This window comes from Anianabacter salinae (assembly GCF_019061145.1).
Lineage (GTDB): Bacteria > Pseudomonadota > Alphaproteobacteria > Rhodobacterales > Rhodobacteraceae > Anianibacter > Anianibacter salinarum.
In genome coordinates this window covers 112,507-221,544 of record NZ_JAHQZS010000006.1, presented here as the reverse complement: position 1 = coordinate 221,544, position 109,038 = coordinate 112,507, and the positions used below count along the sequence as shown (strand labels likewise).

109 protein-coding genes, 1 tRNA gene, 1 other RNA gene and 1 pseudogene (1 of these 112 only partly in view) are annotated in these 109,038 nt (G+C 66.4%); 60 read left to right on the top strand and 52 right to left on the bottom strand.

Features of this window, described 5'->3' with window-relative positions; translation table 11 throughout:
* Positions 1–146: 146 nt before the first annotated feature.
* The 9 genes from KTJ87_RS16435 to trpS form a co-directional block, all read right to left on the bottom strand.
* Positions 147–1,148: a BMP family lipoprotein gene (locus KTJ87_RS16435; RefSeq protein ID WP_267140236.1), complete on the bottom strand. Its 1,002-nt coding sequence runs from the start codon at positions 1,146–1,148 to the stop codon at positions 147–149.
* A 182-nt stretch (positions 1,149–1,330) separates the two neighbouring features.
* Entirely contained in the window at positions 1,331–1,750 is a 420-nt protein-coding gene (locus KTJ87_RS16430; RefSeq protein WP_267140235.1) for a GNAT family N-acetyltransferase, read from the bottom strand.
* Positions 1,747–2,403, bottom strand: a complete 657-nt coding sequence (tsaB, locus tag KTJ87_RS16425; protein WP_267140234.1) for a tRNA (adenosine(37)-N6)-threonylcarbamoyltransferase complex dimerization subunit type 1 TsaB — start codon at positions 2,401–2,403, stop codon at positions 1,747–1,749. The genes KTJ87_RS16430 and tsaB overlap by 4 nt, the downstream gene beginning before the upstream one ends.
* Entirely contained in the window at positions 2,403–2,963 is a 561-nt protein-coding gene (locus tag KTJ87_RS16420) for a NifU family protein (protein ID WP_267140233.1), read from the bottom strand. The genes tsaB and KTJ87_RS16420 overlap by 1 nt, the downstream gene beginning before the upstream one ends.
* 120 nt (positions 2,964–3,083) lie before the next feature.
* A complete protein-coding gene (locus KTJ87_RS16415; protein WP_267140232.1) occupies positions 3,084–3,539 on the bottom strand; it encodes a universal stress protein in 456 nt (151 codons plus the stop codon).
* Positions 3,540–3,598: 59 nt separating this feature from the next.
* A complete protein-coding gene (locus KTJ87_RS16410; protein ID WP_267140231.1) occupies positions 3,599–4,060 on the bottom strand; it encodes a hypothetical protein in 462 nt (153 codons plus the stop codon).
* 136 nt (positions 4,061–4,196) lie between these two features.
* Positions 4,197–5,060, bottom strand: a complete 864-nt coding sequence (locus tag KTJ87_RS16405) for a branched-chain amino acid aminotransferase (RefSeq protein ID WP_267140230.1) — start codon at positions 5,058–5,060, stop codon at positions 4,197–4,199.
* 56 nt (positions 5,061–5,116) lie between these two features.
* Complete coding sequence (locus KTJ87_RS16400) at positions 5,117–5,605, bottom strand: VOC family protein (RefSeq protein ID WP_267140229.1); 489 nt, start codon at positions 5,603–5,605, stop codon at positions 5,117–5,119.
* A 160-nt stretch (positions 5,606–5,765) separates the two neighbouring features.
* On the bottom strand, positions 5,766–6,791 hold the full coding sequence (gene trpS, locus KTJ87_RS16395; protein ID WP_267140228.1) for a tryptophan--tRNA ligase: 1,026 nt from the start codon (positions 6,789–6,791) through the stop codon (positions 5,766–5,768).
* A gap of 75 nt (positions 6,792–6,866) precedes the next feature.
* On the opposite strand from trpS, the gene KTJ87_RS16390 reads away from it, so the two are divergent.
* Positions 6,867–7,553, top strand: a complete 687-nt coding sequence (locus tag KTJ87_RS16390) for a rhomboid family intramembrane serine protease (protein WP_267140227.1) — start codon at positions 6,867–6,869, stop codon at positions 7,551–7,553.
* Positions 7,554–7,586: 33 nt separating this feature from the next.
* On the opposite strand, the gene murJ is transcribed toward KTJ87_RS16390, so the two are convergent.
* From murJ to KTJ87_RS16375, 3 genes are all read right to left on the bottom strand, one after another.
* On the bottom strand, positions 7,587–9,173 hold the full coding sequence (gene murJ, locus KTJ87_RS16385) for a murein biosynthesis integral membrane protein MurJ (RefSeq protein ID WP_267140226.1): 1,587 nt from the start codon (positions 9,171–9,173) through the stop codon (positions 7,587–7,589).
* 74 nt (positions 9,174–9,247) lie between these two features.
* Positions 9,248–12,010 carry a [protein-PII] uridylyltransferase gene (locus KTJ87_RS16380; RefSeq protein ID WP_267140225.1) on the bottom strand — a complete coding sequence of 921 codons (2,763 nt, stop codon included), beginning with the start codon at positions 12,008–12,010 and terminating at the stop codon, positions 9,248–9,250.
* Between the two features lie 19 nt (positions 12,011–12,029).
* On the bottom strand, positions 12,030–13,217 hold the full coding sequence (locus KTJ87_RS16375; RefSeq protein WP_267140224.1) for a penicillin-binding protein activator: 1,188 nt from the start codon (positions 13,215–13,217) through the stop codon (positions 12,030–12,032).
* An 88-nt stretch (positions 13,218–13,305) separates the two neighbouring features.
* On the opposite strand from KTJ87_RS16375, the gene rsmI reads away from it, so the two are divergent.
* The 4 genes from rsmI (at position 13,306) to KTJ87_RS16355 (ending at position 16,444) form a co-directional block, all read left to right on the top strand.
* Positions 13,306–14,166, top strand: coding sequence for a 16S rRNA (cytidine(1402)-2'-O)-methyltransferase (gene rsmI / locus KTJ87_RS16370; RefSeq protein ID WP_267140223.1), 861 nt, complete (start codon positions 13,306–13,308; stop codon positions 14,164–14,166).
* A 2-nt stretch (positions 14,167–14,168) separates the two neighbouring features.
* On the top strand, positions 14,169–14,522 hold the full coding sequence (locus tag KTJ87_RS16365) for a YraN family protein (protein WP_267140222.1): 354 nt from the start codon (positions 14,169–14,171) through the stop codon (positions 14,520–14,522).
* Between the two features lie 75 nt (positions 14,523–14,597).
* Positions 14,598–15,533: a glutathione synthase gene (gshB, locus tag KTJ87_RS16360; RefSeq protein WP_267140221.1), complete on the top strand. Its 936-nt coding sequence runs from the start codon at positions 14,598–14,600 to the stop codon at positions 15,531–15,533.
* A complete protein-coding gene (locus KTJ87_RS16355; RefSeq protein WP_267140220.1) occupies positions 15,530–16,444 on the top strand; it encodes an alpha/beta hydrolase in 915 nt (304 codons plus the stop codon). The genes gshB and KTJ87_RS16355 overlap by 4 nt, the downstream gene beginning before the upstream one ends.
* Here KTJ87_RS16355 and KTJ87_RS16350 read toward each other — a convergent pair.
* The 4 genes from KTJ87_RS16350 to cobU are packed head-to-tail and all read right to left on the bottom strand — an operon-like array spanning position 16,401 to position 20,000.
* Positions 16,401–17,924 (bottom strand): YifB family Mg chelatase-like AAA ATPase, encoded by a 1,524-nt coding sequence (locus KTJ87_RS16350; RefSeq protein ID WP_267140219.1) that lies wholly within the window; start codon positions 17,922–17,924, stop codon positions 16,401–16,403. The genes KTJ87_RS16355 and KTJ87_RS16350 overlap by 44 nt on opposite strands.
* A 44-nt stretch (positions 17,925–17,968) precedes the next feature.
* The gene (locus KTJ87_RS16345; RefSeq protein WP_267140218.1) at positions 17,969–18,838 is read right to left on the bottom strand and encodes a glutathione S-transferase; all 870 of its coding nucleotides are present in this window, start codon (positions 18,836–18,838) and stop codon (positions 17,969–17,971) included.
* Between the two features lie 59 nt (positions 18,839–18,897).
* Positions 18,898–19,470, bottom strand: coding sequence for a histidine phosphatase family protein (locus KTJ87_RS16340; protein ID WP_267140217.1), 573 nt, complete (start codon positions 19,468–19,470; stop codon positions 18,898–18,900).
* A complete protein-coding gene (cobU, locus tag KTJ87_RS16335; protein ID WP_267140216.1) occupies positions 19,467–20,000 on the bottom strand; it encodes a bifunctional adenosylcobinamide kinase/adenosylcobinamide-phosphate guanylyltransferase in 534 nt (177 codons plus the stop codon). The genes KTJ87_RS16340 and cobU overlap by 4 nt, the downstream gene beginning before the upstream one ends.
* Before the next feature lie 105 nt (positions 20,001–20,105).
* Here cobU and KTJ87_RS16330 point away from each other — a divergent pair, with 105 nt between their 5' ends.
* The 6 genes from KTJ87_RS16330 (at position 20,106) to KTJ87_RS16305 (ending at position 26,705) form a co-directional block, all read left to right on the top strand.
* A complete protein-coding gene (locus KTJ87_RS16330; RefSeq protein WP_267140215.1) occupies positions 20,106–20,984 on the top strand; it encodes an RNA polymerase factor sigma-32 in 879 nt (292 codons plus the stop codon).
* The gene (locus tag KTJ87_RS16325) at positions 20,981–21,802 is read left to right on the top strand and encodes a ChaN family lipoprotein (RefSeq protein ID WP_267140214.1); all 822 of its coding nucleotides are present in this window, start codon (positions 20,981–20,983) and stop codon (positions 21,800–21,802) included. Before KTJ87_RS16330 ends, KTJ87_RS16325 begins: the two co-directional genes overlap by 4 nt.
* A gap of 69 nt (positions 21,803–21,871) precedes the next feature.
* Positions 21,872–23,077 carry a bifunctional phosphopantothenoylcysteine decarboxylase/phosphopantothenate--cysteine ligase CoaBC gene (gene coaBC / locus KTJ87_RS16320; RefSeq protein WP_267140213.1) on the top strand — a complete coding sequence of 402 codons (1,206 nt, stop codon included), beginning with the start codon at positions 21,872–21,874 and terminating at the stop codon, positions 23,075–23,077.
* Entirely contained in the window at positions 23,074–23,544 is a 471-nt protein-coding gene (gene dut, locus KTJ87_RS16315) for a dUTP diphosphatase (protein WP_267140212.1), read from the top strand. Before coaBC ends, dut begins: the two co-directional genes overlap by 4 nt.
* The gene (locus KTJ87_RS16310) at positions 23,544–24,593 is read left to right on the top strand and encodes a HesA/MoeB/ThiF family protein (protein WP_267140211.1); all 1,050 of its coding nucleotides are present in this window, start codon (positions 23,544–23,546) and stop codon (positions 24,591–24,593) included. The genes dut and KTJ87_RS16310 overlap by 1 nt, the downstream gene beginning before the upstream one ends.
* A 90-nt stretch (positions 24,594–24,683) precedes the next feature.
* Positions 24,684–26,705, top strand: coding sequence for a M3 family metallopeptidase (locus KTJ87_RS16305; RefSeq protein ID WP_267140210.1), 2,022 nt, complete (start codon positions 24,684–24,686; stop codon positions 26,703–26,705).
* 95 nt (positions 26,706–26,800) lie between these two features.
* On the opposite strand, the gene KTJ87_RS16300 is transcribed toward KTJ87_RS16305, so the two are convergent.
* Complete coding sequence (locus KTJ87_RS16300) at positions 26,801–27,712, bottom strand: cation diffusion facilitator family transporter (RefSeq protein ID WP_267140209.1); 912 nt, start codon at positions 27,710–27,712, stop codon at positions 26,801–26,803.
* A 68-nt stretch (positions 27,713–27,780) separates the two neighbouring features.
* The gene (locus KTJ87_RS16295) at positions 27,781–28,278 is read right to left on the bottom strand and encodes an SH3 domain-containing protein (RefSeq protein ID WP_267140208.1); all 498 of its coding nucleotides are present in this window, start codon (positions 28,276–28,278) and stop codon (positions 27,781–27,783) included.
* Positions 28,279–28,405: 127 nt separating this feature from the next.
* Between KTJ87_RS16295 and KTJ87_RS16290 the strand changes: the two genes are divergently transcribed.
* The 4 genes from KTJ87_RS16290 (at position 28,406) to KTJ87_RS16275 (ending at position 33,030) form a co-directional block, all read left to right on the top strand.
* A complete protein-coding gene (locus tag KTJ87_RS16290) occupies positions 28,406–29,392 on the top strand; it encodes a 2-hydroxyacid dehydrogenase (RefSeq protein ID WP_267140207.1) in 987 nt (328 codons plus the stop codon).
* A 77-nt stretch (positions 29,393–29,469) separates the two neighbouring features.
* Positions 29,470–29,643, top strand: coding sequence for a DUF1328 domain-containing protein (locus KTJ87_RS16285; RefSeq protein WP_267140206.1), 174 nt, complete (start codon positions 29,470–29,472; stop codon positions 29,641–29,643).
* A gap of 67 nt (positions 29,644–29,710) precedes the next feature.
* On the top strand, positions 29,711–30,415 hold the full coding sequence (locus tag KTJ87_RS16280; RefSeq protein WP_267140205.1) for a hypothetical protein: 705 nt from the start codon (positions 29,711–29,713) through the stop codon (positions 30,413–30,415).
* Between the two features lie 116 nt (positions 30,416–30,531).
* Positions 30,532–33,030 (top strand): GcvT family protein, encoded by a 2,499-nt coding sequence (locus KTJ87_RS16275; RefSeq protein ID WP_267140204.1) that lies wholly within the window; start codon positions 30,532–30,534, stop codon positions 33,028–33,030.
* A 6-nt stretch (positions 33,031–33,036) separates the two neighbouring features.
* Here the strand turns inward: KTJ87_RS16275 and KTJ87_RS16270 are convergent, their stop codons facing one another.
* Complete coding sequence (locus tag KTJ87_RS16270; RefSeq protein ID WP_267140203.1) at positions 33,037–34,830, bottom strand: patatin-like phospholipase family protein; 1,794 nt, start codon at positions 34,828–34,830, stop codon at positions 33,037–33,039.
* A 378-nt stretch (positions 34,831–35,208) separates the two neighbouring features.
* Between KTJ87_RS16270 and KTJ87_RS16265 the strand changes: the two genes are divergently transcribed.
* The 4 genes from KTJ87_RS16265 to KTJ87_RS16250 all read left to right on the top strand — a co-directional run bounded on the left by KTJ87_RS16265 (position 35,209) and on the right by KTJ87_RS16250 (position 37,732).
* A complete protein-coding gene (locus KTJ87_RS16265; protein ID WP_267140202.1) occupies positions 35,209–35,508 on the top strand; it encodes a hypothetical protein in 300 nt (99 codons plus the stop codon).
* Between the two features lie 57 nt (positions 35,509–35,565).
* The gene (locus KTJ87_RS16260) at positions 35,566–36,168 is read left to right on the top strand and encodes a LysE/ArgO family amino acid transporter (RefSeq protein ID WP_267140201.1); all 603 of its coding nucleotides are present in this window, start codon (positions 35,566–35,568) and stop codon (positions 36,166–36,168) included.
* 45 nt (positions 36,169–36,213) lie between these two features.
* Entirely contained in the window at positions 36,214–37,128 is a 915-nt protein-coding gene (locus tag KTJ87_RS16255; protein WP_267140200.1) for a DMT family transporter, read from the top strand.
* Positions 37,129–37,201: 73 nt separating this feature from the next.
* Entirely contained in the window at positions 37,202–37,732 is a 531-nt protein-coding gene (locus tag KTJ87_RS16250; RefSeq protein ID WP_267140199.1) for a DUF1036 domain-containing protein, read from the top strand.
* Between the two features lie 5 nt (positions 37,733–37,737).
* Here the strand turns inward: KTJ87_RS16250 and KTJ87_RS16245 are convergent, their stop codons facing one another.
* Both KTJ87_RS16245 and KTJ87_RS16240 read right to left on the bottom strand, forming a co-directional pair.
* Positions 37,738–39,126, bottom strand: a complete 1,389-nt coding sequence (locus KTJ87_RS16245; protein ID WP_267140198.1) for a helix-turn-helix domain-containing protein — start codon at positions 39,124–39,126, stop codon at positions 37,738–37,740.
* 46 nt (positions 39,127–39,172) lie between these two features.
* On the bottom strand, positions 39,173–40,387 hold the full coding sequence (locus KTJ87_RS16240; RefSeq protein WP_267140197.1) for a multidrug effflux MFS transporter: 1,215 nt from the start codon (positions 40,385–40,387) through the stop codon (positions 39,173–39,175).
* Positions 40,388–40,585: 198 nt separating this feature from the next.
* On the opposite strand from KTJ87_RS16240, the gene KTJ87_RS16235 reads away from it, so the two are divergent.
* From KTJ87_RS16235 to KTJ87_RS16200, 8 genes are all read left to right on the top strand, one after another.
* Positions 40,586–42,118, top strand: coding sequence for an acyl-CoA carboxylase subunit beta (locus tag KTJ87_RS16235; protein WP_267140196.1), 1,533 nt, complete (start codon positions 40,586–40,588; stop codon positions 42,116–42,118).
* An 11-nt stretch (positions 42,119–42,129) separates the two neighbouring features.
* Positions 42,130–42,480, top strand: coding sequence for a hypothetical protein (locus KTJ87_RS16230; RefSeq protein WP_267140195.1), 351 nt, complete (start codon positions 42,130–42,132; stop codon positions 42,478–42,480).
* Positions 42,473–42,880 carry a DUF6497 family protein gene (locus KTJ87_RS16225; RefSeq protein WP_267140194.1) on the top strand — a complete coding sequence of 136 codons (408 nt, stop codon included), beginning with the start codon at positions 42,473–42,475 and terminating at the stop codon, positions 42,878–42,880. The genes KTJ87_RS16230 and KTJ87_RS16225 overlap by 8 nt, the downstream gene beginning before the upstream one ends.
* Positions 42,881–43,094: 214 nt before the next feature.
* Positions 43,095–43,235 (top strand): hypothetical protein, encoded by a 141-nt coding sequence (locus KTJ87_RS16220; RefSeq protein ID WP_267140193.1) that lies wholly within the window; start codon positions 43,095–43,097, stop codon positions 43,233–43,235.
* 69 nt (positions 43,236–43,304) lie between these two features.
* Complete coding sequence (locus KTJ87_RS16215; RefSeq protein WP_267140192.1) at positions 43,305–43,664, top strand: hypothetical protein; 360 nt, start codon at positions 43,305–43,307, stop codon at positions 43,662–43,664.
* A gap of 277 nt (positions 43,665–43,941) precedes the next feature.
* Positions 43,942–44,151 carry a hypothetical protein gene (locus tag KTJ87_RS16210; protein WP_267140191.1) on the top strand — a complete coding sequence of 70 codons (210 nt, stop codon included), beginning with the start codon at positions 43,942–43,944 and terminating at the stop codon, positions 44,149–44,151.
* 137 nt (positions 44,152–44,288) lie between these two features.
* Positions 44,289–46,349, top strand: coding sequence for an acetyl-CoA carboxylase biotin carboxylase subunit (locus KTJ87_RS16205; RefSeq protein ID WP_267140190.1), 2,061 nt, complete (start codon positions 44,289–44,291; stop codon positions 46,347–46,349).
* A gap of 4 nt (positions 46,350–46,353) precedes the next feature.
* Complete coding sequence (locus KTJ87_RS16200; protein WP_267140189.1) at positions 46,354–46,968, top strand: hypothetical protein; 615 nt, start codon at positions 46,354–46,356, stop codon at positions 46,966–46,968.
* A 136-nt stretch (positions 46,969–47,104) separates the two neighbouring features.
* Here KTJ87_RS16200 and KTJ87_RS16195 read toward each other — a convergent pair whose 3' ends face one another.
* Positions 47,105–47,566: a DUF4174 domain-containing protein gene (locus KTJ87_RS16195; RefSeq protein ID WP_267140188.1), complete on the bottom strand. Its 462-nt coding sequence runs from the start codon at positions 47,564–47,566 to the stop codon at positions 47,105–47,107.
* Between the two features lie 110 nt (positions 47,567–47,676).
* On the opposite strand from KTJ87_RS16195, the gene scpA reads away from it, so the two are divergent.
* The 6 genes from scpA (at position 47,677) to KTJ87_RS16165 (ending at position 53,084) form a co-directional block, all read left to right on the top strand.
* The gene (scpA, locus tag KTJ87_RS16190) at positions 47,677–49,818 is read left to right on the top strand and encodes a methylmalonyl-CoA mutase (protein WP_267140187.1); all 2,142 of its coding nucleotides are present in this window, start codon (positions 47,677–47,679) and stop codon (positions 49,816–49,818) included.
* A 76-nt stretch (positions 49,819–49,894) separates the two neighbouring features.
* A complete protein-coding gene (locus tag KTJ87_RS16185; RefSeq protein WP_267140186.1) occupies positions 49,895–50,509 on the top strand; it encodes a VOC family protein in 615 nt (204 codons plus the stop codon).
* Positions 50,506–51,018, top strand: a complete 513-nt coding sequence (locus KTJ87_RS16180) for a GNAT family N-acetyltransferase (protein WP_267140185.1) — start codon at positions 50,506–50,508, stop codon at positions 51,016–51,018. Before KTJ87_RS16185 ends, KTJ87_RS16180 begins: the two co-directional genes overlap by 4 nt.
* A gap of 9 nt (positions 51,019–51,027) precedes the next feature.
* The gene (locus tag KTJ87_RS16175; protein ID WP_267140184.1) at positions 51,028–51,711 is read left to right on the top strand and encodes a molecular chaperone DjiA; all 684 of its coding nucleotides are present in this window, start codon (positions 51,028–51,030) and stop codon (positions 51,709–51,711) included.
* The gene (locus KTJ87_RS16170; RefSeq protein WP_267140183.1) at positions 51,711–52,736 is read left to right on the top strand and encodes an endonuclease/exonuclease/phosphatase family protein; all 1,026 of its coding nucleotides are present in this window, start codon (positions 51,711–51,713) and stop codon (positions 52,734–52,736) included. The genes KTJ87_RS16175 and KTJ87_RS16170 overlap by 1 nt, the downstream gene beginning before the upstream one ends.
* 36 nt (positions 52,737–52,772) lie before the next feature.
* Positions 52,773–53,084, top strand: a complete 312-nt coding sequence (locus KTJ87_RS16165) for a hypothetical protein (protein ID WP_267140182.1) — start codon at positions 52,773–52,775, stop codon at positions 53,082–53,084.
* Here the strand turns inward: KTJ87_RS16165 and KTJ87_RS16160 are convergent.
* The 4 genes from KTJ87_RS16160 to KTJ87_RS16145 are packed head-to-tail and all read right to left on the bottom strand — an operon-like array spanning position 53,081 to position 58,641.
* Complete coding sequence (locus KTJ87_RS16160; RefSeq protein ID WP_267140181.1) at positions 53,081–54,613, bottom strand: Ppx/GppA family phosphatase; 1,533 nt, start codon at positions 54,611–54,613, stop codon at positions 53,081–53,083. The genes KTJ87_RS16165 and KTJ87_RS16160 overlap by 4 nt on opposite strands.
* 50 nt (positions 54,614–54,663) lie before the next feature.
* Entirely contained in the window at positions 54,664–56,838 is a 2,175-nt protein-coding gene (locus KTJ87_RS16155) for an RNA degradosome polyphosphate kinase (RefSeq protein WP_267140180.1), read from the bottom strand.
* A 40-nt stretch (positions 56,839–56,878) separates the two neighbouring features.
* Positions 56,879–57,562 carry an HdaA/DnaA family protein gene (locus KTJ87_RS16150; RefSeq protein ID WP_267140179.1) on the bottom strand — a complete coding sequence of 228 codons (684 nt, stop codon included), beginning with the start codon at positions 57,560–57,562 and terminating at the stop codon, positions 56,879–56,881.
* A gap of 5 nt (positions 57,563–57,567) precedes the next feature.
* Positions 57,568–58,641: an AI-2E family transporter gene (locus KTJ87_RS16145; RefSeq protein ID WP_267140178.1), complete on the bottom strand. Its 1,074-nt coding sequence runs from the start codon at positions 58,639–58,641 to the stop codon at positions 57,568–57,570.
* 134 nt (positions 58,642–58,775) lie between these two features.
* Here KTJ87_RS16145 and proS point away from each other — a divergent pair, with 134 nt between their 5' ends.
* The 4 genes from proS to KTJ87_RS16125 all read left to right on the top strand — a co-directional run bounded on the left by proS (position 58,776) and on the right by KTJ87_RS16125 (position 62,043).
* On the top strand, positions 58,776–60,116 hold the full coding sequence (gene proS, locus KTJ87_RS16140; protein ID WP_267140177.1) for a proline--tRNA ligase: 1,341 nt from the start codon (positions 58,776–58,778) through the stop codon (positions 60,114–60,116).
* 9 nt (positions 60,117–60,125) lie between these two features.
* Positions 60,126–60,626: a DUF2937 family protein gene (locus tag KTJ87_RS16135; protein ID WP_267140176.1), complete on the top strand. Its 501-nt coding sequence runs from the start codon at positions 60,126–60,128 to the stop codon at positions 60,624–60,626.
* Positions 60,627–60,646: 20 nt separating this feature from the next.
* Positions 60,647–61,924 (top strand): glycerate kinase type-2 family protein, encoded by a 1,278-nt coding sequence (locus KTJ87_RS16130; RefSeq protein WP_267140175.1) that lies wholly within the window; start codon positions 60,647–60,649, stop codon positions 61,922–61,924.
* 45 nt (positions 61,925–61,969) lie between these two features.
* Positions 61,970–62,043: transfer RNA gene (locus KTJ87_RS16125), tRNA-Gly, on the top strand.
* Between the two features lie 2 nt (positions 62,044–62,045).
* Here the strand turns inward: KTJ87_RS16125 and KTJ87_RS16120 are convergent.
* The 5 genes from KTJ87_RS16120 to KTJ87_RS16100 form a co-directional block, all read right to left on the bottom strand.
* Positions 62,046–62,972, bottom strand: coding sequence for a ribokinase (locus tag KTJ87_RS16120; RefSeq protein ID WP_267140174.1), 927 nt, complete (start codon positions 62,970–62,972; stop codon positions 62,046–62,048).
* A complete protein-coding gene (locus KTJ87_RS16115) occupies positions 62,969–63,892 on the bottom strand; it encodes a carbohydrate kinase family protein (RefSeq protein WP_267140173.1) in 924 nt (307 codons plus the stop codon). The genes KTJ87_RS16120 and KTJ87_RS16115 overlap by 4 nt, the downstream gene beginning before the upstream one ends.
* Before the next feature lie 76 nt (positions 63,893–63,968).
* Positions 63,969–64,484, bottom strand: coding sequence for a GNAT family N-acetyltransferase (locus KTJ87_RS16110; protein WP_267140172.1), 516 nt, complete (start codon positions 64,482–64,484; stop codon positions 63,969–63,971).
* Positions 64,472–65,146 (bottom strand): nitroreductase, encoded by a 675-nt coding sequence (locus KTJ87_RS16105; RefSeq protein WP_267140171.1) that lies wholly within the window; start codon positions 65,144–65,146, stop codon positions 64,472–64,474. The genes KTJ87_RS16110 and KTJ87_RS16105 overlap by 13 nt, the downstream gene beginning before the upstream one ends.
* On the bottom strand, positions 65,143–66,228 hold the full coding sequence (locus KTJ87_RS16100; protein WP_267140170.1) for a TFIIB-type zinc finger domain-containing protein: 1,086 nt from the start codon (positions 66,226–66,228) through the stop codon (positions 65,143–65,145). Before KTJ87_RS16100 ends, KTJ87_RS16105 begins: the two co-directional genes overlap by 4 nt.
* A gap of 144 nt (positions 66,229–66,372) precedes the next feature.
* On the opposite strand from KTJ87_RS16100, the gene KTJ87_RS16095 reads away from it, so the two are divergent.
* Positions 66,373–66,909, top strand: coding sequence for a hypothetical protein (locus KTJ87_RS16095; RefSeq protein ID WP_267140169.1), 537 nt, complete (start codon positions 66,373–66,375; stop codon positions 66,907–66,909).
* 214 nt (positions 66,910–67,123) lie between these two features.
* On the opposite strand, the gene KTJ87_RS16090 is transcribed toward KTJ87_RS16095, so the two are convergent.
* From KTJ87_RS16090 to KTJ87_RS16050, 9 genes and pseudogenes are all read right to left on the bottom strand, one after another.
* The gene (locus KTJ87_RS16090) at positions 67,124–67,543 is read right to left on the bottom strand and encodes a VOC family protein (RefSeq protein ID WP_267140168.1); all 420 of its coding nucleotides are present in this window, start codon (positions 67,541–67,543) and stop codon (positions 67,124–67,126) included.
* Between the two features lie 253 nt (positions 67,544–67,796).
* Complete coding sequence (locus KTJ87_RS16085; RefSeq protein WP_267140167.1) at positions 67,797–68,216, bottom strand: hypothetical protein; 420 nt, start codon at positions 68,214–68,216, stop codon at positions 67,797–67,799.
* The gene (locus tag KTJ87_RS16080; RefSeq protein ID WP_267140166.1) at positions 68,213–68,701 is read right to left on the bottom strand and encodes a cytochrome b; all 489 of its coding nucleotides are present in this window, start codon (positions 68,699–68,701) and stop codon (positions 68,213–68,215) included. Before KTJ87_RS16080 ends, KTJ87_RS16085 begins: the two co-directional genes overlap by 4 nt.
* Before the next feature lie 85 nt (positions 68,702–68,786).
* Positions 68,787–69,899, bottom strand: coding sequence for an SPFH domain-containing protein (locus KTJ87_RS16075; RefSeq protein ID WP_267140165.1), 1,113 nt, complete (start codon positions 69,897–69,899; stop codon positions 68,787–68,789).
* A 24-nt stretch (positions 69,900–69,923) separates the two neighbouring features.
* Positions 69,924–70,886 carry a DUF2927 domain-containing protein gene (locus KTJ87_RS16070; RefSeq protein WP_267140164.1) on the bottom strand — a complete coding sequence of 321 codons (963 nt, stop codon included), beginning with the start codon at positions 70,884–70,886 and terminating at the stop codon, positions 69,924–69,926.
* 8 nt (positions 70,887–70,894) lie between these two features.
* Positions 70,895–72,088, bottom strand: a complete 1,194-nt coding sequence (locus tag KTJ87_RS16065) for a toxic anion resistance protein (protein WP_267140163.1) — start codon at positions 72,086–72,088, stop codon at positions 70,895–70,897.
* 36 nt (positions 72,089–72,124) lie between these two features.
* A complete protein-coding gene (locus KTJ87_RS16060) occupies positions 72,125–73,024 on the bottom strand; it encodes a 5-bromo-4-chloroindolyl phosphate hydrolysis family protein (protein ID WP_267140162.1) in 900 nt (299 codons plus the stop codon).
* 168 nt (positions 73,025–73,192) lie between these two features.
* Positions 73,193–74,032 carry a TerC family protein gene (locus KTJ87_RS16055; protein ID WP_267140161.1) on the bottom strand — a complete coding sequence of 280 codons (840 nt, stop codon included), beginning with the start codon at positions 74,030–74,032 and terminating at the stop codon, positions 73,193–73,195.
* 155 nt (positions 74,033–74,187) lie between these two features.
* Positions 74,188–74,970, bottom strand: a pseudogene (locus KTJ87_RS16050) (pseudouridine synthase); the annotation flags it as partial.
* An 89-nt stretch (positions 74,971–75,059) separates the two neighbouring features.
* On the opposite strand from KTJ87_RS16050, the gene KTJ87_RS16045 reads away from it, so the two are divergent.
* The gene (locus KTJ87_RS16045) at positions 75,060–75,509 is read left to right on the top strand and encodes a nucleoside deaminase (RefSeq protein WP_267140159.1); all 450 of its coding nucleotides are present in this window, start codon (positions 75,060–75,062) and stop codon (positions 75,507–75,509) included.
* Positions 75,510–75,631: 122 nt separating this feature from the next.
* On the opposite strand, the gene KTJ87_RS16040 is transcribed toward KTJ87_RS16045, so the two are convergent.
* Positions 75,632–76,324, bottom strand: a complete 693-nt coding sequence (locus KTJ87_RS16040; RefSeq protein ID WP_267140158.1) for a metal-dependent hydrolase — start codon at positions 76,322–76,324, stop codon at positions 75,632–75,634.
* Positions 76,325–76,380: 56 nt separating this feature from the next.
* On the opposite strand from KTJ87_RS16040, the gene KTJ87_RS16035 reads away from it, so the two are divergent.
* The 7 genes from KTJ87_RS16035 (at position 76,381) to rpmG (ending at position 81,021) form a co-directional block, all read left to right on the top strand.
* Positions 76,381–77,043: a ceramidase domain-containing protein gene (locus KTJ87_RS16035; RefSeq protein WP_267140157.1), complete on the top strand. Its 663-nt coding sequence runs from the start codon at positions 76,381–76,383 to the stop codon at positions 77,041–77,043.
* Between the two features lie 36 nt (positions 77,044–77,079).
* Positions 77,080–77,367: an Asp-tRNA(Asn)/Glu-tRNA(Gln) amidotransferase subunit GatC gene (gene gatC / locus KTJ87_RS16030; protein ID WP_267140156.1), complete on the top strand. Its 288-nt coding sequence runs from the start codon at positions 77,080–77,082 to the stop codon at positions 77,365–77,367.
* A gap of 3 nt (positions 77,368–77,370) precedes the next feature.
* On the top strand, positions 77,371–78,849 hold the full coding sequence (gatA, locus tag KTJ87_RS16025; RefSeq protein WP_267140155.1) for an Asp-tRNA(Asn)/Glu-tRNA(Gln) amidotransferase subunit GatA: 1,479 nt from the start codon (positions 77,371–77,373) through the stop codon (positions 78,847–78,849).
* A gap of 34 nt (positions 78,850–78,883) precedes the next feature.
* Positions 78,884–79,573, top strand: coding sequence for a hypothetical protein (locus KTJ87_RS16020; RefSeq protein ID WP_267140154.1), 690 nt, complete (start codon positions 78,884–78,886; stop codon positions 79,571–79,573).
* Positions 79,574–79,576: 3 nt separating this feature from the next.
* On the top strand, positions 79,577–80,248 hold the full coding sequence (locus KTJ87_RS16015) for an N-acetylmuramoyl-L-alanine amidase (RefSeq protein WP_267140153.1): 672 nt from the start codon (positions 79,577–79,579) through the stop codon (positions 80,246–80,248).
* A gap of 17 nt (positions 80,249–80,265) precedes the next feature.
* Positions 80,266–80,654, top strand: an RNA gene (rnpB, locus tag KTJ87_RS16010) — RNase P RNA component class A.
* Between the two features lie 199 nt (positions 80,655–80,853).
* The gene (rpmG, locus tag KTJ87_RS16005; RefSeq protein WP_007204264.1) at positions 80,854–81,021 is read left to right on the top strand and encodes a 50S ribosomal protein L33; all 168 of its coding nucleotides are present in this window, start codon (positions 80,854–80,856) and stop codon (positions 81,019–81,021) included.
* A gap of 135 nt (positions 81,022–81,156) precedes the next feature.
* On the opposite strand, the gene KTJ87_RS16000 is transcribed toward rpmG, so the two are convergent.
* Positions 81,157–81,897 carry a Bax inhibitor-1/YccA family protein gene (locus KTJ87_RS16000; RefSeq protein WP_267140152.1) on the bottom strand — a complete coding sequence of 247 codons (741 nt, stop codon included), beginning with the start codon at positions 81,895–81,897 and terminating at the stop codon, positions 81,157–81,159.
* 109 nt (positions 81,898–82,006) lie between these two features.
* A complete protein-coding gene (locus KTJ87_RS15995) occupies positions 82,007–82,216 on the bottom strand; it encodes a DUF1127 domain-containing protein (protein ID WP_267140151.1) in 210 nt (69 codons plus the stop codon).
* A gap of 123 nt (positions 82,217–82,339) precedes the next feature.
* Between KTJ87_RS15995 and KTJ87_RS15990 the strand changes: the two genes are divergently transcribed.
* Positions 82,340–83,194, top strand: coding sequence for a LysR family transcriptional regulator (locus KTJ87_RS15990; RefSeq protein WP_267140150.1), 855 nt, complete (start codon positions 82,340–82,342; stop codon positions 83,192–83,194).
* Here the strand turns inward: KTJ87_RS15990 and KTJ87_RS15985 are convergent.
* A complete protein-coding gene (locus tag KTJ87_RS15985; protein ID WP_267140149.1) occupies positions 83,173–84,156 on the bottom strand; it encodes an NADPH:quinone oxidoreductase family protein in 984 nt (327 codons plus the stop codon). The genes KTJ87_RS15990 and KTJ87_RS15985 overlap by 22 nt on opposite strands.
* A 266-nt stretch (positions 84,157–84,422) precedes the next feature.
* Between KTJ87_RS15985 and KTJ87_RS15980 the strand changes: the two genes are divergently transcribed.
* The 4 genes from KTJ87_RS15980 (at position 84,423) to KTJ87_RS15965 (ending at position 87,420) form a co-directional block, all read left to right on the top strand.
* A complete protein-coding gene (locus KTJ87_RS15980) occupies positions 84,423–84,800 on the top strand; it encodes a helix-turn-helix domain-containing protein (protein WP_267140148.1) in 378 nt (125 codons plus the stop codon).
* A 63-nt stretch (positions 84,801–84,863) separates the two neighbouring features.
* Positions 84,864–85,670 (top strand): histidinol-phosphatase, encoded by an 807-nt coding sequence (gene hisN, locus KTJ87_RS15975; protein WP_267140147.1) that lies wholly within the window; start codon positions 84,864–84,866, stop codon positions 85,668–85,670.
* Positions 85,667–87,004 carry an 8-oxoguanine deaminase gene (locus KTJ87_RS15970; protein ID WP_267140146.1) on the top strand — a complete coding sequence of 446 codons (1,338 nt, stop codon included), beginning with the start codon at positions 85,667–85,669 and terminating at the stop codon, positions 87,002–87,004. The genes hisN and KTJ87_RS15970 overlap by 4 nt, the downstream gene beginning before the upstream one ends.
* Positions 87,001–87,420: a CAP domain-containing protein gene (locus tag KTJ87_RS15965; RefSeq protein WP_267140145.1), complete on the top strand. Its 420-nt coding sequence runs from the start codon at positions 87,001–87,003 to the stop codon at positions 87,418–87,420. Before KTJ87_RS15970 ends, KTJ87_RS15965 begins: the two co-directional genes overlap by 4 nt.
* Before the next feature lie 64 nt (positions 87,421–87,484).
* Here KTJ87_RS15965 and guaD read toward each other — a convergent pair whose 3' ends face one another.
* Positions 87,485–88,777 carry a guanine deaminase gene (gene guaD / locus KTJ87_RS15960; RefSeq protein ID WP_267140144.1) on the bottom strand — a complete coding sequence of 431 codons (1,293 nt, stop codon included), beginning with the start codon at positions 88,775–88,777 and terminating at the stop codon, positions 87,485–87,487.
* Between the two features lie 123 nt (positions 88,778–88,900).
* On the opposite strand from guaD, the gene mgtE reads away from it, so the two are divergent.
* The 8 genes from mgtE (at position 88,901) to KTJ87_RS15920 (ending at position 97,234) form a co-directional block, all read left to right on the top strand.
* A complete protein-coding gene (mgtE, locus tag KTJ87_RS15955) occupies positions 88,901–90,289 on the top strand; it encodes a magnesium transporter (protein WP_267140143.1) in 1,389 nt (462 codons plus the stop codon).
* Positions 90,286–90,843, top strand: coding sequence for a 5-formyltetrahydrofolate cyclo-ligase (locus KTJ87_RS15950; protein ID WP_267140142.1), 558 nt, complete (start codon positions 90,286–90,288; stop codon positions 90,841–90,843). Before mgtE ends, KTJ87_RS15950 begins: the two co-directional genes overlap by 4 nt.
* Before the next feature lie 149 nt (positions 90,844–90,992).
* Positions 90,993–91,802 carry a TIGR00282 family metallophosphoesterase gene (locus KTJ87_RS15945; RefSeq protein WP_267140141.1) on the top strand — a complete coding sequence of 270 codons (810 nt, stop codon included), beginning with the start codon at positions 90,993–90,995 and terminating at the stop codon, positions 91,800–91,802.
* Positions 91,799–92,731, top strand: coding sequence for a DMT family transporter (locus KTJ87_RS15940; RefSeq protein ID WP_267140140.1), 933 nt, complete (start codon positions 91,799–91,801; stop codon positions 92,729–92,731). The genes KTJ87_RS15945 and KTJ87_RS15940 overlap by 4 nt, the downstream gene beginning before the upstream one ends.
* A gap of 22 nt (positions 92,732–92,753) precedes the next feature.
* Positions 92,754–94,532, top strand: a complete 1,779-nt coding sequence (locus KTJ87_RS15935; protein WP_267140139.1) for an SLC13 family permease — start codon at positions 92,754–92,756, stop codon at positions 94,530–94,532.
* 108 nt (positions 94,533–94,640) lie between these two features.
* The gene (locus KTJ87_RS15930) at positions 94,641–95,387 is read left to right on the top strand and encodes a YebC/PmpR family DNA-binding transcriptional regulator (RefSeq protein ID WP_267140138.1); all 747 of its coding nucleotides are present in this window, start codon (positions 94,641–94,643) and stop codon (positions 95,385–95,387) included.
* A gap of 111 nt (positions 95,388–95,498) precedes the next feature.
* A complete protein-coding gene (locus KTJ87_RS15925) occupies positions 95,499–96,437 on the top strand; it encodes a diacylglycerol/lipid kinase family protein (protein ID WP_267140137.1) in 939 nt (312 codons plus the stop codon).
* Entirely contained in the window at positions 96,434–97,234 is an 801-nt protein-coding gene (locus KTJ87_RS15920; protein WP_267140136.1) for a metallophosphoesterase family protein, read from the top strand. The genes KTJ87_RS15925 and KTJ87_RS15920 overlap by 4 nt, the downstream gene beginning before the upstream one ends.
* A gap of 72 nt (positions 97,235–97,306) precedes the next feature.
* Here KTJ87_RS15920 and KTJ87_RS15915 read toward each other — a convergent pair whose 3' ends face one another.
* From KTJ87_RS15915 to xdhA, 7 genes are all read right to left on the bottom strand, one after another.
* Positions 97,307–98,389: a BMP family ABC transporter substrate-binding protein gene (locus KTJ87_RS15915; RefSeq protein WP_267140135.1), complete on the bottom strand. Its 1,083-nt coding sequence runs from the start codon at positions 98,387–98,389 to the stop codon at positions 97,307–97,309.
* Between the two features lie 34 nt (positions 98,390–98,423).
* Positions 98,424–99,356, bottom strand: a complete 933-nt coding sequence (locus KTJ87_RS15910) for an ABC transporter permease (RefSeq protein WP_267140243.1) — start codon at positions 99,354–99,356, stop codon at positions 98,424–98,426.
* A complete protein-coding gene (locus KTJ87_RS15905) occupies positions 99,356–100,441 on the bottom strand; it encodes an ABC transporter permease (protein ID WP_267140134.1) in 1,086 nt (361 codons plus the stop codon). The genes KTJ87_RS15910 and KTJ87_RS15905 overlap by 1 nt, the downstream gene beginning before the upstream one ends.
* Before the next feature lie 108 nt (positions 100,442–100,549).
* Positions 100,550–102,073 carry an ABC transporter ATP-binding protein gene (locus tag KTJ87_RS15900; RefSeq protein ID WP_267140242.1) on the bottom strand — a complete coding sequence of 508 codons (1,524 nt, stop codon included), beginning with the start codon at positions 102,071–102,073 and terminating at the stop codon, positions 100,550–100,552.
* Positions 102,074–102,093: 20 nt separating this feature from the next.
* Entirely contained in the window at positions 102,094–103,038 is a 945-nt protein-coding gene (gene xdhC, locus KTJ87_RS15895; RefSeq protein ID WP_267140133.1) for a xanthine dehydrogenase accessory protein XdhC, read from the bottom strand.
* The gene (xdhB, locus tag KTJ87_RS15890) at positions 103,035–105,506 is read right to left on the bottom strand and encodes a xanthine dehydrogenase molybdopterin binding subunit (RefSeq protein WP_267140132.1); all 2,472 of its coding nucleotides are present in this window, start codon (positions 105,504–105,506) and stop codon (positions 103,035–103,037) included. The genes xdhC and xdhB overlap by 4 nt, the downstream gene beginning before the upstream one ends.
* Positions 105,503–106,903: a xanthine dehydrogenase small subunit gene (gene xdhA / locus KTJ87_RS15885; RefSeq protein ID WP_267140131.1), complete on the bottom strand. Its 1,401-nt coding sequence runs from the start codon at positions 106,901–106,903 to the stop codon at positions 105,503–105,505. Before xdhA ends, xdhB begins: the two co-directional genes overlap by 4 nt.
* 279 nt (positions 106,904–107,182) lie before the next feature.
* On the opposite strand from xdhA, the gene dnaE reads away from it, so the two are divergent.
* On the top strand, positions 107,183–109,038 hold the 5' portion of the coding sequence (gene dnaE / locus KTJ87_RS15880) for a DNA polymerase III subunit alpha (protein ID WP_267140130.1). Its footprint extends 1,648 nt past the window's final position; 1,856 of the gene's 3,504 nt are visible here — the first part of the coding sequence; its start codon is at positions 107,183–107,185; its stop codon lies off the right edge, out of view.

Below are 109,038 nucleotides of genomic sequence, written 5' to 3'. Positions count from 1 at the left end.
AGTCCCGGGGGGACGGGGCAGGGAGTGGCGGGTGAGGCGTTGGTTTTGGGCGTGCGCCGGGGAGGGAGGGTGTGGAAAATGCTTTTGGGTGGGGGGGGGGGGGCCCCCCCCCCCGCCCCCCCCGCCTGTGTCGCCTGCGCGGTCATTTAGAACGAAAGCGCCGGGCAGCTGTCGTCGGAGGTGTAGTCGTGCACCTCGATCTCGCCGGACGCGATCTTGGCCTTCGCCTCATCGACGGCGGCCATCATCTCTTCGGTGACGAGCGATTCGTTGTTCTCGTCCACGGCGACGCCGACGCCCTCTTCGGAGATGCCCAGGACTTCGATGCCGGGCGCGAACGCGTCGTTGCGGCCTTCTTCAAAGACGTCATAGACGGCGTTGTCGACGCGCTTGAGCATCGAGGTCAGCACGGAACCCGGGTGCAGGTAGTTCTGGTTCGAATCGACGCCGATCGAATAGACGCCCTCGTCCGCGGCGGCCTGAAGCACACCGACACCGGTGCCGCCCGCGGCTGCGAAGACCACGTCAGAGCCCTGGCTGATCTGCGACTTGGCAAGTTCTGCGCCCTTCACCGGATCGTTCCACGCGGTCGGCGTGTTGCCGGTCATGTTCGCGATCACGTTGATGTCGTCGCTGACCGACTTGGCGCCTTGTGCATAGCCGCAGGCGAACTTGCGGATCAGCGGAACGTCCATGCCGCCGACGAAGGACACGGTGCCCGTTTCCGACGCCATCGCCGCCATGATGCCGACAAGGTAGCTGCCGGTATGCTCGGTGAAGACGATGGATTTCACGTTCGGCGCATCGACGACCATGTCGACGATGGCGAAGTTGGTGTCGGGATAGTCGGGCGCGACCTTTTCAAGGGTCGAGGCGTTGGCGAAGCCGAGAACCACGATGGGGTTCGCGCCGCGCTCTGCCATCTTGCGCATGTTCTGCTCGCGCTGAGCCTCGGACTGAAGCTCGGTCTCGGTGTAGTCGCCGCCGGTCTCTTCGATCCAGCGCTGTGCACCGGTGTAGGCGGATTCGTTGAAGGATTTGTCGAACTTGCCGCCAAGGTCGATGATGAGGCCCGGCTCTGCCAATGCAGCGCCCGCGGTCAGCGCAAGCGCGCCCGCGGCGCCGAGGAATTTCGTCATCAGGGTCATGGATGTCTCCCGGTTGTGATGGGGTGCCTCGGCTGTGCCGCCGATATCCCCGAAAAGCAGCCGATCCCGTATCGGGATCATCGGCGAATTAGGGACGAGGCCCCGGGGAGGGTCAACTGGTTTTTCAGGGATTCCCGGTCACGATGGGGCGTTTGCCGCCGCGTTCATGGCCTGACCCGCCGTCACGAGGAGCAAAGCGCCTTGGAAAGCACCAGCGCATCGACCGAAAGCCCGCCGGGTGTGCGGTAGTAGCGGGGGCGGCGCCCCACCTCGTGCCATCCCGCAGCGGCATAAAGCGCCCGCGCCGCGGCGTTTTCTGCCGAGACTTCGAGGAATGCAGTAACCGCCCCGCGCCGGGTGGCCTCGGCCTGGAAGTTGTCCAGCAGGGCGCTTGCGATGCCGTGCCGCCGCGCCTCGGGCGGCACGGCCAGCGTCAGCAGTTCGGCCTCTCCGGCGGCGGCACGTCCGACAAGGGCGGCGCCGCGGTCTTTCAAGAGGAAAACATGGGGGTCCGACAGAAGGTCCGCAAACGACTCCGCGCTCCAGGGGGGCGGCGTGTCGAAGCATTGCGCGTGCAATTCGGCCAGCGCGCCAGGTGTCATCCCAGCATCACCGGCGGCGCCTCGCGCGGGGGGGCGGCATCGGCGGGACGCAGGTAAAGCGGCGCGGGCCGAAGGGTGCGGTCAAAGCCGGGGTCCGACAGTCGCGCAGCGGCAACGTGGGCGATCCCGGTGGCAATGCCCGACAGGTCGCGCTCGGTGCTGCGCGCGGCGCCGATGGCAGCGGCGAGGCGGACGCTGTCGGTGCCAAGGACGTGGCAGGCCGTCAGCGCGCCCACGGCATCCGGCGCAAGCTGTGCGGGATCGCCGATTGTCTGGCCATCTGCCACCGCCTGAACATAGACCATGCCGCGCGGAGCGGGCAGGCTGACAAGATCGGCGTCCGTGCCGTCCGCCAGTGCCTCGAACCCGGACACGCCGATCGCCGGAATCCCAAGCGACAGGGCAAGCCCGCGCGCGGCGGACACCGCGATGCGGATGCCGGTAAAGTTGCCGGGGCCTACTCCGACACCAATGGCGTCAAGGTCGCTCCAGCCCGCGCCCGCCTCTGCCAACACCTCTTGCAGCAGCGGCATCAGCGCCTCGGCCTGCCCCCGCGACATCTCGGTGCGGCGGGTGGCAACGATGCGGCCATCCGTCAGCAAAGCGGCCGCGCACTGCGCGGCCGCTGTGTCGAACGCCAGAAGCGTGGCCATCACACGGCGACCGGGCGCACCTCGGTCACTTCTGGGATGTAGTGACGCAGCAGGTTCTCGATGCCCATCTTGAGCGTCAGCGTAGACGACGGGCAACCAGCGCAAGCGCCCTGCATGTGCAGATAGACCACACCCCGCTCGAAGCCGTGGAACGTGATGTCGCCGCCATCCTGCGCCACGGCGGGCCGCACGCGGGTGTCGAGCAGTTCCTTGATCTGGCCGACGATCTCGGCATCGGGGCCGTCGTGATCGGCATGGCCGACCGCGCCTGCGTCACCCACCATGACCGGCTGGCCGGACTGATAATGCTCCATGATCGCGCCCAGAAGGGCGGGCTTGATATGATCCCACGCGATCGCGTCCGTCTTGGTGACGGTCACGAAGTCTGTGCCGAAGAACACGCCCGACACGCCGTCAACGCCGAACAGGCGCGCGGCGAGCGGCGATTTCTCGGCGGCATCGACGTTGGGAAAGTCTGCCGTGCCCGCGTCCAGAACGGCCTGCCCGGGCAGGAACTTGAGCGTCGCGGGGTTCGGGGTCGACTCTGTCTGGATGAACATGACGGATAATCCTTATCGGTTTCGTCAGATATGCGTATGGCCGCAACCATAGTCAAGATTTAGAAACATTCTAAAGAAAATCGAGAGCGATTGGAAGGGCTCGCCAGAGAGGTCTAACCCTCAGGTGACGGCCTCTAGCCGCTCTTTCGACAGATCGCCCGGCACGATGGTGATCGGCACCGGCAACGTGCCCGAGGTCCGGGACAGTTGCGACACCAGCGGGCCGGGGCCGCTTTTCTCGGTTCCCGCGCCCAGCACCAGCACGCCGACATCCGCATCCTCGCGGATCTGCGCAAGGATCTGGTCGACCGGTTCACCCTCTCGGATCACCAGCTCTGGATCGACCCCCTGCCGGTCGCGCATCCATTTCGCGAAAACCTCGAAATGGGCTTCGATCCGTTCCCGCGCCTCTTGCCGCATGATGTCGCCAACGCCGATCCAGTGCTGGAATTCGTCTGGCGGGATGATCGACAGGATCTGCACGCCTCCGCCCGTCCGGGCGGCCCGCATGGCGGCGAATCGCATCGCATTCAGGCATTCACGGCTGTCGTCGAGCACGACGAGGAACTTGCGCATCGGGGTCTCCCTGACGACCGGATCATGGCCGAAGGCAGGGCACCTTGCAATGTGCTGCGTCAGTCGATTCCGGCGATGTCGAAGCCGCTTTGTTCCAGCCAGATGTCGTAGGCCGTGGTGACCTCCAGCTTGCGTGCGATCAGGTACTCGCCGGTGTGGGTCAACCAGATGTCCCGCAGCGGCGTGTCGATCCCGGTCTCGCGCACCTGTGCCTTGTGCGCGCGCACCCGGTCCACCACGAGAAGCGTCACGAAGCGGCGGAACTTTTCCAGCCGGTCCAGGTATTGCGTGTCGTGGTGCAGCTGCGTTCCGTCTGCGGCGCCTGCGGTCACACGTTCCAGCGCAGTGGCGCAGCTTTGTGCAATCTGCACGATCCACGGCGCATCCGGCCCCGTTCCCTTGCCGTCGGCCCGGTGAGCGTAATAGCCGCAGGTCTCTTCAAGATCGTAGTCCGCAAGGGCAGCCCCCGGCATCCCCAGAACCGCGCCCGCCAGCACGGCGGCCAAGACCGACTTCTTCATGCGATGCATCCCTGTCCCGCCTGTGTCGTTCCCGCGAGGCTAGGGGATCATGCGTCCGCCACAAAATGAATTGTGGCGATAACGGGGCGGATCGGGGCGCGATGCCTTGCAATTTTGCAACATGGCACGGTGTTGGTCAGATCGCGGACCGGGCCCAGTCCCAATACAGCGACCGCGCGCGCCGCGTGATCGGCCCATGCTGATACGCGGTGCCCTCGAATTCGGTCACTGGCGTCACCTTGTTCAGATTGCCGGTCAGGAACACCTCGTCCGCGCTGCGGAAGTCGTCGAAGCCCAGGACCGTCTCGATCACCTCGACCCCGTCGGCGCGCAAGTTCTCGATGTGCCGCGCGCGGGTGATGCCTGCAAGGAAGGTGCCGTTGGGGATCGGGGTCAGGACGACGCCGTCGCGCACCATGAAGACGTTGGCGCTGGCGGATTCCGCGACGTTGCCCATGGCATCCGCAACCAGCGCGTTGCCGTAGCCCTTGGCGCGCACTTCGGCCAGCATCCGCGCGTTGTTCGGGTAAAGGCACCCGGCCTTGGCGTTGACCACGGCGCTTTCCATCACGGGGCGCCGGAACCGTGACGTCGCCAGCGTCGTCGTCGCTTCGGGGTCAGCCATCGGCACCTCTTCGAGGCAGATGCAGAAGCCTGTCGCCTCTTGCGAGGGCACGATCGCCAGGTAGTCGCTTTCGGTGGACCAGTACATCGGCCGGATGTAGACGGGCGCGCCCTTCGGGTAGGCCTTGAGGCCATCCTCGATGAGGCCGACCATCTCGTCCGCGCCAACGGTGGGACGGATCATCAGCGCCTCGGCCGAGCGGTTCACGCGCTCCACATGGGCGCGCAGGTCGGGCGCCATACCATCGACCGACCGGGCCCCGTCGAACACCGTGGTCCCAAGCCAGGACCCGTGGTCGGCGGCCCGCATCACCGGCACGTTGCCGTCATGCCATTTGCCGTCAAAGTAGGTGCGGATGTTCTTGCCGGTCGCCATGTGCCTCTGCCTCCGTAGGTCCGGGGCGCGACACTAGGCGAGCGGCGGCGGGGCGTCTAGCGCCGCGCCTCGGCAATCAGGGCGCGCACGTCGAGCCGGGCGTTGACCATCTTCAGCGCGCCGTTTGCATCGCGCGGCCACTCCGCTTCGGGGCGGTCGCGGTAAAGCTCGACGCCGTTGCCGTCGGGATCGTCGAGATACACCGCCTCGCTCACCCCGTGATCGGCGGCACCGGTCAGGGCGATGCCCGCCTCGGTGACCCGTGCGACCGCATCGCCCAGCGTCGCGCGGTCGGGATAAAGAAACGCGGTGTGAAAGAGCCCGGTGTGACCACGCGGCGGCGGTGTGCCGCCCAGCGAGTCCCAGGTGTTCAGGCCGATGTGGTGGTGATAGCCGCCCGCAGACAGGAACGCCGCCTGTTCGCCATAGCGCTGCTGGATCTCGAATCCCAGAACGCCCGAGTAGAAGGCGATGGCACGGTCGAGGTCCGCGACCCTGAGGTGGACATGGCCGATGCGGGCGGCGGGATGGACGGGATTGGTCATCTGGAACTCTCCTTGCGCGCCACAGTGTGACCCTGCGCCCGGAAGAGCGAAACTTGCCAATTCGGCACCAGTGCTGTGCGAATATCGACAGGCCAGCGAGCGGCGCCAAATCCTTTCAAAGGATTTGGCCCGGAATTTCCCTGAAATTCCGCCGCCCGGATCAGGCCGAGCGCACCAGCCCGACGATGTCGTAGGCCTGCGCGAGGATCGGCGCGGCGATGGCGCGCGCGCGCTCTGCCCCGCGCCCAAGGATGCGGTCGATTTCCGCAGGGTCCTGCATCAGTCGCGCCATTTCGGTCGAGATCGGCGACAGCTTGTCCACCGCCAGATCGGCCAGCATCGGCTTGAACTCGGAAAACTGCTTGCCGCCGACCTCGGCCAGCACCGCGTCCACGGTCCGGTCCGCCAGCGCGGCATAGATGTTCACGAGGTTGCGCGCCTCTGGCCGGTCGTTCAGGCCCGCCGCCTCGGACGGCAACGCCTCTGGGTCGGTGCGCGCCTTGCGGATCTTCGACGCGATGGCCTCGGCGTCGTCGGTCATGTTGATCCGCGCCATGTCGGACGGGTCGGATTTCGACATTTTCTTCGATCCGTCGCGCAAGGACATCACCCGCGTCGCCGCGCCCTCGATCACCGGCTCTGTCAGCGGGAAGAACTCGGTCTCATAGTCGTGGTTGAACTTGGCGGCGATGTCGCGGGTCAGCTCGAGGTGCTGCTTCTGATCCTCACCCACCGGCACATGGGTCGCGTGGTAGGCAAGGATGTCGGCGGCCATCAGCGCCGGATAGCCGAACAGGCCCAGCGAGGCGTTCTCGGCATTCTTGCCCGCCTTGTCCTTGAACTGGGTCATCCGCTTCATCCAGCCCATGCGGGCGACGCAGTTGAAGATCCAGCCGAGCTGCGCGTGCTCGGGCACCTGGCTCTGGTTGAACAGGATCGAGCGTTCGGGGTCGATCCCGGCGGCGATGAAACCGGCGCATAGCTCGCGCGTGGCGCGGGTCAGCTTGCCCGGGTCCTGCCAGACGGTGATCGCGTGCAAATCGACCATGCAGTAGATCGTCTCGAACGACCCTTCGTCCTGCATCGTGACAAAGCGTTTCATGGCGCCAAGATAGTTGCCCAGCGTCAGCCCGCCCGATGGCTGGATGCCCGAGAAGACGCGAGGGGTGAACTGGGGCTGGGCCATCTGGCACTCCGTCATGGATTTCTGCGCCGCGCTCGCTTACCGCTGGGGGCCACACCCGTCAAGGAAACCCGGCCCATGAGCAATCCCTACACCGAGTCCCCCGTCAACCCCCTTCCGCCCGTGGTCATCGTTCTGGCCCTTGCGATGGTGCTGCCGGAAATCGTTTTCCAGCTGGGCACACGCGGGCTGGTCGGCGGGCCGCAGGCGGTAGGCTGGCGGCTGGATGCCATCGAGCGTTTCGCGTTTTCGGGCGATATCCTTGACTGGATGCTGGCGAACGGGCGGTGGCCGCCGGAACAGGTTGTCCGCTTTGTCTCCTACCCGTTCGTCCATGCCAGCGCGACGCACATGATCTTCGTGCTCGTGTTCCTTGTGGCGCTGGGCAAGATGGTGGCCGAGACCTTCGGCGCGCTCGCCGTGGTCGCGGTGTTCTTCGGCTCGGCGATTCTGGGGGCTTTGGTCTATACGCTGGTGCTGAATGATCCTCTGCCGCTGATCGGTGGCTATCCGGCGGTCTACGGCCTGATCGGCGCCTTCACCTTCACGCTCTGGGCGCGGCTGGGGGCAGCGGGCGAGAACCAGTTGCGCGCCTTCACGCTGATTGCGCTTCTTCTGGGCATTCAACTGGTGTTCGGGTTCTTGTTCGGGGCGGGCAACGACTGGGTTGCCGACATGGCAGGCTTCGCGGCGGGTTTCGGGCTGTCCTTTGTCGTGGCGCCCGGCGGCTGGGCGCGGATCGTCCAGCGGTTGCGCAGGCGGTAGGACTGCGTATTTCTGCAAAGGAGAAGCCGGGGGTCAGCGCCGGAGCGTCTTGCGCAACTCGCCAATCGGCAGGCCGCCGGTGACATGCGCCGCCGCAAAGTAGACGGCGATGCCCACGGCGACCAGGAGCGCCAGTGCCGCGTAGCGCAAGCCCGGCGTCGAGAGCCATGGTGCCATGATCGCCGCAAGCGCCCAGAGCACGCCGCCCATGATCGCGGCGGCGCCGAGGATGCGGGGCAGGCGGCGGCGAAAGCGGTCGTCGAAGGCCGCCGCCTCGCCCATGCCGCGCGCGCCGCGCCACAAGAGGATCACCATCGCCCAGGCGGCAAGCGTGGTGCCGATGGCGGCGGCGATGAAGCCGATGACGGGGGACAGGCCGATGGCGATGACGGCGTTCACGGCCAGCGAGGCAAGCGCATAGTAGAACGGCGTGCGTGTGTTCTCGCGCGCGAAATACAGCGGCTGCAGCGATTTCTGCATCACGAAGGCGGGCAGCCCCGCGCCGTAGACCGCCAGAGCCAGCGCGGTGGCGGCAGTGTCGGCGGCATCGAAGCGGCCCCGTTCGAACAGCACCGACACCAGCGGCGACGCGATCACGATCAGCGCGACGGCGGCAGGGATGGTCAGCGCAAGGCTGATCTCGGACGCACGGTTGAAGGCGTGGCGGCCACCTGCCGTATCGCCCGCGCGCAGGCGGCGCGACAGGTCTGGAAGCAGCACGACGCCGACGGCGATGCCGACGACGCCAAGGGGCAACTGGTAAAGCCGGTCGGCGTAGTTGAGCCAGGCGATCGCGCCCTCGAAGAAGCTGGCGACCTGCCGCCCGATCAGAAGGTTCAGCTGGACGACGCCCCCCGCGAGCATGGCGGGGGCCGCGATGATGGCGAGGCGTTTGAGCTCGGGCGTGAGGCGCGGCAAGCGCGGGCGCAGGCGAAACCCGGCCCGGTTCGCCGCCCACCACACCAGCGCAAGCTGGACGACGCCGCCGACGGGGACGGCAAGCGCCAGCAGGCTTCCCGTCTCAAGGCCCGGCTGGCTGGCTTGATCGAGGCCGAGCAGCGCCGCGGCGGGCAGATCAAGGGTCTGCCCGACAAGGATCACCAGGATGAACACGACGTTCAGCAGCACCGGCGCCGCAGCCGCCGCGACGAAGCGGCCCGAAGCGTTCAGCACGCCCGAGATCAGTGCGGCGAGCGAGATCAAGAGGATGTAGGGGAACGCGATCCGCCCGAACACCACCGCCAGATCAAAGCGCTCGTCAGCGGCGAACCCGCTGGCCATCGCGGTGACCAGAAGCGGCATGGCGACGATGCCGAGCAGGGTGAAGCCGGTCAGCAGCACCAGCATCCCCGCCATCGCATCGCGGGCGAAGCTTTCAGCATCCTCGCCCGCCTCGAGCCGTTTCGAGAACATCGGGATGAACGCCATGTTGAACGCGCCCTCGGCGAAGAAGCGGCGGAACATGTTGGGCAGCGAAAAGGCGACGAGGAACGCCTCGGCCACCGGCCCCGCGCCGAGCGTGGCGGCGATCAGGATGTCGCGGACAAAGCCGAGGATGCGGCTGGCGAAGGTCCATCCCCCAACGGTCAGGAAGCTCGACATCAGGCGAATGGGGGTCATGGGTGTCCCGTGGCGGATCGGTCAGGGCCGCAGACTAGACGCGCGCGCGGCGCGGCGGAAGAGGCGACGCCCGATCAGGCGTTCGCCCGCTCTGCCCCGGCGCTGATCGCCTCGCGCAGGCGTTTCTCAAGCGTCTTCTGTTTCGAGCCGGTGTAGAACTTCAGCCCGAACATATCCTTGACGTAGAAGGTATCGACGACCTGCGCGCCGTAGGTCGCGATCACGGCGGAGGAGATATAGACGTTCGACGCCGCCAGCGTGCGCGTCAGGTCATACAAGAGACCGGGACGGTCGCGGGTATCGACCTCGATAATCGTGTAGATTTCCGAGCCGTCGTTGTCGAAGGTGATCGAGGTGGGCACGCGGAATTCGCGCTCGCGCTTCTTGATCTTGTCGCGGGTCTTCATCGCCTCGCCGGTGACGACCTCGCCCTTTAGTGTCTTGAGGATCATCTCGCGCAGGCGCGGCAGGCGGCTGGCCTCGAACGGCGCACCGTCGTTGTCCTGCACCCAGAACACCGCCGTCGCGAAACCGTCCTTGGATGTGTAGGTGCGCGCGTCCACCACGTTGGCGCCGACAAGGCTGATCGCCCCCGCCAGCCGCGAGAAGATGCCGGGGTGGTCGGCCATGACGAAACAGGCGCGGGTCGCGTCGCGGTCCTCGTCCGGCATCAGGTCGATACGGATCTCGTCGGTGCCGATCTCGCGCAGAAGGTTGGCAAAGACGACATGCGCCGAGGGCGGCAGCCCCTGCCAATAGGGGCCGTAGTGGCGCGCGGTCTCGGCGCGCAGGTCCTTCTTGTCCCAGCTTGCCAGTGCGTCGCGCAGCGCCTTCTTGGCCTCGTCCTCGCGCGCCTCGCGGTTCACCGCCTCCAACCCGTGTTCCAGTGCGCTGGCGGTCTGGCGATAGAGCGTGCGCAAAAGCTGCGCCTTCCAGTTGTTCCATGTGTTCGGACCGACGCCGCGAATGTCGCAGACGGTCAGCACGGTCAGCAGGTCGAGCCGCTCCTTCGTCTTCACCGCCTTGGCGAAGTCGCGCACCGTGCGCGGGTCGGCGATGTCGCGCTTCTGCGCCATGTCGGACATCAGAAGGTGATAGCGCACCAGCCATTCCACCGTTTCGGCGTCCTTTGGCCTCAGGCCCAGACGCGGCGCGACGCTGCGGGCGATGCGCGCGCCCAGGACCGAATGATCCTCGTCGCGGCCCTTGCCAATGTCGTGCAGCAGAAGCGCGGTATAGAGAACCTTGCGGTCCAGCCCCTCTTTGAGGATGCGGCTGGCGATAGGCAGTTCTTCGACCAGTTCGCCCCGCTCGATCTCGGCCAGCGTCGAGATGCACTGGATGGTGTGCTCGTCCACCGTATAGCTGTGATACATGTTGAACTGCATCATCGCGACGATGGTCTTGAACTCGGGCAGGAAGGCGCCAAGCACGCCGAGCTCGTTCATCCGCCGCAGGCCCCGCTCGGGGTTCCCGTGCTTCAGCATCAGGTCCATGAAGATGCGCTGCGCCTCGCGGTCCTCGCGCATGCCGTCGTCGATCAGGTGCAGGTTCGCCGTGACCAGCCGCATCGCATCGGGATGGATCAGATATCCGGTGCGCAGGCCTTCCTCGAACAGGCGCAGGATGTTCAGCTTGTCGGACAGGAAGACCGCCTGATCCTCGATGGCCAGACGGTTGTGGATGACGATGAAGTTGTCCTTGAGCTTGCGCCGGCGCCGGAACAGCCCGGCCAGCAGCGGCTCCTTCTTGATGTGGCGCGCCTCGAGCGCGGTGAGGAAGATGCGTGTGACCTCGCCGACCTTGTTGGCGTGCAGGAAATACTCCTGCATGAAATGCTCGACCGCCCGGCGCCCGCCCTTGTCGGCATAGCCCATGCGCGCGGCGACCTCGACCTGCATGTCGAATGTCAGCTGGTCCATCGCCCGCCCGGTTATCAGGTGCAGGTGGCAGCGCACCGCCAGAAGAAAGTTCTCGGCGGCGCGAAACGCCTCGTATTCCTCGCGGCGGAACACACCCATCGACACAAGGTCGGCGGCCTTGTCGACGCCGTGCACGTACTTGTCGATCCAGTAGAGAGATTGCAGGTCGCGCAGCCCGCCCTTGCCCTCCTTCACGTTGGGCTCGACCATGTAGCGCTGGCCGCCCTGCTTCTTGTGGCGCTCGGCACGCTCCTGCAACTTGGCCTCGATGTATTCGGCTTCGGTATTGGCGAAGAGATCCGCGCGCAGCCGTTCGCGCAGGGTGTCGGACAGCGCCTCTGTCCCGCCGATGAACCGCTGTTCCAGAAGCGCGGTGCGGATCGTGTAGTCCTGCCGCCCAAGCCGGATGCAGTCCTTCACCGTGCGGCTGGAATGGCCGACCTTCAGGTGCAGGTCCCAGAAAATGTAGAGCATCGATTCGATCACGCTCTCGGCCCAGCCGGTGATCTTGTAGGGCGTCAGGAACAGCAGATCGACGTCCGAGAACGGCGCCATCTCGGCCCGGCCATAGCCGCCGACCGCAAGAACGGTCAGCCGCTCGGCGTCGGTCGGGTTCGGCTTTGGGTGCAGCCGGGACAGCGCGGTGTCCAGCACCGCCGCAACGACGCAGTCCATGACATAGGCATAGGACCGCACCACGGGGAACGCGTCGGACGGTGCCGCGGCAAAGGCCTCGGCGATGCGCGCGCGGCTTTCAGTGATTTCTTCTCCCAGGATCTCGACCGTGGCGGCGCGGATGCCGCGCGCGTCTGCGGCGGCGTCATGGGCAAGGCTCAGGCGTTCTGCGATGCGGGCGCGGTCGAACAGCACCTGCGCCGGAAGAACAAGGTCTCCCGGCGCCTCGGCGACATCCATGACGGCGGCGAGGGTCAGCTCAGAACCCCGCGCCGCCAAAGCTGCGGGGCGCCGGATCGACGATCACGACCTGCTGGTCCCGGATCGTCGCAATGGCCAGCCCGCGCTCGTTCGAGCCGTCGCTGCGCAGGCGGAACACGCCGTTCACGCCGGCAAAGCCCTGCGCCTGCGTCAGCGCGGCGCCGCTCAGGGCCGACGAATCGCCCGAGCCGACGAGCGCACCGATGGCTGCGATGCCGTCATAGGCCAGGCCCGCGATCGGATGAGGAGCCTCGCCGTAGGCGGTCATGTAGCGCTGTTCGAACTGCTGGGTGAGGGCGGGATCGGGGACTGCGAACCAGCCGCCCTGAAGCCCCGACAATTCCAGCGCGGTGGCCGGGATGTCCCAGCGCTGCAGGCCGATGAACTGCGCATCCTCGGGGCCAAGGCCCTGTTCGGGCAGAAGCTGCGCCAGGAAGGGCAGCGCGCCCGCCGTGCCCGAGGTCAGGAACAGCGCGTTCGCGCCGCTCGAGCGGTAGCTGTCGACGATGGTCGATGTCGCCTGAACGACGCCGTTCTGGGACAATTCGAACGGCACGACGCCCGCGATGGTGCCGCCGCTGGCCCCGACGGCGTTGACGATGGCGTCCTTGCCCTTGGTCTCGGCCGCGTCCTGTCCGTGGACCACCAGCACGCTGCCGCGCCCGTTTGCGACGGCATAGCGCGCTAGGCGGTCCGCCGTCGCCTCGAAGGTGTTGCCGAGGACAAAGACGTTGCCCCCCGCGATGTCGGTGTTGTTCGAGAAGGCAAGGACGTTGACGTTGGCGCCCGCTGCCGTGGCGCCAGCTGCACTCGCCGCACCGGCATAGACCGGGCCAAGCAGGATCTTGGCGCCGTCGTTGATCGCCTGCTGTGCGACCTGCGCGGCGACGGTGGCGTTGCCTTGCGTCTGGTAGACGCGAAGGTCGACGGAAACGGTCGGCGGCAGGTCGGCAATCGCAAGCCGGGCTGCATTCTCGAGGCTTTGGGCAAGCGCCTGGTCGCCGGCCTGACCAGAGCCCGCAGGCACCAGAAGCGCGACCGGCACGGGGGCCGAGGTGTCGACACGCGGACCGCCCGCGCCGACGCCGCCAAGGGTCACGGGACCGCAGGCGGCTGCCACCAATGTCAGGGCCAGCGCCGCCCGGCGCAGGATGGTTCTTGCGGAGTTCTGGACGAATCGAACCATGGATTACCCTTCCCTTGGTGCCTTTCTTGCAGTGAGCGGCAGACTATGCGCTACAGGCTGGAAGGTAAACGGCACGAGGAGGCGGTCCATGCCGATCGACATCAAACCGCTTGCGGCCGGTCTCTACATGGTTTCGACGCCAATCGGCGCGGCCCGCGACATCACCTTGCGCGCGCTTGACGTTCTGGCCTCGGCGGATGTGCTGGCGGCCGAGGACACGCGCACCCTTCGCAAGCTGATGGAGATCCACGGCGTTGCCCTGCGCGAGCGTCCCATGGTGCCCTATCACGACCACAACGGCCCGGCGGCCCGCCCGCGCATTCTGGACGCGCTGGCGGCGGGCAAATCCGTCGCCTACGCCTCGGAAGCTGGAACGCCGCTGGTCGCCGACCCCGGATACCAGCTTGCCGGAGCGGCCATCGCGGAAGGCCATCCGGTGATCGCGGCGCCGGGCGCGTCCGCGGTGCTGGCCGCACTGGCGGTGGGCGGGCTGCCGACCGACAGGTTCTTCTTTGCGGGGTTCCTGCCCAACGCGCAGGCCGCGCGCCGGGCCGAGTTGCTGGAGCTGCGCGCGGTGCCGTCAACCATGGTGTTCTACGAATCTCCCAAACGGGTTGGGGAAATGTTAGGAGATCTGGTGACAGTGTGGGGGCATGAGAGACGGGCGGCGGTGTGCCGGGAATTGACGAAACGCTTCGAAGAGGTGTCGCGCGGAACGCTGGGTGATCTGGCTGCGGCTTTCGCAGGGCGCAGCGTCAAGGGAGAGATCGTCGTTCTGGTGGACCGCGATCGCAGCGTCGCCACGCAAGAATCGCTCGAAGACGCGCTCGACCGTGCCTTGTCGAGCATGAGCGTAAAGGATGCCGCTGCAACCGTCGCCGAAGCGCTGGGGTTGCCGAAGCGGCAGGTGTATCAGGCGGCGCTCGCGCGCGGCGCAAAGGACGGATGACGATGGGACAGGCCACAAGCTACCACGCCGGACAGTCGGCAGAGGATCAGGTGGCTGCGGACTATGCGCGCAGCGGGGCTGTGGTCGCGGCGCGGCGCTGGCGCGGCCCGGGCGGCGAGATCGACCTGATCCTGCGCGACGGGGCCGGACTGATCTTTGTCGAGGTGAAGAAAAGTTCCGATTTCGCGCGCGCCGCCGCGCGCATCACCCGCCGCCAGCTTGATCGCATCTGCGCGTCTGCCTCGGCCTTTCTGGCGGGGGAACCTGCGGGCCAGCTGACCGACGTGCGCTTTGACGTGGCGCTGGTCGACGGATCGGGCCGGATCGAACGCCTCGAGAACGCATTCGGGGCCTGACAAGAGGGCCCGAGCCTTGCTCTTGCGGTCTGCCTGCGCCATGTCAGGGGCGGCCCAGGTCGCAGGAGATAGCCCATGAAAATCGCGGTGCAGATGGATCCCATTGCGGGGATCGACATTGCTGCCGACAGCACCTTCCGCATCATGGAAGAGGCGCAGGCGCGGGGGCACTCGCTGTTCTACTACACGCCCGACAAGCTGGCCTATCAAAGCGGCGGGGTCACGGCGCGCGGGCAGTCCGTCGAGGTGCGGCGCGTCAAGGGCGACCATGCCACGCTGGGCGAGATGCGCGAGGTCGATCTTTCGGACTTCGATGTCGTCTGGCTGCGGCAGGACCCGCCCTTCGACATGGGCTACATCACCACCACGCATCTCTTGGACATGATCCATCCGCAAACGCTGGTGGTGAACGATCCGTTCTGGGTGCGCAATTCGCCCGAAAAGCTGCTGGTGCTGCGCTTTCCCGAACTGACCCCGCCGACGACGATCGCGCGCGATCTCGAAACGCTGCGCGCGTTCCGGGAGGCGCATGGCGACATGATCCTCAAGCCGCTTTACGGCAACGGCGGTGCGGGGGTGTTCAAGCTGCTCAAGGGTGACGGCAACCTGTCGTCGCTGCACGAGCTGTTCGGCGGCATCAACCGCGAGCCGCTGATCGCGCAGAAATTCCTGCCGGACGTGAGCAAGGGCGACAAGCGCGTGATCCTTGTCGACGGTGAACCCGTAGGCGCCATCAACCGCGTGCCGCAGACCGGCGAGACCCGGTCGAACATGCATGTGGGCGGCCGTGCCGAGAAGGTGGCGCTGACCGACCGCGACCGCGAGATCTGTGCCGCCATCGGCCCGGTGCTGCGCGAGAAGGGGCAGATCTTCGTCGGGATCGACGTGATCGGCGACTGGCTGACCGAGATCAACGTGACCTCGCCCACCGGCCTGCAAGAGCTTGAGCGGTTCGACGGCGTGAACGTCACCGCGAAGATATGGGAGGCGATCGAGGCCCGCCGCGCATGAGCCCATCGTGGCGGCTGCGGCTTGTCGCCGTCTGGTGCCGCCGGGTGCAGATGCCGCTTCTGCGACGCCCCCGCAACATCGCCGCCGCGCGGGCCCGTGTGCGCATCTTATCGCTTGTGTTCCTGCGCGGGCGGCGGCGGTCCTCGTACCGAACAGAGGCACGGGGCGGCGTTCCCTGCCGCGTCCTGCAGGGCGGCCCCGACACGCTGTTCCTTGTCCACGGCGGCGCCTTTGCGCTGTTCAGCGCGCGCACCCATCAAGGGGTCGCTGCGCGGCTGGCGGGCGCGGCGGGGATGACGGCGGTCCTGCCAGAGTATCGCCTCGCGCCCGAGCACGGGTTCCCGTGCGCGCTCGACGATGTCTGCACAGCATACCTTGCGACATACCTTGCGACTTTGGGGCGGGGGCGCATCGTTCTTGCCGGGGACAGCGCGGGCGGGAACCTGATCTTTGCGCTGCTGCACCGACTGATCGCGCGGGGGCTGCCCCTGCCCGCTGCGGTCGTGGCCTTTTCACCCTTCGTCGATCTGGCGCTGACGGGCGAGTCGTTCGTCACCAACGCGGGCACCGAGGCGTTGCTGCCCGCAAGCCGGTTTCCCGAGGTGGTCGCGGGCTATGCCGGGGCGGCCGATCCAGCCGACCCCGAGATTTCGCCGGTCTACGGCACCTTCACCGGCGCACCGCCCTGCCTGATCCAGGTGGGTGATGGCGAGTTGTTGCTGAGCGACGCGGTTGCGCTGGCGGAGCGGCTGCGCGCGCAAGGGGCGCCTGTCACGCTCGACATCCTTCCGGGCGGGCTTCATGCCTTCCAGCTTCTGACCGGCTGGCTGCCAGAGGCCGATGCCGCGCTCGACCGCGCCCGGCGGTTCATCCGGCAACGGCTTCGCGAAGATCGGGCATCCGGTAGCTGACCGCTTCGGCGACATGGGGCAGGCGCACCTCGCCTGCGCCCTCGAGATCGGCGATGGTGCGCGCGACGCGCAGGATGCGGTGATAGGCGCGCGCCGACAGGCCGAACCGTTCGGCCACGCGCGTCAGCAGCGCCCGTCCCTCGGCATCGGGCGCGGCGATGGCTTCGAGCAGGGCGCCCTCGGCGTCGGCGTTGACCCGCATCGCCGCGTGCTCCGTGAACCGCGCGGACTGCCGGGCGCGGGCATCCTCGACGCGAGCGGCGACAGTAGAGGACCCATCGCCCGAGGCGGGCAGGTCGAGGTCGGTGAAGGCCACCGGCGGCACGTCGATGCGCAGATCGAAGCGGTCCATGAGCGGGCCCGAGATGCGGCCAAGGTAATCCTCACCGCAGATCGGCGCGCGGGCACAGGCGCGGCCAGGATCGGCCAGGTGCCCGCATTTGCAGGGGTTCGCGGCGGCCACCAGAAGGAACCGGCAGGGATAGCGGATATGCGCGTTGGCGCGGGCCACGACGACCTCACCGGTCTCGATCGGCTGGCGCAGGGTTTCCAGCACGGGGCGGGCGAATTCCGGGAACTCGTCCATGAACAGGACCCCGTTGTGCGCGAGAGAGATTTCCCCCGGCTTGGCGGCGCGTCCACCCCCGACGATGGCGGCCATCGAGGCGGTGTGGTGCGGTTCGCGAAACGGGCGCGTGCGGCTGATCCCGCCCTCGTCCAGCAGCCCGGCGAGCGAGTGGATCATCGACGTCTCCAGCGCCTCGGCGGGGGATAGCGGCGGCAGGATGCCGGGCAGGCGCGCGGCCAGCATCGACTTGCCCGACCCGGGCGGGCCGACCATCAGGACATGGTGCCGCCCCGCCGCCGCGATCTCGAGCGCACGCTTGGCGCGTTCCTGCCCCTTCACGTCGCGCAGGTCGCGCGATTGCGGGCCGGTCGTGACCTCGCCGGGTTCGGCAGAGGCAAGCACGCGCTGGCCGGTGAAATGCTGGATCGCCTCGGCCAGCGTGGCAGGGGCGATGACCTCTGCCGCATCGACCCAGGCGGCCTCGGCGCCGCATTCCTTGGGGCAGACCAGCCCGCGCCCTTCCGCCGCTGCGGCCATCGCGGCGGGCAGCGCGCCGATCACCGGGACAAGCCGCCCGTCGAGCGATAATTCCCCCAGCGCGACCATCGCCTCGACCGCATCGGACGGCAGGATTTCCAGCGCCGCGAGCAGGGCCAGGGCAATCGGCAGGTCGAAGTGAGAGCCTTCCTTGGGCAGATCGGCGGGCGACAGGTTTACCGTGATCCGTTTTGACGGCAGGGCGATGGACATGGCGGTGAGCGCGGCGCGGACCCGTTCCTTGGCCTCGCTCACGGCCTTGTCGGGCAGGCCGACGACGGTAAAGGCAGGCAAGCCGGGCGCGACGGCGCATTGCACCTCGACCAGACGCGCCTCGATCCCCTCGAACGCCACCGTGTAGGCCCGCGCGACCATCCGTCCTCCGTCCGCCAATCGTTAACGGATTGCACGGGAAGGGTTTAGGATTGGTAAATGGCCATGAAGGCAGGCCACGCGCCAGGGTCGGCGGCGGTCTTGTCCCGGCAGACCGGGTTGCAGAAGCCCCAGATGCGGCCGCCCGCCTGCAGGAAATGGGTCACGGGTTTGTGCGAGTAGGGGCAGAGCGCGTTGACCGAAGGCCCGGCGTCCACGGCCTGAGCGGGGATCGGCGCAGGTCCGGGCCAGGCGACCGGCGGATAGTCGCGCTTGTACCACGGCAGCGTCTCGCCGGTGACAAGCCCAAGCGCGCGCCAGCGGCGCAGGGCGGGGTCGGCGAGGTGCGCGTCGACATAGGCGCGGGCGGCGTCCGACACCGGCAGGCCATACCCGGCAATGCGCATGGCGACGGGGGCAAAGAAGGCATCCGCGATGCTGTAGTCGCCCGCGAGCCAAGGCCCGCCGAAGCGGCCGAGCGCATCGGTCCAGATCGTCTCGATCCGTGCGACATCGGCCAGCACGGCGTCCGGGGCGGGCACGTCCTGGTAGGCGGCGCGCAGGTTCATCGGGCAGAATTCGCGCAGCGCGCCAAAGCCTGCGTGCATCTCGGAGGCCAGCGTGCGCGCAACCGCGCGGCGCAAGGGAACGGACGGCCAAAGGCCAGCGTCCGGGAATCGCGTCGCCAGTTCCTCGGCCAGCGCGAGGCTTTCGCTGACGATGGCGCCTTCGGGCGTAACCAGCGTGGGCACGGTGCGGGCAGGGGCAAATTCGGCCAGTTGCTCGGCCACCGACGCGCCCGATGCGAAATCGACAAAGCGCGTGGCGACTGGCAGGCCGAAGCGTTCGACCATCAGCCAGGCGCGGAGCGACCAGCTTGAATAGCTGCGATCGCCAAGAAGAAGCGTGTAATCCATGCCGCGACGCTAGGTCAGATGCGCGCGCGGCGGAAGCCGGATTTTTGGCGGCCCCGGCATCACGGGCAGTGATTGATCCGCCCGGTGCGAAAGCCGCCGTCATGGACGATCTCGGTGACGGACAAGGGGTCGATCCGGTGGCTGAACGCCTCGTAGGCGCTGACCCCCAGCGCGCGTTGAAGCTGACCAAGGATCACGCCCATATGCGCGACGACGACGATGTCGGGGCCGCTGTCGCGGATCAGCCGGTCGATGGCCGGATCGACCCGGGCCCGAATGTCGTCCCAGCATTCGCCGTTCGGGGCACACAAGGCTCCGGGATGTTCATAGAAGGCGCGGATACGGTCAGGGTCGTCCGCCTCGATCTCGTCGAAGCGGCGCAGTTCCCAATCGCCGAAGTTGATCTCGCGGAGGGCCGGGTCGTCGGGCAAGCGGCTGCGGCCCGCGCCAAGCGCTTCGGCCGTGGCGCGCGCGCGGCCAAGGTCCGACGAGACAAGCGCGGCACGGTCGGGCAGATGCCGGGACAGGCGGGCGATGCGGTTGGTGTCGGAAAGATCGGCGGGGATATCGGACCAGCCGACCATGCCTTTCGCATGGGTCGGCCCATGCCGCACAAGGAACAGCCGTGTCATGCAAGCCCTGTCGGCAAGGCGCCCTTCAGCGCAAAGGGCAGCCCCGCCATCACACCGACCGCAAGGCCGGCCTCTGCGGCCAGGCGCTGGTTCAACCGGCCCTGCGCGTCGCGGAACCGGCGGGCCAGCGCGTTTTCTGGCACGATCCCCATGCCGACCTCGTTCGACACCACGACGACCGGCGCGGCACAGTCCGCCAGCGCCGCAAGCAGGGCATCGGTTTCCAAGGCAAGATCGGCCTCGGCCAGCATCCGGTTCGACAGCCACAGCGTCGCGCAATCCAGAAGGACGACATCGCCGGGCGCAGCCGAAGCGAGGGCGGGCGCGGGATCGTGCGGCGCCTCGATCGTGCGCCAGCCGCTGCCGCGCTGGTCGCGGTGCGCCGTGATCCGCGCGCGCATCTCGTCGTCAAACGCCTGCGCCGTGGCGATGTAGACGCGCGGCCGCCCTGTCATGAGAACGAGACGTTCGGCGACATATGATTTCCCGGAACGCGCCCCGCCTAGAACGATCGACAACTTTGGCAACATCGCGTTGAACTTTATCTGATCCGGCTGCGTTACTGCTCCGTATCCATTTTCGATGATACGTTAAAGGGTCCGCACCGGCCCATGTGAAAAACCGGGGGGTTTTTGATGGCACTCGATGGATTTTCCGACCAGTCACTTTCGCGCCGCGCGATGCGCGCTGAACTTCTCGACGCCGAAACCGAGCTTCGCCTTGCCTACGCCTGGCGCGATGAGCGGTGCGAGGAATCGCTGCACCGCCTGATTACTGCCTACATGCGCCTCGCCATCTCGATGGCGGCCAAGTTCAAGCGCTACGGCGCGCCGATGAACGACCTGATCCAGGAGGCCGGGCTTGGACTGATGAAGGCCGCCGACAAGTTCGACCCCGACCGCGGCGTGCGGTTTTCGACCTATGCCGTGTGGTGGATCAAGGCCTCGATCCAGGACTATGTCATGCGCAACTGGTCGATGGTGCGCACCGGGTCCACGTCTTCGCAGAAATCGCTGTTCTTCAACATGCGCCGTGTCCAGGCCCGGCTCGAGCGTGAGGCGGCATCGCGCGGCGAACGGCTCGACAATCATCAGCTGCGCCACATGATCGCGACCGAAGTTGGCGTGCCGCTGCACGATGTCGAGATGATGGAGGGCCGCCTTGCCGGGTCCGACTATTCGCTGAACGCGACGCAGTCGGCCGAGGACGAGGGGCGCGAATGGATCGATGCGCTGGAAGACGACGCCGATCAGGCCGCCGAGGTCGTGGCGCGGGACAAGGACATCGACACGCTGCGGACATGGCTGGTATCCGCCATGCAGAACCTGAACGAGCGTGAGAGGTTCATCGTGACCGAGCGCAAGCTGCGCGATCAGGCCCGTACGCTGGAAAGCCTTGGCAACGAGCTTGGCCTGTCCAAGGAACGCGTCCGGCAGCTTGAAGCCGCGGCATTCCAGAAGATGCGCAAGAGCCTTGAGACCCAATCGCGCGAGGTCTACGAATTCTTCGCATGAAGTCTTTTGCACTCAGTCTGGCGGCGGCGCTTGGCGCCGCCGTTTGCGTCTCGGCCCAGGAAATCGCGCCAACGGACCTGTATGACCTTCCGCCCGCGGACGTCTACATTCTTGGCGAGCGGCACGACAACGCGGTCCACCATGCCCATCAGGCGATTGCCGTCGAAGCGGTCGGCGCGGCCGCGCTGGTGTTCGAGATGCTGACCGACGTGCAGGCCCTGACCGTGACGCCCGAGATGCGCCGCGATCCCGAACGGCTGGGCACGTCGCTGGAGTGGGAGGCCAGCGGCTGGCCGGACTTCGAGATGTATTATCCGATCTTCGTCGCCGCGCCCGACGCGCCGATCTTTGGCGGCGCGGTGCCCCGCGACGACGTGCGCCGCGCGGTCGCGGACGGTGCGGCGGCGGTGATGGGCGAGGCGGCGCTGGTCTTCGGCCTCGATCAGCCCCTGCCCGAGGCGCAGCAACTTCTGCGCGAGGCTGGCCAGATGTCCGCGCATTGTGATGCTCTGCCGGCGGACATGCTGCCGGGCATGGTCGAGGCGCAGCGCCTGCGCGACGCGGCGATGGCACGGGCGGTGATCGCGGCGGTGGCAGACACCGGCGGGCCGGTCGTGCTTATCACAGGCAATGGCCATGCCCGCACCGACTGGGGTGTGCCCGCCGCGCTGGCCCTAGCTGCGCCGGAGCTGTCCGTCGTCAGCATCGGCCAGTTCGAGGACCGCGACGAAGACACCCCCTATGACCGCTGGCCCTATGACCGCTGGATCGTGACCGAGCCCGCCGCGCGCGACGATCCCTGCGCCGCCTTCCGCTAAGGGCTTGCCGGTTGTGAACCGCGTGGCCGGTGCCTAAGACTTGGCCCAAGGGCACTCAAGGGGCATGCGATGCTGGCTGGCAAACGGATACTTCTGATCATCGGCGGCGGCATCGCCGCCTTCAAGACGCCCGACCTGATCCGGCGCCTGAAGGAACGCGGCGCCGAGGTTACGCCGGTGCTGACCCGCGCAGGCGCCGAGTTCGTCACGCCCCTGACCCTGTCGGCCGTCGCGGGGCAAAAGGTCTATACCGAGCTGTTCGATCTGACCGATGAGGCCGAGATGGGGCATATCGAGCTGAGCCGCGCCGCCGACCTGGTGGTGGTCGCCCCCGCCACTGCCGACCTGATGGCCAAGATGGCAGGCGGTCATGCGAACGATCTGGCCTCGACGCTGCTGATGGCGACGGATAAGCGCGTGCTGATCGCGCCCGCTATGAACGTGCGGATGTGGGACCACGCCGCCACCCGGCGCAACCTTGCCACCCTGATGGGGGACGGCATCCTGACTGTCGGCCCGAACGAAGGCGACATGGCCTGCGGCGAGTTCGGCAATGGCCGCATGTCCGAACCGCTGGAAATCGTCACCGCCATCGAGATGGCGCTTGCGGACGGGCCGCTCAAGGGGCGGCACATCGTCGTCACCTCGGGACCGACGCATGAACCCATCGACCCGGTGCGCTACATCGCCAACCGCTCGTCGGGCGCGCAAGGCACCGCGCTGGCGCGCGCGCTGTCGGCGCTGGGCGCGGACGTCACCTTTGTGACCGGCCCCGCGAGCGTGCCGCCCCCCGGCGGTGTTCGTGTCGTGCGCGTCGACACCGCCGCGCAGATGCTGGACGCGGTGCAGGCGGCGCTGCCAGCCGATGCCGCCGTCTTCGCCGCCGCCGTGGCGGACTGGCGCATGGCCGATGCGGTGCACAGCAAGATCAAGAAGGACGCCTCCGGCGCGCCGCCGACGCTGGCCTTCGCCGAGAACCCGGACATCCTTGCCACCGTTTCAGGCATGGGCGACGGGCGCCCCGCGCTGGTCGTGGGCTTCGCCGCCGAGACGGATGACGTGATCGCCAATGCCACCGCCAAACGCGCGCGCAAGGGCTGCGACTGGATCGTCGCCAATGACGTGTCCGAGGCGACCGGGATCATGGGCGGCACCGAGAACGCGGTGACGATCATCACCGAGGGCGGCGCCGACGCCTGGCCGCGCATGACCAAGGACGAGGTCGCGCGCAAGCTGGCCGCGCGCATCGCCGAGGCACTTGGAGGCGCGGCATGACCGCGCCTGTCGTCAAATTGCTGCGTATCCCCGGCAGCGACACGGACCTGCCCTTGCCCGCATACGAGACGGCGGGCGCTGCAGGCGCTGACCTGCGCGCGAACCTGCCCGAGCACGACCGCGAGGCAGGCGTGACGCTGGACCCGGGCGAGCGTGCGCTGATCCCGACGGGCCTGCGTATCGAGGTGCCAGGTGGCTTCGAAGCGCAGATCAGGCCGCGGTCCGGGCTGGCGTTGAAACACGGCATCACCCTGCTGAACACGCCCGGCACCATCGACAGCGATTATCGCGGGCCGCTTGGGGTGATCGTGGTGAACCTTGGCCAGATGCCCCACACCATCGCGCATGGCGACCGCATCGCGCAGATGGTGATCGCGCCGGTGGTGCAGGCGCGGATGGAGGAAACCGACGCGCTGGGCGACACCGCGCGGGGGGCCGGCGGCTTTGGGTCCACGGGGCGCGGCTGATGGTCTATTTCCTTGTTGCCGCTGCGGCGCTTTGGGCGATGGGCCGCGCGATGAAGGCACCGGTGCAGGCGCGCTGGACGATGATCGGCCTTCTCTACGCCGCGGTACTGGCGGCGCTTGTCGTCTCGCCGCAGGGCGGCCCGCTGGAACGGATGCTGGGCGGCTCGCTTGGCGAATGGCTGGTGCTGGGCGGGCTGGCGGCGGTGATCTGGGCCTATCACGCAGGGCTGGCGCGGCTGCGCGGACGTGCGGCAGAGGCAGAGGCGGCAGCCGCCCCCGCAGCCCGATCCGGCGCGATGTCCGAGGTCGAGCTTGACCGCTACGCGCGCCACATCTTCCTGCGCGAGATCGGCGGGCCGGGCCAACGCAAGCTGCGGGCCGCGAAGGTGCTTGTGGTGGGCGCAGGCGGACTTGGATCGCCCGCGCTTCTGTATCTGGCCGCCGCCGGGGTCGGCACCATCGGCGTGATCGACGACGACGCCGTCGAAGGCACGAACCTGCAGCGTCAGGTGATCCACACCGACGGGCGGATCGGCATGCCCAAGGTCTTCTCGGCCGAGACGGCGATGAGCGCGATCAACCCCTTCGTGACGGTGAGACCCTATCACCGCCGCCTGACCGCCGAGATCGCCGAGGACCTGATCGCGGACTACGATCTGGTGCTCGACGGCACCGACAGTTTCGAGACGCGCTATCTGGTGAATGCCGTCTGCGTGCGTCTGGGCAAGCCGCTGATCGGCGGCGCGCTCAGCCAATGGGAGGGGCAGGTGTCGCTGTGGGACCCGGCACGCGGCGCGCCGTGCTACCGCTGCATTTTTCCAGAAGCGCCTGCGCCGGGTCTTGCACCGACGTGCGCCGAGGCGGGCGTGGCCGGGCCGCTTCCGGGCGTTGTCGGGTCGATGATGGCGCTGGAGGCGGTGAAGGAGATTGCAGGCGCGGGAGAGGGGCTGCGCGGGCGGATGATGATCTACGACGGTCTATATGGCGAGACCCGGATGATGCGGCTGCACCGCCGCGCCGATTGCCCGGACTGCGGGGGCATCCACTGACCGGGATACCGGGGTGGTGATCGGGAGACACTGGTGATCGGCGCCCGTGCGGCCTAGCTTGGGCCGACAGTCTTTCGACAGGAGCCCCCGATGACCAATCCGCTGCTTGCCCCCTGGGACACGCCGTTCCAGATTGCCCCGTTCGACCGGATCACCGACGCCGATTTCGGCCCCGCCGTCGAACAGGCGATGCAGGAGGGGCGCACGCGGATTGCCGAGATCGCGGAAAACCCGGACGCCCCGACTTTCGCCAACACCATCGAGGCGCTGGAACGCGCGGACGAGACACTGAGCCGTGTGCTGGGCGTGTTCTTCAACCTCGCAGGCGCCGACAGCACGCCCGAGCGGCAGGAATTGCAGCGCCGGTTCTCGCCGATGCTGGCCGAATACGGCTCCGAGATCGTGATGAACGCCGCCCTGTTCGCGCGGATCGAGACGCTGTGGGACGCGCGGGACAATCTGGGCCTGAACCCCGAGCAGGCGCGGCTGTTGTATCTGACCCGCCGCAACTTCGTGCGGGCGGGCGCGGCGCTGGAGGGCGAGGCGCGCGACCGGCTGTCGAAGGTCAAGGAACGGCTGGCCGTGCTGGGCACCCAGTTCACCCAGAACCTTCTGGCGGACGAGAGGGAGTGGTCGATGCCGCTGACCGAGGCCGACCTTGCGCCCTTGCCGAAATACCTGCGCGACGCCGCCCGCGCGGCGGGAGAGGAGCGCGGCAAGAACGGACCCATCGTCACGCTGTCGCGATCGCTGATCGTGCCGTTCCTGCAGGTGTGCCCCGACCGAGCGCTGCGCCGCCGCGCCTATGAGGCATGGGGCGCGCGCGGGGCGAACGGCGGGTCGACCGACAATCGCGCCATCGCCGCCGAAATCCTGGCGCTGCGCGCCGAACGCGCGGCGCTCTTGGGCTACGAGAGCTTTGCGCATCTCAAGCTGGAAACCGAGATGGCGGGCACGCCGCAGGCCGTCGAAGACCTGTTGATGGCGGTGTGGCAGCCTGCCCGCGCCCGCGCCGAGACCGACGCGGCAGAGCTGGAGGTGATGCTGAGCGCCGACGGCCACGCCGCCCCGCTGGAGCCGTGGGACTGGGCCTATTACGCCGAGAAGCGCCGCCGCGCGCTGCACGATCTGGACGAGGCGGAGGTGAAGCCATACCTGCAGCTCGACCGGATGATCGAGGCGGTGTTTTCCTGTGCGCAGCGCCTGTTCGGGCTGGAGTTCCGCGCCGCGGACGTGCCGCTGTATCACGCCGATGTGCGCGCGTTCGAGGTAACGCGGAATGGGGAACCGGTTGCTCTGTTCCTTGGCGACTATTTCGCGCGCGGCTCGAAGCGGTCAGGCGCGTGGTGCTCGGCGATGCGGGTCCAGCAGAAGCTCGCGGGCGATATCCGCCCCATCGTCGTCAACGTGTGCAACTTTGCCAAGCCCGCCGCCGGGGATCCCGCGCTTCTGTCCCATGACGACGCGCGCACGCTGTTTCACGAGTTCGGCCACGCGCTGCACCAGATGCTGTCGGACGTAACCTATGCCTCGATCTCGGGAACCAGCGTGGCGCGGGATTTCGTGGAACTGCCGAGCCAGCTTTACGAGCACTGGCTGGGCGTGCCCGAGGTGCTGTCCGAATTCGCCACCCATGCCGAGACCGGCGCGCCGATGCCGCAGGACCTGCTGGACCGGCTTCTGGCGGCACAGAACGCGGACGCCGGGTTCCGCACCGTGGAATACCTGGCCTCGGCCATTGTCGATCTGCGCTTTCACGAGGGCCCGGCCCCCGCCGACCCGATGCAGCGGCAGGCGGAGGTGCTGGAGGAGATCGGCCTGCCGCACGCGATCCGGATGCGCCACGCCACGCCGCATTTCGCCCATGTGTTCGCGGGCGACGGCTATGCCAGCGGATATTACAGCTACATGTGGTCCGAGGTGATGGACGCCGACGCCTTCGCCGCCTTCGAGGAGGCGGGCGGCGCCTTCGATGCGGACATGGCGCGGCGGCTGGAGGAGACGGTGCTGTCTTTGGGCGGATCAGAGGAGCCGGAGATCCTGTATACCCGGTTCCGGGGCAAGATGCCCGAGGTCGAGGCGCTGTTGAAGAAGCGGGGTCTTGCGGCCTGAGCCGGGGGAACGGGCCTTGCGGGCATTGAGCCCGCTGCGTCCCGTGCGAGACGACTCCCGCGCGCTCTCCCAATTTCGGGACCAAAGATGCAGGATCAGGTCTTGGAGGGGTCTTCGGGGTGCGGCCGCACGCCCACCGGGTCCTTGTGCACCAGCACGTCCGCCTCGGGGTAGGCGGCGATGATCGCGCGGCGCAGCCCTGCGCCGATGGCATGGGCTTCGTCGAGGCTTTGGCTGCCGTCGAGTTCAATGTGGATGTTCACGAACACGCGGCTTCCGGCGGTGCGGGTCTTGAGGTCGTGGTAGCCGTGCACGCCGGGGTAGCGCGCGGCGATCCCGGCGATGCCGCCCACCATGCTGTCCGGCGCGGCGCGGTCCATCAGCGCGTTCCAGGCGCCGCGGCCGATGCCGAGCGCGCCCACGGCCAGCATGGCGGCGGCGCCCAGCGCAACGATGCTGTCGATCTGGCCGAGCCCGAGGCTGGCAGAGGCCCAGAGCGCGATGATCGCGCCGATGTTGGGCAAGAGGTCGCCCGCGTAATGCAGCATGTCGGCGCGCACCACGCGGCTTGCCGTGCGGCGCGCGACGCTGCGCTGCCACATCAGCAGCGCCGCGGTCAGCGCGATCGACAACACCATCACGGCGATGCCGGGGCCTTCGTTCTGAAGCGGCGAGGCGGCGCCCGAGATCAGGCGCGCGGCTGCAGCAGAGGCGATGACGCAGGCCGACACCAGTATGAACAGGGCCTGGCCGAGCGCGGCGAGATCCTCGGCCGAGGAATGTCCGAAGGCGTGATCCTCGTCGGGGGGGCGCGCGGCATAGGCCATCGCGGCGAGGCCGCCCAGCGACACCATCAGGTCGAGCGCACTGTCGGCGAGGCTGGCGCCTACCGACAGCGCCTGTGTCGCCGACAGCGCCCAGAGCTTGGCGACGACCAGCACTGCCGCGACGGTGACGGAGAACAGGCCGGCCGAGATGTTCAGCCGTGTGTTGGCGCGGTTGGTCATGGCGTATCCAGCGGTTGCGGCGACCATGCCGCCCGGCGCCGGGACTGGCAAGGCGGGAGTGGCCAAGATCAGTCGCGCAGCTCGCTGTCCTCGACGCCCCAGAGCGCCGCCTTGGGGGCCCAGCCCCGGTAGCGTCCGACCTCGATCCGGCACCAGTCCTGCAGGCATTCGTCAAGGCGGGCCACGACCCCGGCTTCAAGCCGGGCGGTTTCGGGCGCGCGCGGGTCCGGGCGGATCAGCAGCGGCAGCATCGGGCTTTGCACCAGGACGGTGCGCACGCCGGACAGAAGCGTATGGTAAACCCAGCCGCCCGCGCCGTCGCGGTCCTCGACCCGGCGCCAGTGCTCGTATTCCGCGACCACGCGCACCGGAACGTCGCGGCGCGTGTAGACCCAATCGATCCGGTGCGCCTTGGACGGCCCGCGCCTTGCGTTGACCTCGTCGGACTTGAGCGAGACATAGCGGGGAAGCGGCAGGTTGGTGACCGATCCGCGTTCGAGTGCCGTTGCGGGAAACGCCACGACCGCCGCCGCAATGGCGACGGCCAAACCCTTGATCCAGCGCATGGAGACTGCTCCGCTTCTGTTGAAAACACTGCCTCTGCCGCGGTCTGTCGGTTGGTCTTGTGCCTTGCCGCGATAGCTGCAACCTTGCCACCAGATGCCGCTGCGGGGAAGTCGAGGGAGGACCCGAATGCCAGCTTCGCGCCTGAGTGTTGTCGTTACGCGACGGTTGCCGGAGCGGGTCGAGACCCGCATGAAGGAACTCTTCGACGTGGATTTGCGCGACGAGGACGTGCCGCTGACCCGCGAGGCGCTGGCCGAGGCGATGCGGCGGGCCGATGTGCTGGTGCCGACGATCACCGATACCATCGACCAGGGGCTGCTGGCGCAAGCGGGCGACAAGTTGAAACTGATCGCCAATTTCGGCGCGGGCGTCGATCATATCGATGTGCAGACGGCGCGGCAGCGCGGCATCCTGGTTTCGAACACGCCGGGCGTTCTGACCGAGGACACCGCCGACATGACGCTGGCGCTGATCCTGGCCGTGACGCGCCGCATCCCCGAGGGGCTGGCGATCATGCAGGCGGGCAAGTGGACCGGCTGGGCGCCCACGGCCCTTCTGGGCGGGCGCGTCGGCGGGCGGCGGCTGGGCATCCTGGGCATGGGCCGGATCGGGCAGGCGGTGGCGCGGCGGGCCAAGGCCTTCGGCATGCAGATCCACTATCACAACCGCCGCCGCCTGCGCCCCGAGATCGAGACCGAGCTGGAGGCGACCTATTGGGAAAGCCTTGACCAGATGGTCAGCCGGATGGACGTGATAAGCGTGAACTGCCCGCATACGCCGTCGACCTTCCATCTGATGAATGCGCGGCGGCTGAAGCTGATGAAGCCCTCGGCGGTGATCGTGAACACCTCGCGCGGCGAGGTGATCGACGAGAACGCGCTGACCCGGATGCTGCGCTCGGGCGAGATTGCGGGGGCGGGGCTCGACGTGTTCGAGCGCGGCCACGAGATCAACCCGCGCCTGCGCGAACTCCGCAACGTGGTGATGCTGCCGCACATGGGATCGGCCACGGTCGAGGGCCGCGTCGAGATGGGCGAGAAGGTCATCATCAACATCAAGACCTTCGGCGACGGCCACCGCCCGCCGGACCTTGTGGTTCCCGCCATGCTCTAGGCCACCGGAGGCGGGGCGCGGAACTTTCCACAGGCTCGCAGGTTGTCCCTTCAGACCCGCAACTGAAGGAGCGTGACATGCTTGGATGGGCACTGGCCTTTCTTGTGATTGCGCTGATCGCAGGCCTTTTCGGCTTTGGCGGCATCGCCTCGGCCTCGGCTGGCATCGCGCAGATCCTGTTCGTCGTTTTCCTCGTGCTGTTCGTCGTCGCGATGATCGCACGGGCTGTCCGGGGGCGACCCCCGGTCTGACACGGCCCGCAGGGCAGACCACAGGCGCGCCTCCGTCACTTCGGGGGCGCGCTTTTTTGATCGCACGATGCTGGACAGCGCGGCGCCCGGCGCAGACAGTCGGGACATGCGCCGCGCCGCCTCGCTTGTTGTCCTGTTGTGTCTGACCGCGCTGGCGGCGGGATGCGCGCGCCCGCTTTCCCAGAACGAAGAGGCGTTTGCCAGCGCGCTGTTCGGCCCGTCGCTTGACACCAGCCGGGTGCGCATCGCCCAAGGGATCGGACTGACGCCAGCTCCCGGCCCGCCGCGTGCGGGATACCGGTTCACCCGGCGCACGCCGCCGCCCGATGTCTGCGACCGCGATGTGCCCAGCCCGCGCACCGGCCCGCCCGCCGCCTTCGTCTTCTTCGAGCGGCTGAATTATCATCCGGATTACTACGCGGGCGACTCGATGGCCGGGTGGCCCGAAAAACTGCGCGTGCCGCATGTGATCCTGCTTGCGCATGAATTGACCCATGTCTGGCAATGGCAGAACCGCGAGCGGACGGGGTATCATCCGCGCAAGGCGCTGGCCGAAGGGATCTACAGCTATGATCCGTATTTCTACCGCCTCGATGACGACAGGCCGTTCCTGGACTACGGGTTCGAGGAACAGGGCGCGCTGGTGCAGGACTATGTCTGCTACCGCCTGATCAACCCGAGGGACGAGCGATATTTCAAGCTGCGCGCCTTGCTGGCGCCGGTGTTCCCGCTGGACGCATTCGATGCGGCGCTGGAGAACGGGCGCCCGTAGCACGACGCCGAACTGCACGAGGTCGGTTTCAGGCGGGAATCGGTCGGCTTGCCTCCGCGTCCCTGCGCGAATTCTGCGATCAAGCGCGAAACGCCACACGCCGGAGTCCGCGCGCCATGAAGACCCATGTCAAAGCCCTTGTCGTCGGCGGCGGTGCCGTCGGCACGTCGATCGCCTATCACCTTGCCCGCGCCGGGTGGTCCGACGTGATGCTGCTGGAGCGCGACGAGCTGACCAGCGGGTCGACCTGGCATGCCGCTGGCTTGTTGCCGCTGTTCAACATGGGTTACGCGACCAGCCATATCCACGATTACAGCGTCAAGTTCTACAAGACGCTGGAAGAGGAAACCGGGCTGGACGCGGGATTCTACGTCGTCGGCAATTTGCGGATGGCGCAGACCGACGCGCGGATGGATGAATACATGCTCTACGCCTCGACGGCGGAAAGCGTGGGCATCCCGTTCGAATGGCTGACCCCGGCGCAGGTCAAGGACCGCTATCCGCTGGTGCGCACCGAAGACCTCAAGGGCGCGATCTTTCACCCGACGGATGGCTACATCAACCCGGCGGATGTCACACAGGCCATGGCCAAGGGCGCGCGGCAACGCGGTGTGGCGATCGAGCGGCGCTGGCAGGTTGACGGCTATGAGTGGACCGGGTCGGACTGGCGCGTCACCTGCACCAAGATGGTGGAAAAGGGCGGCAATCTTGTTCCGTCCGAGGAACAGGTGATCGTCACCGCCGAGCATGTCGTCACCGCCACCGGCAACCACGCGCAGCGTACCGCGCGGCTGCTGGGCCTCAAGATCCCGGCGATCCCGGTCGAGCACCAGTATATCGTGACCGAACCCGACCCCGCGCTGGTCGAGTGGCGCAAGACCAACCCCGAGCATCCCGTCCTGCGCGATGCAGACGCGAAATGGTATGTGCGCGAGGAACGCGGCGGCTGGATCCTTGGCCCATACGAGCGCAATGCGCCTGCGCGGTTCCTGTATGACGTGCCGGAGTCGTTCCGCGCCGACTTGTTCCCGCTCGATCTGGACCGGATCGAGGAGGAATACATGTCGATGATCCACCGGATTCCGTCTTCGGAAACCGTCGGTCTCAAGGACGATTACAACGGCCCGATCTGCTATACGCCCGACGGCAACCCGCTGGTCGGCCCGGCGCCGGGCCTGCGCAACATGTGGCTGGCCGAGGGCTTTTCCTTCGGCATCACGGCAGCGGGCGGCACCGGGTATTACCTTGCGCAGCTGATGGTGGAGGGCGAGGCCGAGATCGACATGGCCAGCCTTGACCCCAAGCGCTACGGCAGCTGGGTCACGACCGAATACGCCGCCCGCAAGAACGAAGAGGCATATGAACACGTCTACATCCTTCACCACCCCGATGAGGAGCGTGAGGCATGCCGCCCGTTGCGGATCTCGCCCGCCTATGACCGTCAGAAAGCGGCAGGCGCGCAGTTCGGATCAGTGAATGGATGGGAGCGGCCCAACTACTACGGCCCGGCCCATGCGCCCGAGGGCTTCGACCACGGCACGCGGTCGTTCCGGCGCGGCGACTGGTGGCAATACGCCGACGCCGAGGCACGCGCGATCCGCGAGGGCGTCGGTCTGATCGACGCGACGGCCTTTACCAAGCATCTGGTCCGCGGGCCGGGCGCGACGGCCTTCCTTGACTGGTTCACCTGCAACAAGTTGCCCAAGACGGGGCGGATCAACCTGACCTACGCGCTGACATCGGCAGGAACGGTGCGCACCGAATACACCATCGTCCGCCTTGCAGAGGACGAATACTACCTGGTATCCGCAGGCGCCTGGACGGCCTACGACAGCGATTTCCTGACGAAGGCGATCGAGGACAAGCGCGGCGACTTCGGCTGGATCGAGTGCCATGACGTCACGACGCAATGGGGCGTCTTTGCGCTGGCAGGGCCAAAGTCGCGCGACGTGCTGAATGCGCTGGTCCGCGACGCGGCTCCCGAGACGGCGCTGTCGAACAAGCAGTTCCCGTGGCTGTCCTGGCGCAATATCGAGCTGGGCATGGTGCCGGTGCGCGCCCTGCGCGTCGCCTATACGGGCGAGCTTGGCTGGGAGCTTCACCATCCCATCGAGATGCAGAACCACCTGTGGGACAGGCTGATGGAGGCGGGCGCGCCGCACGGGCTGAAGCTGGTCGGCGGACGGGCGCAGAACTGGCTGCGGCAGGAGAAATCCTATCGCGCCTTCGGCACCGAGCTTGGCCGCGACGCAACGCCGCTGGAGGCGGGGCTCGACCGTTTCGTGGACCTGTCCAAAGACTTCCACGGCAAGGCGGCGATGGAAGCGACCGGCATACGCGCCAAATGCGTCACCGTGCTGATCGACGGGCCTGCCGACGCTGACCCCTGGGGCCGCGAGGCGCTGCTTCTGGACGGCGTGAAGATCGGGCGGCTGACCTCGGGCGGCTATTCGGTGGCCTTCGGCAAGTCCATCGGCATGGCCTATGTCCGGCCTGATCTGGCCGAGGTCGGCACCCGGCTCAAGGTGCGCATGTTCCGCGAATTGTGGGACGTCGAGGTGGTCGAGGACAGCCCCTATGACCCGCAGAACGCCACCATTCGCAAGGACGGCTGACGCCGCCTAGCGGGCCATCCGCAGGATCGCGGCGCGGGCATCATCCGCGCCTCTGTCCGCCACCTGGTCCTCGACGATGCCGAACCCGGCCTTGAACAGCGCATTGTGCTTGCGCCAGTCAAGAAAGCCGGTGCCAGACGGCGCAGACGCCTGAATGTGCCAATCGCCGGGCGCCAGATCCAGCGGTTCCGACGCCTGCCGCACGAGGATCGAGCGCATCACGACGGGAACGATCCCCGGCGCGCGTGGCGGGCGTTTGCCGAAGGGCCAGATCAGCTTGCGCAGCAACGACCAACGGCCCGGCAGCGCCTTGTAATCCACCTGGAACCGCTGACGGCCCGGCTTGGGAAAGCTGACCACCACGTTCGGCCCGGACTTGAGCGCATGCATCTGGCGGTAGGGCATGTTGTCCATCGACCCGCCATCCGCCAGCATCCGGCCATCGGACGTATAGAACGGCGGCAGCACCCCGGGGATGGCGGACGAGGCGCGCACCGCCTCCCACAGGGGACCGCGCCGGATGATGTGGGCGGTGTTCTCGGACAGGTCGGTGGCGACGGCAAAGAACGGATACCACAGGTTCTCGATCAGGTTCGCGGTGTAGTGCTTGCGGATCTGTGCATCGAACACCGTGTGGTCGAGCAGCGAGTAGCGCGGCACGGTCAGCTTTCCCATCGCGGCGTTGGTGACAAAGATGTCGCCGGTGCGCGCGTCGATCTCGTGCCCGTCCAGACCCATGGCGAAAGCCGCTGTCATCGCGCTTCCGACGCTGGTGCCGCCGAAGATGTCGAAGGACAGGCCCCTGTCGCGCAACGCCTGGTAGATGCCCGTGTGCAGCGCGCCGAAAGCCCCGCCGCCCGAGGCGACAAAGCCAAGCGCGCGCCCGGTCAGGAACCGGCCCAGCCTGTCGATGTCGCGCTGATCGCCCTCAGCGATGTGGTGGTGCATGAACACCGGGCGGCTGTCGAGCCAATGCTCGGTGCCCGTGACCCAGTCGCGGTGTTCGGGATGGATCAGCGCCAGCCTGCGGTGATCCTGCGCGAAGATGTCGAAGGCGAAGCGTTCGGTTTCGGACATCTCGGGCGGATCACCCGCCATGCCGACGATCAGCACCTGGTCCGATTGCCGAAGGGCAAGGCGCGTCCAGTCGTCATCGTCCGCATCGGCGACATAGATGATGGCTTGCCCCGATGCCTCTTGCGCATGCATCCACTCTGCCGCCGCATCGGCATCGACCGCAGAGGCACCTTCCGGCACGAGATCTGACCGGAATACCGCGCGCGCACCGGCACCTTGTGCGAGAGCTGTCACGAGAGAGGCGAGCAGACCGCCGGGCAAGCCTGCACCGCCCGCGGGCAGGATCGTCACGCTGCGGGATTTCGGTGCGGACGGCGACTGCCGCACCCGCGCGCTGGTCTCGGTCAGGCGCTGGGCAAGCACCCGCGCGACGGCCTGCGCGAAGTCCGGGTTCTCGGCGCATGCGGCGCGGTATTCCTGCGCCGACAGCTTCAGCACCGTGCTGTCACGGGCGGCGATCACGCTCGCGGTGCGCGGCCCGCCGGTGAACAGGCCGATCTCGCCGGCGGTCTCGCCGGGGCCGATCTCGGCCAGCACGATGTCGTTGCGCCGAACCTCGAACCGGCCGGTCTCGACAAGGTAGAGAGCGTCTGCATCGCTTCCCTGCTCGATCAGCACGCCCTGCCGAGGCACCGTAAGTCTTTCCAGCGCGTCGAGCACGCCGTCGGCGGTCTTGAGGACATCGTAGAGTTCGCGCGCGGCGAGGGCATCAGGCGCAGTCATGAACAGGTCACTTCCTTACATCGCTGGTCGCAATGCAAACCCGTCGCTGGTTGGCAAGAAGCCCTCCGGTACAGAATCGTTCTCGCACGCGCGCAGACGGCAATGCATTGCAGCCGCACAAAGGTGACGCAAGACATTGTAGACGCAAGAGATTACGTAGGGGCATCTGCAAGCGTGAGGGCAGGATTGGCGGCGGCGTGCAACGCGGCAAAAGGCTGACCTGCAGGGCGCGCAATTCGCCGTTTTATCGGCCAATGCAAGAATTCATACTGCCAAAAGTTGTATTTTCGGGTCTTTTTGAACCAATCGGTCTCGATATCTCTTTACATCGAAAGGCTGATTTTCGATTGTTACGGGGTCGGGGGACTTGTTGTTATCATGAAGAGACTGAAAAACGTCGCAAAATTGCGCTCAATGCTGCAGGAAATGGAACGTGAGCTGGGCTTGTGCGAGCTCAGGCCGGTGGAACGGGACGTGCTGTATGCCATGCATGCGCTCTCGGCAGATCAGGGTGAAGTCGTGCGCTCGGATGCGATCAAATCGCATCCGCTGTGCGATGGCATTCCGCCCGCCAGTTTTCACCGCACGCTGAAAACGCTGATCTCGCTCGGGTTTGTCCAGCCTGCACCGCACCGCAAGACGGGGGCCTATCTTTGCGTCACGGCGGAAAGGGCCTAGCGGGCTTTCGGGAACGCCCGGCTTGAGCCTGCCCGGAAAGGCGGCTAGCAGCACGCCATGATGGCTGCCGTCTCGGGTTTCGCTCTTGGGCTGTCGCTGATTCTGGCAATCGGCGCGCAGAATGCCTTTGTCTTGCGTCAGGGGCTGCGGGGCGAGCATGTGCTTGCGGTCGTGCTGGCCTGCGCAATCAGCGACGCCGTGCTGATCGCCGTCGGTGTCGGCGGTTTCGCGGCGATCGAGGCGGTCCTGCCGGGGCTGGCCCCCGTGATGCGCTGGGGCGGCGCGGCGTTTCTTCTGGTCTATGGCGCGCTGTCATTCCGCGCGGCGTTCGGCAGCGCCGAGGCCCTGCAGCCCGCCGAGGGCGCGGGCCGGTCGCTGGCCTCGGCCCTGACGACCTGCCTTGCCCTCACCTGGCTGAACCCGCACGTCTACCTCGACACCGTGGTCCTTCTGGGGTCGGTCTCCGCGCAGTTCGACGGCGCGCGGCTGTGGTTCGGCGCGGGTGCGGTGACGGCGTCCTTCGCCTTCTTCTTTGCGCTGGGGTTCGGCGCATCGCTGTTGCGACCGCTGTTCGCTCGGCCCGTCGCCTGGCGCGTTCTGGAAGGCATCGTCGGCGTGACGATGTGGGCCATCGCGGCTGGCTTGATCCTCGGCGGATAAGGCAGCGGCATTGACGTTTCCGGCGGCGGCGTATCTGTAAGAGCCATGCCCGTCGTCACTGCGCCAGACCGATCCCGTCCGCTTGCAGGTATCCTGTGGATGCTTGTCACCGGGGCGCTGTTCGTCGGCGTGACGGCCATCGTCAAGCATGTCGGCGACCGCATCCCGCCCGCCGAATCCGCCTTTCTGCGCTATGCGCTTGGGCTGGTGTTCCTTGCGCCGATGCTGGGCGCGATGCGGGCCGCACGCCCCTCGGTCCGCGATCTGCGGCTGTTCGGCCTGCGCGGCGCGGCGCACGGGATCGGCGTGATCTTCTGGTTCTTCGCGATGACCGACATTCCGATCGCCGAGGTCACCGCCATGGGCTATCTCAGCCCGATCTTCGTCACCCTGGGCGCGGCGCTGTTCCTGGGCGAAACGCTGGCCGCGCGCCGCATCTTCGCCATCTGCGCCGCGTTCATCGGCGCCATGATCATCCTGCGCCCCGGCCTGCGCGCGATCGAGCCGGGGCATCTGGCGATGCTGGCCAACGCGGTGCTGTTCGGCACGTCCTACCTGACGGCCAAGTTCCTTGCGGACAGGTATCCGCCTTCGGTCGTCGTCGGGTTCCTGTCGATCAGCGTGACCATCGTGCTGGCACCCTTTGCGCTGGCGAACTGGGTTGGGCCCACGCTGACCGAGACGGCATGGCTGGCCCTTGTCGCGGCGCTTGCGACATCGGGCCATTACACGATGACGCTGGCGTTCCGCGCCGCGCCCGTGACCGTGACGCAGCCGGTGCAGTTCCTGCAACTGCTCTGGGCCACCATGCTGGGCGCCGTGGCCTTCGGCGAGGCGGTTGACCCCTTCGTCATCCTCGGCGGGATGGTGATCCTGGGATCGGTGATCTTCATCACCTGGCGCGAGATTCGGCTGAAGCGGCGCGCACTGACGCCGCCCTCCAACGCGACGAAATACTGAACCCGGAAGAATCCGTAGCGCGGATGCGGATTGCGTTGTAGCTTTTGTCCGAAGGCAACGCATGGGGATCGCTATGACCTGTCTTGCACGCATGGGGATCGCCCTTGCCGCGATGACTGCAGCCGGGGCGGCACACGCCAACCTGGAAATCTGCAACGATACGGCGGCGACGCAGACCGTCGCCATCGGGTATCAGGGCGCGGATGACTGGACCTCCGAAGGGTGGTGGATCATCGCTCCGGGGGAATGCAGCATCCCGCTCGCGGGGGATTTGCAGCAGCGGTATTATTATTACCGCGCCACGTCGGACGACGGCGTGATCGAAGGCGACTACAGCTTCTGCGTCGATACCGAGGCGTTCACCATCGTGGGCGACACCGAGTGCGAGCGTCGCGGATACGAGACCGTCGATTTCGAAGAGATCGACACCGGACCGACCGCGCTGACCTACACCTTCCGCATCGCGGCGGCAGGTGTCTCTCCGGTCACGCCCCCGATGCCGGACCCGGTTGTCCCGCCGACACCCGACATCGTGGCGCAGGAGCCTGTGGAGGGGTCTGCGCGGATCGGCGGCTCACGGCTGCCGCCGGGCGCTCTGCGCTGAGACCTTTACTCGACCCGGTACGGCAGGACGCCGCGTTCGTCGGGATCAACCGACAGGCGCCGTTCCAGTGGCGGTACTGATCGTTGATGGCAATTCGGGCGCTCGCAGATCCGGCAGGAGATCCCGATCGGCTCGAACGCGGCGCGGTTGGTCAGGTCCAGATCATCGGCATAGACCAGCCGCGAGGCATGCTGCACCTCGCAGCCCAGACCGATGGCATACCGCCGCACTGGCGCGTGAAAGCTGCCGCCTGACTTCGACACGTCCAGCGCAAGGCACAGATACCGCACCCCGTCCGGCGTCTCGGCAAGCTGGCGCAGGAACCGGCCCGGCGTCTCGAACGCCTGATGCACGTTCCACAAGGGGCAGGCGCCGCCGAAGCGGGCGAATTGCAGCCGTGTCGCCGAGTGCCGCTTGGTGATCGTGCCCGCCTGATCCACCCGGACAAAGAAGAACGGGATGCCCTTGGCGCCGGGCCGCTGCAGCGTGGACAGCCGGTGTGCCACCTGCTCGATGGACGCGCCAAAGCGGTCGGCCAGTCGTTCCAGATCGTGCCGCGTGTCGTCCGCAGCCTCGAGGAAGGCGCGGTAGGGCAGTAGCGCGGCCCCAGCAAAGTAGTTCGCCAGCCCGATCTTGGCGATGGCGCGCGCCTCGTCCGACTGAAACCGAGCGTAGTCCAGCGTCGCGTCCAGCAGGTCGTTCTGGGTCAGCAGCGCGACTTGATGCAGGATCTGGAACCGCTGCGTCGCCGCGCTTGCGCGCGAAGACAGCGTAAGGCGGCGGGCCTTGGCGTCGAACAACCGCAGCGGCGCGTCTTCGGCCAGCGCAACCTCGATCCCCATGTTCGACAGCGTCGCCATGGCCGCGGTCCTGGGGTCGGTCTTGCCTGCAAAGCGTTCGGCGGCGCGGTCCACCGCGTCGATGTAGTTGTCGCAGTAATGGAAGAAATCGCGCACCTCTTCCCACGGGCTTGCACGGACCGCGCTGTCGGACCTCCCCAGCGCCTCGTCCAGCGAGGCCAGGCGTTCATGGGTCTGGCGATAGGCGCGGTGCAGATCGAGGAAGGCGCGCGCAAGCGCCGGGGCGTTCGAAGCGGCCAGCCGCAGGTCGGCGACGGGGGGAGTCGCGTCTCCGAACACCGGGTCGGCCAGCGCCTCGCGCATGTCGCTGACGATGCGTTCGGCATCTCCCGCCGTCAGCTCGGTCACGTCAAAGCCGAACTCCTGCGCCATGCCCAGAACCACGCCGGTCGACACCGGGCGGTGGTTGTTCTCCATCTGGTTCAGGTAGGGCAGGGACACGCCAAGACGTTCCGCGAACGCCTTTTGCGTCAGGCCAAGGCCCGTCCGAAGATCCCGCAGCTTGACCCCGGCATAGAGTTTCTGAGTCGCCATTGCGGCGGATTAGCAGATTTGCCGAACCCGGCAAGAGTTTTGCAAATCAGCCGCCGGTCACGATCCGCTCGCGCCGCATGGTGTAGAGGATCGAAGCGACCGCCAGCGTTCCGGTCAGAAGCATCATCCACAACAGCGGCCATGCGCCCGAACCGGGGGTCAGCAGCGTTCCGGCCAGCGCCGACTGCGCCGCGCCTCCGCCGATCATCAGTGCGCCGCCCAGCCCGCTCGCCGTGCCCGCAAGGTGGGGGCGGACAGACAGTTGCCCGGACGTGGCGTTCGGCAGGACCATGCCGTTGCCGAAACCGACGAACATCATGAAGCCGAAGAACGAATAGGCAGAGCCGCCGATGGTGGCAAAACTGATCAGCGACAGGACCGGACCCAGAAGCGCAATCGCGCTGCCCCACAGGATCATCTTGTTGATCCCGAAGCGCACCGAATACCGCCCCGAAATCCAGTTGCCGAACAGGTAGCCCACCGCGGGCGCACCGAACAGAAGGCCCAGGGTCGACGGGTCGAGGCCAAAGACCACGGAGCCGACGAACGGGGCGCCGCCCACATAGGCAAAGAACGCACCCGACGAGAACGCGGCGGCGGCGCAATAGCCCCAGAAGCGATGCGAGGTCAGCAGTTCAGGATACTGCCGGACCTGATCGCGCAGCGACACGCCGGTCGCCGTGCCGGTCTCGCCCAGATCGATCCACGTCAGCGCAAGGACCGCCGCGCCCGCAAGCGCCAGCGCCCAGAAGTTCGCCTGCCAGCCGAATGCCTCGTCCAGCAAGCCGCCAAGCGCGGGCGAGATCATCGGAACGATCGCCATGCCCATCGTGACATACCCGATCATCGAGGCGGCCTGATCCTGCGGATACATGTCGCGCACGACCGCGCGGCCCAGCACCATGCCCGCCACGATCACCGCCTGAAACATGCGGAAGACCAGGAAAATCTCGATCGTCGGGGCATAGACGCAGCCGATGCTTGCCAGAGTGAACACCACGCAAGATGCAAGCAGCACCGGGCGGCGGCCGAATCGGTCGGCGAGCGGGCCGAGAAAGATCTGCAACACGGCGTTCATGGCGAGGTAGATCGCCACGGACAGCTGCATCAGCCGGTACTCGGTGTCGAAATACGTCGTCATCGCGGGAAGCGACGGCAGAAAGATGTTCATCGACATCGCCGACACGCCGGTCAGCAGGATCAGCGTGATGATATGCGGGGGCGTCGTCCGGTTGAAACGGACATCGGGCATTGTTGTCATTGCCAATAGTTAGACCGCACCGCTATCGCTGTCCATTGCCGGGATGCACAGTGCGGCCCGCCCCTTCCGCACAGATGTTTGCAGATTTGCGATATTCTGACAGCGCCTTGCCAATGATTTGCAAATTTGCCGAATTGGGCTTTCTCATAAGCCGTCCGGGCCCTAGTTTGCGCCGAAACCGGAGGAGGGGACTGCCCGATGAAGGACATTCTTCAGGAACTTGAAAACCGTCGCGCCTCGGCCCGGCTTGGTGGCGGTGAGAAACGCATCGAAGCGCAGCATGCCAAGGGCAAGCTGACCGCGCGCGAGCGGATCGACCTGTTGCTGGACGAGGGCAGTTTCGAAGAGTTCGACACCTTCGTCGCGCACCGCTGCACCGATTTCGGCATGGAAGACCAGCGCCCCTACGGCGACGGCGTCGTGACCGGCTGGGGCACGATCAACGGCCGTATGGTCTATGTCTTCAGCCAGGATTTCACCGTCTTCGGCGGATCGCTGTCGGAAACCCACGCCCAGAAGATCTGCAAGATCATGGACATGGCGATGCAGAACGGCGCGCCCGTGATCGGCATCAACGATTCGGGCGGCGCGCGCATCCAGGAAGGCGTGGCGTCTTTGGCAGGCTATGCCGAAGTGTTTCAGCGCAACATCATGGCGTCGGGCGTGGTCCCGCAAATCAGCGTCATCATGGGCCCCTGCGCGGGCGGCGCGGTGTATTCGCCCGCAATGACCGACTTCATCTTCATGGTGAGGGACAGTTCCTACATGTTCGTGACCGGCCCAGACGTGGTGAAGACCGTCACGAACGAGGTCGTCACCGCCGAGGAACTGGGCGGAGCGTCCACGCATACCCGCAAGTCGTCGGTCGCCGATGGCGCGTTCGAGAACGACGTCGAAGCGCTGGCCGAAGTGCGCCGCCTTGTCGATTTCCTGCCGCTGAACAACCAGGCCAAAGTGCCGGTGCGCCCGTTCTTCGACGCGCCGGACCGGATCGACACCAGCCTCGACACCCTGATCCCCGAGAACGCCAACACGCCCTATGACATGAAGGAGTTGATCCTGAAGGTCGCGGACGAGGGCGATTTCTACGAGATCCAGGAGGATTTCGCGAAGAACATCATCACCGGGTTCATCCGCCTCGAAGGCCGCAGCGTCGGCGTGGTGGCGAACCAGCCGATGGTCCTGGCGGGGTGCCTCGACATCGACAGCAGCCGCAAGGCCGCGCGTTTCGTGCGGTTCTGCGATGCCTTCGAAATCCCGATCCTGACCTTCGTGGACGTGCCGGGCTTTCTGCCGGGGACGGGGCAGGAACTGGGCGGCGTCATCAAGCACGGCGCCAAGCTGCTGTTCGCCTATGGCGAGGCGACGGTTCCCAAGGTCACGGTCATCACCCGCAAGGCTTACGGCGGCGCTTATGACGTGATGGCGTCCAAACACCTGCGCGGCGATTTCAACTATGCCTGGCCGACCGCCGAGATCGCGGTGATGGGGGCAAAGGGCGCGACCGAGATCCTGTATCGCTCGGAACTGGGCGACCCGGAAAAGATCGCCGGGCGGACGAAGGACTACGAGGACCGCTTTGCCAACCCCTTCGTCGCAGCCGAACGCGGCTTTATCGACGAGGTGATCCAGCCACGGTCGACGCGCCGCAGGGTCTGCCGCGCCTTTGCCTCGCTGCGGGGCAAGAAGCTGCAGAACCCGTGGAAGAAGCACGACAACATTCCGCTTTGAGGGGGCAGCGCATGGCGCGTCACGGCTGGCATATCCATGACGAGGGGGGCGTTCTGACGCTGTCGCGCAGCCTTGCGCCGCGCCTCGACGTGGTCGCCGCGTCGGTGTTCCCGCCAGTGTCAGCCTATTTGCTGGCCCAACAAGTGCGCCAGGACCTGTGGCGCCGTCTCAGGGCTGTGCGCGGTTTCGCGCCCGTGGTGCGGGTGTCGCGCACGTCCACCGCCCTGACCGTCGAGGCAGGGGGCGGGATCGCGTCGCGCTCCTTTCCCAAGGGACGCATCGAGCAGGACATCGCCGACCTTCTGGCTTCGGCGCCGCACCGCGCGCGCTGGATCGCCCATGCCCGGAGGCACGATGCCTAGGCTTACCGCGCTTCCCTTCCTGCTGATCGCGGCACCGCCAGTCGGGGCGCAGGCCGTCGATGCGCCGATCCCGGTGCCCTCGGGCCAGGCGGTGACGTTCCTTGATGTCGTGACGGATGAACGCGGACCGTCGGGCCTGACCTACCGGTTCCGATTCGTGGCGCCCGGCATCGGCAAGGACGTCGGCGCGGTTGATTTCGCGATGGCGGCCGCCGATCTCGATCATCTGTGCCGCGAATACGCGCTTCCCCGCCTGTCGAGTGTCGGGCCGCAGCCGTCGCAGATCGTGATCACGCTTGCCGACCGTCCGATCGAGTTCGGGGTCGCGGACCCTTCTGTTACTCAGTTTTTCGAGGCCTATCGCCCCGAAAACGGCGACTGCATCTGGGAAGGATTCTGATGCAACCCCAATATTTTGACGCCGCCCATGCGCTTTCGTGTCCGATTGATGCAGCGCCGCCACAAAATCGCGTGATCGAATTGCTTGAATTCCCAATGCCAAGCGGATCAGATAGTGTCCGGGAAGGTTACCGGACAGTGACCTGTACCTTGTTGGGGGGGCACCGCGAACCAGAAGGAACGCGTGGCCGCCCTGAATTCGATAGGAGACTAAAATGTCGAATGGCATCAAACTGGTCCTCGCTCTCGGCCTCGTCGGCTTCATCGCCGCATGCGCCCAGCAGGAAGAAGAAGTCGTGTACGTCGAGCCCGAGCCCATCTCGATGGAGCCCGTCTACACCGGCAAGTACAAGTAAGTACCTCTCGGGACGGGCGTTCGCGCCCGTCCCGGACTGCCCTGTCCCGCCGGTGCGGAGGACAGGCGCATGATAAAGCATCGCGGCTTTCCCGGCCGTCTTCCCGGCACCGATTTCCAGTTCACAGTTCGCCGCGCCAATCCCAAGGGCGTGACTCCGCTCAAGCGGCTTGAACGGCATGCCGATCGCAAGCACGCCGACAAGCGCGCGGACTCGGGGTTCATATGGGCGCTGGTCCAGCATTTCGGTGAAGAGCCGTTCGAACGGGGCAATCTTGACGCGGGCCGCCTGAGCTGGGTGTTCGGCCGCGAGGTGGTCCCGGCAGAAGAACCGTTCGACCCGGCGTCCTACGATGCGCTTCTGCGGCTTGACATGGATGTGATCTCCCGCAGCTTTCCCGAAGCGTTCGACGAGGATTGGTCGGCATGATCCCGCGCGTCGCATCCCGATTTCGGCAAATTCCGGCGCATGGCGCGGGGCACGCGATTGTGATGCTTTCGGAAACGGCATGTTGCGGCAATGCTTCTACGCAGGCAGACCCCAACAGCAATCCCCCTGCCGAACAATGCAGAACAAGTTCCCAATCCCCTTCAGACTGGTCTGGCTCCCTTGGGGCCAGACCGAATTTTCTGTTTCAGGACAGAATGGAACCGGGAACGCACACGCGGCGTTTAGCGCCCACAGAGACATACAGGGAAGACCAGATATGGCTAAGACATTCGCACTTGTCGCGGCGCTTGGTGCCGCTTTCACTCTTTCGGCCTGCGGTGAGAACCTTGGCCAGCAAGGCCTTCTTGGCGCGGGTGCCGGCGCAGGCGTCGCTGCGGTCACGGGCGGCAACGCGCTCACCGGCGCAGCCGTCGGCGCAGCAGGCAACGTGGCGTACTGCCAAACCTACCCCTCGCGCTGCAACTGATCGTCTGACGCAGCCGCTTTTTGCGGCACGCGCAATCCAACCCGTCCGGGCCCCCGCCCGGACGGGTTTTTCGTGTTTGAACGACAAGACAACCGGGGGCGCCCCGCGCGCATCCCGCCTGACGGAAGGGACCTGACGTGTTCAAGAAGATCCTGATCGCCAACCGGGGCGAAATCGCCTGCCGCGTCATCAAGACGGCCAAGAAGATGGGGATCGCCACTGTCGCGATCTATTCCGACGCGGACCGAAACGCGCTGCACGTCGCCATGGCGGACGAGGCGGTGCACATCGGTCCCGCGCCCGCAAACCAGTCCTATATCGTCATCGACAAGGTGATGCAGGCGATCCGCGACACCGGCGCCGAGGCGGTGCACCCGGGCTACGGTTTCCTGTCCGAGAACCCGAAATTCGCGCAGGCGCTGGAGGCCGCAGGCGTTGCCTTCATCGGCCCGCCGGTCGGGGCGATCGAGGCGATGGGCGACAAGATCACCTCGAAAAAGCTGGCGCAGGAGGCGGGCGTGTCCACCGTGCCCGGCCACATGGGCCTGATCGCGGACGCCGACGAGGCGGTCAAGATCGCCACCGAGATCGGCTATCCTGTGATGATTAAGGCGTCTGCGGGTGGCGGCGGCAAGGGCATGCGCATCGCTTGGGACGACGACGAGGCGCGCGAAGGGTTCCAGTCGTCCAAGAACGAGGCGGCCAACAGCTTTGGCGACGACCGCATCTTCATCGAGAAATTCGTCACCCAGCCGCGCCATATCGAAATCCAGGTGCTGGCCGACAACCACGGCAACTGCATCTATCTGGGCGAGCGGGAATGCTCGATCCAGCGCCGGAACCAGAAGGTCATCGAAGAGGCGCCGTCGCCGTTCCTCGATGCCGAAACCCGCCGCGCGATGGGCGAGCAGTCGGTCGCGCTGGCCAAGGCAGTCGGCTATTCCAGCGCCGGAACGGTCGAGTTCATCGTCGACGGTGACCGCAACTTCTACTTCCTCGAAATGAACACCCGGCTTCAGGTCGAACACCCGGTGACGGAACTGATCACCGGCGTCGATCTGGTCGAACAGATGATCCGCGTCGCCAGTGGCGAAACGCTGCCCATGACGCAGGATGATGTCACGCTGACGGGATGGGCAATGGAATCGCGGCTCTATGCCGAAGACCCGTATCGCGGCTTCCTGCCGTCGATCGGACGGCTGACGCGCTACCGCCCGCCTGCCGAGGTTGCGGCTGGGCCGATGCAGACCGCTGGCAAATGGTTGCCGCAACCCTCCGGGCAGGACGCGCCGTCAGGCGACAGCGCCACCCGCAACGATACCGGCGTCTACGAGGGCGGCGAGATCAGCATGTATTACGACCCGATGATCGCCAAACTGTGCACCTGGGGCGCTGACCGGGGCGCGGCCATCGAAGGGATGCGGCTGGCGCTTGACCGGTTCGAGGTGGAAGGCATCGGCCACAACCTGCCGTTCCTGTCCGCCGTGATGGATCACCCGAAATTCGTGTCGGGGGATATCACCACCGCCTTCATCGCCGAGGAATATCCGGACGGGTTCAACGGCGTGGCGCTGCCGGGCGACGCGCTGCGCCGCATCGCCGCCGCCGCCGCCGCGATGAACCGGGTGGCCGAGATCCGGCGCACCCGTATCTCGGGCCGGATGGACAACCACGAACGGCATGTGGGCGACGACTGGGTCGTGACCTTGCAAGGGGCCGATTTTGTCGTCCGGGTCGAGGCCGATCAGGGCGGATCAACCGTGCATTTCGAGGATGGCGCGCCGCTGCGGGTCGAAGCGGCCTGGACCCCCGGCGATCAGCTTGCGGTGCTGGACGTTGGTGGTGCGCCGCTGGTGCTGAAGGTCGGCAAGATTTCCGGCGGGTTCCGCCTGCGCACGCGCGGCGCTGACCTCAAGGTGCATGTCCGCACCCCGCGCCAGGCCGAGCTTGCCCGCCTGATGCCCGAGAAAGTGGCGCCCGACACGTCAAGGATGCTGCTGTGCCCGATGCCGGGTCTGGTGGTGAAGATCAACGTCGAGGTCGGCGACGAGGTGCAGGAGGGACAACCACTTTGCACCGTCGAGGCGATGAAGATGGAGAACATCCTTCGCGCCGAACGCAAGTGCGTGGTGTCGAAGGTGAACGCCGCGGCGGGCGACAGCCTTGCCGTGGACGAGGTCATCATGGAGTTCGAGTGAGGAAATGACGCGCTACGGGCTCTTATGGCTGGTCGGATGCGTGATCGCTGCCATGATGGTGATGGCCGTTCTGTTCGGACCATTTGACTGGACGCAAATCCCGGTGCAACAGGCAGGACTGGCAGGACTAGTAGTGGCGGGAGGCTGGTTTGCCGGCTTCCTCTTGCGAGAGATCAGCCAACAGATTGGCCGTTCCGAAAGATTGCGTGACTATCATCGCGCCCTCTATGCCGAAATCATGCACAATCTGGACAACCTGGGATCGCCCGATGACCTACGTGAGCATGCAGAGACTGTGCTAGCTTCCATGGAACTTGATGAGGGCTTTGTCCCGTTCATCCCTCATGAGAAGAACGACACCATTTTTAAGGCCGTTGTGTCGGATCTTCATATCTTGCCAAGGGCCAGCATAGACCCGGTTGTGAAATACTACAGCCAAGTGTCCGCGATGGACGCGATGATAAATGACATGCGGGGAGAAGGGTACTCTTCGATGACGCGAGAACGCCGTGCGGCGCTCTATCGTGACTACATCGGCATCAAGATCAACCTGATTGAATTCGGAAACGATGCGTTGAAGCGAATTGATGCCCACGACAAGCGAAAGCGCGGGACATGATGTCTAGGCGGTCAATATCCGGGACGCGGGCCGTTGCGACCGTTGATCGGCTGACGCGGGGACTCGTTGGCCATCGTTCAAACCTCCTGAACTCAGTCATTCATATAGCGTTTTGCATGCAAGGCTTCAATCGGCGTTACCCCCCCGGACGGTTTGCGTCGCGCATCTCTTCCTGGCGCAGGGGCATCTTGTCGATGGCGCGGCTCAGTTCGCGGACATTCCACGGAAACGGCTTGCGCAGGTTGACCGTGCCGTCCTTGGCCAGCACCACGAGCGAGAACCCGCGCGGGCGCAGCCGTGTGCGCAGCGCCGATTGGGCCTCTGGATCGGTGTCGGTCAGGATGACGACATCGCGGTCGACCAACGCCTCGGGGCGTTCGGCCAGATACTGCAACTGCTCGCGGAACCGCGGGTCTGCGGGCGTGTCGGCGAATACGACCACCGGGCGGGCGATCCACTTGAAATCATCAAGGTCGATCTCGCCAGCCTCGAACGGGCCGATGTTCCACGCGTCGGGATCTTCTGCCACTTCTGCGCCCTGCGCGGCCGCCACGGTGGCAAAGAACACCGTGAAGCCAAGAATAAGAAACGATTTCATGCTGCCTCCTGCCGACAAGCATATAGGCGGTGTTTCGCGCAATACGACAGGGACAAAGTGTCTGCGCCTGCACAATGGCGCGACCGGCCCGATCGCACAAGGAGACCGAGATGAGTGACATGGACGCCTGGCGCGCGCGCGCCGACAAGGAACTGAAGGGCCGGACGGCCGATGATCTGGTCTGGAACACCCCCGAAGGCATCGCGGTCAAGCCGGTCTACACCCCCGAAGACGTTGCAGAACTGGGCCATCTTGGGTCGCTGCCGGGCGAGGGTCCGTTCGTGCGCGGGCCGCGCTCGACCATGTATGCCGGGCGCCCGTGGACGATCCGGCAATACGCCGGGTTTTCGACCGCCGAGGAATCCAACGCCTTCTATCGCCGCGCGCTTGCGGGCGGACAGCAAGGCGTGTCGGTCGCCTTCGATCTGGCGACGCACCGGGGCTATGACAGCGATCATCCGCGCGTCGACGGCGATGTCGGCAAGGCGGGCGTCGCCATCGACAGTGTCGAGGACATGAAGATCCTGTTCGACGACATCCCGCTGGGCGACATTTCCGTGTCGATGACGATGAACGGGGCGGTGATCCCCGTGCTCGCGTCCTTCATCGTCGCGGGCGAGGAACAGGGCGTCGACCGCGCGCAGCTTTCGGGCACCATCCAGAACGACATCCTCAAGGAGTTCATGGTCCGCAACACCTACATCTATCCGCCCGAGCCTTCGATGCGGATCGTGGCGGACATCATCGAATACACCTCGAATGAGATGCCGCGCTTCAACTCGATCTCGATCTCCGGCTACCACATGCAAGAGGCGGGCGCGAACCTGGTGCAGGAGCTTGCGTTCACGCTGGCCGACGGCAAGGAATACGTGAAGGCCGCTGTCGGGCGCGGTATGGACGTGGACGCCTTTGCGGGGCGGCTGTCGTTCTTCTTTGCCATCGGCATGAATTTCTTCATGGAAGCCGCCAAGTTGCGCGCTGCGCGCCTGCTCTGGCACCGGATCATGACCGAGTTCGGCGCGAAAAAGCCGTCGTCCCTCATGCTGCGCACCCATTGCCAGACGTCGGGTGTAAGCCTTGCCGAACAGGACCCCTACAACAACATCGTGCGCACCGCCTACGAGGCGATGAGCGCGGTCTTGGGCGGCACCCAGTCACTGCACACCAATTCCTTCGATGAGGCGATCGGCTTGCCGACGGATTTCTCGTCGCGGATCGCCCGGAACACCCAGCTGATCCTTCAGAACGAAACCGGTGTGACCAACGTCGTCGATCCGCTTGCAGGCTCCTACTACGTCGAGAAGCTGACCGCCGATCTGGCAGACGCGGCGTGGCAGCTGATCGAGGAAGTCGACGAAATGGGCGGCATGACCAAGGCCGTTGCCAGCGGCATGCCCAAGCTGCGCATCGAAGAGGCCGCCGCCCAGCGTCAGGCCCGCATCGACCGGGGCGAAGAGGTGATCGTCGGCGTCAACAAATGGCGGCTGGACGAATACGAGGACATCGACATCCTCGACATCGACAACGCCAAGGTGCGCGACGGTCAGGTCAAGGCGCTAGAGCGCATCCGCGCCAACCGCGATCAGGCTGCATGCGACGCGGCGCTGGCAGCGCTTGGCGAGGGGGCGACGTCGGGCAAGGGCAACCTTCTGGCGCTGGCGGTCGAGGCCGCCCGCGCCCGCGCAACGGTGGGAGAGATCTCGATGGCTATGGAAGACGCGTTCGGCCGCCACAGGGCTGAGGTCAAGACGCTGGCAGGGGTCTACGGCGCTGCCTACGAGGGCGACGAAGGCTTTGCCGCGATTCAGCGTTCGGTCGAGGCCTTTGCCGAGGACGAAGGCCGCCGCCCGCGCATGCTGGTCGTCAAGATGGGCCAGGACGGGCACGACCGGGGCGCCAAGGTGATCGCCACGGCCTTTGCGGACATCGGCTTTGACGTCGATGTCGGCCCGCTGTTCCAGACCCCCGAAGAGGCCGCGCAGGACGCCATCGACAACGATGTGCATGTCGTCGGCATCTCCAGCCAGGCGGCGGGGCACAAGACGTTGGCACCTAAACTGGTGCAGGCGCTCAAGGCGCAGGGGGCAGAGGACATCATCGTGATTTGCGGCGGCGTGATCCCGCAGCAGGACTACGAGTTCCTGAAGCAGGCGGGGGTCAAGGCGATCTTCGGACCCGGCACGAACATCCCCAAGGCGGCCGAGGATGTGCTGGCGCTGATCCGCGCCGCAAAGGCGGGTGCGGCGGCCTGACCATCAAGCCGGGCTGGCGTTCGCCTGCGGGGTGATGCAACAGTCATAGACGGAGCACGGGGGAGACGCAGGGGTCATGCAGGCCGAACTCGATCACATCGCCATCTCGGCCACGACGCTGGCCGAAGGCGTGTCGCAGGTCGAGGACGCGCTTGGCGTGGCGCTTGGACCCGGCGGGCGCCATCCGGTCATGGGCACGCACAACCGTCTTCTGGGGATGGGGCCGACCTATCTCGAGATCATCGCCATCGACCCGGACGCGCCGGGACCGGATCATCCGCGCTGGTTCGACCTTGATCGCTTTACCGGCACGCCAAGGCTGACCAACTGGATCGTGCGCACCGATGATCTTGTCGCGTCGCTTGACGCTCTCGACGTCGATGCGGGGGCACCGCTGGCGGTGACGCGCGGCGATCTGCGCTGGCTTATGGCGGTGCCGCAGGACGGGCGGCTGCCGTTCGATGCGGCCTTTCCGGCGTTGATCGAATGGCAGGGGCCGCATCCGACGGACCGGCTGGAAGACAGCGGTTGCCGTCTGCGCGCGCTGGAGGTCATCCACCCCGAAGCCGAAGCTCTGCGCGCAGCCCTGGCGCCGCTTGGTCTGCCGGTGGCGGTCACCGTGTCACAAGGTCCGCGCGCCTTCCGGGCCGAGATCGGCACGCCCCACGGCAGGCGCGAGATCACGGGATGATCCGCGCCGCCCGCGCCGGAGACGCAGGTTCGATCGCCTCGATCTGGAACCCGTTCATCCGCGACAGCCTTGTCACCTTCAACTCTGCCGAGAAGTCCGAAGAGGAGATCGTGTCACTGTTGTCGGTGAAGGCAGATCTGGGGCACGGGTTCTTTGTGGCGGAAGCCGATGGCGCCATCGTCGGCTTCGCCACCTACGGCCAGTTCCGCGCAGGGATCGGCTATGCCCACACCTTCGAGCATTCGATCCTGATCGGGCCGCAGGGGCGGGGGCGCGGAGTGGGGCGTGCCCTGATGGATGCGGTCGAGCGCCACGCGGCCGCGGCCGGAGGGCATTCGATCTTCGCAGGCGTCAGTTCCGGCAACCCGTCAGGCCGTGCCTTTCACGCCGCGGTCGGGTTCAAGGATGTTGCCACATTGCCCGAAGTCGGCTGGAAATTCGGGCAATGGCTCGATCTTCACCTCATGCAGAAGCGACTCGTCGCTGACATCGCGGGCGAGACGCGCTAACAGGTCGCCATGTCGATCTGGACCCGCATCGCCGACGCCATTTCGGCCCTTGCCAAGGGCGAGGGCCTGTCCGCGCTGTTCGAGCGTCGGCCCGCGTCCCCCGACCGTTCTGTCGCCTTTACCATCGCGGTGATCGGGCTTGGGGCGAAGATGGCCAAGGCCGATGGCCTCGTGACCCGCAACGAAGTCGCCGCGTTCCGCGAGGTGTTCCATATCTCGGCACGCGACGAGGCGCAGGCGGCGCGGGTGTTCAACCTTGCCCGCACCGATGTGGCGGGGTTCGACGTCTATGCCCGCCGCATCCGCGATCTGTTCGGCGATCATCCGGAGCTGCTGTGCGACCTGATGGAGGGGCTGTTCCACATCGCGCTGGCCGACGGCGAGTATCACGCCAGCGAAAACGCCTTTCTGGAAGAGGTCGCGCGCATTTTCGGGCTGGAGGACCGCGTCTTTCGCCGCCTGCGCGCCCGCTTTGTGCAGGATTGCGCGCCCGACCCCTACGAGGTGCTTGGCGTGACACCCGACATGCCGATGGACGACATCCGCGCAGTCTGGCGCCGCGAGGTGCGCGAAACCCATCCTGACGGCTTGATGGCGCGGGGGCTGCCCGAAGAGGCGATCAAGATGGCCGAGAAACGGCTGGTCCAGATCAACAGCGCCTGGGAAGAGATCTCGGCCGGCCGGGCACCCTGATGCGGATCGCCACCTACAACGTCGAATGGTTCTCGGAACTGTTCGACCGCGACGATCAGCTTCTGGAAGATGGCGGCTGGTCGGCGCGCTACGACGTCACGCGCGCGGATCAACTGACGGCTCTGGGCATCGTGTTCACTGCGATGGACGCCGACGCGGTGATGGTGATCGAGGCGCCGGACACCAGCGGTCGCCGCAGCACCGTGCGCGCCCTCGAACGCTTTGCCGCCCGGTTCGAGTTGCGCTGCCGCCGCGCGATCACCGGTTTTGCCAACGACACCCAGCAGGAAATCGCGCTGCTCTATGACCCGGATGCGCTGACGCCGGTGCATGATCCCAAGGGTGCGCCGACCGGAAAGCATGGATCGACCGATGCGCCGCGATTCGACGGGGCGTTTCGCATCGACCTTGATATCGACGCCAGCACCGAGGCGGTGGTGTTCTCCAAGCCGCCGCTGGAACTGGCCTGCACCGCTGCCTCGGGCACGGCGTTCCGCATGATCGGCGTGCACGCGAAATCCAAGGCGCCGCACGGCGCGGTGACCCCGCAGGACGTGATGGCGATCTCGATCGCCAACCGGCGCAAGCAACTGGCACAGTGCATCTGGCTGCGCCAGCGGGTCGAGACTCACCTCAGCGCGGGCGAGCCGCTGATCGTTCTGGGCGACTTCAACGATGGCCCCGGACTTGACGAATACGAGCGCCTGTTCGGCCGATCCGGCGTCGAGATCGTGCTGGGCGACGGAGACGGGGCGCCGCTGTATGATCCGCACGCACGGCAGGCGCTGGCGCAGCGGATCGGCGCCCAGCCGACGACGGCGCGGTTCTACCTGCGCGACCAGAAGCGGTATCTTCAGGCGCTGCTCGATTACATCATGGTATCGCCGGACCTGCGGGCGCGCGCGCCAGACTGGCGCATCTGGCATCCCTTCGACGATCCGGTCTGCTGGGCCACGCCGGAGCTGCGCGAGGCCCTTCTGACCGCGTCGGATCATTTCCCGGTCACCCTCGACATCGAACTGTGACTTATCAGACGGGTCGGCGTGCCCTATATTGGTCCCATGAAACGCATCGTTCCGACCCTTCTCGTGCTGTCGCTTGCGGCGCTTCCGGTCCCTGCCCAAGAGGCCGATCCGGCGCCTGACACGGATGGGGAACTGTCCGAGGGACTCGACCTGTTGTCCGAAGGCACGCGGCTGTTGCTGCGCGGTCTGATGGACGAGATGGAACCCGCGCTGCGCGAGCTTGAAGGCATGGTGAAGGACCTGAACGCCTATCATCCGCCCGAGATGTTGCCGAACGGCGACATCATCATTCGCCGCAAGACGCCGCTGGAGCCCGAGGTCGGAGACGGCGGAGAGATCGAGCTTTAGCGCAGCCTGCGCACCTCGGTCTGGGCGTTCAGCGCCGAGGCGAGCGATTTCAGGCGCGCCTCGGCCACTTCGCCGAACAGCCCTTCGGCCCTGCGCGTCAGGTTCAGGCGCAGGACCTTCTTTTTCGGAAACCAGTCCAGCGTGCCCATTTCCTCGGGCGCGTCGGCATAGATCATCGCGCCGAACCGCATCGCCTTGCCAAGGATCTCGGCATCCCGGATCGCTTCGTCCGTCAACAGCCCTAGCATCGGCAAGAGACGGCTTTCAGAGCGGCTGTTCTTGTAGCGGTGCAGCAGCGCGAGGCCAAGGAACACACGTTCTTCATGGGTAAGCCCGCCAAGGTTCGCGCGGGTGACGTTGTCGAAACACGCCTCGTGCCGGTAGTCGGGGTGCGCCCGCCAGCTGACATCGTGCAGCAGGCAGGCGGCGCGGATGATCCGCTTGCGATCGGGGCGCATCGCCCGGAACAGCGGAAAGATGAACTTGAACAACGACCGGCCAAAGCCGGGCTGGCGCGCATCCTTGTGTTCGGCGAACCGGGCCGCTTCGATCAGCGGATCGCGGGCGCGCAGGGCGTCGGGCATCTGCTCGTACAGCAGCCCCTCGCGGATGCCGTAGGACGAGACGAAGATCGTCGCGGGCTTGAGCCGCCGGACGACCTCGCCCAGCACTTCGGAGGCCAGCGGAACCAGCGCCATCCTCGCTTCGCCGATGCCGGTGGCGGCGCGCAGGTCCTCGACCCGGGCGTCCTCGATCCAGTCGATCGTCGCGGCGACGTCCTTGCGCGACATCTCGTATTCGTGAAGCACTTGCAGCGGATAGCCGCGCCGTTCCATGTCGAGCCGCGCAATGGCCCGCCAAGAGCCGCCGACCAGATACAGATGTTTGGGCCGGGCACCGATCCGGGTTACAAGATCATCGACGATCTTGCGGATATGGGCGCGGCGACCTTTTCTGCCGCCCTCGATCCCTTGCAGGCGCAGCGGGCCTAGCGGTGAGGTGACGCGCTCGCCCACCCGGCCCGAATCGATTCGCGCCAGTTCCATCGACGAGCCGCCGATGTCGCAGACGACGCCGCTGGCCTCGGGCCAGCCCAGAAGAACGCCCTGCGCCGAAAGCCGTGCCTCTTCATCGCCGTCGATCACGAAAAGCTTGAGGCCCGTCTCGCGCTCGACCTCTTCGATGAAATCGGGGCCATCCTCGGCCTCGCGCACGGCGGCGGTCGCCACGACGGTCAGCGGCGCGACGCCCATGCCTTCGGACAACAACTGAAACCGCCGGAGCGCGGCGAGCGCGCGCTTGCGCCCCTCGGGGTTCAGCCGCCCTGTTTCGGGCAGTCCGGCGCCCAGGCCCGCCATCACCTTTTCGTTGTAGAAGTAGGCCGGAGAGCGGGCGGCACCGTCAAACACCACCATCCGAATCGAGTTCGAACCGACGTCCACGACCCCAACCCGGCGCAGCGCCTGCGCTTCGGGGTCCTGGAACAGGGGCGTTTCGAACGGGCCTCGTGCCCCTTCAGATCCATCCATCGCGATGCCCTTCCGCTGCGGCGCGAACCTGACGGACCGCGCCGCGCACGTCAATCGTTCGAATGGGTCAGGTCGGGAACGTCACTTGCCCCGGCCGATCCCCGACCCGACAGCGACGGGTTCTCCATGAAGAAGCGGTGGCAATTGAACAGGGGCGTCGTGCCATCCCATTCGGGCCGTTTGAAGCTGCCATCGGGATACATGATCCAGGTCTGCGCCTCGTCCGCCATGTTGGCCGCCATGATCTGGCTGACGATCTGCGCCTTCACCGTGTCGTTCTTGGTCTCGACCAGATGCTCGACCCGGCGATTGAGATTGCGGTCCATCCAGTCGGCGGACGAGATGAACACGCGGCACTGTTTCGACGGCAAGCCGTGGCCATTGCCGAAGCAAACGATCCGGCTGTGTTCCAGAAAGCGCCCGACGATGGATTTGACGCGGATATTCTCGGACAGCCCCTTTATGCCGGGGCGCAAGCCGCAGATGCCGCGGATCACGAGGCTGATCTTCACCCCGGCCTGGCTCGCGGCATAGAGCGCGTCGATGATGTCCTTTTCGATCAGGGAATTCATCTTGGCCCAGATCTCGGCTGGCTTGCCGGCCTTCGCGTGTTCCGCCTCGGCGTTGATGCGCTCGATCAGGGTCGTCTTCAGCGAATGCGGCGCGATCGAGATGTTTTCAAGCGATTCCGGCATCGCGTAGCCGCTGGTGTAGTTGAACACCTTGGCCGCATCGCGCCCCAGCGCTTCGTCGCAGGTGAACAGCGACAGGTCGGTGTAGATCTTGGCGGTGATCGGGTGGTAGTTGCCCGTCCCGAAATGCGAATAGGTCACCAGCTTGCCGTTCTCGCGCCGGACGACCGTTGCGATCTTGGCGTGGGTCTTCCAGTCGATGAAGCCGTAGACCACATGCGCCCCGGCACGCTCCAGTCGGCGCGACTGGCGAATGTTCGCAGCCTCGTCGAACCGCGCCTTCAACTCGACCAGCGCGGTGACGGATTTGCCTTCTTCGGCGGCCTCGCACAGCGCCTCGACGATGGGCGAGTTCTTGGACGTGCGGTAGAGCGTGTTCTTGATCGCGAGAACGTCCGGATCAGCGGCGGCCTGCTTGAGGAACCGCACCACCATGTCGAAGGTCTCGTAGGGGTGATGCAGCAGCATGTCCTTGGCCTTGATGGCCGCAAACATGTCGCCGTCGAAATCCTGCACCCGTTCGGGCACGCGCGGCGTGAAGGACGGCCACAGAAGATCCGGGCGCTCGTCCAGCACCAGTTCCTTGACGTCGCCAATGCCGATCAGTCCGCCCAGTTCGACGACTTCTTCGTTGCCGACGTGCAATTCGTCCATGATGACGCGGCGCAGCGCGGCGGGCGCGGAATCCGACAGCTTGAGGCGGATCACCTCGCCCCGGCGACGGCGTTTCAGCGCGACCTCGAACTCGCGCACAAGGTCTTCGGCTTCTTCCTCGACTTCCAGGTCGCTGTCGCGCAGCACGCGGAAGATGCAGTTGCCGGTCTCGCGGTAGCCCGGGAACAGGCTGCCAAGATGCAAGAGCAACAGCTCTTCCAGCGGCAGGAACCGCGCCTGTCCGTCATCGCCCGGCAGACGCACGAAACGGTCGATCTGCTGCGGAATCGGCAGCAGCGCCCGCAGGCGGCGCTTGTCGGAATTCTTTTCCAGTTGCAGCGCCAGCGACAGCCCGCCGTTGGGGATGAACGGGAACGGGTGCGCGGGGTCGATCGCCAGCGGCGACAGCACCGGGAACACCTCTTCCAGGAAGGTGCGTTCCAGATGCTTGCGGTCGGCATCGTTCAGCATGTCGCGGGTCAGGAACTGGATGCCCGCCGCCGACATCTCGCGCTGCAGCGTTTCCAGCACTTCCTGCTGGCGCCGCATCAAGAGCCGTGTCTCGGTGCCGATCCGGGTCAGTTGCTCTGCCGGGGTCATGCCGTCCATCGCGGGCGAGGTGTTGCCGGTCATCGCCAACTCGCGCAGGCCTGCCACGCGCACGGTGTAGAATTCGTCCAGGTTGGTGGCCGAGATCGACAGGAACCGCACCCGTTCCAGAAGCGGAACGCGCGGGTTCTCTGCCTCTTCGAGGACGCGCCAGTTGAAGCCGAGCCAGCTCAGCTCTCGGTTGAAGTATTTCTTCGGCCCGGCGATGTCTTCCTCGGGAAGCGTGACGGGGGCCGGAAACGGCGACTTGAGGAAATCTGCAATGGTCATGACGGCCTGATTAGGAGGGGTTCGTGACGCCAGCGTGACATTACTCCGCGCCCCGGTCGAGACTGTCCAGCACGGCGCGGGCAAGGGGAACGGTGATCGGGCTCTGCCGCGCCAGCGCGGCCCGGTCGAGCGCGGAGACAAGCGCGCCAAGACGCTCGAAATCCCGCTCGATGCGGGGGGCGAGGAACTGGATCACGCGCGGGTCGATGTCGATCTGTCGGTCGGCGAACTGCTTGACCAGCACCGCGCTCAGAAGCGCGTCGTCGGGCGCGTCCAGGCGGGTCACGTTGGTGCCCTCCATGCGGCTGCGCAGGTCGGGCAGGGCGATGCCCCAGCGCGACGGCGCATCGCGCGCCGTCAGCAGCAGCGCAGAACCAGCGGCAAGGGCCATATTGTGCAGGTGGAACAGCGACCGCTCAAGCGCCGGGTCTCCGGCGACGCGCTGCGCATCCTCGACCACCAGCGGTGCGGCTGCCAGCCGGGGAAGCGCCGCTTCGGACAGGTCCTGCACGCTTGCGATCCGCGCGCCCGACAGCGCCGCCCAGACATGCGCCAGATGCGTCTTGCCCGATCCGGCCGGGCCGCACAGCACCAGCTTGCCCTGCGGCCAGTCGCCCCAGCCTTCGACTTGTGCCACCGCAACGGCATTGGCAGGCGAGACGAAGAAATCGCCGCGTCCCAGCGCGGGCCGCACCGGCAGGTCGAATGTCAGCTGGTCCGCCACTTGCGTCAGTCGCCGGGGCCGTCGCGCCAGGACAGCCCGTGATACAGCCGTCCGGTCTTGTACTGTTCCACCGCGAAGCGCGCGAAGACACCAAGCGCGGCAGCGACAGGCACCGCGACCAGGAGTCCGATGAACCCGAACACCGACCCGAACACCGACAGCGCCAGCAGCAGCCACACGGGGTGCAGCCCGACGCTTGAGCCGACCAGTTTGGGGGTGAGGATGTTGCCCTCCAGGATCTGCCCCGAGAAGAAGATCGCGCCGATGATCCCGATCATCACCCAATCGCCCCAGAACTGGAACAGCGCGATGCCGATGGCCAGCCCGCCGCCGAGGATGGCGCCGACATAGGGAATGAACGACACCAGCCCCGCAACCGCGCCGATCACGAGGCCGAATTGAAGCCCCGCCAGCATCAGCGCCCCGGCATAGTAGACGCCCAGAATGGTCATCACCGTGCCCTGCCCGCGAATGAACGAAGCCAGCGTGCGGTCGACGTCCTTGGCCAGCCTGCGAATGGTCGGGGCATGGTCGCGCGGCAACAATTCGTCGATGCGGCCGACCATCCGGTCCCAGTCCATCAGCAGGTAGAATGCCACCACCGGCACGATGAAGAACAGCAAGACCACGTTCAGCAAGCTCAGCGCCGAGGTCAGGACGCTGTTCAGAAGCTCGGCGCCCTGCGACTTGATCGTGTCGGCCACGCTTTGCAGCGATTGGCGCACGATCGAGCCTTCGTCCATGATCATCGGCACCCGCTCGGTCAGGAAGTTCTGCAGGTTCCGCGCCAGCTCTGGCGCGGTGTTGAACAACTGCACCGACTGCTGGATCAGCGTCGGGACAACGGCCAGTGCAAGGACGACGAAGATCAGGATGGCGAACAGGGTGATGACCACGGTCGCCAGCACCCGGCTGAGCCCCAGCCGTTCCAGCGCATCGGCGATCGGATCGAGGCAATACGCCACCGCGCCGCCCAGAACGAACGGCAACAGCACGTCACCCAAAAGCCAGAGCAGCACGAAGCTCAGGGCGCCGAACGCGCCCCAGACGTACATCTGTGTCTTGATCGCCAGTGCCATGATCGTCCGACCCTTGTTTCCCTGTCCGGTATCGCTTGTGCTGCTACATGGTGCAAGCGTGCGTCGCTTGTCTGAACACGCGCGATGCCCTAGAGGCTTGGACCGACCCGAAACCACGCCAAGGCCCGCACCCCATGCGCCTGTCCCGCTATTTCCTGCCCGTCCTCAAGGAAACCCCTGCCGACGCCCAGATCGCCAGCCACCGGCTGATGCTGCGCGCTGGCATGATCAAGCAATCGAGCGCGGGGATCTATTCGTGGCTGCCGCTGGGCTACAAGGTTCTCAAGCGGATTGAGCAGATCGTGCACGAGGAACAGGCGCGCGCGGGGCATATCCCGATGCTGATGCCGACGCTGCAATCGGCCGATCTGTGGAAGGAATCCGGGCGCTACGACGCCTATGGCCCCGAAATGCTGCGGATCAAGGACCGGCACGAGCGCGACATGCTCTACGGGCCGACCAACGAAGAGATGGTCACCGACATCTTCCGCAGCCATGTGGGCAGCTACAAGGACCTGCCGCTGACGCTGTACCACATCCAGTGGAAGTTCCGCGACGAGATCCGCCCGCGCTTCGGCGTGATGCGCGGCCGCGAGTTCCTGATGAAGGACGGCTACAACTTCGACCTCACCAAAGAGGACGCGCTGCACGCCTACAACCGCCACCTTGTCAGCTACCTGCGCACCTATGAACGCATGGGCCTTCAGGCGATCCCGATGCGCGCCGATTCCGGCCCCATCGGCGGCGACGACACCCACGAATTCCTCGTGCTGGCAGAGACCGGCGAATCGGAAGTGTTCTATGACAGCGAGATCACCGATCTGAAATTCGGTGACCGCCAGATCGACTATGACAGCGTCGATCAGTGCCAGGCCGTGCTCGAAGAATTCACCTCGCGCTATGCCCGCACCGACGAGACCCATGACGAGGCGCTGTTCAACGCCATCCCCGAGGAACGCCGCCGCACCGCGCGTGGCATCGAGGTGGGACAGATCTTCTATTTCGGCACCAAGTATTCTGATGCCATGGGCGCTGTCGTCGCCGACCGCGACGGCACCCGCGTGCCGGTGCACATGGGGTCGCACGGCATCGGGGTCAGCCGCCTTGTCGGCGCGCTGATCGAGGCGAACCACGACGACAACGGCATCATCTGGCCCGAAGGCGTGACGCCGTTCCACTGCGGGATCGTCAACCTCAAGCAAGGCGACGCCGAGGCGGATGGCGCCTGCGAAAGCCTTTATGCCGCGCTCACAGTCTTGGGGCTGGAGCCGCTTTATGACGACCGTGAGGAACGGGCAGGGGCCAAGTTCGCGACGATGGACCTGATCGGCCTGCCGTGGCGGATCACCGTCGGTCCGCGCGGGCTCAAGAACGGTGTGGTCGAGCTGACGTCGCGCCGCACCGGGACAAGCGAAGAGATGCCCCCCGAGGCCGCCGTTGCGAAAATCGCGGACATCTACGCCGGCGTTCTGTAGGCTTTCGCCATGATCAAGACGCTTGCCATGGCCGGTGGACTGGCGGGCGCGCTTGCCGCGTCGCAGGCGCCCGAGTTCTCGCAGCAATACATGCAGCGCCTGTCCGGTGCGGTGGACGAGTTGCGCGCCGTGGCGCTGGTTGTGGAAACCGGAGCGGCGGCCAGCGGCAAGACCCGCGACGAGGCCCTGGCAGAGTTGTCGCGTGCGGGCAGTTTCGGGACCGAGATCAGCGGCACCCTGTCCGAACAGGTCAGCCGCTATGACCGGCTGTCGCGCGACTACCAGGCGCTGCGCGAGGCCGAGCCATTGATGCGCATGGCGCAGGTCTGGCGCTACAACGATCCCGAGCTTCTGTCGCGCACCTGGGACGATTACCGCCCCGGAATGCCCACGACGACGGACGGTCTTATCACGGCGGGCGCCGGGTTCTTCGCGGGATGGGCGCTTGTGTCGCTGCTGCTGGGCGGTCTTGCGCGCCTGATCTTCGGGCGCAGGCGCCGCGCGGCGTGACCGGTGCGGGGCGGGCCAGCATGACGCGGGACGACCCGGCCAGGTTTCTGCGCCGCCTGTTCGATGCGGCGGTCGCCCGCGCCGATCCGATGCGCGTGATCCCCGAACATCTGCCGCCGAAACCCTCGGGCCGCGTTCTGGTGGTCGGCGCGGGCAAGGCCAGCGCGCGGATGGCCGAGGCGGTCGAATCGGTGTGGGGGCCCTGCGAGGGGCTGGTCATCACCCGCTACGGCTATGCGCGCCCTTGCGAAGGCATCGAGATCGTCGAGGCTGCGCATCCGGTTCCTGACGCGGCGGGCGACGCCGCGACCGGGCGGATGCTGTCCCTGCTGGCGGGGCTGGGCACAGAGGATTTCGTGCTGTGCCTGATCTCGGGCGGGGGATCGGCGCTGCTCACCGCACCTGCGGGCGACATGACGCTGGACGACAAGAAGGCGGTGAACGGCGCGCTTCTGGCCTCGGGTGCACCCATCGGCGCGATGAACGTGGTGCGCAAGCATCTCAGCCGGGTAAAGGGCGGGCAACTCGCCGCTGCCGCGTATCCTGCGCGGATGCTGGCGCTGATGATCTCTGACGTGCCGGGCGACGACCCTGCGGCCATCGCCTCTGGTCCCACCGTGGGCGAGACGTCGACGCCGGATGATGCGCGCGCGGTGATCGAGCGCTACCGCGTCGATGTTCCCAAGGCGGCGCTGACGGTGCTGGACCGCGCGACAGGCGCGATTCCGGTGGATGATGCGCGGCTGTCCACCACGGAAAACCGCGTGGTCGCCGCGCCCGCGCAATCGCTTGCCGAAGCGGCAGAGCTTGCCCGCGCAGACGGGATCGACGTGCGGCACTTGGGCGACGCGCTGGAGGGCGAGGCGCGCGATCTGGCGCGCGTTCATGCGGCGCTTGCGCTCGACATCGCGGCAAAGCTGTCGCCGGGCGATGCGCCGGTCCTGCTGCTGTCGGGCGGGGAATGCACCGTGACGCGGCGCGGCGACGGGATCGGCGGCCCGAATGCGGAATATGCGCTTGCGGCGGCGATCGCCTTGAACGGTGCCAAGGGCATCCACCTGATCGCTTGCGATACCGACGGAGTGGACGGCGCGGCAGAGGTGGCGGGGGCTCTAGTCGGGCCGGACACGCTGACGCGGGCACGCGTGGCAGGTGTGGACCCTGAGGCGGCACTGGCGCGCAACGATGCGCACAGCTTTTTCGCGAGCCTCGGCGATCAGGTCGTGACCGGCCCGACGCTGACCAACGTCAACGATTTCCGCGCGATCCTGATCCTGCCGCCCGCTGCCTTGTCCTGACCGATTGACGCGCCGGATCGACTGACCTAAACCAGGCAGGCCCAAGCGGGTATAGCATAGTGGTAATGCACCTGCCTTCCAAGCAGGCTAGCTCGGTTCGATTCCGTGTACCCGCTCCAGGCTACCCCTGAGCTTCCACAAACGCAGCGACCTCTGCCGCCGTGGGCATCGACGCCGCCGCGCCGGGGCGCGTCACCGATATCCCCGCAACGACACAGCCGTGCCGCGCGGCCTCGATCGGGGTGCGGCCCTCGGCCAGTCCCGCCACGAAAGCGCCGTTGAAGGCGTCGCCAGCGCCGGTGGTCTCGACCACGTCGCCCGCCGTCACCGCCGGAATGACCTCGGACACGGCTCCGTCGTTGAACAGAACGCCCCGCGCGCCAAGGGTCATCACGACACAGCCCGCGCCCATCTCGCGCAGCCGTGCCGCCGCTGCGCGTGCCTCGTCCAGCGAGGCGACGGGCAGGCCGGTCAGCGCCTCGGCCTCGCTCTCGTTCGGGGTGATGTAGTCGCACAGCGCCAGCGCGTCCTTTGGCAACGGCGTGGCGGGGGCCGGGTTCAGGATCGTCGCGGCACCAGCGGCCCGCGCCCGTCGCAACCCGGCCAGAACCGGCGCAAGCGGCGCCTCGTGTCCGGTCAGGAACACTGCGGCACCGTCGATCTCGGCACCCCAGGTCTCGATATCGGCCTCGGTCATGCGCGCGGCAGCGCCGGGGGCGACGATGATCGCGTTGTCGCGCGTTCCGTCCTCGACAAAGATCAGCGCGGCGCCGGTGTGGCTGTCCGCATCCTCGATCACCATGGGCATGACGTTCGCGCCGCGCCAGATCGCGCGCGCCATCTCGGCGAAATCGTCGCGCCCCAGCCGCGTCAGGAACCGCACGTCCGCGCCAAGCCTGCCTGCGGCGACCGCCTGATTCGATCCCTTGCCGCCGGGACCAAGGGCAAAGCCCGTGCCCATGATCGTTTCGCCCATCCGGGGCAGCCGCTGTGCGCGGTAGGTCGTATCGGCGTTGAACACGCCCAGCATAACGACGCGCCGGGTCATGCCAGATCGCGACGCCACGGCGGGTTGGCGCCCGCGCGGCTGACGGTGACGGCGGCCGCCTGCACCCCCAGCGCCAGCGCGGCCTTCAGGGTGCCTGCGTCCAGCGACGCGATCCTGTCCTTGGACAGGGCGCCCGCTTCGTGCAGCGCGGCCAGCACCCCGGCGTTGAACGTGTCGCCCGCGCCGACGGTATCGACCACCTCGACCCGGTGCGCAGGGGCAAAGACGTGATCCTGAGCGGTGAAGCCGTGTGCGCCCTTTGCGCCCTCGGTGATGCAGACGACGCGCGCGCCCATTGCCAGAACGCGGTGGGCCAGCGTTTCAAGATCGCCGGTCCCGTAGAGCCAGCGGATATCCTCGTCCGACAGCTTGACGATATCGGCCTGCGCCAGCATCCGGTCGATGCGGGCGCGATAGGCGGTCTCGTCGGTGATGAAGCCGGGGCGAATGTTCGGATCGATCATCGTGACCCGCGATGCAGCCTCGCGCGCCATCAGCGCCTCATAAGCGGTGCCGCAAGGTTCGACCGGCAGGCTGATGCCGCCAAAGAACAGCGCCGCGCAATCCGCCGGGACATCGGGCAGATCGCCAAGGCCCAGCATCCGCCCGGCGGTGTTCTCGTCATAGAAGGCATAGCTGGCCTGTCCGCCCGTCAGCGTCACGAAGGCCAGCGTCGTGGGGCGGTTCGACAGCGCCAGAAGCGAGGTGTCCACCTGCGACTCTGCCAGCGCCGTCTGCAGAAGCGCGCCGAACAGATCCGTCGAAATCCCGCTGAAGAACCCCGTGGGCGCGCCGAGGCGGCCAAGCGCGATGGCGGTGTTGAACACGGCGCCGCCCGGATAGGGGGCGAAGGCGGCCTCGCCGCCGGTGGATTCGCGCGGCAGCATGTCGATCAGCGCCTCTCCGCAGCACAGGATCATTGGCCGGCTCCCTTTCCGTTATCGCTCACATGACGTGTGGATAGACGCTGCGGCAGCTTCGCGCAATCTGTCCGCGTCACCCAAGGTCAAAGCGCATGAAGGCAAAGTAAGGCGCCATGTCCGGGCCATTCTCGCTTTCGGGGTAGGGGGCGACATGCTCGAACCCCAGATGCAGATAAATCGCCTGCACGTCCGTCATGTGTGCCCCGGTGTCGAGATACAGCCAGCGCGCGCCCATCTCGCGCGCCTCGTCCATCAGCCGGTCGATCAGGCGCCCGCCCAGCCCGGTGCCGCGCAACGCCGGGCGGACATAGAGTCGCTTCATCTCCACGGCGTCGGGGCGGATGCGTTTCAGGAACCCGCAACCGACCAGCGCACCGTCCTCTGTCTCGGCCAGGATCGTGCGACCCTTGGGGGGAAGGTAGGCGTCGAGATTGGCCATCGTCGCGGCCACGAAATCTTCAAGGCCGCGCGGAACGTCAAAATGTTCGGCCATGCCCGCCACGATGGGCCGGAGGTATTCCGTCACGATCTCGCGCAGCGCCTCTTCGTCCTCCACGCAAGACAGCGAGCGCAGCGTCACCCCCGCCACGTTACCACCTCGTCCAGATCGGCGCGCGTGGTGCGGTAGCTGTTGGCGGGGTGGTCGCGGTCCTCGAACCCAAAGGCGATGCCGCAGACCACCAGCCGGTCCTCGGGAAGGTCCAGCTCGCGGCGCAGGACATCCGCAAAGGGTGCCAGCGCCGCCTGCGCGATGGTGGCGACGCCAAGCGCCTCGGCGGCCAGCATGAAGCCCATGACATAGGCGCCGACATCGACAGCGCCGTAGGGACCTAGATCGGCGGGCGAGGTGACGACGGCCAGATGCGGCGCGCCGAAGAAGCGGAAGTTCTCCATCCCCTGCCGGGCCGATGCGGCGCGGTCGCCCTTCTGCACGCCGACCGCGTCGTAAAGCTGCCAACCGCAGACCGAACGGCGCTCCTTGTAGATGCCTTCGTAGCGCTCCGGGAACGGCAGGTCGGGGCCGGGCGGCGCTGCCTGTGCCGCTTGGGTCATGACGCCGCGCAGGCGCTCGGTCTCACCCGGCCGCGTGATCGTCAGCATCCAAGGCTGGGTGTTGTTCCAGCTTGCGACGCGCTGGGCGGCAGTCAGGATCGCCGTCACCGTGTCGCCGGGAACGGCATCCGGCAGGAAGGCGCGGCAGGAATGGCGCCGGTGCAGCAGGGTCAGGAAGCTGTCATATGCAGGCGTCATTGGTTCATCGCGAACAGATAGCCGACGGCCCCGGCGACGATCAGCCCCGCGATGACCGCCAGCGCGATCTTCCACGCCGACCACGGACGCTCGCCCTGCACCTTGCCGCTGACGCCGTTCACGACAAAGCGGTAGGTCTTGCCGCGATACTTGTAGGCGGCCAGCCAGACCGGCAGCAGGATGTGCTTGAACGTCACGTCGCTGATGTCGGTGTCGATGCCGTGGATGCGCTGGCGGTCGCCGCCGATGTCGAACTTCACGTCGCGCTCGATCACCCGGTCCATGTAGGCGCGCGCCTCGTGATAGCCTTCGTCAAGCTGCACGACATAGCCTTCGGCCCGGAACCCGGCGACGTATTCCGGCCTGTAGGGCTCCAGCGACGACAGATCCCACGGCTCCAGCGCCTCGGTGTATTGCTTGGGAAGCGAGCGGGACGCCAGCACCAGCACATCGTCGAAGAACCGCGCCACGCGCCCCGACGCGGGCGACCAGCGGATGCGCTGTTCCTGATAGCTTTCCGTCTTGCCGTTCACCGTGCGTGTGCGCGTGACGTAGTAGATCGTCCCGCGCTCGCCCCGGTAGCTGGATTTCGTGTCGGCGTCGTAGGTCCAGAACGGCACGTAGATGCCCGACATCTTGCGCCCCTTGCGCGCATAGTTCTGCAGCCCGTTCGGCGCGAACCACAACCGGCCCAGCCAGTCGGTCATCGCCTTGTGCGCGTCGCGTTCCTCCAGCTTGAACGGCAGCAGCCCGCGCGGCTTGATATGGCGGTGCGTGCCGGTGTCGGTGACGACCGGCGTGGCGCAGAACGGGCACTCCTTGGAATGCACGGCGCCGTCGAATTCCACCTGCGCGCCGCAAGACGGGCAGGACAGGACGCGGGTTTCCTCCATCTCCTCGGTGGGAAGTTGGGCGTCCAGCCCCGCGCGGAAATCCAGTTCCTTGATCGGCTGGGTGGCAAAGCCGGTGCCCTCCAGCGGTGCGGTGTTGCCGCAGTGGTCGCACTTGAGCAGCGAGTCGGCGGGCGAGAACCGCATGTCCGATCCGCACTGGTTGCAGGGAAAGCGGTGTTCCTCGGTCATTCCCGGTCTCCTTGCATTGGCGGCGTTCGATCGGAACCTAATCGGCCCCGCCGCGATGGGGAACAGGGTTTTCGCCGCCGATGCGTTGCGGGGCGCGGGCAGGGGGCTATGCTGCAGCACATGAGGCAAGACGGGTGGCAAGCGATGCGCGGTGTTCTGGTGGGTCTGGGTCTTGTCGTTCTGGCCGGGCGATCCGAGGCCGACCCGGTGACCTGGGCCTTCGAATGGGACGGAGGCGGCGGATACGCGATGCGCGGCGCGATGTCCTATGACGCCGATACGGTGCCCGGGCGGCTGGTGACGGAAAGCGACCTTCAGTGCTTTGTCATCGAGGGCTTTCGCGACGGTACGCGGATCGGCGGCTGGGGCCTTGGCGCGCTGACGCTCGACACGTCCTGGACGCTGAATTTCGACAGCCAGTCGGGACAGTTCGTGGTCTGGGCACCGGGGCGCCTTATCACGCAGGAGTGGAACATGAACGGCTGGGGCGACGATTGCGGCGCGGACGGCTTCGGCTTCAACATCGGCAACGCGGCGCAGGACCTGTGCCTGGGCAACGCGCTGATCGTCGAAAGCCAGGTGCCGCCTGAACGTCGATTCCCGGCGACGCGGGCAGAGGACTACAGCTTTCCGCCGGGATCATGCCGCGAGGTGCCGCTGCTGAGTTTGCTTGGGGGGTAGGCTTTGGCCGGGTGGTAATTGGTTCGGTAAGCCAGATTCCAACCGTGCCGAAGGATGGGAAGCGGGCGAAGTGGACCACTAGCGCATCAGGACCAATGGCTGCTCCCATGGTCCGATCATTTGTCGAAGACAATCGGACGGAAATTCAGGGTCTAGTGCTCCTCCTGACGCCGATCCAAACCTTGAGGCCGCACACGTCAGTGAGGAAGAGAACCTATCTGTGCTGATCAATCAGGATGGGGTTACCGTCTGGGTCAACGACAATGAAGCTGCCAGGGCCAGTCTCGCCACTTAGAGTTTCCTGCCCGGCCTCAACGCCGTCCGCCGTGATCTGAGCGTGTAGGGCGCGCACGTCTTCAAATGGATCAACCGGCCCGGCTGTTTGATCCCATCCAGGGTTAAACGTCAGCATCGGTTGATCGAACATCCCTTCGAACAAGCCAATAACATGGTCGTCGGAATTGACCAGAATTGCCCACTTCCCACCCTCCTCGAAAGGCATCTTGGGCGCAAAGCCAAGTTTCGCATAAAACGCCATCGAAGCCGTGATGTCCTTAACCGGAAGACTGATTGAAAAAGCTCCAAGTTTCATTTCATCGCTCCACGTGGGCAGGGAAATCTTGGTGTCAGACATTCATCAAGCAAAACACCCGATATCGAATTGTGCCGTTATCTTATACGGCGATCAAGCGTCAGGGAACCATTACGCCGCGAAGAGGGCATCAGATCTTGATCCGTGCGCAACTTCTGATTTCGCGGAACGATTGGTCGAGGCCTTGGTTCACCAGCCCACGCAAAGCTTGAGTGGCCGTTCGTTGAAGGCGCAGCATAATGCACTTCGCGCTCCAAGAAGTCATCGGGAAGCCTGCGTCACGCGCCGCCCCCCGCTACAAATGCTTGTGCCACGCCCTCGGGAGCATCGTCCGCAGCGCGCCGTCGTTCAGCGCGGTGTGCCGCCACATGTGGTAGACGCCGTGCAGCGTTCCCGCCGCCATCAGGATCAGCACCAGTCGCCGCCCGTGACCGGGTGCGACCAGCCCCATTTCTGCCCCCGCGATCAGAACCGATGCGGCGCCGACGGTCAGGATAAGCGCGTAGTGCATCGGAGTGAACGCCGCCCGCGCGATCCCCGTCAGCTTTGGCCCCGGTCGCCCCAGCATCCCGCCGCCCAGCGTCAACGCGCACCAGACGATTCCGGTGGCGGCGAAGCACCAGTTGAGCCACGCAAGCTCTCCGCCCCGCCAGAGCAGCAGGACGAACAGCGCGTTCGCCCAGTGCATCAGCATGATGGTTCCGCGCCGTGTCATGCCTTGGGGCGTATCATCCGCAAGAGGGTTCCGTCCTTCAGAACATAGTGATGGACCAGCGCCACGACCGCATGGGCGAGGGCGATGAAGAACAGCGCGCTGCCCAGCGTCTCGTGGACCTCGCCCGCCTCGCGCACGCCGCCATACCACGCAGCAGCCCCGGCCATCGGGGCGAGGATCATCAGCGCATACAGCAAGCGGTGGCCCCAGACTGCGGCCTTTGCCATCAACGGCCCGCCTTGCGCTTCGGGTGCAGGGGCGCCGCTGACCATCCGCACGACGATCCGGGCAAGGATCAGAAGGAATGCCGCACCGCCAAGCCAGACATGCAGCGTATTGCCCTCGATCCCGGTCGCGCCAGTCTCGATGCGCTGGCGCAGCGCCTGTCCCATGTCCTCATGGGTGAACCAGGCGGCGAAGATCAGGATGGCGACCAGCCAGTGCAGGCCGATCTGAAGCGGGGAATAGGCGGGGCGGGTCGACATCATCAAGCATCCTCGTGCTGAAACGGGCGGGCGCACATCGCGCCCCGCCGCTTGTCTAACGCGTCGGGCCAGTATTTCCGTCGCGTCACGCGCCCGGGGGTGGCGGCGGCAGAATGGTGAACAGTTGCGCCAGTTCGGCCACGTCCTCGGCCCGTTTCCAGCCGTCTTGCCCCGCGGTCCAGACATGAGTGTCGCGGGTCATCTCGCCTGCCGATGCCATGCGTCCCAGCGCCGCCTTCGAGAACGGCCCCTTGGTCTGACCGCCCTCTGCAATGTGCCAGACGTGTTCGACCGGAGGCGGTGGCGGAGCGGGAGGGGCCGCCTGCGGAGCGGCGCCCCACGGCCCGGGCTGCGACATCTGGTTTGCCATCGCCATGCCCATTCCCATGCCAAGCCCTGCGCCCATGCCGCCGCCCCCGCTCGGGTTCTTGGCGGCTGCGGTCATCGCCTCGGCGGCGGAATACTGGGTGAACTTGCCAAGATCGCCCGCCAGCCCCATCGACGTGCGCTTGTCCAGCGCTTCCTCGACGGCGGGGGGAAGCGACACGTTCTCGATGTAGAACTCGGGCAACTCGATGCCGTAACCCGCCAGCACCGGCGACACCTCGGCGACGATCAGCTTGCCCAGATCGGCGGTGTTCGCGGCCATGTCGAGCACCGGGATTTGCGATCCGGCCACGACGCGGCTGAACTCCTGCACGATCACGTTGCGGATCTGATAGCTGATCTCGTCCATGGTGAATTCGCCGTCCGTCCCGACGATCTCGGTCAGGAACAGCGCGGGGTCCTTCACGCGGATCGTGTAGGTGCCAAAGGCCCGGATGCGCGTTGGCCCGAATTCGGGGTCGCGCAGCATGATGGGGTTCTTGGTGCCCCATTTCAGGTCGGTGAACCGGGTCGTGTTGACGTAGTAGATTTCCGACTTGAACGGCGACTTGAACCCGTGGTCCCAGTGCTGAAGCGTCGTCATGATCGGCATGTTGTTCGTCTCGAGCATGTAGAGTCCCGGCGTGAACACGTCCGCCAGTTGCCCCTCGTGCACGAACACCGCCGCCTGACCCTCGCGCACGGTCAGCTTGGCGCCATACTTGATCTCGTGGCCCTCACGCTCGAAGCGCCAGACCATCGTGTCGCGCGTGTCGTCGACCCAGTGAATGACGTCGATGAATTCGCCTGAAAGGAAATCGAAGATACCCATGGCAGTCTCCCTGAAACCGGTGCCCTAACTGTCGCCGCCCAAAAGCTCTGACGCCATCACCTGCGCGATGGGGCGCACCGTGGCCGCGGTCATGCGCGGCCGAAGGCGCGGATCGTAGAGCATCTTGAGCATCATTTCATCCATCGTGGTCAGCAGCCCGAATTCCTCGTCGTCGTTGAAGATCGACGGGCGCGCGGCCGGGCTGTCGTTCGACAGTCCAAGGCCTTGCGCGATTTCCTCGTGGAAACAGGACAGGCGCAGAAGTTCGGGGTGCTCGCCCCGGATGATCGCGACGGCGGTGCCGTATTCGCTGTCGTTCGCTGGGTCGATCGCGAAGACAAGGCAGAAGGTCGCGCGCGGGATGTTCTCGATCGTGCGGATCGCGCCAGAGGACAGCGCCGGGACGATTTCGCGCAGGCGTGGGCCGATGGTCTGGCGTTCGTCCTCATTCAGGACGAGGACGTGAAAGTTCGGCGACTGGTCGGTGAAGGTGATCGGATGCCCGGTGATCCGCCCCAGCCGAGAAGCATATGCCCGCACCGCGTTCTCGTCGCGCACGCGCTGGTCCTGCGGCACGCTGGCGCCGAATTCGAGGTTCAGGCGCACCGGCTGTTCCCAGCGATGCAGCCGGGTTTCCGTCTGGCGTTGCACCATCGCGCCGCCGACGTTCGAGAACTCCTCGAACAGGGCGATCTTGATGAAGTTGTCGACCAACTGGCGCCGGGAGACGGGAACATCCGGCCCGCCACCATCGGTGCGCAAGAGGCCCTGCGAGATCAGGTCGTTCTGGACCCCGGTGTAGTAGCGTTCAAGCAAGCGGCTGCGGGCCGACTGCGCCACGATGGCGGTGCCGGTCTGGTCGGTTGCCTCGGCGGGGCGGTCTGCCGCCGAGGGTCTTGGCGACTGGCGCGGCGCTTCCAAGGGGGCGCAGGCCGCAAGCGCAAGCGCCGCAGCCAGGATCGTCCCCCCTGTGAATGCGGCGCGCAACCCGGGCCTCAGGTCGACGGAACGGCCTGGCCGACCGTCTCGCCAGAGCCGGTCTTGCGGGCCTTGGCCGAAGCAAGCGTATCGCGCAGGTCCGCTTCCATCTTCTTGAGATCGTCCTCTGCTGCGGCGCGCTTGGCCTTGCCTTCGTCGGCGATCTGCAGGCTTTCCTCGATGGTGGCAATCAGTTCGGCGTTGGCAGTCTTGACTGCCTCGATGTCGAACACGCCGCGTTCCATCTCGGTGCGGATGGTCTTGTTCGCCTCGCGCAGGTTCTTGGCGTTCGAGGTCAGCAGCTCGTTGGTCAGGTCGTTCGCCTCGCGCACCGCGTTCGCCGCCTCGGCCGAGCGCTGGATCGTCACCGCCTGCGCCAGCTGGGTTTCCCACAAAGGCACGGTGTTCACGAGGGTCGAGTTGATCTTGGTGACCAGCGACTTGTCGTTTTCCTGCACCAGCCGGATCGACGGCAGCGACTGCATCGTGACCTGCCGCGTCAGCTTGAGGTCATGCACCCGGCGTTCCAGATCGTCGCGCGCGGCGCGCAGGTCACGCAGTTCCTGCGCCACCATCACCTGATCGTTCTCGGGCGCAGCGGCAACAGCAGCCTCTTTCGCAGGAATGTCGGTTTCGTCCAGCTCTTTCAGCTTGGCCTCGCCAGCGGCGATGTAGATGGCCAGCTGGTCGTAGAAATCGAGCGTCTTTTCATAAAGGATATCAAGCGACTTGATGTCTTTCAGCAGCTTGTGCTCGTGCTCGAGCAGGCTTTCGGTGACCTTGTCGATCTGGCCCTGCACGGTCTCGAAGCGGGCGATGAACTTGGCCATTGGCGCGACCTGTCCGGTCAGGCGTTCCCACCACGACCGCTTGCGGCGCACGTCGAGTTCCGAGACCGAAAAGCCGCGGATCGTCGACACGATCGAGCGCAACGATTCGCCCGCCGGGCCGACGTCCTTGTTCTGCACGCCCTGCAACATCGCCTGGCTGATCGTCTGCAATTCGGCCTGCGCGCCCGAGCCGAAGGCGATGATCGACCCGGTGTCGGTCATGTCCAGCTCGGCCATCCGCTTGCGGATTTCCTCGGCGGTGGGCGCGTCGGCCTTTTCGACCGGCACGAGGTCGGTCTTGGGCTCTGGCAGCACGGTGGCGGTGACAGCTTCGACATCGGCGAGCGCTTGCTCTGCCTTCTGGCGGGTGTTCTCTTGCATGGTCCCGGTTTCCCTAATGGCCCTAATGGATTGTCTCTAATTCGTGGTGGGTTTCACGCCCTCGCGGGCAAGCCTGTCGCGCAGCACGCCGATCTCGATATCCAGATCGGTGCGGTCGTCCGCCAGCAGCGTTTCGGTCCGCGCCGCGAAGTTGGTTTCCAGATCATCCAGCAGCGCGGTGAAGTCTTCCAGCGCCTTGGGATCGCGGGTTCGGTTGTAGATGTCGGCAAAGGCGAAGGTCGCGTCACGCGCGCCCATCAGGTAGACGCCCAGATACTTGCGTGCGGCGGTCAGATCGCGCGGGTCGTCCTCGACCGTGCGAAACAGCTCGCGCACCGTGTCCTGAAACCGTTCCACCCGGCCTTCCAGCCAGCGATCGCCGGTGCGGGCAACTGCGCCGCGCATCGCGGTCAGGTGTTTTTCCGCCTCTTCTACGGCCCGTGCCACGCGGCTGGACTGGAAACTGTCGACGCCTTCGGCGCCCTTGTCGGACAGCGGATCAAGGCCGAACGACAACTGGTGCAGCGCAACCCCGATAGCCCCGAACAGGATCGCATCCATTAGCCCGTGCCCCGCAAAGCCTGCAAGGCCAAGCCCCGCGCCGGTCAGGATCGAGCCGAAGATCTTGCGCGGGATCGCAGGGCGCTTGGCCACCTTGCGCGCGTCATAGGCGCCCTGCGCGATCACGCCCTCGCGCGTCAGCCACGCAGCCAGGATCAGGACGCCAAAGGCCGCCAGATAGAACGCAAGATCGACCGGGCCCGAAGTAAAGGCCCGCCAGATCAGCGGGAAAGGCAGAATAAACAGAAGGTTGGTGCGCATGCCCGCGCCTTCGGGGCGCTTTGCCGCCCAGTTCGGCCCGGCGGTCTTTGCCGTTCCCGAACCTTGCGGCGTCGATGCGCCGGGGCTGTGCTTGCCGCCATACCGCTGAGCCATCACGCGCCCCCGGTCAGCGACACGTAGAGGATGAGCGCCGCCAGAAGCGCAAAGGCCAGTTTCTGCAGGCCAGGTCCGGACACCAGTTACAACCCCCTTGTCGCCGCAGCGCGGAAACGATCGCTCTTGCTATAGGCGATCGCTTGCATCGTTTCCAGCGCCAACGTCCTAGCCGTTGCCACCGAACGTCTTGCTGATCTGGGTAGCCGCACGCTCGGCTGCAAGCTTTCGCGAGTATCCGGTCTGGATCACCTCGACGATCACCAGCACCAGGACCGAGAAATAGAACGTCGTCTTGGACATCGGCTCCAAAGGATAGCCGAAGACGAGGATCGCCATCGTGTCGTCGTGCACGGCATGGGCTGCGGTGACGCCTGCCTCGCCCAAGAGCACGACCCCGACGATCAGCAGGATGAACAGGCCCAGCACCTCGAACATGCGGTTCTTCTTGAGAAATGTGGTCACGGTTTCCGCGAGCAGCAGCATCGCCGCCCCGGACAGCAGGATCGCGGTGGCCAGGATCGGGAAGACATCCGTGATCGCAATCGCCGACAGGATGGAATCGAACGAGAAGACAAGGTTCATCATCACGATCAGCAGGATCACCTGCGCTGCCGACTTGCCGGATTTCTGGTCGATGTCGGTTTCGAGATGCTCGACCGACAGCATGTGTCCGATTTCCTTCACCGCAGTGTAGATGATGAAGATGCCGCCCAGCACGAAGACGATGGTCGAGAAATTGACCGCCCCCGTCAGGATGCCGTCCCAGGCAAAGACGAAAAATGGCTCGGACAGGGCGCCGATCAGCTGCACCATCACGAACAGCAGGATGACCCGAAGCGCGACGGCCATGATGATGCCCCAGAAGCGCACCGATTTCTGTCGTGCCACCGGCGCGCGCTGGCTCTCGATCGAGATGTACAGCAGGTTGTCAAAGCCGAGAACCGCCTGCAGGAAGCACAGCATCAGCAGGTTGCCGAGGTTCTCGATCGTCAGAAGGTCCGCCATGTCGTCCGTCCTCTCGCGTCACAAGGTCGCGCCCTGAATACAGGCGCAAGGCGGATGGGCAAGGGCAAGAAGCCATTTCATGGGGTGGATCACGACCGGGTCACGCCGATCCGGGTCGGGGTGGCAACGCCCGGTCCCGGCCTGCAGACCTAGGACTTCGGCCTGCGCTGGCGCTGCACCTTGGGCTTGCCTTCCTGGCCGGGTGTCTCCGCCAGGCCCAACTGGTCGCGCATCACCTTGGGCCGCACTTCCTCGACCGCGCCCGCCTTCAACTCGCCCAGTCGGAACGGCCCGTAGGACACCCGCAACAGCCGGTTCACCGCCAGTCCAACGGCTTCGGCCGCACGCCGGATCTCGCGGTTCTTGCCTTCGCGCAGGCCCACCGTGAGCCAGGCATTGGCGCCCTGCTGCCGGTCCAGCGTGACGCTCATCGGCTGGTAACGCACACCCTCTACCGTCAGGCCGCGCCGCAGCGGCTCGAGGTCGGCGTCGGTCGGTGTGCCCTTCACGCGCACGCGGTACTTCCGCAGCCAGCCGGTCGAGGGCAATTCCAGCCTGCGCTTGATCTCGCCGTCGTTCGTCAACAGCAAGAGTCCCTCGGAGTTGATGTCGAGCCGCCCGATGCTCATCACCCGCGGCATGTCCTCCGGCAGCGCGTCAAAGATCGTCTCGCGCCCCTTCTCGTCACGGGCGCTGGTCACTAGCCCAAGCGGCTTGTGATAAAGCCACAGCCGCGACGGTTCCGCCTCGGCCAGCGCCTTGCCGTCCACGGTGATGCGGTCGGCGGCGGTCACGTTCAGCGCGGGGCTGGCGATCTGCTTGCCGTTCACCGCAACGCGGCCGGCCTCGATCATCTTCTCGGCGTCGCGGCGGCTTGCCACGCCTGCGCGGGCCAGCCGCTTGGCGATCCGCTCGCCGGGTTTTGTGTCTTCGCTCATGCTGCCCCATACCCCGCGCCGTGCGCGCCCGCAAATCCGATCTCGATTCCGGTCTGGCGCCGCCGCCGTCGCCGCGCGATACCTGTGCCATGACCTTCACCAGCCACATGGACACGGCATTGGCCGAGGCGCGCGCCGCCGCCGCGCGGGGCGAGGTGCCGGTGGGCGCCGTGATCGTCTCGCCGTCGGGCGAGATCGTCGCGCAGGCAGGCAACCGCACGCGCGAGAGGAACGATCCCACCGCCCATGCCGAGATCCTGGCCCTGCGCGCCGCCTGCGCCGCCGCCGGGTCCGAACGCCTGCCGGGCCACGCGCTCTACGTCACGCTGGAGCCTTGCGCGATGTGCGCCGCCGCCATCGCCGCCGCCCGGATCGCGCGCCTGTATTTCGGCGCCGCCGATCCCAAGTCCGGCGGCGTCCTGCACGGCGCGCGGGTGTTCATGCACCCACAGGCGCACCACGCGCCCGAGGTCTACGACGGCCTCGCCGCCACCGAATGCGCCGGTCTGCTGAGGACGTTCTTCGCCGCCCGGCGCTGACCGTTTTCATCTTTGGTCCCCAAGTACCTCCGGGGGGTCGCCATTGGTGGCGCCATTGGTCCGAGCCCCAATGGCGACGGGGCAGAGCCCCCCAGCCTTGCCAACAAGACCAAGGGGCCGGATCAGATCTCGACCGCGTCCAGCACGCCGGGTGTCTTCACGTCCACCCCCGGAAGCGCCTCGATCAGCTTCTCCGCCGATTGCTCCAGCAGCGGGAAGGTCTTGTAATGGCAGGGGATCACCACCTTGAAGTCGAAGAACGTCCTTGCCGCATAGCCTGCCCGTGCCATGTCCATGGTGAAATGCCCGCCCGCGCAGAGGATGCCGATGTCAGGCTGGTGCAGCTGCCCCATCCAGCCCATGTCAGCCATGATGTCGGTGTCGCCCGACAGATAGATCGTGTGCCCTTCCGCCGCGATCATGTAGCCCGCCTCGGCGCCTGCATAGACCGGGCCGGTGTCCGACCCCATCGACGACGAATGCACCGCGTTCACCATCGTCACCGCGACATCGCCCAGCGCGACCGTGCCGCCCTTGTTGAAACCGACGACATCAAGGCCGTGCGCCTTTTCCCAATGGCTCATCAGATCGAAGATGCCGACGACCGGAACGCCAAGCTCCTTCGCCAGCTCCACGGTTTCGGACGCATGGTCGAAATGCCCGTGCGTCAGCAGGATATGCGTCGCGCCGTCCACCGCCTCGGACCGGCGATCCTCGGGGAAGGACGGGTTGCCGTTCAGCCAGGGGTCGACCAGCAGCACCTGATCGCCGATCTCGATGCGGAAACTCGAATGTCCAAGCCAGATGATTTTCATGACGGTCCTCCTAGATGCTGTCATGCAGGATCGTAGGGCAAACGCGGGGCGGGCCAATGGACTGGATGCGGCAGATCGACGGCTATTGCGAGCGGACGGATTTCACCTACTGGTCCGAACCGATCAACGCCGTGACCAATGCCGCCTTCCTGATCGCGGCCTTCATCATGTGGCGCCGGGTGCGCGGGCAGGGGCTGCCGCTGGCGATGGTGCTGGTTGTCATCCTCGCCGTCATCGGCGTCGGCAGCTATCTGTTCCACACCGAAGCGACGGCCTGGGCCTCGACGGCGGACACAACGCCCATCGGCCTGTTCATCCTGGCCTATGTCTTCGCCGCCAATCGCGACTTCCTGCGCCTGCCGCTCTGGGCCGCGATCCTCGGGACGCTTGCCTTCATCCCCTACGCCATCGTCCTGACACCGCTGTTCGATGCCTTGCCGTTCTTCACGATCTCGTCGTTCTACTGGCCGGTGCCCCTGCTTATCGCGATCTACGCGGTGATCCTGCGCACCCGCGCGCCGGAAACCGCGCGCGGTCTGGCCATCGGTGCCGCGATCCTCGTCGCCTCGCTGACCTTCCGGTCGCTGGACGAGCCGGTGTGTGCGGTGCTGCCCATCGGCACCCACTTCATGTGGCACATCCTCAACGGCGTGATGCTGGGCTGGATGATCGAGGTCTACCGCCGTCACATGCTTGCGGCAGGCGGGGCGCGGGGGTAAACGCGACTCCGATCCGCAAGAGACGAAGGGACGCCCATGTCCATCGACATCAAGACCGCCGCCCATGTGGCCAAACTCGCCCGTATCCGCGTCGAGGATGACGCGCTGCCCGCCCTGGCGCAGGAATTCAGCGCGATCCTCGGCTTTATCGAGCAACTGAACGAGGTCGATGTCGACGGGGTCGAGCCGATGACCAGCGTCACGCCGATGCGGCTCAAGCGCCGCGAGGATGTCGTGACCGACGGCAATATCCAGAAACAGGTGCTCGCCAATGCGCCTGACGCGCGCGAAGGCTTCTTCGCCGTCCCGAAAGTGGTGGAGTAACCCATGTCCGACCTGACCAAGCTGACCATCGCGGGCGCGCGCGACGCGCTGCGCAAGGGCGACACCACCGCGACCGAACTGACGCAAGCCTGCCTTGATGCCATCGAGGGGGCAGGCGCCCTGAACGCTTTCGTGCACAAGACACCCGAGATCGCGCTGGAGCGTGCCAAGGCTGCCGATGCGCGGATCAAGGCCGGGGACGCACCTGCGATGTGCGGCATCCCCGTCGGCATCAAGGACCTGTTCTGCACCAGGGGCGTGGACAGCCAGGCCGCCAGCCGCATCCTGCAAGGCTTCAAGCCGGAATACGAATCCACCGTCAGCCAGAAGCTTGTGGATGCAGGGTCCATCATGCTGGGCAAGCTGAACATGGATGAATTCGCCATGGGTTCGTCCAACGAGACCTCCGTCTACGGCAACGCCGTGAACCCGTGGAAATCGGGGGACACCGACCTGACCCCCGGTGGGTCGTCCGGCGGGTCCGCCGCCGCCGTTGCCGCCGACCTGTGCCTTGCCGCCACCGGCACCGACACCGGCGGGTCGATCCGCCAGCCCGCCGCCTTCACCGGCATCGTGGGCCTCAAGCCGACCTATGGCCGCTGCTCGCGCTGGGGCATCGTCGCCTTCGCGTCCTCGCTGGATCAGGCCGGGCCGATGACCAAGACGGTGCGCGACGCCGCGATCATGATGCAGGCGATGGCCGGGCATGACCCCAAGGATTCGACCAGCGCAGACCTCGCGGTTCCCGATTTCGAGGCGATGCTGACCGGCGATATCCGGGGCAAGACCATCGGCATCCCGCGCGAATACCGCATGGACGGCATGCCTGCAGAGATCGAGTCGCTCTGGGCCGAAGGCCGCAAGATGCTGGAAGACGCGGGCGCGAAGATCGTGGACATCTCGCTGCCCCACACGAAATACGCGCTGCCCGCCTATTACGTCATCGCGCCCGCCGAGGCGTCGTCGAACCTCGCGCGCTATGACGGCGTGCGCTATGGTCACCGCGCCAAGCTCGCGCAGGGCGACGGCATCACCGACATGTATGAAAAGACCCGTGCCGAAGGCTTCGGCCCCGAGGTGCAGCGCCGCGTCATGGTCGGCACCTATGTCCTGTCAGCGGGCTTTTACGACGCCTATTACAACCGCGCCCGCAAGGTCCGCGCGCTGATAAAGAAGGATTTCGACGACGCCTTTGCATCTGGCGTCGATGCCATCCTGACACCTGCGACGCCCTCTGCCGCGTTCCCGCTGGGACAGACGCATGACGATCCGGTGCAGATGTATCTCAACGACGTGTTCACCGTGACGGTGAACCTTGCGGGGCTTCCGGGCATTAGTGTTCCGACGGGTCTTGATTCCCAGGGCCTGCCGCTGGGCCTTCAACTGATCGGTCGTCCTTGGGAAGAGGGCGATCTGCTGAACACCGCTCACGTTCTGGAGAGCGCGGCAGGATTTGTGGCGAAGCCCGGAAAATGGTGGTAACGCCACCGCTGCGCTTGAACACAAGGGATAAGACATGCGAGTTTCCGCAGCCATCGCCGCACTGATCGTGCTTGGAGCCTGCGCGCCGCCGATCCCCGATTCCAACCCGGCGCCGCGTGGCGTGGGGTTCGACGACTTCAACAGCTACCGCGCCCAGCAGGACGCCGAGCTTGCACGCGCCGCGCCTCCGGCCACTCCGGCCGCGCCCGCGACCGAGGCCGAGCAGCTTGCCGCCGACACCGCCACCGCCCTTGGACGGGCGCCCGCGTCGACGCCCGAGGCTGGCGTGGACACTGCGGCAGCACCGGCCGGGCCGGACCTCAACAACCCGCGCATCTCGGACGAGCAGAACTTCGACGCCGTCGCCTCCCGCGAGACCATCGAAAGCGACGCCGAGCGGCTGGCCGCCCAGCGTGAAGCCTACCGCGTGATCGAGCCGACCGCTGTTCCCGTGCGTCCCGCCGACACCGGCCCGAACATCGTCGCCTATGCCCTGCAAACCACCAATGCGCTGGGCCAGCAGGTCTACCGCCGCACCAATCTGCTCGGCGATGCCCAGGCCAAGGCGCAGCGCAGGTGCGCGGGGTATGCCTCGCCCGATCTTGCACAGCAGGATTTCCTTGCGAACGGCGGGCCGGACCGCGACCGCTTGGGCATCGACCCGGACGGGGATGGTTTTGCCTGCGGGTGGGACCCGCGCCCGTTCCGCACGGTCTCGCGCTAGGGCGTGACCGCGCCTGTCGCGCACCCCTCGCCGAACTGCGGGCCGCGCCGGAACGGGTTGCGCCCCAGCCTGATCGTCCTGCACTACACCGCGATGTCCAGCGCCAGCGCGGCGCTTGAGAGGTTGTGCGATCCTGCATTCGAGGTCTCGGCGCATTACCTGATCGGCAAGGACGGCATGCTTTGGCAACTGGTCGACGAGGCGGACCGCGCCTGGCACGCGGGGCAGGGGCGCTGGGCGGGGATGGACGACATCAATTCACGCTCCATCGGGATCGAGCTGGACAACAGCGGGGCAGAGCCGTTCTCCGAGCCGCTGATGACGCGGCTGGAAGACCTGATGGCGGGGATCATGACCCGCTGGGACATCGCCCCCGCTGGCGTCATCGCGCATTCCGACATGGCGCCGACGCGCAAGTGGGACCCCGGCCGCCGCTTCGACTGGCGCAGGCTGGCGCGGCAGGGGTCATCGGTCTGGCCGGAGCCCGCGGCGCCCGGCGACTTCACCCGCGACGCGGCGCGCTTCGGCTATGATGTGTCCTGCGGTGAGGATGCCGTGCTGGACGCGGTGCGCCAGCGCTTCCGCCCCTGGGCCACCGGGCCGCTCGACGACATCGACAGGGCGCTTGTCGCCGGGCTTGCCGCGCGCTTTGGCATTGACCGGGACACGCCCTGATCCTAGGTCGGGCGGGCGCGGAGGGCTGGATGGCCGCCTGTGGCGGGCTTGCCCGACCACGGGAGGAAAGTCCGGACTCCAGAAAGTGACGGTGCCGGGTAACGCCCGGGCAGGGCAACCTGACGGAAAGCGCCACAGAGAACAGGTGGCCCCGGTGCATTCCGGGGTGACAGTGAAACGGTGGAGTAAGAGCCCACCGCGTCGCCGGTAACGGGGACGGCACGGCAAGCCCCACCGGGAGCAATGCCGAATAGGGACCTCGCGGGGGGAAACCCCCGGGGCTGCTTTCGCCCCAGACGGTCCGGGTAGGCAGCTAGACCCTGCGGGCAATCGCAGGGCCAGAGGAATGGTCATCCATCCCGCGCAAGCGGGGGGACAGAATCCGGCTTACAGGCCCTCCGCGCATCAAGAGGGGTCACAAATTCCCGAAAGGAATTTGGCCAAGGTCCTCGGCGAGGACCTTTCGCAAACTCTCACCGAGAGTTTGGCCCGGCTCCGGCGTTTGGCCGCGTTTGATGTTGACTCGGGCCGCCACACCAGTAAAAGGCGGGCTTCACGGAATTCACGAACGGCGAAAAGACCGTTCGCGCGACGGAGTTGACACCATGGCGAAGCCGACCACCATCAAGATCCGCCTGAACTCGACCGCGGGCACGGGCCATTTCTACGTCACCAAGAAGAACGCTCGGACCATGACCGAGAAGATGGCGATCAAGAAATACGATCCCGTGGTGCGCAAGCACGTCGAGTACAAGGAAGGCAAGATCAAGTGATCTGAGCCTTTCGACGGACCGGACAAGGGCCGCGCCATTGGCGCGGCCTTTTTCGTTGGTGGTGTTCCCATAGCGCGCAAAAGAAAATGGCCGGTCTTTCGACCGGCCATTGAAACATCCCGAGAAATGCTTGGGTTATTCGCGGTTGCCGAGGAACGACAGCAGGAACATGAACAGGTTGATGAAGTCGAGGTAGAGGTTCAGCGCCCCCATGATCGCCGACTTCGCCAGCCATTCCTGATCCATCGCGTGCGCGTGCTGGATGTAGTCGTTCTTGATCCGCTGCGTGTCGTAGGCGGTCAGACCCGCGAAGATCAGAACGCCCAGAGCCGAGATCGCGAACATGATCGCCGGCGACTGCAGGAAGATGTTGACGATCATCGCCACGATCAGGCCGATCACGCCCATCACCAGGAACGCGCCCCAGCCCGAGATGTCCTTCTTCGTGGTGTAGCCCCAGAGGGACAGACCCGCGAAGGCCACCGAGGTGACCAGGAACGTCTGGACGATCGACATGCCCGTGTAGACGAGGAAGATCGACGACAGCGACAGGCCCATCAGCACCGCGAAGGTGTAGAAGAACAGTTGCGCCGCAGCGGCCGACAGGCGGTTCACCACCGCGCCGAACGCGAACACCATAATCAGCGGTGCGAACATGATCAGCCACTTGAGCGGCGAGGCGTAGATCGCCTGACCCAGGCCGGTCAGTTGGCCGTCCACCACTGCGAGGCCCGAGATCGCCCAGGCCGCAAGTGCAGTGATGGCCAGCCCCACCGACATGGTGCCGTACACCTTGTTCATGTGGGCCCGAAGACCCACGTCGATTTGGGCCGTGCGGGCACCAGCGCCAGCGCGGACCGATTGATACTCAGCCATTCATTGCCTCCACATCAGACCGATGCACATGCGGGGATACGCATGCCTCGCGTTGATAATTGGGGATGCCGGGGCCGGATTCAAGGATTTCAGACGGCGATTGTCGACTTTAGCGCCAATAGCCGGGAACGTCCCAGATCGGTCGGCTGGATTCGGTCGCTGCTTCGGCCTGGGACAGGCCGATGTCACGCAGTGCGGCGTCGTCGAGACGCGCAAGCGCGCGGCGCTGGCGATAGGTGTGCAGGGCGGCGCCAAGATAGGCAAGGACGGACTGGCGGTTGCGGGCGGGGCGGACCATGCCAATGGTGCGGGTGTTCATGGGAGGACCTTTCTGTTTCGTTGTGAGTCGGGGGCGTTGAATCAATTTCCTTGATGTATATGGCGCGGCGTGGTTCATTTGTGAAATGAATGTTTTTGCTGCCATGTATCAAAAGGTGTGATGATGCCCCGCAATCTCGATCTCACCTCTCTGCGCTCTTTCGTCACCGTCGCCGAGGCGGGCGGCGTGACCCGTGCGGCCGGGTTCCTGAACCTCACGCAATCGGCGGTGTCGATGCAGCTCAAGCGGCTGGAAGAGGCGCTTGATGTGCCCTTGCTGGACCGCAGCGCGCGCAGCATTGCCCTGACCGGCGCGGGCGAGCAGCTGCTCAGCTACGCGCGCAAGATGCTGGCGCTGAACGACGAGGCGCTGTCGCGCCTGACCGACACCGCCTTCGAGGGCGAGATCGTGCTTGGGGTGCCGGGGGACATCGTCTATCCCGCGATCCCGCAGGTGCTGAACCGCTTCGCCGCCGAGTATCCCCGCGTGAAGGTTCAGCTTGCATCAAGCTATACCCGCAAGCTGAAGGAGCAGTTCGCGCGCGGCGACTGCGACCTGATCCTGACCACCGAGAATGCGCCCGACGCAGGCGGAGAGACGGTATCGGAACAACCGCTTGTCTGGGTCGGTGCGCCCGGCGGCACGTCCTGGCGGCAAAGGCCGCTGCGGCTGGCGTTCGAGACCGCCTGCTTCTTCCGTCCCCGGGTCCTGCAGGCACTCGATGACGCGGGCATCCCGTGGGAAATGGCGGTGGAAAGCCGGTCCACCCGCGCGGTCGAGGCCAGCGTCAGTGCCGATCTGGCAGTGCACGCGGCGCTTGGCGGGATGCTGCCCCCCTACATGGAGCGGCTGAGCCACGGCGGCGCGCTGCCCGAGCTCGGGGTGTCGAAGATCAACCTCTATGTCGGCGACCTCAAGGCGAACCCGGTGATCGCCCCCTTGGCCGATCTGGTGCGTCAGGCCTTCCGGTCGCTCTGATCGTCCATCGTGATGACGACCTTCCCGGTCGAGCGGCGGGAGCGCAGCATCTCCAGCCCGTCGAGCGCGCGTTCCAGCGGGAAGGTGGCGCTGACATGGGGGGACAGCTTGCCCTCGGCATACCACTCGAACAACTGCGTGAAGCTGCCGGTCACGACGTCTGGGCGGAACCCCATGTAGCCGCCCCAGTAAAGCCCGAGAACCGAGATGTTCTTGACCAGCAGGTGATTGGCCGGAACCTGCGGGATGTCGCCGCTGGCAAAGCCGATCACCACGATCCGCGCCTCGGGGTTGCAAGCGCGGAACGCGGCCTTGAACAGATCGCCCCCGACCGGATCATAGACGACATCCGCGCCGCCCAGCGCCTTGACCGCAGCGCGCAGGTCGTCCGTGTCGGTGTCGATCAGGTGATCCGCACCTGCCGCCTTGGCGACGGCCAGCTTGTCCGCGCCGCGCGCGGCGGCGATGACGGTCGCACCCATCAGCTTGCCGATCTCGACCGCGGTCAATCCGACGCCGCCCGCCGCGCCCAGAACAAGCAGCGTCTCGCCGGGGCGCAGGTTCGCGCGATGCGAAAGCGCGACGTGGCTGGTGCCATAGGCGACGAGGAACGCGGCAGCCTCGGTGAAGGGCATCGAGTCGGGAAGCGCCACGGCGCGTTCGGCCGGGAAGTTTCCCTCTTCCGCCAGCCCGCCGTGGCCTGTGAAGATCGCCACGCGGTCAGTTGACGCAACGTTCTTCACATTTTTTCCGGTGGCGATCACCGTGCCTGCAAGTTCCAGTCCGGGGGCGAAGGGCGGCTCAGGTGTGTCCTGATATTTTCCTTCAATCATAAGGAGATCGGCAAAGTTCAACCCGCAGGCTGCAATCTTCACGGCGATCTCGCTCGGGGCTGGTTCAGGACGCTCCATATCCGAAAGGATAGGGGGCTGGCCGAATTGAGTGATTTGCATCGTTTTCATGACGGACTAATTCCACGCAACCGGTTCGGTCGCAACATGCAGAAATGACACTGCGGGGTGGAACGGCACGCGTGGCGGTGACTTGCCGGTCTCTTTGCGTAACCCTGAATTGTGTAGATTCGTGCAGGGTTTCGCCTTAGAAATATCGGCAGGCACCTTCATTCGTCCGTTTTGGGTGTCAATAATGCGTGTTGATCGGAACCAACCGGATCAACCGCACCGTGTGTCAGCCCAGTGGGCGTGGCGGTGCCAGCTAGGAGAAGAGTATGAAACACCCTGTAGATGTTCACGTCGGCAAACGTGTCCGTCATCGTCGCTGGATGGTCGGGATGACCCAGCAGCAGCTCGCAGAGCGCGTGGGCATCAAGTTCCAGCAGATCCAGAAATACGAAACCGGCATGAACCGGATCAGCGCGTCGCGTCTTTGGGATATCGCCCATGCGCTTGATGTGAAGATCAGCTTTTTCTTCGACGGCCTCGAAGGCGCGGAAGACTCCGAAGCGGCGACGCCCTCGGCGACCGTTCCCGGCGACATCCTGGCCGACAAGGAAGCGATGGACCTCGTTCGCTCCTACTATGCGATCCCCGAGGCGCAGCGCCGCCGCCTGTTCGATCTCGCGCGCGTTCTGTCCGAAGTCGACTGATCGCTTGACCGGCTCTGCCGGGACCACTAGCGCCTTGGGCCATCCTGAGACAGGGTGGCCCACATGACTCATCCCCCAGACCTGACAGAAGACCTTGTCGCGACGGCGCATGCGCTTGCGGAAGCGGCGCGGACCGAGACGCTGCGGCATTTCCGCGGCGCCAGCCTTGGCACCGAGAACAAGGACAAGGGCGGCTTCGATCCGGTGACGGTGGCGGACCGTGCGGCCGAGGCCGCGATGCGCGACATTCTGGCGGCTCGCCGCCCGCAGGACGGCATCCTGGGCGAGGAATACGGAGCTGCGGAAGGCACGTCGGGGCTGACCTGGGTGCTCGATCCCATCGACGGAACGCGCGGCTATATCTCGGGCACGCCGACATGGGGCGTGCTGATCTCGGTGCGCGACGCATCTGGTCCTCTCTACGGCATCATCGACCAGCCCTATATCGGAGAGCGATTCGAGGGCGGTTTTGGGCGTGCGCGCCTGTCTGGCCCTCACGGCGAGCGGTCGCTTGCGACCCGGGCCACGGCGACCCTGACCGATGCCATCATCTTCACCACCTTCCCCGAGGTCGGCACACCTGCCGACGCCGCCGCCTTTCGCGCGGTGTCCGCGCGGTGCAAGCTGACCCGCTACGGGATGGATTGCTATGCCTATGCGCTGGTCGCGGCGGGTCAGGTCGATCTGGTGATCGAGGCGGGGCTCAACCCCTATGACATTCAAGCGCCCATTGCCGTGATCGAGGCGGCGGGCGGCGTTGTGACCGACTGGAGCGGCGGGCCGGTGCATGACGGCGGGCGCGCCGTGGCTGCGGCGAACGCGGCGATCCACCGCGAAGCGCTGGACCTGATCGGGGCGGCTGGCGCATGAGCCGGGTTCTGATCCGAGGGGCGCACACCGTCCTGACGATGGACGACGCGGAAAGCGAATTGACCGGCGCCGATATCCTGATCGACGGCGGCGTGATCGCCGCTGTCGGGCATGGCCTCGACGCCGAGGGCGCCGCGATCGTCTATGGCGCGGGCATCGTCGTCACGCCCGGCCTCGTGAACACGCACCACCACCTTTACCAGACCCTGACCCGCGCGGTGCCCGGAGCACAGGACGCGATGCTGTTCGGCTGGTTGCAGACGCTCTATCCGATCTGGGCGCGCTTCGGCCCCGAAGAGATGCGCGTCTCGGCGACCATCGGTCTTGCCGAACTGGCGCTGTCCGGCTGCACGATGTCGTCGGATCACCTCTATCTCTACCCCAACGGCGCTCGGTTGGATGATACCATCGACGCCGCCCGCGAGATCGGGCTGCGGTTCCACGCCACGCGCGGGGCGATGTCGATCGGGCAAAGCAACGGCGGCCTGCCGCCCGATGCCCTCGTCGAGGACGAGGCGGCGATCCTGAACGACTGTATCCGCGTGATCGACGCCTTTCACGACCCCGCCGAGGGCGCGATGGTCCGTGTCGGTGTCGCGCCCTGTTCACCCTTCTCCGTGAGCCGCGAGTTGATGCGCGACGCCGCCCTTCTGGCGCGCGACAAGGGCGTGATGCTGCACACCCATCTGGCCGAGAACGATGAGGACATCGCCTATTCGCTGGAAAAGTTCGGCTGCCGGCCCGGGCAATACGCCGAAGACCTTGGCTGGACCGGCGACGATGTCTGGCACGCGCATTGCGTCAAGCTGGACGCGTCCGAGATCGACCTGTTCGCCCGGTCGCGCACCGGCGTCGCCCATTGCCCCTGTTCCAACTGCCGCCTTGGGTCCGGCATCGCGCCGGTGCGGGCGATGAGGGATGCGGGCGTCAAGGTCGGCCTTGGAGTCGACGGATCGGCGTCGAACGACGCGGGCAACCTGATGGCCGAGGCGCGGATGGCGATGCTGCTGCAACGGGTGGCGCAAGGGGCCGACAAGATGAGCGCGCGCGAGGCGCTACGCCTCGCCACGCGCGGCGGGGCCGAGGTTCTGGGCCGTCGCGACTGCGGACAGATCGCCGTTGGAAAACGCGCCGATCTGGCGCTGTGGGACGTGACCGGCATCGAAAGCGCCGGAAGCTGGGACCCCGCGGCGCTGCTGCTTGCGGGCCCGACGAAGGTGCGGCACCTGTTCGTCGAGGGGCGTCAGGTGGTGCGCGATGGCATCCTGACCACAATCGACCTGTCGTTGGCGATCGAACACCAGACCCGGCTGGCGCAAGGGTTGATGCAATGAAATCCATCCTGATCGCCGTGTTCCTGCTGCCCGCCGCCGCGCTTGCCGAACCGGCGCCCGAGGTGGCCGCGCGGATCAATGCAGAGCGCAGCGCACGCGGTCTTGCGCCCCTTGCCGTCTCGCCCGAGGCGACGCAGGCGGCAGAGCGTCACGCGCAGGACATGGCGCGGGGCGGGTTCCTTGGCCATGACGGCAGCGACGGGTCGGACATCGGCACGCGGCTGACCGAGGCGGGCCTGCGCTGGTGCATGGCGGCCGAGAACGTCGCGCAAGGGCACCGCAGCGCCGAGGCCGTCACCCAAGGCTGGATGGACAGCGACGGCCATCGCCGCAATATCCTGTCGGACGCCAGACTGATCGGCACCGCCCGCGTGGGCGACTACTGGGTGACCACCTACGCCGCGCCCTGCCGCTAGAGCATGTCGCGCAAAAGTGGGAACCGGTTTCGCGCTCTTCGACCTGCGAAAATGTCAGGCCTAATCACATCTTGATCTGGCGCCCGCCCACCCAGACCGCTTTCACCGCCCGGTCGTCGCCCATCATGATCGTCGGAAACACCGCCTCCCACAGGTCGCTCGCCCGCGCGGACCGCTGGGCGATGTCCTTGGTGGAGGCAAGGTTCAGCACCGTGATGTCCGCCTCGCGCCCGGCTTCCAGATTTCCGATCCGGTCGGCCGCGTGCAGCGCTGCCGCCGAACCTTCGGTCGCCAGCCACAGAAGTTGCGCAGGGTGGATCGCGGTGCCCGACAACTGCCCGATCTCGTAGGCCGCCGCCATCGTGCGCAGCATCGAGAACGACGATCCGCCCCCGGTGTCGGTCGCCAGCCCGATCCGCTGACCTTGCGCCTTGAGCGCCGCCAGCCGGAACAACCCGGACCCGATGAAGGTGTTGGACGTCGGGCAATGCACCAGCGCAGCACCGACCTCGCGCAGCCGTGCTTCTTCGCGCGGCTCAAGGTGGATCGCGTGGCCGTAGACACCGCGCGCGCCCAGCAGGCCAAACCGCTCGTAGGTGTCGAGATAATCGCGCGCGTCTGGAAACAGGTCCTTGACCCATGCGATCTCGTCCGTCTGCTCGGACAGATGCGTCTGCATCAGGCACTCCGGATGCGCGGCCCAGAGCGCACCCAGCGCCTCCAGCTGTTCGGGCGAGGACGTGGGCGAGAATCGCGGCGTGATGACGTATTCCGCGCGCCCCTTCCCGTGCCATTTTTCCAGCAGCGCCTTGCTGTCGTCATGAGCCGACTGCGGCGTATCGCGCAAGCCGTCCGGCGCATTGCGGTCCATGCAGGTCTTGCCGCCCCAGACCCGCAAGCCGCGCTCCGCCGCGACGCTGAAATAAGCCTCCACGCTTGCCGGATGGATCGTGCAAAAGGAGCAGGCAGACGTTGTGCCATGCGCCGCCAGCAGGTCGAAATATCGCTCTGCGGTGGCCACCGCATAGCCAGGATCGGCGAACTTCATCTCTTCGGGGAACGTGTAGCCGTTCAGCCAATCGATCAGGCGCTTGCCCCAACTGGCGATGATGCCGGTCTGCGGGTAATGCGCGTGCGCATCGACGAATCCCGCCATGATGAGCGCCGCGCCATAGTCCACGCGCGCCGCGCCCGGATGCGCCGCCAGCACCGTATCCGCCGCGCCGACCTCGACGATCCGGCCGTCTGCGATGACCACCGCGCCATGCGTATGGTGGCGCACCGCCTCGTCCGGCGGCACGGCAAAGGGATCGGCCACGAAGCTTAGCGTCTGGCCAGTGAGAACAGTCTTTTCCAAAGAACCCTCGCGCGTTGTGCGCCGGAACGATAAACCGGCCTCGCCACCGGGTAAATCGGGCAGGTGGCTGTCAACGGGATGGTCCGGGCCCTAGATGTGTCCGGAGGCAGCAGAGGGCAGAACATGGTGGACATGGACGACGAGACGCCCCCCGAGGTGCGCGAAGAAGAAGGCTACAGCCTCGAGGCCCGGACAGTCGGCGCGATCCTCGATGCCGTGGACGATCAGGACGCCCAGCGCCTGACCGAACTGATGGAGCCGCTGCACGCGGCCGACATCGCCGACCTCCTCGAACAGGTCGGCGAGGAGCAGCGCGGCGAGATCGTCCGACTGTACGAGAAAGAGATCGACGGCGAGATCCTGTCGGAACTCGACGAGAGCATCCGCGAGGAAGTCATCGCGGCCCTGTCGCCGCAGACCCTGTCCGACGCGGTGCGCGAGCTGGATTCGGACGATGTCGTCGACCTTCTCGAAGACCTCGAGGACGAACAGCGCGAGGCGATCCTCGGCGCGCTCGAGATCAGCGACCGGATCGCCGTCCAGCAGGCGCTGACCTACCCCGAATACTCCGCCGGCCGCCTGATGCAGCGCGAGGTGGTCGCTGGCCCCGAGCACTGGACCGTGGGCGAGGCCATCGACTACCTGCGCGCCCGCGAAGACCTGCCCGAAGACTTCTACCACATGATCCTCGTCGATCCGCGGATGCGGCCCACCGGCAACGTCACGCTGGGCAAGATCCTTGGCGCGCCGCGCGCCACGCCGCTCAAGGATCTGGTCGAGGACAGCTTTCGCACCATCCCGGTCAACCAGTACGAGGGCGACGTCGCCTACGCCTTCAACCAGTATCACCTGATCTCCGCCCCGGTGGTGGACGATGACGGCCGCCTTGTCGGGGTCATCACCATCGACGACGCGATGATCGTGCTGGACGAAGAGCACGAGGAAGACATCATGCGCCTTGCCGGTGTCGGTGAAGGCTCGCTGTCGGACCGGGTGATCGAGACCACCAAGCAGCGATTGCCCTGGCTGGCGGTGAACCTCGTGACCGCGATCCTCGCCTCGCTGGTGATCGCGCAGTTCGAGGCGACGATCGCGCAGTTCGTGGCCCTTGCCGTGCTGATGCCGATCGTGGCGTCGATGGGCGGCAACGCAGGCACGCAGGCGCTCACCGTGGCGGTGCGCGCCATCGCCACGCGCGACCTGACCGGATCGAACGTCTGGCGCGTGATCCGGCGCGAGGTGGCGGTGGGCTTCGTGAACGGCGTGATTTTCGCTGTTGTGATGGGGGTCGTCGGGGTGATCTGGTTCGGCTCTCCGGCGCTTGGGCTGGTGATCGCGGCGGCGATGGTCATCAATCTTGTCGTCGCAGGGCTGGCGGGCATCGGCATCCCGGTGGTGCTGGAACGGATGAACATCGACCCTGCGCTGGCCTCGGGCGCCTTCGTGACCACCGTGACCGATGTCGTGGGGTTCTTCGCCTTCCTCGGTCTTGCAGGGATCGTCCTGCTGTGAGCCCCGAGGACCGCAAGGCCGAGGCGCGCAAGGCCGCCTTCGCACGCCGCAAGACCGCCTTCGACGCCGGGAACCGCATCGCCGGGGCCGCCCGCCTCGCCGAGGCACTGGCGCCGCATGCGGGCAGGGTGATCGCGGGCTACCTTCCGATCCGCACCGAGATCGACCCCCGCCCGGCGATGGGCCGGATGACGCGGGTCTGCCGCGTCGCCGTGCCGGTGATCCAGTCGATGGGCCATCCGCTGAAGTTCCGCGAATGGCTGACCGACAGTTTCCTGATCGACGGCCCGTTCGGCGCAAAGGTGCCGCAGGACGGCGACTGGCTGGAGCCCGAGGTGCTGATCGTCCCGCTGGTGGCCTTCGACCGGCAGGGCGGACGCCTTGGCTATGGCGGCGGCTTCTACGACCGCACGCTCGAGGCTCTGCGCGCGCGGCGCCCGACGCTGGCCATCGGTTTCGCCTGGGCGGCACAAGAGACGGAAGCGCTGCCGACGGAGCCGACCGACCAGCCGCTCGACATGATCGTGACCGAGGCCGAAACGATCACGCTCTGAACCGCCCCAGGTCGTCCGCCCGTGTGCATCTTTGGTCCATAAATACCTCCGGGGGGTCTGGGGGGCAGAGCCCCCCAGCCTTGGCCACCCGCCGCGCCCGCCTGAAACCGTTCTTGCCCTCCGCCGCGCCGACCGTTACCTCCGATCGCATGAAAATCCTCTTTCTCGGCGATGTCATGGGCCGCGCGGGGCGCTCCGCGATCACCGACCGGCTTGGCCCCTTGCGGGCCCGGCTCGGCGCCGATTTCGTTGTCGTGAACGGCGAGAATGCGACGTCCGGGCACGGTCTGTCCAAGGACCACGCCAAGGCGATCTTCGACGCGGGCACCGATTGCGTCACGCTGGGCGACCATGCCTTCGACCAGAAGGACATGCTGACCGAGGTCGAGGGCAACAGCCGCATCCTGCGCCCGCTCAATTATGCCAAGGTCGCGCCGGGGCGCGGGCACCGGCTGTTCGAGGTGCCGGGCGGCCGCAAGGTGCTGGTCCTGCAGGTCTTGGGGCAGGTGTTCATGAAGCGCGCCTTCGACGATCCCTTCTCGGCGGTCGACCAGGTGCTGCGGACCTATCCGATGGGCGGGCAGGCGAACGCCGTCCTGGTGGACATGCACTGCGAGGCGACGTCCGAGAAGATGGCGATGGGCCATTTCTGCGACGGGCGCGCGTCGGTGGTGGTGGGCACGCACACCCATGTCCCGACGGCGGATGCGATGATCCTGCCGGGCGGCACCGCCTACCAGACCGATGCGGGCATGTGCGGCGACTACAATTCGGTGATCGGCATGGACAAGGCCGAACCGCTGCGCCGCTTCATCACCGGCATGTCCAAGGGCCGGTTCGAGCCTGCGGTGGGAGAGGCGACGCTGTCGGGCCTGTTCGTCGAGACCGACGACCGCACCGGCAAGGCCCTGCGCGCCGAGATGATCCGCGACGGCGGCAGGCTGAGTCCCGGCGCATGACGACCCTGCGCGAGCGGGCGCTTCTGGTGCTGGCGCTCGTCGTTCTGGGGGCGGGCTGGGGCGTGACACAGCCGCTGGCCAAGATCGCGGTCAGCGAAGGCTACCGCAATTTCGGCATCATCTTCTGGCAACTTGTGATCGGCGCGGTCTGTCTTGGGGCGATCCTGCTGGTGCGCGGGCGCTGGCCGCGCGTCACGCGCGCGCGGCTGTTCGCCTGCACCGTTATCGCTCTGATCGGAACCGTCCTGCCGAACACGGCCAGCTACCAGGCGGCGGTGTATCTGCCTGCGGGTGTCCTGTCGATCCTTCTGTCGGCTGTCCCGATGATCGCCTTCCCGGTCGCGTTGGCCTTCGGTCTTGACCGGTTCGCCTGGGGGCGGCTTGCAGGGCTGATGACCGGCCTTGTGGGGGTGCTGATCCTGACGGTGCCCGAGGCCAGCCTTCCCGATCCGGCGATGGCGGCCTTTGTCCCGCTCGCGATGATCGCGCCGATCTGCTACGCGCTTGAAGGCAACGGGATCGCCCGGTTCGGCACGGCGGGGCTGGACCCGGTTGAACTGCTGTTCGGTGCCTCGGTGATCGGGGCCGTTCTTGCCCTGCCTGCCGCGATGGCCAGCGCCACCTTCATCGATCCGCTGCATGTGTGGCGCGGCCCCGACTGGGCAATCCTGGCCTCGTCGCTGGTGCACGCCGTTGTCTACACCAGCTATTTCTGGCTGATCGGCCGCGCCGGATCGGTATTCGCGGTGCAGGTGTCCTATCTTGTCACCGGCTTTGGCGTGCTCTGGGCGATCCTGCTGCTGGGAGAGCAATATACCGGCGCGATCTGGACCGCGCTGGCGCTGATGGTCCTTGGCATGTTCCTGGTCCAGCCGCGGCCCGTTCTGCCGCTTGTAGAGCCCGCCCCAAGCCGTCAGGATGCGGTCTGATCGGCCAGTCGGACCAACGCGCATGCATCCATTCACCTTCGATCCGATGACAGAGGCGATCCTTGCGCTGGTGGTCGTCGGCGTGATGTTCGCGTTGTTCGTGCGCGAGGTGTTTCCGACCGAGGTGACCGCGATCGCCGGGGCAACCGCGATGCTGGTGCTGGGGCTTTTGCCCTACGACGACGGGCTTGCCGTCCTGTCCAACCCCGCGCCCTGGACCATTGCGGCGATGTTCATCGTGATGGGCGCGCTGGTGCGCACCGGCGCGCTGGAATGGTTCACACAGGCCGCCGAGCGGCTGGCCGACCGGAACGCGACGCTGGCGCTCATCGCGTTGATGGTGTTCGTCGTGCTGTCGTCGGCGATCGTGTCGAACACGCCGGTCGTCGTGGTGATGATCCCGGTCTTCGTCCAATTGGCGCGCAAGCTGAAGCTGCCGGTGTCCAAGCTGCTGATCCCGCTCAGCTATGGCGCGATCCTTGGCGGCACGCTGACGCTGATCGGCACCTCGACCAACCTTCTGGTCGACGGTGTGGCCCGCGCGCAGGGGCTGGAGCCGTTCACGATCTTCGAGGTGACGCCGGTGGGGATCGTCGTGGTGGTCTGGGGCATGGCCTATCTCGCCTTCATCGGGCGTCACCTGCTGCCGCAGCGTGACAGCATGGCCTCGCTTCTTTCCGACAAGAGCCGGATGAAGTTCTTCACCGAGGTCGCCGTGCCCGAGGACAGCGCGCTGATCGGCGAGACCGTCCAGGACATCGACCTGTTCAAGCGTGAAGGCGTGCGCCTGATCGACGTGCTGCGCGGCGATGCCTCGCTGCGGCGCAACCTGACGGACGTGACGTTGCAGCCCGGCGACCGGGTCGTCCTGCGCACCGAGATGGCAGAGCTTTTGGGCCTTCAGCAGAACAAGCAGTTGCGCATGGTCGACAAGCTGTCCTCGGTCGAGACGACGACGGTCGAGGTGTTGATTTCCCCCGGGTGCCGCATGGTCGGCCGGTCGCTGGGCGCGCTGCGTCTGCGCCGCCGTTACGGGGTCTATCCGCTGGCGGTGCACCGCAGGAACCAGAACATCGGGCGACAGCTGGACGACCTCGTAGTGCGGGTCGGCGACACCCTGCTTCTGGAGGGCGCGCCCGAGGACATCCAGCGCCTTGCCGCCGACATGGGCCTTGTCGACATCGCCCGACCGTCCGCGCGGGCGTTCCGGCGCGGCCATGCGCCCATCGCGGTGCTGGCGCTTCTGGGGATCGTGGGGCTGTCCGCGCTGGGCGTGGCACCGATCCTTGCGCTGGCAGTCACGGCGGTCACGGTGGTGTTCCTGACCGGCTGCGTCGACGCGGAAGAGGCGTTCTCGTTCGTCGAGGGGCGGCTTCTTGCGCTGATCTTCGCGATGCTCGCGGTCGGCGCGGGGCTGCAGGCGTCGGGCGCGGTCGAGCTGATCGTCGCGGGCGTCGCCCCCTATATCGAGACGCTGCCGCCGTTCTTCATCATCTGGTCGATCTACCTGCTGACTTCGGTCCTGACCGAAGCGGTGACGAACAACGCGGTCGCGGTGGTCGTCACACCCATCGCGATCAGCCTGGCGCAGGCCATCGGTGTCGATCCGCGCCCGCTAGTGGTCGCCGTGATGATCGCCGCCTCGGCGGCCTTTGCCACGCCCATCGGCTATCAGACCAATACGCTTGTCTACGGACCCGGCGGCTATCGGTTCACCGATTTCCTGAAGGTCGGTGTGCCGCTGAACCTGTCGATGGGGCTGATCGCCTCTGCCGTCATTCCGCTGTTCTGGCCGCTGTAGGGCCGGGCTGGGCGGGCGACGCCTGCGCGCCTGCAACACGGGATTGCCGCGCGCACGGGCGCGGGCTATACCCCGCCCGTTCATCGAAGGACCGAAGGGAAAAGGGTCATGGCAGGCCATTCTAAATGGGCGAACATCCAGCACCGCAAGGGACGTCAGGATGCGGTGCGATCCAAGCTGTTCTCGAAATTCTCGAAAGAGATCACGGTCGCGGCCAAGATGGGCGATCCCGATCCCGACAAGAACCCGCGCCTGCGCCTTGCCGTGAAAGAGGCCAAGTCGCAGTCAATGCCCAAGGACAACATCGACCGCGCCATCAAGAAGGCCATCGGCGGCGAGGGCGATAACTACGAGGAAATCCGCTACGAGGGCTATGGCCCGAACGGCGTTGCGGTGATCGTCGAGGCGATGACCGACAACCGCAACCGCACCGCATCGACCGTGCGGTCGACCTTTGGCAAGAACGGCGGCAACCTTGGTGAAACCGGCTCGGTCAGCTTCATGTTCGACCGCAAGGGCGAGATCGTCTTTCCGGCCAGCGTCGGCAGCGCGGATGACGTGATGATGGCCGCCATTGAAGCGGGCGCCGAGGATGTCGAAAGCTCGGACGATGGCCATGTGATCTATTGCGCCGACACCGACCTGAACGAGGTGTCAGCCGCGCTGGAGGACCAGCTGGGCGAATCCGAATCGACCAAGCTGATCTGGCGGCCCACGACGACGACCGAACTCGGGCTTGAGGATGCCGAAAAGCTGTTCAAGCTGATCGAGGCGCTGGAAGACGACGACGACGTTCAGCGCGTGACCTCGAACGTCGAGATGTCCGACGAGGTGATGGAGCAACTCGGCGGCTGATTTCCGGCAGGACTGGACTGGAACGGCGCCCCCCCCGGGGCGCCGTTTTGCGTTTCACGGCAACCATTGCCTGCCCCCGCGCGTTCCCGCTGCGCATCAGGAGACCCGTGGATGTCCGCTTTGCCCGACCCGCAGCCCCCGGCTGTGCCCTTCCGAAAGATCGTCCTCGTCGCCAACCGCGCCTCGGGCACCAACCGCCGTGATCGCGGCGCCATCGACGCGGCGATGGACGTGTTCGGCGACCGCGCAACGCGGATGATATGGCGACCGGGGCGCGAGGACATGGCAAGCGTCGTGCACCGCGCGGTGCAAGGCGGCGCCGACCTGATCGTCGCGGCGGGGGGCGACGGAACCGTGATGGCCGTCGCCGATGCCGCACTTGGGGCCGATGTGTCGATGGCGGTTCTGCCTCTGGGCACGTTCAACTACTTCTCGCGCGGGCTGGGCCTGTCGGAAGACCCGCGAGAGGCGGCGCAGCAGATCCTCGACGGGGCGCCCCATGACATCAGCGTCGGGATGGTCAATGACCGGGTGTTTCTCAACAACGCCTCGCTTGGCATCTACCCGGCCATCCTGCGCGAGCGCGAGACGGTCTATCGCCGCTGGGGCCGCCGCCGGATCGCCGCGCACTGGTCCGTGCTCAAGACCTTCCTGCGGTTTCAGCGCCCGATGCTGCTTGAGATCGACGTGGCTGGAGAGACCCTGCACCGCCGCACGGCGCTGGTGTTCATCGCACGCTCGACGTTTCAGCTGGAACGCTTCGGCCTGAACGGGGGCGATGCCATCCACGACGACGGCTTCGCCGTGCTGGTGGCGCGGGCGCAGGGGCGGCGGCAACTGTTCTGGCTGACCTGGCGGCTGCTGCGGCGCGCCAGCGAGGAAGGCGAGGATTACGAGCTGCTGAAAGCAAGCAGCCTGACGGTCTGGCGGGTGAAGCGGCGCAAGGCGCTCTTGGCGTTTGACGGCGAAAAGTGCATCGCCCCCAGCCCGTTCGAGTTCCGCATGTCGGACCGCCCGCTTCGCATCATCGTCCCGAACGGGGTGGCATGACGCGGCTGGTGCACCTGTCCGACCTTCACTTCGGCCGCGACCGGGACGATCTGGCGGACCCGCTGATCGAAACGGTCAACCGGCTCGCACCCGACATGGTCGTCGTGTCGGGTGATTTCACCCAGCGCGCGCGGGTGTCGCAATTCGACCGGGCGCGGCGCTTTCTGAACCGGCTGGAGCCGCCCGTTTTTGCGGTTCCGGGGAACCATGACACCCCGCTCGACAACGTGCTGGTGCGGTTCCTGCGCCCCTGGGTGCGCTACCGCGAGGCCATCGCCCATGAGTTGGAGCCACGGCACGACACCCCCGATCTGCGGATGGTGGGGATCAATACCGTGAACCGGTTTTCCTGGCAGCGCGGGCGGTTTCGCGGGCGCCACCGCGCGCGCGTCGCGGCGGCCTTTTCTGATGCGGGCGAGAGGGTGCGCGTGGTGGTCCTGCATCATCCGCTGGAACACGGTCCCGAGACCCAGAAGCGGCTGATGAAGGGGGCGGGCAAGGCGCTGCGCGCGCTCGAGGATGCGGGCGCCGACATCGTCCTGTCGGGCCATCTGCACAACGCCTTTGCCGCGCCGTTTCTTGCCGCGCCGGGCCTGTTGTTCGTGCAGGCGGGCACGGGGCTGTCGACCCGGCTGCGAGGTGAGACGAACACCTTTAACCTGCTCACGTTGTCGCGCGCGCGCATCGGCATCGAGGTCTGGCGCGCCGGGGCGGATGCGGTCTTTGCGCCGTCGGGCGAGATGGTGTTCGACCGCGCAGAGACAGGCTGGAAAGGCGCACGCCCGCGCCAGAGATGACCGCGGTGTGCCGAACACGCAAAGACCCGCCCCCTTTCGGGGACGGGCCTGTCTGATCGCGTTGATCGAGGATCAGTTCGGGATTTCGCCGGTCAGACCTTCGACGTAGAAATCCATGCCCAGAAGCGTGCCGTCATCGGCGGTCTCGCCCTCGGCGAGCCAGACGCTGCCGTCCTGCTTGTTGATCGGGCCGGTGAAGGGGTGGTAGTCGCCCGCCGCGATCGCGTCCTTGAGCGCCAGCGCCTCGGCCTTCACCTCGGCCGGAACGGCGTCAGAGATCTCGCCGATGCCAACCATGCCCGGACCGATGCCGTCCCAGGTGTCCTTGGTTTCCCAGGTGCCGTCCATGACCGCCTTGACGCGGTCGATGTAGTAAGGCGCCCAATTGTCGATGATCGACGACACCCGCGGCATCGGCGCGTATTCGGACATGTCCGACGCCTGGCCGAAGGTGATGACGTTGCCCGCCTCGGCGGCCGCGGCCTGCGGCGCCGTCGAATCGGTGTGCTGCAGGATCACGTCGGCGCCCTGTTCGATCAGCGCGGTGGCGGCGTCCGCCTCTTTCGCCGGGTCGAACCAGGTGAACGCCCAGACGACCGAGAACTCGACGTCCGGGTTGACCTTCTTGGCGTGGATATAGGCCGAGTTGATGCCTCGGATGACCTCGGGGATCGGGAAGGACGCGATGTAGCCGATCTTGTTGGTCTTGGTCATCTTGCCCGCGATGTGGCCCTGGATCGCGCGGCCCTCGTAGAAGCGGGCCGAGTAGATCGCCACGTTGTCGGCGGTCTTGTAGCCGGTCGCATGCTCGAACTTCACGTCCGGGAACTTCTCGGCGACGTTTATGGTCGGGTCCATGTAGCCGAAGGACGTGGTAAAGATGATGTCCGCCCCCTGCAGCGCCATCTGGGTGATCGCGCGCTCGGCGTCTGCGCCCTCGGGCACGCTTTCCTGGTACACGGTTTCGACGGCGTCGCCGAATTCTTCCTCGACGGCAAGGCGGCCGATGTTGTGTTCATGGGTCCAGCCGCCGTCGCCGATCGGGCCGACATAGATGAACCCGGCCTTCACCGGCTCGGAATGGCTGGCGGCAAAGGCACCGCCCGCAAGGCCCGCGGCCAGCGCGGCGCCGGTCAGAAGTTTCGCTAGTGTCATTGGGTGAACTCTCCCCGTTGGTTGAAAATTGGCGTCAGCTTGACGCGTGGAACGACCGGCCCAAGGAAGCGGGCGCGGCAAGCGAGGCCCGTCCCCGGCTCGACGACATGATGACGAGGACGAGGATGGTGATCAAATACGGCGACATCGACAGGTATTCGACCGGGATCGCGGCGCCCGCTGCCTGCAGATTGAGCTGCAGCACAGTGACACCGCCGAACAGATAGGCGCCAAGCAGGATCCGGCCCGCGCGCCAGCTGGCAAAGACCACGATGGCCAGCGCGATCCAGCCCGCACCCGCCGTCATGCCCTCGGTCCATTGCGGCACGCGCACGAGGCTGAGATAGGCGCCGCCCAGGCCCGCGCAGGCGCCGCCAAAGCCGATGGCCGCAAAGCGGATCGCAACGACCTTGTAGCCGAGCGCATGGGCCGCGTCGTGGCTTTCCCCGACCGCGCGCAGGATCAGCCCGGCGCGCGTGAACTTCAGGAAGGCCCAGACGGCCAGGACAAGCGCGAGCGAGAAATAGACGACAAGGTCGTGACTGAACAGGATGCGCCCCAGCACCGGCAGATCGCTGAGCGGGCCGAGATCCATCTTCGGCGTCGAGGGCGGCTTGATCCCGACATAGCCCTGGCCCAGCAGCGACGACAGCCCCAGCCCGAACAGCGTCAGTGCAAGCCCCGTCGCCACCTGGTTGGACAGGAACAGCTGCGTCAAAACCGCGAAGATCATCGACAACAGCGCCGATCCCAGCGCGGCGGCGACAAAGCCCATCGTCGGGCTGCCGGTCTCGACCGCGATGGCGAAGCCGCAGATCGCGCCGACGATCATCATGCCCTCGACGCCAAGGTTCAGCACGCCGGATTTCTCGACCACCATCTCGCCAAGAGCGGCCAGAAGGATCGGCGTCGAGGCCACCATGAGCGAGGCGATCAGGACGACCGGGTTGATCGACGACAGGTCCATCACGCCACCTCTCTCTTGCCGAACCGGAAGCGGTAGTTGGTCAGCATGTCCACCGCCAGAAGGAAGAACAGAAGCATCCCCTGGAACGCCTGGATCGCCGCCGCTGGAAGGCCAAGCGTCGATTGTGCCGCTTCGCCCCCGATATAGGTCAGCGCCATCAGAAGCCCCGCCAGAAGGATGCCGACCGGATGCAATCGCCCCAGGAAGGCGACGATGATCGCGGTGAACCCGTAGCCGACATTGAAATCGATGCTGACCTGGCCCGCCGGGCCCGCCACCTCGAACATACCCGCAAGGCCTGCCAGCGCGCCCGAGGCGCCAAGGCAGAACACCACCAGAAGGTTCGGCCGAACCCCCGCGAAGCGCGCCGCGCGCGGCGCCTGCCCGGTCAGTCGGATCTGGTAGCCCAGCATGTGCCGGTTCAGCAGGATGTAGGCGAAGATCACTGCGATGAAGGCGGCCACGACGCCCCAATGCATGCCCGTGCCCTCGAACAGTTCCGTGTTCGCGCTGCTTTCATAGCGGCGCAGGTTGCGCGAGCCGGGAAACCCCGAGCCTTCGGGATTGCGCAGCGCGCCCAGCGCCATCGAGGCCAGAAGCTGCTCGGCGACATAGACCAGCAGCAGCGACACGAGAATCTCGTTGGTGTTGAACCGCGTCTTGAGGATCGCCGGGATCATCGCCCAGAGAAACCCGCCAACCGCGCCCGCAAGGATCATCAGCGGAAAGATCAGCCAGCGTGCGTCCATCGGGTAGAACGCGAGGCCTACGGCCGCGCCGCAGATCGCGCCGATGATGTATTGCCCCTCGGCGCCGATGTTCCAGATGCCCGCCCGAAAGCCCAGCGACAGCCCGATCGCGATCAGGATCAGCGGCCCCGCCTTGATCAGCAACTGCCCCCGGTAATAGAACGCGAATTCGCCCAGCACCGGATCCCAGAAGATGGTGCGGATCACCTCGAACGGGTCCTTGCCAAGCGCCGCGAACATCAGCCCGCCCGCGATCATGGTGGCGATCACCGCCAGCACCGGCGTGACGTAGGACCACAGCCGCGACGGCTCGCGCCTGCGTTCAAGACGGATCATCTCTCCGCTCCACGCATGGCACGGACGGAAAACTGCGTATTTGAACAAAGAAGAAATGCATTTGAATCAAATTGTCCGCGCTTCTTCTTTGCGAGAAACCGCATCGCCTCACTCGGCCACATGCGCGACCTCCATGTCATGCGCGCCGCCCATCATCAGGCCGATCTCGTCCACCGTCAGGCCCTTGGCGGGGCGCGGTTCGGACAGGCGGCCCTCGTTCAGCGCGGCGAAGCGGTCAGAGACCTCCATCAACTCGTCCAGGTCCTGGCTGATGACGATCACCGCCGCGCCGCCCTCTGCCAGATCGAGGATCGCCTGCCGGATCGCGGCAGCGGCAGCGGCATCGACCCCCCAGGTCGGCTGGTTCACGACCAGCACTGTCGGCCGTTGCAGGATTTCCCGCCCGATCACGAATTTCTGCAGGTTGCCGCCCGACAGCGACCGCGCGGCATGGCCGGGGCCGGGGGTGCGCACATCGAAGGCCGTGATGATGCGCTTGGCGAAATCCTCGGTTGCACGCCATTTCAGAAAGCCGGAGGACACCAGGTTCTCGCGGATCGCACCCGTCAGAAGCGCGTTCTCGGTCAGGCTCATGTCGGGCGCGGCGGCGTGGCCCAGGCGTTCTTCGGGCGCGGTCAGCACGCCCAGGGACCGGCGTGCGTTCGGGCCGAGATGGCCGATGGCCGTGCCGTTCAGCGACACTGCGCCCGAGGGCGCGCGCGCCTCGCCGGACAGTGCCGCCAGCAATTCGTCCTGTCCGTTGCCCGCGACACCGCCGATGCCCAGCACCTCGCCCGCGCGCACCTCGACCGTGACCTTCTTGAGCGTCGTGCCGAACGGGTTGGACGATCGCACCGACAGGTCCTTGAGCGCCAGCACCACCGCGCCGGGGGTGCCCGCATCGCGCGTCGGTGTCTGCAGCGTCTGCCCGACCATCAGCTCTGCCATCTGCCGCGCCGAGGTCTCGCGCGGATCGCAGGTGGCCACCTTCTTGCCCAGCCGCAGGATCGTCGCAGTATCGCAGAGCGTGCGGATTTCTTCCAACTTGTGACTGATATAGAGGATCGCGGTGCCTTCGGACGCCAGCTTGCGCAGCGTCTCGAACAGGATGCCAACCTCTTGCGGGGTCAAGACGCTGGTCGGCTCATCCATGATCAGAAGTTTCGGGTCCTGCAGCAGGCAGCGCACGATCTCGACCCGCTGCCGCTCGCCCGCTGAAAGATCGCCCACCAGCCGCAAGGGGTCGAGCGGCAGGCCATACGCTTCGCTCACCTCGCGGATGCGCGCGGCCAGCTGGCCCATCGCGGGCGGGTTCTCCATGCCAAGCGCGACATTCTCGGCGACGTCCAGCGCCTCGAACAACGAAAAATGCTGGAAAACCATGGCGACGCCGGATCCGCGCGCCTCGTGCGGTGTGGCGGGGGCATAGCCAGTGCCCCGCAAGGTCATCCGCCCCGCATCGGGGCGCACCAGGCCGTAGATCATCTTGACCAGCGTTGACTTGCCCGCGCCATTCTCGCCCAGCAGCGCATGCACCTCGCCCTGGCGGATCGTGAAGGACACATCGTCATTGGCGACGACACCGGGATAGGCCTTGGTCAGGCCCTCGATCGTCAGAAGATCCCCGCCGATCCGGGCGTCCGGTCCCCTTGTCACCCCACGGCCCCCTGCCTGTGTTCCAGTTCATAGCTGGTCGAGAGTAGGTCAGCGGCCACGCCGACCGCAATGGCCTGAGGGTGCTTGCCAAGCGACTTTTGCCCGATCGGGCAGCGAATGCGTGAAATCTGGGCGTCCGAATGGCCAAGTGCCGCCAGACGGCTTCGAAACCGGGCCCATTTCGTCGCCGACCCGATCACACCGGCGCTGCGGAAGCCGTGCGACAACACCGCGTGGCACAGGTCGAGGTCCAGCGCGTGGGAATAGGTCAGGATCAGGTGGTCCGCGTCCGGCGGCGCATGGCGCAGCGCCTCTGCGGGCTTTGCCGCCACGCGCGGGATCACACCGTCCGGGATCGTGTCCGGGAACCTGTCAGCAGAGGTATCCACCCAGGTGATCGCGACATCGGGCAAGGGCGCCAGCACCGACACCAGCGCCCGGCCCACATGGCCCGCGCCCCAGATCCAGAGCGCGCGGCGCGCCAGCTCCACCGGTTCGGCAAGCCAGCCCTCGGACAACATCATCGGCGTTTGGGCACTGCCGCTCCGGGCCGCCGACAGCGCGCGCGTCACCGCCAGCGGCATTGCGCGCGCGCCCTCGACACGACGGGCATGGACCGCGCTGCCGATCCTCTCCAGCGCTGCGGTATCGTACACCTCGGTCACCAGAGTCACCGCGCCGCCGCAGCATTGGCCAAGCGCGGGGCCAAGCGGCATCCGGTCCACCCGGGCGCCGCCGGTCTCCAGCATCGCCCGCGCCGCGCGCGCCGCCTCCCACTCCAGCGCGCCGCCGCCGATGGTGCCGTCCTGTCCGTCCGCAAAGACCAGCATCGCCGTGCCAGGCTCGCGTGGGGCCGACCCCTTCGCTTCGGCCACGACGACGCGCGCCACGCGCCGGTGCCGCGCCACGGCTGCGCGCAGGGCGGCAAGATCGAGGCTCATGCCGCCCCGCCGACGCGCATGGCCGCCCGCAGAACCCGTTCTGCCGTCGCGGGCGCATCGAGCGCAGGGTAGGCATCGCCGCAGGCCGACACCGCGTGCGACAGCGCCATCAGCGCCGAGATGCCCAGCATCAGCGGCGGCTCGCCCACTGCCTTGGAGCGATAGATCGTCTCCTCGCGGTTGCGCCCCGGCTGCCACAGCGCGACGTTGAACACCTCGGGCCGGTCCGAACAGGCGGGGATCTTGTAGGTCGACGGCGCATGGGTGCGCAGCGCGCCCCGGTTGTCCCACACCAGTTCCTCGGTCGTCAGCCAGCCTGCGCCCTGCACATAACCGCCCTCGACTTGTCCGATGTCGAGCGCCGGGTTCAGCGAGGCGCCCGCGTCATGCAGGATGTCGCAGCGCAGGATGCGGTTCTCGCCCGTCAGGGTGTCGATGACGACCTCTGTGGCCGCCGCGCCATAGGCGAAGTAGTAGAACGGGCGACCCTGGCCCTTCAGCCGGTCCCAGCTGATGTCGGGTGTCTTGTAGAACCCAGTAGCCGACAGGCTGACGCGCCCCAGATAGCAAAGCTGAGCCGCCTCGGCGAAGCTGTAGCTTTCGCCGCCGACACGCACCTGACTCTCCTCGAACACCACGTCCGCAGCCTGTGCCTGGTGCAACCCCGCGATATGCTCGGCCATCCGGCCCCGGATCGTGTCGCAGGCGGCCTTGACCGCCATGCCGTTCAGGTCCGATCCCGACGATGCCGCCGTGGCCGAGGTGTTGGGCACTTTCCCGGTGTCCGTCGCGGTGATCTTCACCGCCTCCAGCCCGACACCGAACCGCGCCGCCGCCACCTGCGCCACCTTCTGGAACAGCCCCTGTCCCATCTCGGTGCCGCCGTGGTTCATGTGGATGGAGCCGTCCTGGTAGACATGCACCAGCGCGCCCGCCTGGTTGAGGTGCGAGAGCGTAAAGCTGATACCGAACTTCACCGGCGTCAGCGCGATCCCCTTCTTCAAGAGAGGATTGGCCGCGTTCCACGCCGCCACCGCGTCCCTACGCGCACGGTAGTCGGACGCCTCGACCAACTCCTGCACGATCTCGTGCAGCACGAAGTCGGTGACTTCCATGCCGTAGGGCGTCGTCTGCACGCCGTCATGGGCAGGAACCGCCTCACCCGGCGCCAACTCGCCCACCGCCCCCCGAGACGCAACATCAAGATCAGGGTCCAGCCCGCTCGCATCTTTGGTCCCCAAATACCTCCGGGGGGTCGCCATTGGTGGCGCCATTGGTCCGAGCCCCAATGGCGACGGGGCAGCGCCCCCCAGCCTCTCAACCGGCGCCGGAGCATAGAAATTCCGCACCCGCACCTCCAGGGGATCGACCCCCAGCACATGCGCGACGTGGTCCATCACCCGCTCGATCCCGACCATGCCTTGCGGCCCGCCAAAGCCGCGAAAGGCGGTGGCGCTTTGCGTGTTGGTCTTCAGCCGGTGCGAGGTGATGCGCACGTTCGGCAGGTGATAGGCGTTGTCGGCGTGCAGCATCGCGCGGTCCGCGACGGGCAGCGACAGATCCTGCGCCCAGCCGCAGCGCGCGTATTGCGTGAAATCCACCGCAAGAAGCCGCCCGTCGCCGTCGAACCCGGCGCGGTAAGCGATGCGGAAATCGTGGCGCTTGCCGGTGACGATCATGTCGTCGTCGCGGTCATAGCGCATCTTGCAAGCGCGCCCGGTGCGCCGGGCCGCGACCGCGCAGGCGACGGCGAGCGCGTTGCCCTGGCTTTCCTTGCCGCCAAATCCGCCGCCCATCCGCCGCACCTCGACCCGGACGGCATGCATGGGCGTTCCCAGCGCCTCCGCGACCTTGTGCTGGATCTCTGTGGGGTGCTGGCTTGAGGAATGCACCACCATGTCGCCGCCTTCCTGCGGCAGGGCGAGCGCGGACTGGCCTTCGAGATAGAAGTGCTCCTGCCCGCCGATCTCGATGCTGTCCTCGATGACGTGCAAGGCATCCGCCAGCGCGGCTTCGACCTCGCCCTTGCCCCAGACCACGGGGCCGGATTCAAAGCGCGAGTCGGCTGCCAGCGCCTCGTCGATGGTCAGGATGGCAGGCAGCGCCTCGATCTCGACCTGTGCCAGCCGCACCGCCTTGCGCGCGGCAAGATGGCTTGTGGCCACGACGCAAAAGATCGGCTGGCCGATGTAGTGCACCGTGTCCGTCGCCAGCAGCGGCTCGTCATGGATCGACGGTGAGACATCATTGGCAAAGGGAAGATCGGCGGCGGAGAAGACGTCGACCACGCCCTGCGCCGTGCGCACCGTCTCCAGATCGACCGAAACGATGCGGCCATGCGCTGTTTCCGACAGCCCGAAGGCCAGCGACAGCGACCCAGCGGGAACGGGGATGTCGTCGATATAACGGGCCTGTCCGGTGACGTGCAGCAGAGCCGCGTCATGCGGCAGGGGTTTGGTCACGCTCATGGATGCACCTCCAGCACGCTGGTCACACCGCCGATGCTGTCGAGGAAGTAGCGCATCAGCATGTTGCGCGCGGTCTCCATCCGGTAGTCCGCCGAGGCGCGCATGTCGCTGAGCGGGGTGAAATCCTGTGCCCAGGCGTCCCAGGCGGCATCGATGGTGTCGGCGGTCCAAGGCTGGCCGGTGATCGCCGCCTCGACCGCGCTGGCGCGTTTCGGGGTTCCGGCCATGCCGCCGAAGGCGATGCGCGCGGCGGTCACGGAGCCGTCGTCCACGGTGATGTTGAACGCCCCGCAGACCGCACTGATGTCCTGATCGAAGCGCTTGGACAGCTTGTAGCAGCGCAGCCGGTCGGGCTGACGCGGAAAACTGACCGCCTCGACGAATTCGCCCGGCTGGCGGTCCTGTTTGCCGTAGCTGAGAAAGAACGCCTCAAGCGGCATCGCGCGCAGGGTGTCGCCCCGGCGCAGGTGCAGCGTCGCGCCCAGCGCGATCAGCGCGGGCGGGCTGTCGCCGATGGGCGAGCCGTTGGCGATGTTGCCGCCGACCGTCGCGGCGTTGCGCACCTGCACCGAGCCGTAGCGGCGGATCATCTCGGCAAGGCTGGGGTGCAGGTCGCCCATCGCGGCATGAAGCTGTGACAGGGTCGCGCCCGCGCCGATGCGCACCCCGTCGTCGGTGATGTCGATGCGCCGCATCTCGTCGATGCGGTTGAGGAAGGCGACGGGGCGCAATTCGCGCAGTTGCTTGGTCACCCAAAGGCCAACGTCCGTTGCCCCGCCGATCAGCGTGGCGTCGGGGTGGTCGAGATACCATGCGGCAAGGTCAGCGATGGTTTCGGGCAGGAAGGTCTGGTCGTCGCCCCCTGCTGGTGGAATGTCGCCCGTCAGCACCGTCGCCACCTTGTTCGCGTCCTCTTCCATCCAGTCGGGCACCGGCTGGGTCGCCGCAGCCTCCGACGCCCGGATGATGGGGGCATAGCCGGTGCAGCGGCACAGGTTCCCCGCAAGTTGGTCGTTGTGGTCGGTGCGCCCGTTCAGGTGCGCGACCGCCATCGAGACGATGAATCCCGGCGTGCAGAACCCGCACTGGCTGCCGTGATGGTCGATCATTTCGCGCTGCACCGGGTGCAGCGCGCCGTCCGGCCCGGCGATGCCCTCGACGGTGCGGACCGCCTTGCCGTGAAGCTGTGGCAGCAACAGGATGCAGGCATTGAGCGCCCGTGCGCCGTCATTCCCCGTGACCATGACCGTGCAGGCCCCGCAGTCGCCTTCGTTGCACCCTTCCTTGGTGCCGGTCAGCCCGCGCGTCTCGCGCAGCCAGTCCAGAAGGGTGATGGTGGGTGCAAGGTCGGTCAGAACGACAGGGTCTCCGTTCAGGAGAAACGCAATCTCTGACATGAGTGTCTCTGGGCCGCTTTCTGTTGCGCGCGTGGGGCCGCGCGGCAGGCCCGGACCGATGCGGCGTAAATCCGGGCGCGCCTGCAGCAGACCGGGAATCGGGCGTCATTGCAAGGGGAAGGGCAGGGCAACGCGGCGACATCCGGTGCATTCGCCTGATTTTTGGGCGCCGCTGCTTGAAGGACGGGTGCCCCTAGGACAGGTGGTCGGCGCGCATCACCTCACAAGAAGTGGTGGTTCCTCCTTCCCAAATCAGGGGAAACGGGGGTAGAGTTCGGCATGGGCAAGGGGTCAAAATTCATCCACCTTCGGGTGCACACGGAATACTCGCTTCTTGAGGGCGCCGTGCCGGTCAAGAAGCTGGCGGGCCTTTGTGACCGCGCGTCGATGCCTGCCGTTGCGGTCACCGACACCAACAACATGTTCGCCGCACTCGAATTTTCGATGGCGGCCAGCGGTGCCGGGGTGCAGCCCATCGTCGGCTGCCAGCTCGATCTTGACTATGATCCCGTTCACCCCGGCGAGCGTGCGCGCGCGCCTGCGCCGCTGGTCCTCTTGGCCCAGAACGAGGCGGGATACCTCAACCTGATGAAGCTGAACTCCTGCCTTTACCTGCGCGGGGACGGCCAGCTTGCGCATGTGACGCTTGCCGATCTGGAACAGCATTCAGACGGTCTGATCTGCCTGACGGGCGGGCCGGACGGGCCGGTGGGCCGGTTCCTGCAGCAGGCGCAGCGCCCCAAGGCCGAGGCGTTGATGACCCAGCTGGCAGCGATCTACGGCGACCGCCTTTATGTGGAACTGCAACGTCATCCCGGCGAGGGCGGCCGACTGACCGAGGCCGAGCGCGCGACCGAACGCGGCCATGTCGAGATGGCCTACGCGATGGACCTGCCGCTGGTCGCGACCAACGACGTGTATTTTCCCAAACCCGAGATGTACGAGGCGCATGATGCGCTGATCTGTATCTCTGAAGGCGCCTATGTCGATCAGCAGGAACCGCGCCGCCGCCTGACAGCGCAGCACTACTTCAAGTCCGCCGACGAGATGACCGCGCTGTTCGCCGACCTGCCTGAGGCGATCCGCAACACCGTCGAGATCGCGATGCGCTGTGCCTTCAAGGTGGAGAAGCGTAGCCCGATCCTGCCACGCTTTGCCGATGACGAGGTCGAAGAGCTGCGCCGACAGGCGAAGGCGGGGCTAGAGGCGCGCCTGGCCGTGATCGAACACGCCGTTCCGGTCGCGGACTACGAGGCGCGGCTGGAGTTCGAGCTGGGCATCATCGAAGGCATGGGCTTTCCGGGCTATTTCCTGATCGTCGCCGACTTCATCAAGTGGGCCAAGGATCGTGACATTCCCGTCGGCCCGGGGCGCGGTTCGGGCGCGGGCAGTCTTGTCGCCTATGCATTGACCATCACCGACCTCGATCCCCTGCGCTATTCGCTTCTGTTCGAGCGGTTCCTCAACCCAGAACGGGTGTCGATGCCCGACTTCGACATCGACTTTTGCATGGACCGCCGCGAAGAGGTCATCGACTACGTCCAGAAGAAATACGGACGCGACCGGGTGGCGCAGATCATCACCTTCGGCGCGCTTCTGTCCAAGGCGGCGGTGCGCGACGTGGGCCGCGTGTTGCAGATGCCTTACGGGCAGGTCGACCGTCTGTCCAAGATGATCCCCGTCGAGGGCGTCAAGCCGGTGTCGATCGAGAAGGCGCTGGCGGACGAGCCGCGCCTGCGCGAGGCCGCGCGCGAGGAAGAGGTGGTGCACCGCCTGCTGACCTATGGCCAGCAGGTCGAGGGGCTGCTGCGCAATGCCTCGACCCACGCCGCAGGCGTGGTGATCGGCGACCGGCCCTTGGACGAGTTGGTGCCGCTGTACCAGGATCCGCGTTCGGACATGCCCGCGACCCAGTTCAACATGAAGTGGGTCGAGGAGGCGGGGCTGGTCAAGTTCGACTTCCTCGGCCTCAAGACCCTGACGGTGATCCAGAACGCCATCAACCTGATCCATGCCTCGGGCCGCGACCTGCATGTCGCCTCCGACGGTGCCGCCCTCTATCAGCCGCATCCGGGGGCCGAGAACGACATCGGGCAGATCCCGCTCGACGACGAGAACTCCTATCGCCTTTACGC

Coding starts and splice junctions, on each gene's coding strand:
- KTJ87_RS16435 (WP_267140236.1), bottom strand. CDS start 1,148: ATGACCCTGATGACGAAATTCCTCGGCGCCGCGGGCGCGCTTGCGCTG.
- KTJ87_RS16430 (WP_267140235.1), bottom strand. CDS start 1,750: ATGACACCTGGCGCGCTGGCCGAATTGCACGCGCAATGCTTCGACACG.
- tsaB (WP_267140234.1), bottom strand. CDS start 2,403: ATGGCCACGCTTCTGGCGTTCGACACAGCGGCCGCGCAGTGCGCGGCC.
- KTJ87_RS16420 (WP_267140233.1), bottom strand. CDS start 2,963: ATGTTCATCCAGACAGAGTCGACCCCGAACCCCGCGACGCTCAAGTTC.
- KTJ87_RS16415 (WP_267140232.1), bottom strand. CDS start 3,539: ATGCGCAAGTTCCTCGTCGTGCTCGACGACAGCCGTGAATGCCTGAAT.
- KTJ87_RS16410 (WP_267140231.1), bottom strand. CDS start 4,060: ATGAAGAAGTCGGTCTTGGCCGCCGTGCTGGCGGGCGCGGTTCTGGGG.
- KTJ87_RS16405 (WP_267140230.1), bottom strand. CDS start 5,060: ATGGCGACCGGCAAGAACATCCGCACCTACTTTGACGGCAAATGGCAT.
- KTJ87_RS16400 (WP_267140229.1), bottom strand. CDS start 5,605: ATGACCAATCCCGTCCATCCCGCCGCCCGCATCGGCCATGTCCACCTC.
- trpS (WP_267140228.1), bottom strand. CDS start 6,791: ATGGCCCAGCCCCAGTTCACCCCTCGCGTCTTCTCGGGCATCCAGCCA.
- KTJ87_RS16390 (WP_267140227.1), top strand. CDS start 6,867: ATGAGCAATCCCTACACCGAGTCCCCCGTCAACCCCCTTCCGCCCGTG.
- murJ (WP_267140226.1), bottom strand. CDS start 9,173: ATGACCCCCATTCGCCTGATGTCGAGCTTCCTGACCGTTGGGGGATGG.
- KTJ87_RS16380 (WP_267140225.1), bottom strand. CDS start 12,010: ATGGATGTCGCCGAGGCGCCGGGAGACCTTGTTCTTCCGGCGCAGGTG.
- KTJ87_RS16375 (WP_267140224.1), bottom strand. CDS start 13,217: ATGGTTCGATTCGTCCAGAACTCCGCAAGAACCATCCTGCGCCGGGCG.
- rsmI (WP_267140223.1), top strand. CDS start 13,306: ATGCCGATCGACATCAAACCGCTTGCGGCCGGTCTCTACATGGTTTCG.
- KTJ87_RS16365 (WP_267140222.1), top strand. CDS start 14,169: ATGGGACAGGCCACAAGCTACCACGCCGGACAGTCGGCAGAGGATCAG.
- gshB (WP_267140221.1), top strand. CDS start 14,598: ATGAAAATCGCGGTGCAGATGGATCCCATTGCGGGGATCGACATTGCT.
- KTJ87_RS16355 (WP_267140220.1), top strand. CDS start 15,530: ATGAGCCCATCGTGGCGGCTGCGGCTTGTCGCCGTCTGGTGCCGCCGG.
- KTJ87_RS16350 (WP_267140219.1), bottom strand. CDS start 17,924: ATGGTCGCGCGGGCCTACACGGTGGCGTTCGAGGGGATCGAGGCGCGT.
- KTJ87_RS16345 (WP_267140218.1), bottom strand. CDS start 18,838: ATGGATTACACGCTTCTTCTTGGCGATCGCAGCTATTCAAGCTGGTCG.
- KTJ87_RS16340 (WP_267140217.1), bottom strand. CDS start 19,470: ATGACACGGCTGTTCCTTGTGCGGCATGGGCCGACCCATGCGAAAGGC.
- cobU (WP_267140216.1), bottom strand. CDS start 20,000: ATGTTGCCAAAGTTGTCGATCGTTCTAGGCGGGGCGCGTTCCGGGAAA.
- KTJ87_RS16330 (WP_267140215.1), top strand. CDS start 20,106: ATGGCACTCGATGGATTTTCCGACCAGTCACTTTCGCGCCGCGCGATG.
- KTJ87_RS16325 (WP_267140214.1), top strand. CDS start 20,981: ATGAAGTCTTTTGCACTCAGTCTGGCGGCGGCGCTTGGCGCCGCCGTT.
- coaBC (WP_267140213.1), top strand. CDS start 21,872: ATGCTGGCTGGCAAACGGATACTTCTGATCATCGGCGGCGGCATCGCC.
- dut (WP_267140212.1), top strand. CDS start 23,074: ATGACCGCGCCTGTCGTCAAATTGCTGCGTATCCCCGGCAGCGACACG.
- KTJ87_RS16310 (WP_267140211.1), top strand. CDS start 23,544: ATGGTCTATTTCCTTGTTGCCGCTGCGGCGCTTTGGGCGATGGGCCGC.
- KTJ87_RS16305 (WP_267140210.1), top strand. CDS start 24,684: ATGACCAATCCGCTGCTTGCCCCCTGGGACACGCCGTTCCAGATTGCC.
- KTJ87_RS16300 (WP_267140209.1), bottom strand. CDS start 27,712: ATGACCAACCGCGCCAACACACGGCTGAACATCTCGGCCGGCCTGTTC.
- KTJ87_RS16295 (WP_267140208.1), bottom strand. CDS start 28,278: ATGCGCTGGATCAAGGGTTTGGCCGTCGCCATTGCGGCGGCGGTCGTG.
- KTJ87_RS16290 (WP_267140207.1), top strand. CDS start 28,406: ATGCCAGCTTCGCGCCTGAGTGTTGTCGTTACGCGACGGTTGCCGGAG.
- KTJ87_RS16285 (WP_267140206.1), top strand. CDS start 29,470: ATGCTTGGATGGGCACTGGCCTTTCTTGTGATTGCGCTGATCGCAGGC.
- KTJ87_RS16280 (WP_267140205.1), top strand. CDS start 29,711: ATGCTGGACAGCGCGGCGCCCGGCGCAGACAGTCGGGACATGCGCCGC.
- KTJ87_RS16275 (WP_267140204.1), top strand. CDS start 30,532: ATGAAGACCCATGTCAAAGCCCTTGTCGTCGGCGGCGGTGCCGTCGGC.
- KTJ87_RS16270 (WP_267140203.1), bottom strand. CDS start 34,830: ATGACTGCGCCTGATGCCCTCGCCGCGCGCGAACTCTACGATGTCCTC.
- KTJ87_RS16265 (WP_267140202.1), top strand. CDS start 35,209: ATGAAGAGACTGAAAAACGTCGCAAAATTGCGCTCAATGCTGCAGGAA.
- KTJ87_RS16260 (WP_267140201.1), top strand. CDS start 35,566: ATGATGGCTGCCGTCTCGGGTTTCGCTCTTGGGCTGTCGCTGATTCTG.
- KTJ87_RS16255 (WP_267140200.1), top strand. CDS start 36,214: ATGCCCGTCGTCACTGCGCCAGACCGATCCCGTCCGCTTGCAGGTATC.
- KTJ87_RS16250 (WP_267140199.1), top strand. CDS start 37,202: ATGACCTGTCTTGCACGCATGGGGATCGCCCTTGCCGCGATGACTGCA.
- KTJ87_RS16245 (WP_267140198.1), bottom strand. CDS start 39,126: ATGGCGACTCAGAAACTCTATGCCGGGGTCAAGCTGCGGGATCTTCGG.
- KTJ87_RS16240 (WP_267140197.1), bottom strand. CDS start 40,387: ATGACAACAATGCCCGATGTCCGTTTCAACCGGACGACGCCCCCGCAT.
- KTJ87_RS16235 (WP_267140196.1), top strand. CDS start 40,586: ATGAAGGACATTCTTCAGGAACTTGAAAACCGTCGCGCCTCGGCCCGG.
- KTJ87_RS16230 (WP_267140195.1), top strand. CDS start 42,130: ATGGCGCGTCACGGCTGGCATATCCATGACGAGGGGGGCGTTCTGACG.
- KTJ87_RS16225 (WP_267140194.1), top strand. CDS start 42,473: ATGCCTAGGCTTACCGCGCTTCCCTTCCTGCTGATCGCGGCACCGCCA.
- KTJ87_RS16220 (WP_267140193.1), top strand. CDS start 43,095: ATGTCGAATGGCATCAAACTGGTCCTCGCTCTCGGCCTCGTCGGCTTC.
- KTJ87_RS16215 (WP_267140192.1), top strand. CDS start 43,305: ATGATAAAGCATCGCGGCTTTCCCGGCCGTCTTCCCGGCACCGATTTC.
- KTJ87_RS16210 (WP_267140191.1), top strand. CDS start 43,942: ATGGCTAAGACATTCGCACTTGTCGCGGCGCTTGGTGCCGCTTTCACT.
- KTJ87_RS16200 (WP_267140189.1), top strand. CDS start 46,354: ATGACGCGCTACGGGCTCTTATGGCTGGTCGGATGCGTGATCGCTGCC.
- KTJ87_RS16195 (WP_267140188.1), bottom strand. CDS start 47,566: ATGAAATCGTTTCTTATTCTTGGCTTCACGGTGTTCTTTGCCACCGTG.
- scpA (WP_267140187.1), top strand. CDS start 47,677: ATGAGTGACATGGACGCCTGGCGCGCGCGCGCCGACAAGGAACTGAAG.
- KTJ87_RS16185 (WP_267140186.1), top strand. CDS start 49,895: ATGCAGGCCGAACTCGATCACATCGCCATCTCGGCCACGACGCTGGCC.
- KTJ87_RS16180 (WP_267140185.1), top strand. CDS start 50,506: ATGATCCGCGCCGCCCGCGCCGGAGACGCAGGTTCGATCGCCTCGATC.
- KTJ87_RS16175 (WP_267140184.1), top strand. CDS start 51,028: ATGTCGATCTGGACCCGCATCGCCGACGCCATTTCGGCCCTTGCCAAG.
- KTJ87_RS16170 (WP_267140183.1), top strand. CDS start 51,711: ATGCGGATCGCCACCTACAACGTCGAATGGTTCTCGGAACTGTTCGAC.
- KTJ87_RS16165 (WP_267140182.1), top strand. CDS start 52,773: ATGAAACGCATCGTTCCGACCCTTCTCGTGCTGTCGCTTGCGGCGCTT.
- KTJ87_RS16160 (WP_267140181.1), bottom strand. CDS start 54,613: ATGGATGGATCTGAAGGGGCACGAGGCCCGTTCGAAACGCCCCTGTTC.
- KTJ87_RS16155 (WP_267140180.1), bottom strand. CDS start 56,838: ATGACCATTGCAGATTTCCTCAAGTCGCCGTTTCCGGCCCCCGTCACG.
- KTJ87_RS16145 (WP_267140178.1), bottom strand. CDS start 58,641: ATGGCACTGGCGATCAAGACACAGATGTACGTCTGGGGCGCGTTCGGC.
- proS (WP_267140177.1), top strand. CDS start 58,776: ATGCGCCTGTCCCGCTATTTCCTGCCCGTCCTCAAGGAAACCCCTGCC.
- KTJ87_RS16135 (WP_267140176.1), top strand. CDS start 60,126: ATGATCAAGACGCTTGCCATGGCCGGTGGACTGGCGGGCGCGCTTGCC.
- KTJ87_RS16130 (WP_267140175.1), top strand. CDS start 60,647: ATGACGCGGGACGACCCGGCCAGGTTTCTGCGCCGCCTGTTCGATGCG.
- KTJ87_RS16120 (WP_267140174.1), bottom strand. CDS start 62,972: ATGACCCGGCGCGTCGTTATGCTGGGCGTGTTCAACGCCGATACGACC.
- KTJ87_RS16115 (WP_267140173.1), bottom strand. CDS start 63,892: ATGATCCTGTGCTGCGGAGAGGCGCTGATCGACATGCTGCCGCGCGAA.
- KTJ87_RS16105 (WP_267140171.1), bottom strand. CDS start 65,146: ATGACGCCTGCATATGACAGCTTCCTGACCCTGCTGCACCGGCGCCAT.
- KTJ87_RS16100 (WP_267140170.1), bottom strand. CDS start 66,228: ATGACCGAGGAACACCGCTTTCCCTGCAACCAGTGCGGATCGGACATG.
- KTJ87_RS16095 (WP_267140169.1), top strand. CDS start 66,373: ATGCGCGGTGTTCTGGTGGGTCTGGGTCTTGTCGTTCTGGCCGGGCGA.
- KTJ87_RS16090 (WP_267140168.1), bottom strand. CDS start 67,543: ATGTCTGACACCAAGATTTCCCTGCCCACGTGGAGCGATGAAATGAAA.
- KTJ87_RS16085 (WP_267140167.1), bottom strand. CDS start 68,216: ATGACACGGCGCGGAACCATCATGCTGATGCACTGGGCGAACGCGCTG.
- KTJ87_RS16080 (WP_267140166.1), bottom strand. CDS start 68,701: ATGTCGACCCGCCCCGCCTATTCCCCGCTTCAGATCGGCCTGCACTGG.
- KTJ87_RS16075 (WP_267140165.1), bottom strand. CDS start 69,899: ATGGGTATCTTCGATTTCCTTTCAGGCGAATTCATCGACGTCATTCAC.
- KTJ87_RS16065 (WP_267140163.1), bottom strand. CDS start 72,088: ATGCAAGAGAACACCCGCCAGAAGGCAGAGCAAGCGCTCGCCGATGTC.
- KTJ87_RS16060 (WP_267140162.1), bottom strand. CDS start 73,024: ATGGCTCAGCGGTATGGCGGCAAGCACAGCCCCGGCGCATCGACGCCG.
- KTJ87_RS16055 (WP_267140161.1), bottom strand. CDS start 74,032: ATGGCGGACCTTCTGACGATCGAGAACCTCGGCAACCTGCTGATGCTG.
- KTJ87_RS16045 (WP_267140159.1), top strand. CDS start 75,060: ATGACCTTCACCAGCCACATGGACACGGCATTGGCCGAGGCGCGCGCC.
- KTJ87_RS16040 (WP_267140158.1), bottom strand. CDS start 76,324: ATGAAAATCATCTGGCTTGGACATTCGAGTTTCCGCATCGAGATCGGC.
- KTJ87_RS16035 (WP_267140157.1), top strand. CDS start 76,381: ATGGACTGGATGCGGCAGATCGACGGCTATTGCGAGCGGACGGATTTC.
- gatC (WP_267140156.1), top strand. CDS start 77,080: ATGTCCATCGACATCAAGACCGCCGCCCATGTGGCCAAACTCGCCCGT.
- gatA (WP_267140155.1), top strand. CDS start 77,371: ATGTCCGACCTGACCAAGCTGACCATCGCGGGCGCGCGCGACGCGCTG.
- KTJ87_RS16020 (WP_267140154.1), top strand. CDS start 78,884: ATGCGAGTTTCCGCAGCCATCGCCGCACTGATCGTGCTTGGAGCCTGC.
- rpmG (WP_007204264.1), top strand. CDS start 80,854: ATGGCGAAGCCGACCACCATCAAGATCCGCCTGAACTCGACCGCGGGC.
- KTJ87_RS16000 (WP_267140152.1), bottom strand. CDS start 81,897: ATGGCTGAGTATCAATCGGTCCGCGCTGGCGCTGGTGCCCGCACGGCC.
- KTJ87_RS15995 (WP_267140151.1), bottom strand. CDS start 82,216: ATGAACACCCGCACCATTGGCATGGTCCGCCCCGCCCGCAACCGCCAG.
- KTJ87_RS15990 (WP_267140150.1), top strand. CDS start 82,340: ATGCCCCGCAATCTCGATCTCACCTCTCTGCGCTCTTTCGTCACCGTC.
- KTJ87_RS15985 (WP_267140149.1), bottom strand. CDS start 84,156: ATGAAAACGATGCAAATCACTCAATTCGGCCAGCCCCCTATCCTTTCG.
- KTJ87_RS15980 (WP_267140148.1), top strand. CDS start 84,423: ATGAAACACCCTGTAGATGTTCACGTCGGCAAACGTGTCCGTCATCGT.
- hisN (WP_267140147.1), top strand. CDS start 84,864: ATGACTCATCCCCCAGACCTGACAGAAGACCTTGTCGCGACGGCGCAT.
- KTJ87_RS15970 (WP_267140146.1), top strand. CDS start 85,667: ATGAGCCGGGTTCTGATCCGAGGGGCGCACACCGTCCTGACGATGGAC.
- KTJ87_RS15965 (WP_267140145.1), top strand. CDS start 87,001: ATGAAATCCATCCTGATCGCCGTGTTCCTGCTGCCCGCCGCCGCGCTT.
- mgtE (WP_267140143.1), top strand. CDS start 88,901: ATGGTGGACATGGACGACGAGACGCCCCCCGAGGTGCGCGAAGAAGAA.
- KTJ87_RS15945 (WP_267140141.1), top strand. CDS start 90,993: ATGAAAATCCTCTTTCTCGGCGATGTCATGGGCCGCGCGGGGCGCTCC.
- KTJ87_RS15940 (WP_267140140.1), top strand. CDS start 91,799: ATGACGACCCTGCGCGAGCGGGCGCTTCTGGTGCTGGCGCTCGTCGTT.
- KTJ87_RS15935 (WP_267140139.1), top strand. CDS start 92,754: ATGCATCCATTCACCTTCGATCCGATGACAGAGGCGATCCTTGCGCTG.
- KTJ87_RS15930 (WP_267140138.1), top strand. CDS start 94,641: ATGGCAGGCCATTCTAAATGGGCGAACATCCAGCACCGCAAGGGACGT.
- KTJ87_RS15925 (WP_267140137.1), top strand. CDS start 95,499: ATGTCCGCTTTGCCCGACCCGCAGCCCCCGGCTGTGCCCTTCCGAAAG.
- KTJ87_RS15920 (WP_267140136.1), top strand. CDS start 96,434: ATGACGCGGCTGGTGCACCTGTCCGACCTTCACTTCGGCCGCGACCGG.
- KTJ87_RS15915 (WP_267140135.1), bottom strand. CDS start 98,389: ATGACACTAGCGAAACTTCTGACCGGCGCCGCGCTGGCCGCGGGCCTT.
- KTJ87_RS15910 (WP_267140243.1), bottom strand. CDS start 99,356: ATGGACCTGTCGTCGATCAACCCGGTCGTCCTGATCGCCTCGCTCATG.
- KTJ87_RS15905 (WP_267140134.1), bottom strand. CDS start 100,441: ATGATCCGTCTTGAACGCAGGCGCGAGCCGTCGCGGCTGTGGTCCTAC.
- xdhC (WP_267140133.1), bottom strand. CDS start 103,038: ATGAGCCTCGATCTTGCCGCCCTGCGCGCAGCCGTGGCGCGGCACCGG.
- xdhB (WP_267140132.1), bottom strand. CDS start 105,506: ATGAGCGTGACCAAACCCCTGCCGCATGACGCGGCTCTGCTGCACGTC.
- xdhA (WP_267140131.1), bottom strand. CDS start 106,903: ATGTCAGAGATTGCGTTTCTCCTGAACGGAGACCCTGTCGTTCTGACC.